At 49.3% G+C, this 115,343-nt stretch carries 105 protein-coding genes, 2 tRNA genes and 1 pseudogene (2 of these 108 only partly in view); 55 read left to right on the forward strand and 53 right to left on the reverse strand.

Features of this window, described 5'->3' with window-relative positions; translation table 11 throughout:
- The 24 genes from carB to pyk form a co-directional block, all read left to right on the forward strand.
- Positions 1 to 647 carry the 3' end of a carbamoyl-phosphate synthase large subunit gene (gene carB, locus M2120_RS01625; RefSeq protein ID WP_280796985.1) on the forward strand. It extends 2,644 nt beyond the left edge of the window, so only the last 647 of its 3,291 coding nucleotides appear in the window; the start codon falls outside the window, past its left edge; the stop codon is at positions 645 to 647.
- Positions 644 to 1,495 (forward strand): orotidine-5'-phosphate decarboxylase, encoded by an 852-nt coding sequence (pyrF, locus tag M2120_RS01630; protein ID WP_280796986.1) that lies wholly within the window; start codon positions 644 to 646, stop codon positions 1,493 to 1,495. Before carB ends, pyrF begins: the two co-directional genes overlap by 4 nt.
- 4 nt (positions 1,496 to 1,499) lie before the next feature.
- Entirely contained in the window at positions 1,500 to 2,387 is an 888-nt protein-coding gene (gene gmk / locus M2120_RS01635; RefSeq protein ID WP_280796987.1) for a guanylate kinase, read from the forward strand.
- Positions 2,388 to 2,389: 2 nt separating this feature from the next.
- Complete coding sequence (gene rpoZ / locus M2120_RS01640) at positions 2,390 to 2,647, forward strand: DNA-directed RNA polymerase subunit omega (protein ID WP_277495022.1); 258 nt, start codon at positions 2,390 to 2,392, stop codon at positions 2,645 to 2,647.
- A 20-nt stretch (positions 2,648 to 2,667) separates the two neighbouring features.
- Entirely contained in the window at positions 2,668 to 3,888 is a 1,221-nt protein-coding gene (coaBC, locus tag M2120_RS01645; protein WP_280796988.1) for a bifunctional phosphopantothenoylcysteine decarboxylase/phosphopantothenate--cysteine ligase CoaBC, read from the forward strand.
- 46 nt (positions 3,889 to 3,934) lie between these two features.
- Positions 3,935 to 5,098, forward strand: coding sequence for a methionine adenosyltransferase (gene metK / locus M2120_RS01650; protein WP_280796989.1), 1,164 nt, complete (start codon positions 3,935 to 3,937; stop codon positions 5,096 to 5,098).
- A gap of 24 nt (positions 5,099 to 5,122) precedes the next feature.
- Positions 5,123 to 7,060, forward strand: coding sequence for a primosomal protein N' (locus M2120_RS01655; RefSeq protein WP_280796990.1), 1,938 nt, complete (start codon positions 5,123 to 5,125; stop codon positions 7,058 to 7,060).
- Between the two features lie 21 nt (positions 7,061 to 7,081).
- On the forward strand, positions 7,082 to 7,996 hold the full coding sequence (fmt, locus tag M2120_RS01660) for a methionyl-tRNA formyltransferase (protein ID WP_280796991.1): 915 nt from the start codon (positions 7,082 to 7,084) through the stop codon (positions 7,994 to 7,996).
- Positions 7,997 to 8,058: 62 nt separating this feature from the next.
- Entirely contained in the window at positions 8,059 to 9,399 is a 1,341-nt protein-coding gene (locus M2120_RS01665; protein ID WP_280798141.1) for an RsmB/NOP family class I SAM-dependent RNA methyltransferase, read from the forward strand.
- A gap of 9 nt (positions 9,400 to 9,408) precedes the next feature.
- Positions 9,409 to 10,074, forward strand: coding sequence for a ribulose-phosphate 3-epimerase (gene rpe, locus M2120_RS01670; protein ID WP_280796992.1), 666 nt, complete (start codon positions 9,409 to 9,411; stop codon positions 10,072 to 10,074).
- Between the two features lie 23 nt (positions 10,075 to 10,097).
- The gene (locus M2120_RS01675; protein ID WP_280796993.1) at positions 10,098 to 10,361 is read left to right on the forward strand and encodes a phosphoribosyl-ATP diphosphatase; all 264 of its coding nucleotides are present in this window, start codon (positions 10,098 to 10,100) and stop codon (positions 10,359 to 10,361) included.
- A gap of 41 nt (positions 10,362 to 10,402) precedes the next feature.
- A complete protein-coding gene (hisG, locus tag M2120_RS01680) occupies positions 10,403 to 11,242 on the forward strand; it encodes an ATP phosphoribosyltransferase (RefSeq protein WP_280796994.1) in 840 nt (279 codons plus the stop codon).
- A 2-nt stretch (positions 11,243 to 11,244) separates the two neighbouring features.
- Positions 11,245 to 12,006, forward strand: coding sequence for an imidazole glycerol phosphate synthase subunit HisF (hisF, locus tag M2120_RS01685; RefSeq protein ID WP_280796995.1), 762 nt, complete (start codon positions 11,245 to 11,247; stop codon positions 12,004 to 12,006).
- A complete protein-coding gene (hisI, locus tag M2120_RS01690) occupies positions 12,003 to 12,365 on the forward strand; it encodes a phosphoribosyl-AMP cyclohydrolase (protein ID WP_280796996.1) in 363 nt (120 codons plus the stop codon). The genes hisF and hisI overlap by 4 nt, the downstream gene beginning before the upstream one ends.
- Complete coding sequence (locus M2120_RS01695) at positions 12,362 to 13,888, forward strand: anthranilate synthase component I (RefSeq protein ID WP_280796997.1); 1,527 nt, start codon at positions 12,362 to 12,364, stop codon at positions 13,886 to 13,888. Before hisI ends, M2120_RS01695 begins: the two co-directional genes overlap by 4 nt.
- Before the next feature lie 2 nt (positions 13,889 to 13,890).
- Entirely contained in the window at positions 13,891 to 14,529 is a 639-nt protein-coding gene (locus tag M2120_RS01700) for a Trp biosynthesis-associated membrane protein (protein ID WP_280796998.1), read from the forward strand.
- Between the two features lie 35 nt (positions 14,530 to 14,564).
- Positions 14,565 to 14,801, forward strand: coding sequence for a DUF6704 family protein (locus tag M2120_RS01705; protein ID WP_280796999.1), 237 nt, complete (start codon positions 14,565 to 14,567; stop codon positions 14,799 to 14,801).
- Positions 14,802 to 15,572: an indole-3-glycerol phosphate synthase TrpC gene (gene trpC / locus M2120_RS01710; protein ID WP_280797000.1), complete on the forward strand. Its 771-nt coding sequence runs from the start codon at positions 14,802 to 14,804 to the stop codon at positions 15,570 to 15,572.
- A complete protein-coding gene (gene trpB / locus M2120_RS01715; protein ID WP_280797001.1) occupies positions 15,573 to 16,778 on the forward strand; it encodes a tryptophan synthase subunit beta in 1,206 nt (401 codons plus the stop codon).
- The gene (gene trpA, locus M2120_RS01720; protein WP_280797002.1) at positions 16,775 to 17,542 is read left to right on the forward strand and encodes a tryptophan synthase subunit alpha; all 768 of its coding nucleotides are present in this window, start codon (positions 16,775 to 16,777) and stop codon (positions 17,540 to 17,542) included. The genes trpB and trpA overlap by 4 nt, the downstream gene beginning before the upstream one ends.
- A 33-nt stretch (positions 17,543 to 17,575) precedes the next feature.
- Complete coding sequence (lgt, locus tag M2120_RS01725; protein ID WP_280798142.1) at positions 17,576 to 18,436, forward strand: prolipoprotein diacylglyceryl transferase; 861 nt, start codon at positions 17,576 to 17,578, stop codon at positions 18,434 to 18,436.
- A gap of 178 nt (positions 18,437 to 18,614) precedes the next feature.
- The gene (gene gltB / locus M2120_RS01730) at positions 18,615 to 23,177 is read left to right on the forward strand and encodes a glutamate synthase large subunit (protein WP_280797003.1); all 4,563 of its coding nucleotides are present in this window, start codon (positions 18,615 to 18,617) and stop codon (positions 23,175 to 23,177) included.
- Positions 23,170 to 24,627 carry a glutamate synthase subunit beta gene (locus M2120_RS01735; RefSeq protein ID WP_280797004.1) on the forward strand — a complete coding sequence of 486 codons (1,458 nt, stop codon included), beginning with the start codon at positions 23,170 to 23,172 and terminating at the stop codon, positions 24,625 to 24,627. The genes gltB and M2120_RS01735 overlap by 8 nt, the downstream gene beginning before the upstream one ends.
- A 63-nt stretch (positions 24,628 to 24,690) precedes the next feature.
- Positions 24,691 to 26,136: a pyruvate kinase gene (gene pyk / locus M2120_RS01740; RefSeq protein WP_280797005.1), complete on the forward strand. Its 1,446-nt coding sequence runs from the start codon at positions 24,691 to 24,693 to the stop codon at positions 26,134 to 26,136.
- Between the two features lie 46 nt (positions 26,137 to 26,182).
- On the opposite strand, the gene M2120_RS01745 is transcribed toward pyk, so the two are convergent.
- Positions 26,183 to 26,263: transfer RNA gene (locus M2120_RS01745), tRNA-Leu, on the reverse strand.
- Between the two features lie 34 nt (positions 26,264 to 26,297).
- On the opposite strand from M2120_RS01745, the gene M2120_RS01750 reads away from it, so the two are divergent.
- Positions 26,298 to 26,918: an ANTAR domain-containing response regulator gene (locus tag M2120_RS01750; RefSeq protein ID WP_280797006.1), complete on the forward strand. Its 621-nt coding sequence runs from the start codon at positions 26,298 to 26,300 to the stop codon at positions 26,916 to 26,918.
- 1 nt (position 26,919) lies between these two features.
- Here the strand turns inward: M2120_RS01750 and M2120_RS01755 are convergent, their stop codons facing one another.
- The gene (locus M2120_RS01755) at positions 26,920 to 27,348 is read right to left on the reverse strand and encodes a PaaI family thioesterase (RefSeq protein WP_280797007.1); all 429 of its coding nucleotides are present in this window, start codon (positions 27,346 to 27,348) and stop codon (positions 26,920 to 26,922) included.
- Positions 27,349 to 27,396: 48 nt separating this feature from the next.
- On the opposite strand from M2120_RS01755, the gene polA reads away from it, so the two are divergent.
- From polA to uvrC, 6 genes are all read left to right on the forward strand, one after another.
- A complete protein-coding gene (gene polA, locus M2120_RS01760) occupies positions 27,397 to 30,117 on the forward strand; it encodes a DNA polymerase I (RefSeq protein ID WP_280797008.1) in 2,721 nt (906 codons plus the stop codon).
- Positions 30,118 to 30,265: 148 nt separating this feature from the next.
- On the forward strand, positions 30,266 to 31,726 hold the full coding sequence (gene rpsA, locus M2120_RS01765; RefSeq protein ID WP_280797009.1) for a 30S ribosomal protein S1: 1,461 nt from the start codon (positions 30,266 to 30,268) through the stop codon (positions 31,724 to 31,726).
- Between the two features lie 61 nt (positions 31,727 to 31,787).
- Complete coding sequence (gene coaE, locus M2120_RS01770) at positions 31,788 to 32,381, forward strand: dephospho-CoA kinase (RefSeq protein ID WP_280797010.1); 594 nt, start codon at positions 31,788 to 31,790, stop codon at positions 32,379 to 32,381.
- Between the two features lie 4 nt (positions 32,382 to 32,385).
- The gene (gene uvrB, locus M2120_RS01775) at positions 32,386 to 34,467 is read left to right on the forward strand and encodes an excinuclease ABC subunit UvrB (RefSeq protein WP_280797011.1); all 2,082 of its coding nucleotides are present in this window, start codon (positions 32,386 to 32,388) and stop codon (positions 34,465 to 34,467) included.
- On the forward strand, positions 34,460 to 37,321 hold the full coding sequence (uvrA, locus tag M2120_RS01780) for an excinuclease ABC subunit UvrA (RefSeq protein WP_280797012.1): 2,862 nt from the start codon (positions 34,460 to 34,462) through the stop codon (positions 37,319 to 37,321). Before uvrB ends, uvrA begins: the two co-directional genes overlap by 8 nt.
- Before the next feature lie 3 nt (positions 37,322 to 37,324).
- On the forward strand, positions 37,325 to 39,199 hold the full coding sequence (gene uvrC / locus M2120_RS01785; RefSeq protein WP_280797013.1) for an excinuclease ABC subunit UvrC: 1,875 nt from the start codon (positions 37,325 to 37,327) through the stop codon (positions 39,197 to 39,199).
- Here the strand turns inward: uvrC and M2120_RS01790 are convergent.
- Positions 39,196 to 39,906, reverse strand: coding sequence for a glycerophosphodiester phosphodiesterase family protein (locus M2120_RS01790; protein ID WP_280797014.1), 711 nt, complete (start codon positions 39,904 to 39,906; stop codon positions 39,196 to 39,198). The genes uvrC and M2120_RS01790 overlap by 4 nt on opposite strands.
- A gap of 67 nt (positions 39,907 to 39,973) precedes the next feature.
- Between M2120_RS01790 and M2120_RS01795 the strand changes: the two genes are divergently transcribed.
- Together M2120_RS01795 and M2120_RS01800 are read left to right on the forward strand one after the other, a co-directional pair.
- Positions 39,974 to 40,738 (forward strand): SDR family oxidoreductase, encoded by a 765-nt coding sequence (locus M2120_RS01795; RefSeq protein ID WP_280797015.1) that lies wholly within the window; start codon positions 39,974 to 39,976, stop codon positions 40,736 to 40,738.
- A gap of 2 nt (positions 40,739 to 40,740) precedes the next feature.
- Positions 40,741 to 41,199, forward strand: a complete 459-nt coding sequence (locus tag M2120_RS01800) for an NUDIX hydrolase (RefSeq protein WP_280797016.1) — start codon at positions 40,741 to 40,743, stop codon at positions 41,197 to 41,199.
- A 46-nt stretch (positions 41,200 to 41,245) separates the two neighbouring features.
- Here M2120_RS01800 and M2120_RS01805 read toward each other — a convergent pair whose 3' ends face one another.
- The gene (locus M2120_RS01805) at positions 41,246 to 41,839 is read right to left on the reverse strand and encodes an HdeD family acid-resistance protein (protein ID WP_280797017.1); all 594 of its coding nucleotides are present in this window, start codon (positions 41,837 to 41,839) and stop codon (positions 41,246 to 41,248) included.
- Between the two features lie 472 nt (positions 41,840 to 42,311).
- Here M2120_RS01805 and M2120_RS01810 point away from each other — a divergent pair, with 472 nt between their 5' ends.
- The 4 genes and pseudogenes from M2120_RS01810 (at position 42,312) to glpK (ending at position 47,213) form a co-directional block, all read left to right on the forward strand.
- Positions 42,312 to 43,223, forward strand: coding sequence for a DMT family transporter (locus M2120_RS01810; RefSeq protein WP_280797018.1), 912 nt, complete (start codon positions 42,312 to 42,314; stop codon positions 43,221 to 43,223).
- The gene (locus M2120_RS01815; protein ID WP_280797019.1) at positions 43,223 to 44,437 is read left to right on the forward strand and encodes an MFS transporter; all 1,215 of its coding nucleotides are present in this window, start codon (positions 43,223 to 43,225) and stop codon (positions 44,435 to 44,437) included. The genes M2120_RS01810 and M2120_RS01815 overlap by 1 nt, the downstream gene beginning before the upstream one ends.
- Before the next feature lie 18 nt (positions 44,438 to 44,455).
- Entirely contained in the window at positions 44,456 to 45,640 is a 1,185-nt protein-coding gene (locus M2120_RS01820) for an MFS transporter (RefSeq protein ID WP_280797021.1), read from the forward strand.
- A 40-nt stretch (positions 45,641 to 45,680) separates the two neighbouring features.
- Positions 45,681 to 47,213, forward strand: a pseudogene (glpK, locus tag M2120_RS01825) (glycerol kinase GlpK).
- Here glpK and trpD read toward each other — a convergent pair.
- Entirely contained in the window at positions 47,210 to 48,262 is a 1,053-nt protein-coding gene (gene trpD / locus M2120_RS01830; protein WP_280797022.1) for an anthranilate phosphoribosyltransferase, read from the reverse strand. The pseudogene glpK and the gene trpD sit on opposite strands and share 4 nt — an antisense overlap.
- Positions 48,263 to 48,312: 50 nt before the next feature.
- On the opposite strand from trpD, the gene ctaE reads away from it, so the two are divergent.
- Genes ctaE through qcrB form a run of 4 tightly spaced genes read left to right on the forward strand, consistent with a single transcriptional unit; the run spans position 48,313 to position 52,497 of the window.
- A complete protein-coding gene (gene ctaE / locus M2120_RS01835) occupies positions 48,313 to 48,969 on the forward strand; it encodes an aa3-type cytochrome oxidase subunit III (protein WP_280797023.1) in 657 nt (218 codons plus the stop codon).
- A 34-nt stretch (positions 48,970 to 49,003) separates the two neighbouring features.
- Positions 49,004 to 49,798 (forward strand): cytochrome bc1 complex diheme cytochrome c subunit, encoded by a 795-nt coding sequence (gene qcrC, locus M2120_RS01840; RefSeq protein WP_280797024.1) that lies wholly within the window; start codon positions 49,004 to 49,006, stop codon positions 49,796 to 49,798.
- Between the two features lie 39 nt (positions 49,799 to 49,837).
- Positions 49,838 to 50,899: a cytochrome bc1 complex Rieske iron-sulfur subunit gene (gene qcrA, locus M2120_RS01845; RefSeq protein ID WP_280797025.1), complete on the forward strand. Its 1,062-nt coding sequence runs from the start codon at positions 49,838 to 49,840 to the stop codon at positions 50,897 to 50,899.
- Positions 50,896 to 52,497, forward strand: coding sequence for a cytochrome bc1 complex cytochrome b subunit (gene qcrB / locus M2120_RS01850; RefSeq protein WP_280797026.1), 1,602 nt, complete (start codon positions 50,896 to 50,898; stop codon positions 52,495 to 52,497). The genes qcrA and qcrB overlap by 4 nt, the downstream gene beginning before the upstream one ends.
- Positions 52,498 to 52,541: 44 nt before the next feature.
- Here qcrB and M2120_RS01855 read toward each other — a convergent pair whose 3' ends face one another.
- From M2120_RS01855 to M2120_RS01880, 6 genes are all read right to left on the reverse strand, one after another.
- On the reverse strand, positions 52,542 to 53,159 hold the full coding sequence (locus M2120_RS01855) for a GyrI-like domain-containing protein (protein WP_280797027.1): 618 nt from the start codon (positions 53,157 to 53,159) through the stop codon (positions 52,542 to 52,544).
- A gap of 68 nt (positions 53,160 to 53,227) precedes the next feature.
- The gene (gene ctaF / locus M2120_RS01860) at positions 53,228 to 53,647 is read right to left on the reverse strand and encodes an aa3-type cytochrome oxidase subunit IV (protein ID WP_280797028.1); all 420 of its coding nucleotides are present in this window, start codon (positions 53,645 to 53,647) and stop codon (positions 53,228 to 53,230) included.
- Between the two features lie 6 nt (positions 53,648 to 53,653).
- Positions 53,654 to 55,372 carry an aa3-type cytochrome oxidase subunit I gene (gene ctaD / locus M2120_RS01865; protein WP_280797029.1) on the reverse strand — a complete coding sequence of 573 codons (1,719 nt, stop codon included), beginning with the start codon at positions 55,370 to 55,372 and terminating at the stop codon, positions 53,654 to 53,656.
- Between the two features lie 12 nt (positions 55,373 to 55,384).
- Positions 55,385 to 56,275 carry an aa3-type cytochrome oxidase subunit II gene (gene ctaC / locus M2120_RS01870; protein ID WP_280797030.1) on the reverse strand — a complete coding sequence of 297 codons (891 nt, stop codon included), beginning with the start codon at positions 56,273 to 56,275 and terminating at the stop codon, positions 55,385 to 55,387.
- A gap of 136 nt (positions 56,276 to 56,411) precedes the next feature.
- Positions 56,412 to 56,768, reverse strand: a complete 357-nt coding sequence (locus tag M2120_RS01875) for a HesB/IscA family protein (protein ID WP_280797031.1) — start codon at positions 56,766 to 56,768, stop codon at positions 56,412 to 56,414.
- Between the two features lie 81 nt (positions 56,769 to 56,849).
- A complete protein-coding gene (locus tag M2120_RS01880) occupies positions 56,850 to 58,232 on the reverse strand; it encodes a dipeptidase (RefSeq protein ID WP_280797032.1) in 1,383 nt (460 codons plus the stop codon).
- Between the two features lie 42 nt (positions 58,233 to 58,274).
- On the opposite strand from M2120_RS01880, the gene M2120_RS01885 reads away from it, so the two are divergent.
- On the forward strand, positions 58,275 to 58,841 hold the full coding sequence (locus M2120_RS01885) for a DUF3043 domain-containing protein (protein WP_280797033.1): 567 nt from the start codon (positions 58,275 to 58,277) through the stop codon (positions 58,839 to 58,841).
- Positions 58,842 to 58,844: 3 nt separating this feature from the next.
- Here M2120_RS01885 and M2120_RS01890 read toward each other — a convergent pair whose 3' ends face one another.
- From M2120_RS01890 to M2120_RS01950, 13 genes are all read right to left on the reverse strand, one after another.
- A complete protein-coding gene (locus tag M2120_RS01890; RefSeq protein ID WP_432418526.1) occupies positions 58,845 to 59,906 on the reverse strand; it encodes a quinone-dependent dihydroorotate dehydrogenase in 1,062 nt (353 codons plus the stop codon).
- A complete protein-coding gene (gene nrdR / locus M2120_RS01895) occupies positions 59,906 to 60,373 on the reverse strand; it encodes a transcriptional regulator NrdR (protein ID WP_280797034.1) in 468 nt (155 codons plus the stop codon). The genes M2120_RS01890 and nrdR overlap by 1 nt, the downstream gene beginning before the upstream one ends.
- A gap of 4 nt (positions 60,374 to 60,377) precedes the next feature.
- A complete protein-coding gene (gene hisD, locus M2120_RS01900) occupies positions 60,378 to 61,694 on the reverse strand; it encodes a histidinol dehydrogenase (protein WP_280797035.1) in 1,317 nt (438 codons plus the stop codon).
- Positions 61,695 to 61,715: 21 nt separating this feature from the next.
- Positions 61,716 to 65,231 carry a DNA polymerase III subunit alpha gene (dnaE, locus tag M2120_RS01905; protein WP_280797036.1) on the reverse strand — a complete coding sequence of 1,172 codons (3,516 nt, stop codon included), beginning with the start codon at positions 65,229 to 65,231 and terminating at the stop codon, positions 61,716 to 61,718.
- A gap of 36 nt (positions 65,232 to 65,267) precedes the next feature.
- Positions 65,268 to 66,752 (reverse strand): apolipoprotein N-acyltransferase, encoded by a 1,485-nt coding sequence (lnt, locus tag M2120_RS01910; protein WP_280797037.1) that lies wholly within the window; start codon positions 66,750 to 66,752, stop codon positions 65,268 to 65,270.
- On the reverse strand, positions 66,753 to 69,197 hold the full coding sequence (locus M2120_RS01915) for a DEAD/DEAH box helicase (RefSeq protein WP_280797038.1): 2,445 nt from the start codon (positions 69,195 to 69,197) through the stop codon (positions 66,753 to 66,755).
- Between the two features lie 2 nt (positions 69,198 to 69,199).
- Positions 69,200 to 69,982 (reverse strand): twin-arginine translocase subunit TatC, encoded by a 783-nt coding sequence (gene tatC, locus M2120_RS01920; RefSeq protein ID WP_280797039.1) that lies wholly within the window; start codon positions 69,980 to 69,982, stop codon positions 69,200 to 69,202.
- Positions 69,983 to 70,030: 48 nt separating this feature from the next.
- On the reverse strand, positions 70,031 to 70,240 hold the full coding sequence (tatA, locus tag M2120_RS01925) for a Sec-independent protein translocase subunit TatA (RefSeq protein WP_280797040.1): 210 nt from the start codon (positions 70,238 to 70,240) through the stop codon (positions 70,031 to 70,033).
- A gap of 41 nt (positions 70,241 to 70,281) precedes the next feature.
- On the reverse strand, positions 70,282 to 71,253 hold the full coding sequence (locus M2120_RS01930; RefSeq protein ID WP_280797041.1) for a helix-turn-helix transcriptional regulator: 972 nt from the start codon (positions 71,251 to 71,253) through the stop codon (positions 70,282 to 70,284).
- The gene (locus M2120_RS01935) at positions 71,253 to 72,245 is read right to left on the reverse strand and encodes a helix-turn-helix transcriptional regulator (RefSeq protein ID WP_280797042.1); all 993 of its coding nucleotides are present in this window, start codon (positions 72,243 to 72,245) and stop codon (positions 71,253 to 71,255) included. The genes M2120_RS01930 and M2120_RS01935 overlap by 1 nt, the downstream gene beginning before the upstream one ends.
- Positions 72,246 to 72,254: 9 nt before the next feature.
- Complete coding sequence (locus tag M2120_RS01940; protein ID WP_280797043.1) at positions 72,255 to 73,199, reverse strand: FKBP-type peptidyl-prolyl cis-trans isomerase; 945 nt, start codon at positions 73,197 to 73,199, stop codon at positions 72,255 to 72,257.
- Between the two features lie 65 nt (positions 73,200 to 73,264).
- Positions 73,265 to 74,275 carry a tRNA (adenine-N1)-methyltransferase gene (locus M2120_RS01945; RefSeq protein ID WP_280797044.1) on the reverse strand — a complete coding sequence of 337 codons (1,011 nt, stop codon included), beginning with the start codon at positions 74,273 to 74,275 and terminating at the stop codon, positions 73,265 to 73,267.
- Entirely contained in the window at positions 74,275 to 74,964 is a 690-nt protein-coding gene (locus tag M2120_RS01950) for an HAD family hydrolase (protein WP_280797045.1), read from the reverse strand. The genes M2120_RS01945 and M2120_RS01950 overlap by 1 nt, the downstream gene beginning before the upstream one ends.
- Before the next feature lie 66 nt (positions 74,965 to 75,030).
- Between M2120_RS01950 and M2120_RS01955 the strand changes: the two genes are divergently transcribed.
- Entirely contained in the window at positions 75,031 to 75,951 is a 921-nt protein-coding gene (locus M2120_RS01955) for a proteasome assembly chaperone family protein (RefSeq protein WP_280797046.1), read from the forward strand.
- On the opposite strand, the gene M2120_RS01960 is transcribed toward M2120_RS01955, so the two are convergent.
- Complete coding sequence (locus M2120_RS01960) at positions 75,948 to 76,772, reverse strand: undecaprenyl-diphosphate phosphatase (protein WP_280797047.1); 825 nt, start codon at positions 76,770 to 76,772, stop codon at positions 75,948 to 75,950. The genes M2120_RS01955 and M2120_RS01960 overlap by 4 nt on opposite strands.
- A gap of 106 nt (positions 76,773 to 76,878) precedes the next feature.
- On the opposite strand from M2120_RS01960, the gene M2120_RS01965 reads away from it, so the two are divergent.
- Positions 76,879 to 76,961 (forward strand) — tRNA-Leu (locus M2120_RS01965).
- A gap of 45 nt (positions 76,962 to 77,006) precedes the next feature.
- Here the strand turns inward: M2120_RS01965 and M2120_RS01970 are convergent.
- The 3 genes from M2120_RS01970 to M2120_RS01980 all read right to left on the reverse strand — a co-directional run bounded on the left by M2120_RS01970 (position 77,007) and on the right by M2120_RS01980 (position 80,190).
- Positions 77,007 to 77,465: a hypothetical protein gene (locus M2120_RS01970; protein ID WP_280797048.1), complete on the reverse strand. Its 459-nt coding sequence runs from the start codon at positions 77,463 to 77,465 to the stop codon at positions 77,007 to 77,009.
- An 87-nt stretch (positions 77,466 to 77,552) separates the two neighbouring features.
- Positions 77,553 to 79,343, reverse strand: coding sequence for a DEAD/DEAH box helicase (locus M2120_RS01975; protein WP_280797049.1), 1,791 nt, complete (start codon positions 79,341 to 79,343; stop codon positions 77,553 to 77,555).
- A 43-nt stretch (positions 79,344 to 79,386) separates the two neighbouring features.
- A complete protein-coding gene (locus tag M2120_RS01980) occupies positions 79,387 to 80,190 on the reverse strand; it encodes a TrmH family RNA methyltransferase (protein ID WP_280797050.1) in 804 nt (267 codons plus the stop codon).
- Positions 80,191 to 80,252: 62 nt separating this feature from the next.
- Between M2120_RS01980 and M2120_RS01985 the strand changes: the two genes are divergently transcribed.
- Positions 80,253 to 81,119 carry a Sir2 family NAD-dependent protein deacetylase gene (locus M2120_RS01985; RefSeq protein ID WP_280797051.1) on the forward strand — a complete coding sequence of 289 codons (867 nt, stop codon included), beginning with the start codon at positions 80,253 to 80,255 and terminating at the stop codon, positions 81,117 to 81,119.
- Here the strand turns inward: M2120_RS01985 and M2120_RS01990 are convergent.
- Both M2120_RS01990 and M2120_RS01995 read right to left on the reverse strand, forming a co-directional pair.
- Complete coding sequence (locus M2120_RS01990; RefSeq protein ID WP_280797052.1) at positions 81,084 to 82,169, reverse strand: glycosyltransferase family 4 protein; 1,086 nt, start codon at positions 82,167 to 82,169, stop codon at positions 81,084 to 81,086. The two genes, M2120_RS01985 and M2120_RS01990, sit on opposite strands and share 36 nt — an antisense overlap.
- Positions 82,166 to 83,062 (reverse strand): alpha/beta fold hydrolase, encoded by an 897-nt coding sequence (locus M2120_RS01995; RefSeq protein WP_280797053.1) that lies wholly within the window; start codon positions 83,060 to 83,062, stop codon positions 82,166 to 82,168. Before M2120_RS01995 ends, M2120_RS01990 begins: the two co-directional genes overlap by 4 nt.
- A gap of 68 nt (positions 83,063 to 83,130) precedes the next feature.
- On the opposite strand from M2120_RS01995, the gene M2120_RS02000 reads away from it, so the two are divergent.
- Complete coding sequence (locus M2120_RS02000) at positions 83,131 to 83,832, forward strand: 3'-5' exonuclease (protein WP_280797054.1); 702 nt, start codon at positions 83,131 to 83,133, stop codon at positions 83,830 to 83,832.
- Between the two features lie 60 nt (positions 83,833 to 83,892).
- On the opposite strand, the gene M2120_RS02005 is transcribed toward M2120_RS02000, so the two are convergent.
- From M2120_RS02005 to glgA, 3 genes are all read right to left on the reverse strand, one after another.
- Positions 83,893 to 84,144, reverse strand: coding sequence for a type B 50S ribosomal protein L31 (locus M2120_RS02005; RefSeq protein ID WP_110233403.1), 252 nt, complete (start codon positions 84,142 to 84,144; stop codon positions 83,893 to 83,895).
- Between the two features lie 106 nt (positions 84,145 to 84,250).
- Positions 84,251 to 85,036 carry an ABC transporter ATP-binding protein gene (locus M2120_RS02010; RefSeq protein ID WP_280797055.1) on the reverse strand — a complete coding sequence of 262 codons (786 nt, stop codon included), beginning with the start codon at positions 85,034 to 85,036 and terminating at the stop codon, positions 84,251 to 84,253.
- A gap of 19 nt (positions 85,037 to 85,055) precedes the next feature.
- Complete coding sequence (gene glgA / locus M2120_RS02015) at positions 85,056 to 86,240, reverse strand: glycogen synthase (RefSeq protein ID WP_280797056.1); 1,185 nt, start codon at positions 86,238 to 86,240, stop codon at positions 85,056 to 85,058.
- Positions 86,241 to 86,336: 96 nt separating this feature from the next.
- On the opposite strand from glgA, the gene glgC reads away from it, so the two are divergent.
- Positions 86,337 to 87,575 (forward strand): glucose-1-phosphate adenylyltransferase, encoded by a 1,239-nt coding sequence (gene glgC / locus M2120_RS02020; RefSeq protein ID WP_280797057.1) that lies wholly within the window; start codon positions 86,337 to 86,339, stop codon positions 87,573 to 87,575.
- Positions 87,572 to 88,240 carry a phosphoserine phosphatase SerB gene (gene serB / locus M2120_RS02025; RefSeq protein WP_280797058.1) on the forward strand — a complete coding sequence of 223 codons (669 nt, stop codon included), beginning with the start codon at positions 87,572 to 87,574 and terminating at the stop codon, positions 88,238 to 88,240. The genes glgC and serB overlap by 4 nt, the downstream gene beginning before the upstream one ends.
- Here serB and fabG read toward each other — a convergent pair.
- Positions 88,237 to 88,947, reverse strand: a complete 711-nt coding sequence (gene fabG, locus M2120_RS02030; protein ID WP_280798144.1) for a 3-oxoacyl-ACP reductase FabG — start codon at positions 88,945 to 88,947, stop codon at positions 88,237 to 88,239. The two genes, serB and fabG, sit on opposite strands and share 4 nt — an antisense overlap.
- Positions 88,948 to 89,025: 78 nt before the next feature.
- Here fabG and M2120_RS02035 point away from each other — a divergent pair, with 78 nt between their 5' ends.
- Complete coding sequence (locus M2120_RS02035) at positions 89,026 to 89,301, forward strand: DUF3099 domain-containing protein (RefSeq protein ID WP_280797059.1); 276 nt, start codon at positions 89,026 to 89,028, stop codon at positions 89,299 to 89,301.
- A 4-nt stretch (positions 89,302 to 89,305) separates the two neighbouring features.
- Entirely contained in the window at positions 89,306 to 90,166 is an 861-nt protein-coding gene (locus tag M2120_RS02040; protein WP_280797060.1) for an SURF1 family cytochrome oxidase biogenesis protein, read from the forward strand.
- Here M2120_RS02040 and leuA read toward each other — a convergent pair whose 3' ends face one another.
- From leuA to lepA, 12 genes are all read right to left on the reverse strand, one after another.
- Positions 90,167 to 91,894: a 2-isopropylmalate synthase gene (leuA, locus tag M2120_RS02045; RefSeq protein ID WP_280797061.1), complete on the reverse strand. Its 1,728-nt coding sequence runs from the start codon at positions 91,892 to 91,894 to the stop codon at positions 90,167 to 90,169. It lies immediately after the preceding gene.
- A 131-nt stretch (positions 91,895 to 92,025) separates the two neighbouring features.
- Positions 92,026 to 92,958: a GTPase Era gene (gene era, locus M2120_RS02050; protein ID WP_280797062.1), complete on the reverse strand. Its 933-nt coding sequence runs from the start codon at positions 92,956 to 92,958 to the stop codon at positions 92,026 to 92,028.
- Positions 92,958 to 94,253, reverse strand: a complete 1,296-nt coding sequence (locus M2120_RS02055) for a hemolysin family protein (RefSeq protein WP_280797063.1) — start codon at positions 94,251 to 94,253, stop codon at positions 92,958 to 92,960. The genes era and M2120_RS02055 overlap by 1 nt, the downstream gene beginning before the upstream one ends.
- A complete protein-coding gene (ybeY, locus tag M2120_RS02060) occupies positions 94,250 to 94,720 on the reverse strand; it encodes an rRNA maturation RNase YbeY (RefSeq protein ID WP_280797064.1) in 471 nt (156 codons plus the stop codon). Before ybeY ends, M2120_RS02055 begins: the two co-directional genes overlap by 4 nt.
- Positions 94,717 to 95,694, reverse strand: a complete 978-nt coding sequence (locus M2120_RS02065; protein ID WP_280798145.1) for a PhoH family protein — start codon at positions 95,692 to 95,694, stop codon at positions 94,717 to 94,719. Before M2120_RS02065 ends, ybeY begins: the two co-directional genes overlap by 4 nt.
- A gap of 43 nt (positions 95,695 to 95,737) precedes the next feature.
- Positions 95,738 to 96,082 (reverse strand): HIT domain-containing protein, encoded by a 345-nt coding sequence (locus M2120_RS02070; protein WP_280797065.1) that lies wholly within the window; start codon positions 96,080 to 96,082, stop codon positions 95,738 to 95,740.
- A 9-nt stretch (positions 96,083 to 96,091) separates the two neighbouring features.
- Positions 96,092 to 96,820 (reverse strand): 16S rRNA (uracil(1498)-N(3))-methyltransferase, encoded by a 729-nt coding sequence (locus tag M2120_RS02075; RefSeq protein ID WP_280797067.1) that lies wholly within the window; start codon positions 96,818 to 96,820, stop codon positions 96,092 to 96,094.
- A 2-nt stretch (positions 96,821 to 96,822) separates the two neighbouring features.
- Positions 96,823 to 97,920, reverse strand: a complete 1,098-nt coding sequence (gene dnaJ, locus M2120_RS02080) for a molecular chaperone DnaJ (RefSeq protein ID WP_280797068.1) — start codon at positions 97,918 to 97,920, stop codon at positions 96,823 to 96,825.
- A gap of 24 nt (positions 97,921 to 97,944) precedes the next feature.
- Entirely contained in the window at positions 97,945 to 98,964 is a 1,020-nt protein-coding gene (gene hrcA / locus M2120_RS02085; RefSeq protein WP_280797069.1) for a heat-inducible transcriptional repressor HrcA, read from the reverse strand.
- A gap of 78 nt (positions 98,965 to 99,042) precedes the next feature.
- Entirely contained in the window at positions 99,043 to 100,260 is a 1,218-nt protein-coding gene (hemW, locus tag M2120_RS02090; protein ID WP_280797070.1) for a radical SAM family heme chaperone HemW, read from the reverse strand.
- 3 nt (positions 100,261 to 100,263) lie between these two features.
- Positions 100,264 to 100,926, reverse strand: coding sequence for a DUF1990 family protein (locus M2120_RS02095; RefSeq protein WP_280797071.1), 663 nt, complete (start codon positions 100,924 to 100,926; stop codon positions 100,264 to 100,266).
- Positions 100,926 to 102,773 (reverse strand): translation elongation factor 4, encoded by a 1,848-nt coding sequence (gene lepA, locus M2120_RS02100; RefSeq protein WP_280797072.1) that lies wholly within the window; start codon positions 102,771 to 102,773, stop codon positions 100,926 to 100,928. Before lepA ends, M2120_RS02095 begins: the two co-directional genes overlap by 1 nt.
- A gap of 175 nt (positions 102,774 to 102,948) precedes the next feature.
- On the opposite strand from lepA, the gene rpsT reads away from it, so the two are divergent.
- Positions 102,949 to 103,209 (forward strand): 30S ribosomal protein S20, encoded by a 261-nt coding sequence (gene rpsT, locus M2120_RS02105; protein WP_280797073.1) that lies wholly within the window; start codon positions 102,949 to 102,951, stop codon positions 103,207 to 103,209.
- Between the two features lie 57 nt (positions 103,210 to 103,266).
- Here rpsT and holA read toward each other — a convergent pair whose 3' ends face one another.
- The 3 genes from holA to M2120_RS02120 form a co-directional block, all read right to left on the reverse strand.
- Positions 103,267 to 104,274, reverse strand: coding sequence for a DNA polymerase III subunit delta (gene holA, locus M2120_RS02110; RefSeq protein WP_280797074.1), 1,008 nt, complete (start codon positions 104,272 to 104,274; stop codon positions 103,267 to 103,269).
- Between the two features lie 9 nt (positions 104,275 to 104,283).
- Positions 104,284 to 106,185: a ComEC/Rec2 family competence protein gene (locus tag M2120_RS02115; RefSeq protein ID WP_280797075.1), complete on the reverse strand. Its 1,902-nt coding sequence runs from the start codon at positions 106,183 to 106,185 to the stop codon at positions 104,284 to 104,286.
- A gap of 125 nt (positions 106,186 to 106,310) precedes the next feature.
- Entirely contained in the window at positions 106,311 to 106,979 is a 669-nt protein-coding gene (locus M2120_RS02120; RefSeq protein ID WP_280797076.1) for a ComEA family DNA-binding protein, read from the reverse strand.
- 135 nt (positions 106,980 to 107,114) lie between these two features.
- Here M2120_RS02120 and M2120_RS02125 point away from each other — a divergent pair, with 135 nt between their 5' ends.
- Positions 107,115 to 108,161 (forward strand): FUSC family protein, encoded by a 1,047-nt coding sequence (locus M2120_RS02125; protein WP_280797077.1) that lies wholly within the window; start codon positions 107,115 to 107,117, stop codon positions 108,159 to 108,161.
- Here M2120_RS02125 and M2120_RS02130 read toward each other — a convergent pair whose 3' ends face one another.
- The 4 genes from M2120_RS02130 to M2120_RS02145 are packed head-to-tail and all read right to left on the reverse strand — an operon-like array spanning position 108,162 to position 112,420.
- Complete coding sequence (locus M2120_RS02130) at positions 108,162 to 109,403, reverse strand: glycoside hydrolase family 3 N-terminal domain-containing protein (RefSeq protein WP_280797078.1); 1,242 nt, start codon at positions 109,401 to 109,403, stop codon at positions 108,162 to 108,164.
- 13 nt (positions 109,404 to 109,416) lie between these two features.
- A complete protein-coding gene (locus M2120_RS02135; protein WP_280797079.1) occupies positions 109,417 to 109,686 on the reverse strand; it encodes a metal-sensitive transcriptional regulator in 270 nt (89 codons plus the stop codon).
- On the reverse strand, positions 109,686 to 111,335 hold the full coding sequence (locus M2120_RS02140) for an FAD-dependent oxidoreductase (RefSeq protein ID WP_280797080.1): 1,650 nt from the start codon (positions 111,333 to 111,335) through the stop codon (positions 109,686 to 109,688). Before M2120_RS02140 ends, M2120_RS02135 begins: the two co-directional genes overlap by 1 nt.
- A gap of 29 nt (positions 111,336 to 111,364) precedes the next feature.
- On the reverse strand, positions 111,365 to 112,420 hold the full coding sequence (locus M2120_RS02145) for an LLM class flavin-dependent oxidoreductase (RefSeq protein ID WP_280797081.1): 1,056 nt from the start codon (positions 112,418 to 112,420) through the stop codon (positions 111,365 to 111,367).
- A 182-nt stretch (positions 112,421 to 112,602) separates the two neighbouring features.
- Between M2120_RS02145 and M2120_RS02150 the strand changes: the two genes are divergently transcribed.
- From M2120_RS02150 to M2120_RS02160, 3 genes are all read left to right on the forward strand, one after another.
- Positions 112,603 to 113,679 carry an ABC transporter ATP-binding protein gene (locus tag M2120_RS02150; RefSeq protein ID WP_280797082.1) on the forward strand — a complete coding sequence of 359 codons (1,077 nt, stop codon included), beginning with the start codon at positions 112,603 to 112,605 and terminating at the stop codon, positions 113,677 to 113,679.
- Between the two features lie 95 nt (positions 113,680 to 113,774).
- Positions 113,775 to 115,112, forward strand: a complete 1,338-nt coding sequence (locus tag M2120_RS02155; protein ID WP_280797083.1) for a DUF4032 domain-containing protein — start codon at positions 113,775 to 113,777, stop codon at positions 115,110 to 115,112.
- A gap of 9 nt (positions 115,113 to 115,121) precedes the next feature.
- Positions 115,122 to 115,343 carry the beginning of a zinc-binding dehydrogenase gene (locus tag M2120_RS02160; RefSeq protein WP_280797084.1) on the forward strand. Its footprint extends 759 nt past the window's final position, so the window shows 222 of its 981 coding nt (coding positions 1-222); its start codon is at positions 115,122 to 115,124; its stop codon lies off the right edge, out of view.

Here is a 115,343-nt window from a genome sequence, read left to right on the forward strand (position 1 = left end):
TTCTTCCTGCTCAGGATGGTTCAGTAGTGCCTATGGACGCGCCAATCGCTGTGAAAGAAGCCGTACTTCCATTCAAGCGATTCCGCACGCTTGAGGGTAAGGTTGTCGATTCGCTTCTCGGTCCTGAAATGCGTTCAACGGGTGAAGTAATGGGTATGGATGTTAATTTCCCCATTGCTTTTGCGAAGGCACAAGCCGGTGCTTACGGTGGTCTACCTTCCTCAGGAACAGTGTTTATTTCTGTTGCTGACCGCGATAAGCGCAACATCATTCTTCCTGCCCTGCGCTTCTCGCAGCTTGGCTTCAAGATTGTTGCGACTGAGGGAACAGCTGAGATTCTTCAACGTAACGGTATCCCAGCACGTGTTATCGGAAAGGTCAGTGCACACCTTGGTGACGACACCATCGTTGAGCTGCTCAACCGCGATGAAGTAGATATCGTGATCAACACTCCAAGTGGGTCAGCCGCTCGTGCTGATGGGTATGAAATTCGCGCTTCCGCTATTGCTGCCGATAAGCCACTGTTCACCAACATGGCTCAGGTCAGCGCAGCTGTTGCATCTATCGACACGATTCGTGAAGGATTTGATGTGTGCAGTCTTCAGGAATACGCCATCAAGCGACGTGAGGCATTGGCTAAGGCATGAGTGAATTAGGCTTCGGTGAGCGTCTGAGTGCTGCTTTCGAGCAATTCGGACATCTTTGTGTCGGGATTGATCCCCACCCGTTCTTGTTGAACGAGTGGGAGTATGACGACACCGCCGTGAGCCTGCGTGAATTTTCGCTTCGAGTCATTGATGCCTGTGTTGGTCAGGTCGGAATCATCAAACCTCAGGTTGCTTTCTATGAGCGCCATGGTGCTCGTGGCATGGAAGCACTTGAATATGTGATTCGTCGTGGGCGAGATGCAGGTTTACTGGTTATTTCTGATTGCAAACGCGGTGACATCGGCAGCACTATGGAGGCGTATGCGCAGTCATGGCTGACCCCGGGTTGGGGACTGGAGTCAGATGCGATTACGGTGAGCCCTTATTTAGGTTCTGGTGCGCTGGCTCAGACTGTGGAATATGCCTTGAGCAACAACAAGGGTGTATTCATTCTTGCTGCCACGAGTAATCCTGAGGCAGCTGTTCTGCAATCGGCTCTGGTAACTCAAGGACTTCACGAGGGGAAAAGTGTTGCCGCTGGAATTCTCAGTGATGTTGCTCAGTGGGCGACCCAGGCAGCTCCGCTCAACTCAGTAGGTGCAGTCCTCGGAGCAACCCTTGACTTGTCGAAACTGGGCATTAATCCAGACTCGTATCCGGCATTGCCTGTATTGGCGCCTGGCTTTGGTTTTCAAGGTGCTCGCGTTGAAGATGCACGCAAACTCTTTGGTTCTTTGTCACATAACTTGATAGTTTCTGAGACTCGAAGCGTTCTATCCGCCGGCCGCGAAGGTGTTGTTGAAGCGGTCACTCGACGTGCTGGAGAGGTTGCCTCCGCTCTTGTCTAATGTCATGCCCGAAGTTGATCGTCGCGCTGCGGCGATGGCAGGCGTTGTTGCTAGAAGAAAAAGAGCAGCGATTAAAGCAGACATTTTTGCAGGAAAAAGATCAGCTTTAGATGTCTTTATCGTTGCAACTATTGATCCATCATCATCTGAGGCAACAATCCGGGTCACAGATTTCTTAAAGTCTCTTCGAGGAATCGGCGTGAATAAGATTCCTCGAATACTTGAAGATCTCGATATTTCTCCGCGAAAACGTTTGGGTGGATTAGGTAAACACCAACGTCTTGGCTTGCGGCGATGGATTGTGGAGTATCAAGACAAACGTAATGAATCGTGGCCGGCAAAGGCAGTCGTTCTAGTTGGTCCATCTGGGGTGGGTAAAGGCACAGTTGTCAACCACATCGTTCGCAACTACCCACAAGTCCACCTCTCCATTTCAGCAACCACGCGTGATCCAAGGCCAGGAGAAATCGATGGAGTGAACTACTACTTCATTGACCATGGAGAGTTCGACGCCATGATTTACTCTGAAGCACTTCTGGAATGGGCAGAAGTTCATGGCAAAAACAAATACGGCACTCCTCGAGGCCCGATCGAAAGTGCTCTCGAGCAGGGCAAAAGTGTTCTGTTTGAAATTGATCTCCAAGGTGCCAGGCAAATTCGTGAAACCATGCCGCAGGCACGTTTGGTATTCCTTTTGCCCCCTGATTGGGACGAACTTGTTCGACGTTTACGGGAGCGTGGAACCGAATCAGAAGAAGAGATTGAGCGCCGACTTGAAACAGCTTTTGGCGAATTAGCGGCTAAAGATGAATTTGATGTTCGGGTAATTAATCGTGACGTCAGCGAAGCGGCTCAACAAGTCGTAGAATTGATGGGACTTATCAAGGAGTAAACATGGCTACCAAGCTTGAAGGCATTATCAACCCACCTATCGACGATCTGCTCTCGAAGGTTGAATCTAAGTACGCACTGGTTATCTTTGCTTCCAAGCGTGCTCGTCAGATCAACGACTACTACTCTGACCTGCACGAGGGTAGCCTCTTTGACAATGTCGGTCCTCTGGTAGATTCCAACATCGATGACAAGCCACTCTCCGTTGCTATGCACGAAATCAACGAAGATAAGCTGATCGCTCGCCCACTTTCGGCCTAATTAGCGATTCGACACCCGCTGTGTCGCACACACCTTTACGCATTGTCGTCGGGATAACCGGCGGCATTGCTGCATATAAAGCAGTTTCTGTCGTTCGGGAGTTTGTCAAAGACGGACATCATGTCGATGTAATCGCCACCGAGGCGGCACTTCAGTTTGTGGGGCGTCCAACTCTGGAAGCAATCAGCCGTAATCCAGTCCATGTTGGACTCTATGATGATGTTGCTCAAGTGCGTCATGTTGCGCTGGGGCAGCAAGCTGATGTGATCGTGATAGCCCCTGCAACAGCGAATACGCTTGCCCAGTTTGCAACAGGACAAGCACCTGATTTGTTGGGAAACACCGTTCTGGCCCGTCGTGGTCCATTGGTTGTCGCTCCCGCAATGCACACAGAAATGTGGGACAACCCGGCAACTCAGGCCAACATTGACACATTACTTTCACGCGGAGTCATTGTTGTGGGACCTGGCTCTGGCCCTTTGACAGGTGCTGATGTAGGTGTTGGTCGGATGAGCGAACCAGAAGAGATCGTTTCAGCTGTTTATGCTTCGGTTACGACTCCAGTTGTGCAAGATCTTGTGGGGAGAAAGATTCTGATCACTGGAGGTGGCACCCGTGAACCCCTGGACCCTGTTCGTTACATCGGAAACAGATCATCAGGTAAACAAGCAATAGCTCTTGCACAGCAGGCACTACTGCGTGGAGCACAGGTCACTCTCATCGCGGCACATCTTGAGGTTCCAGTTCCCTCTGGTGTCTCACTCGTGAATGTTTCTACTGCTGCACAAATGCGTGAGGCAGTATTGGCGCACATATCAACCTCAGATGTTGTGATCATGGCTGCAGCAATCTCTGATTACCGTGTCGATCACACTTCAGAATCGAAAATCAAGAAGTCTGAACATCAAGGTCAGCTCAATCTCTCCTTAGTTGAAAATCCCGACATACTCAAAGAAATTTCTACACATAAGTTCCCGGAACAAGTCATTGTTGGTTTTGCTGCAGAAACTACCTCTGGCGAGGAACTCACCTCCATTGCACGTGAGAAGTTACAGCGAAAAGGCTGTGATTATCTTGTTGTGAACCAAGTCGGGTGGGAGCAAGGTTTCGGAACAGAACGTAATGCGGTGTCCGTATTGGCATCCAACGGCGATATTCTTGAAAGTGCAACCGGGACCAAGTTGTCCGTAGCAGGAACTATTCTCGATTGCATCACCAAACAGCCATTCCAGAACGCGTAACTCGCGTGGCACTATCCAACGTCTACGTACGAGAGGACTAATCGCCATGAGCGCCTTACGACTGTTTACTTCTGAATCTGTAACAGAAGGTCACCCTGACAAAATATGTGACCAGATTTCTGACAGCATTCTGGACAATTTGCTCGATCAAGACAAGAACAGCCGTGTTGCTGTTGAGACCCTTGTAACCACAGGCCTTGTCCACGTCGCAGGTGAAGTAACTACTGATGGTTACGCCGAAATTCCTGACATTGTTCGTGGAGTAATTAAGGACATTGGGTATACATCCTCAGATATTGGATTTGATGGGGACAGCTGTGGCGTCTCTGTCTCGATTGGTCAGCAGTCGCCAGACATTGCGACTCTTGTTTTTGGTCAAGAGGAGCAGGGCGCAGGTGACCAAGGAATCATGTTTGGGTTTGCAACAACTGAGACTCCTCAGCTGATGCCCCTGCCCATCTACTTGTCCCACCGCATTGCAGAGCGCCTCACCGAGGTTCGTAAGACTGGTGAGCTGGGATATCTTCGTCCAGACGGTAAAACGCAGGTCACAATCGGTTACGAAGGAATCATTCCTCGCACCGTCGAAACTGTTGTCGTTTCCACCCAGCACGCTCCACAAGTTGATGAAACACTCGAAACTCTTCGAGCTGATGTCATTGAACACGTCATTCGTCCCGTGCTCTCTGACGCTGGCTTCGACTCCGCTGATACACGATTCATGGTTAACCCCATGGGTAAGTTCGAAATTGGCGGCCCTAAGGGAGATGCCGGGCTCACTGGTCGCAAAATCATTGTTGACACCTATGGGGGAGCAAGTCGTCACGGTGGTGGAGCCTTCTCTGGTAAAGACCCCTCTAAGGTTGATCGTTCGGCAGCATATGCCATGCGTCACGTTGCTAAGAATGCTGTAGCTGCAGGTTTTGCTGACAAACTTGAGGTACAAATTGCTTATGCAATCGGTGTTGCGCAGCCAGTTGGCTTATATGTTGAAACTTTTGGAACCGGAAAGGTTTCAGACGAGGTCATCATCACTGCAATTCGTGACACTTTTGATCTGAGCCCAGCTGGCATCATTCGTGAGCTTGAATTGCTGCGACCTATATATCGTCAAACAGCTGCATATGGTCACTTCGGCCGTGAACTTCCTGATTTCACGTGGGAAAAGTTAGACAAGGTTGATGAACTTCGTCGCTTGGCAGGTTTGTAATACGTGAGCCCTCAACCTGGGTATGTGAGTGTCCTTTTGGACACTCCGTTGCCGCAGCTTGACCACGTATTTGAATATCGGATTCCTGAATCCCTCTCAGGTCAAATAGAAGTTGGCAGCAAGGTGTCTGTCCCGTTACGAGGTGGGACACGTTTCTCTGACGCGTATGTCACGGCAATCACGGACAAGCCTGAGTTCTCCGGAGACTTGCTGTCTGTTGAAAAGGTTATTTCTGGTATTTCACTGCTTCAACCACAGACTTTAGAACTCGCCCGGAAAGTGGCAGACCGTCAAGCCGGCTCAGCTATCGATGTACTGCGCCTGGCCATTCCCGCTCGCTATGTTCGCGCTGAGAAATCCTTTTTGAGTTCAGAGATTCCTGTGAAAGTTGAAATCTCATCTCAGGCTGTGAAACCTGCTGAATTTTCTGACTTCACTGTTCAGGAAGGTCAGAAATACGCGCTGAAGGTGCCTCCCAGACTTGCTGAAACCCAAGCAGGAAAGACGATACCTAATTGGTCTCAACTGTTTGTGGGTATGGCTCACGAGCAGCTCATCAAAGGCAAAAGCACCATCATTGCTGTGCCGGATTTTCGAGATATTGAACTTCTGGAATTAGCACTCAACGATGCCGGACTATCTCAATATTTCATTCGAGTTGATGCAAAACTCTCCGGTCAAGAACGCTACCTGAATTACTTGCGGTCATTAGGTGATCAACCTCTCATTGTGATTGGTAACCGTTCTGCAGTTCTTGCTCCCGCACCACATCTCGGTCTAGTGATGTTGTGGGATGACGGTGATCACAACTTTGAAGAACCCTTGGCTCCTTATGCTCATGCCCGAGACGTGGCATTGATTAGACAGTCACAAACAAACTGTTCTTTGCTTTTTGCTTCGTATACTCGCTCGCTTGAAATACAACGCCTGGTTGAATTGAACTATCTTTCAGAGGTTGACGTTCGCACCACTCAACATCCACAAATTGTTCTTACAGATGCGCATTTAGAAGAGGGCGAGACACCTTCTCGTATACCTGCAGCTGCGTGGTTAGGCGCCAAGAAAGCTCTTGAAAATGGCCCAGTCTTAGTTCAGGTAGCTAGTCCGGGTTTCGCTCCAGCCCTGATCTGCTCTTCATGCCGCGAAAGAGCAACCTGCCAGTCTTGCCACGGACCGCTACAACTCGCCCACAAAACAGCAACGCCTTCATGTCGATGGTGTGGCCAACTCAATGCTTCGTGGAAATGTTCAGGGTGTGGAAATTCGCGGTTGAGGCCAGTTGCTGCCGGAACTGAAAGAACGTCTGATGAAATAGGTCGCGCTTTTCCTGGCGTGAAAGTGATTGTTGCTGATGGTAATCACATTCTCACTTCAGTACCGGCAGAGCCTTCGATAATTGTCGCAACACCCGGCGCTGAACCAATCGCTCATGGCGGCTATTCAGCAATTCTGCTGCTAGATGGTGAGCGACTCCGTGGCCGGGAAGCATTCCGTGTTGATGAAGATGTGTTGAGGAACTGGAGCAACACGATTGCTTTAGCTCACTCATCAGCAACTGTTTTCATCAATGGCGCTGGCATTTCGCTGGGTGCCGCATTGGTCAATTCGGAGCAAATTCTGTGGGCAGCTCATGAACTCAGTGAAAGACAACAATTCCGTCTCCCTCCTGCTGTCAGAGTCGTCTCTGTAACTGGGCCAGCGGAAACAGTCAGAAACACGTGCGATGAACTTCCCAACTTGAGTACTCATCGGGTGCTTGGACCGGTGGGAATGCCCGATGGCTCCACACGGGCTCTCATTTTCTTTGAATACAAAGATGGCGAAGAGCTTGCAAAATATCTCCGTGCGGCAGTGATTACTTCAGCAACCAGATCGAAGAGACCTGTTTCACCTGCTGAACGCGGTGGGCGAGTGCTTAGACTGAGAGTGCGCTTTGATGATCCGGATATCGATGCGTTATAGAGCAAATATGAGGCGGGTGTTGTGAAGATTATTTTCGCGGGCACCCCGCAAGCTGCAGTTCCCACGTTGAATGCACTTCTCGAAAGTCAGCATGAGATAGTTGCCGTTCTGACGCGTCCAGATGCACCAGTTGGCCGTAAGCGAGTTCTAACGCCGTCACCAGTTGCATCTGTGGCACTCGAGCATGGAATTCCTCTCATCTATGCCAATAAAATAGATGCTGAGACGCACTCTGCGATCAAATCGTATTCTGCTGATTTAGGTGTGGTTGTTGCTTATGGGGCCGTACTTCCAGAATCAACACTTGATGTTCTGGAACATGGCTGGATAAACCTTCATTTTTCGCAGCTACCCCAGTGGCGAGGTGCAGCCCCTGTCCAATGGCAAATTATCTCAGGAGCGAATGAATTGGGCTCCTGCGTATTCTCCCTTGTACAAGAGCTTGACGCTGGTGATGTTTACGATTCGCAGCTCTATCCCGTCATTCAAGATGAGACCAGTGGAGATGCCCTTACTCGGCTTTCTGAGTTGGGGGCTACCCAAGTTCTCCACGTTGTTGATGCCATTGCCGCCGGAACAGCACAACCTTCTCCGCAGAATGGCGAATCTACATACGCCAGAAAACTTATGCTCCAAGATGGACATCTCGATACCTCTGTCGTTGCCCAGCAGGTCTACAACCGCTTAAGGGGAGTAACGCCTGAACCAGGTGCCTTTGTCTTAGTGGGGGAAGACAGGGTCAAGATTCTCCAAGCACGTCTTGCCACAGATATTGTAACCACTCAAGGCGCTTTGAGTTCTCAGGCGAAGAAACTCTATTTGGGCTGTGTCGATGGCTCGATTGAAATACTGTCCCTCCAACCTGCAGGCAAACAAGCCATGAATGCAATGGATTGGTTCCGCGGACTACACCAGGAAGTAGTAACAGTTTCGTGACGCAAAATAAGCCTGTGAAAAAAGGGCCACGGAGGTCTCGCCCCATCACTCCATCGCGCCTCGTGGCGTTTGAAGTGTTGATGTCAGTAGATGAAGACGATGCATATGCCAATCTTGCGCTTCCGGCAAAGATCAAAGAGTTTGGGCTCAGCTCGAAGGATGCGGGCTTAGCTACTGAGTTGACCTATGGAACACTTCGGATGCAAGGCTTCTATGACCGAGTTATCGCTAATTCTGCAGCTCGAGATATCGATGGAATCGATTTGGTTGTCTTGAATATCCTGCGCCTTGGAGTTCATCAGCTTCTCAATATGCGTGTTGCTACCCATGCAGCAGTAGATGAAAGCGTGAATCTAGCAGAACATATGGCCTCACTCGGAGCTGTTGGTTTCGTGAACGCAGTACTTCGTCGCGTGAGCCGTCATGATCTGCAAGATTGGCAAGAATTCATTCTTGAGAAAATCACCAATGATGATGAGCGACTTGCAGCGCTCTACTCCCACCCGGTGTGGATTGTTCGTTCGCTCAAACAAAGCCTGGATGCTGAGGGGCGCGGAGATGAACTTGAAGAGCTACTCGCAAGTGACAACATCAATCCGCGAGTAACACTGGTGGAGCTTCCTGGTTTCGTTGATACCAATGACGAGGTGGAGGGTGAGCCAACAAAGTATTCACCTGTTGGTATGTCCTTGAATACTGGCGGAGACCCAACCCGTTTCGCTCGTGTCAGAGATGGTGTTGTTCGTGTCCAGGACGAAGGTTCACAGCTGGCGGCACTTGTTCTTGCGCGTGTGAAGACAGTGACACCTGGTGAAAAATGGCTAGATATGTGTGCTGGTCCTGGTGGCAAGGCAGCACTTCTTGCAGCAGAAGCTGCTCTCGGGGGAGCGGAACTCACCGCTAATGAAGTCATTCCGGCTCGTGCGGATCTCGTTCGCCAGGCTTTGGAAATTCTGCCTGAGGTGCAGGTTGTTACCGGGGACGGGTGTGAAATTGGAGAGACTTCACCTAATACCTATGACCGTATTCTTCTCGATGCTCCCTGCACGGGCTTAGGTGCTCTGAGAAGACGTCCAGAAGCGCGGTGGCGTAAATCTCCGAAAGATGTCGGTGATCTCACCGGTGTTCAAGCAGAACTCATCGCAAGTGCAATCAAAGCACTCAAGCCAGGTGGAGTACTTGCCTATGTGACATGTTCGCCACATCTTGCAGAAACTCGAGGAATCATTGAGGGTGCAGTGCGAAAGAACTCGCATGTTGTTGAACTCGATACCAAACCTGTACTTGCAGATATTGCGATGGAAAACATGGATATCGCCGGTGAGTCATTGTCAGTTCAACTGTGGCCACATCGACATGGGACGGATGCGATGTTCATCTCCTTGTTGACTAAGTCGGAATAGGCTGTAGACATGTCCGTTCGCATTAATCCGAGCATTCTTTCTGCTGACTTTGTCAACATGGAACGCGATCTTGGAGCGATCGCTACAGCTGATCTTGCGCACGTAGACGTGATGGACAATCACTTCGTTCCGAATCTCACTTTCGGTCCCCAAATGGTTGGGCGCATCCAAGATGTTTCCCCCATTCCTCTTGATGTTCATCTCATGATTGAAAACCCAGAAAAATGGGCACCCGGATATGCAGAACTTGGAGCATTTTCCGTCACTTTCCACGCAGAATCTACGGATAATCCAGTCGCCGTAGCGCGCAAACTGCGCGAAATCGGAGCACGTGCGGGGCTCGCCGTTAAACCAGGCACCGCAATTGAGCCTTACATCGAATTGCTACCTGAATTCGATCAAATCCTTGTGATGACAGTGGAACCCGGTTTCGGCGGTCAATCTTTCATCCCTGATGTCATGCCCAAACTTGGTCTGCTTCATGAAGCACGAAAGAAGTCGGGACTTGACGTGTGGCTTCAAGTAGATGGCGGAATCACTTTGGACACCATTGTTGTTGCGGCTGAAGCTGGGGCTGACACATTTGTTGCTGGTTCGAGTGTGTACAACTCGTCAAATCCTGAGCAGGCAATACTTGGGCTTCGTGCTGCTGCACACTCTGCGCACAAGCACTAGTTGACACACGGTAGCCTTAAGAGGTGAAATCCTTCGATTCTCTCTTTTCCGAGCTTTCAGCCAAGGCTGTTGAGCGTCCTGCTGGTTCGCGAACTGTCGCAGAACTGGATGCTGGCGTGCATGCAATTGGTAAAAAGATTGTCGAAGAAGCTGCCGAAGTTTGGATGGCTGCCGAGTACGAATCTCAGGAAGCTACAGCAGAGGAAATCTCACAGCTTCTTTACCACTTACAGGTGTTGATGATTGCGAAAGGCATCTCGCTCGAAGAGGTTAACCATCATCTTTAACTGCTTCTAGATTCTTTTCCACTTCACAAAGGTTTATTGACATGTTGCGCATAGCAGTTCCGAATAAGGGTTCTCTTGCTGAAATATCAGCAGAAATGCTCTATGAAGCAGGGTATTCAGGACGTAAAGATCCTCGAGACTTGCACTACTCAGACACCCGAAACGGTGTTGAATTCTTTTACCTCCGACCACGTGACATCGCTACATATGTGGGTTCAGGTGCACTTGATGTCGGAATTACTGGCCGAGATCTGTTGTTGGATTCACGCTCGGAAGCTCGAGAAATATCTGAGTTATCGTTTGGGGATTCCACATTCCGCTTTGCCGGTCCTGCAGGTTCTTTCCAAGACCTCTCTGACCTTGCAGGTAAACGAGTTGCTACGAGTTATCCAGGTCTGGTCGGCACCTTCTTGGCAGAGGCAGGAATTCAATCACACCTGGTAAAGCTTGACGGCGCTGTCGAGTCCGCAGTTCGTCTGGGTGTAGCTGACGCAGTTGCTGATGTAGTTTCTACTGGGTCTACCTTGCGTAAGGCTGGCTTGGATATTTTTGGTCCAGTCATTCTTGAATCGACTGCTGTTCTGATAAGTCGTGATGAAACCATTGTGGGCATTTCTACGCTGCAACGTCGCCTTCAGGGTGTCCTCGTTGCTAAGCAGTATGTCTTGATGGACTACGACGTACCCAAGAAGCTTCTCGATGAGGCGTGTGCAATTGCTCCAGGTATTGAATCTCCAACAGTGAGTCCTCTGCACGATCCTGAATGGGTTGCTGTTCGCGTTATGGTTCCTCGGGCAGATCGCAATGACGTAATGGACAAACTTTACGACCTCGGTGCTCGGGCAATTCTGGTCTCTGCAATCCACGCTGCCCGTCTGTAATCATGTCGCTTTCAGTTCGCATCATTCCCTGTCTCGATGTTGCTGACGGTCGTGTGGTCAAGGGTGTTAATTTCCTCAACCTCACAGATCAAGGTGATCCTGTTGAGTTGGCCCGTTACTACTACGAACAAGGTGCTGACGAAATAACGTTCCTCGATGTCAAAGCCACCGTGGAAAATCGTTCCAACATGTTCGATGTGGTTGCTAGAACGGCAGATGCTGTGTTTATTCCGCTCACCGTCGGTGGTGGCGTACGTAGCGTGGAAGACGTTGCTCAACTTCTTGCCCACGGCGCAGACAAAGTGGGCGTGAACAGCGCTGCTATCAAAAACCCTGCACTACTTGATGAGATTTCCACCCGATATGGTGCGCAGGTAGTGGTTCTTTCACTGGATATAACTCGGTCACAGACCACCCCTTCGGGTTTTGTGGTGACTACGCACGGAGGACGTGAACTCACTGATATCGATGCTTTGGTTTGGGCGCAGGAAGCTATTAATCGTGGTGCAGGTGAGTTGCTCGTGAACTCCATAGATGCTGACGGCACTAAAACAGGATTCGATTTAGAGCTAATTTCGGCAATACGAGAAATCAGCTCCGTGCCCGTCATTGCCAGCGGGGGAGCTGGGTCGGCCCAGGATTTCCCTCCTGCTTTCAAAGTTGGTGCAGATGCAGCACTTGCTGCAAGTATTTTTCACACAAAAGCTGTCACTATTGGTGAAGTGAAGACGGTGCTTGCACAGGAAGGTTTCGAGGTTCGATGACGTCTGAATTCAATCCTTCTGAGCTGAAATACGATGCCAACGGGCTCATTCCAGCAATCATTCAAGATGTTCAGAACAACGACGTGTTGATGCTGGGTTACATGAACGCTGAAGCCGTGCGCAGGACACTTACAGAGGGCCGAGTGACTTTCTGGTCACGTTCCCGGCAAGAATACTGGCGCAAGGGCGACACCAGCGGTCACTCCCAGCTTGTAAGAAGTGTGCATCATGACTGTGACGCAGATACCTTGCTGATTCGTGTGGAACAGCTCGGATCTGCTTGTCACACCGGTTCACGTACCTGCTTTGAGGACTATGACATTCCTGCAGTGGAGAATGTGGAGGCCAGTTCACTATGAGCACCCCCGACACCACGCTGAGTGATTTCACGACCCTGGTTGCAGAAGGTCATAAGGTGATTCCGGTTACGAGATCTCTTTTTGCCGATGCAGAAACCCCGATCAGTATTTACCGCAAACTTTCCTCTGGTGTTCCAGGTTCTTTCCTCCTTGAATCTGCTGAGCAGGGTGGTATTTGGTCACGCTTTTCATTCGTGGGTGTCTCGAGCTATGGCGTACTAACTGATCTAGGCGGTATTCCCTGCTGGCAAGACTTTGGCCTGAATCAGCAGGAAGCTTTTGGGGGAGAGATTCCTGTAACTGGTTTGGCCGCCCTTGATGCTTTATACCGACGCTGGAAAACCCCACATATTCCTGGCATGCCTCCTCTAACCGGAGCTCTTGTTGGATTCATTGGGTGGGAAGCAATCAGGGAGATTGAGAATCTTCCTGACGCCCCTCCAGCAGATTTCGATGTGCCGCGACAGGGTTTGAGTTTCTCTCGAGAAGTAATCGTCCTTGACCACAAGTACGGAACGGTGACACTTATTTCGAATGTTGTCATCACTGAATCTTCATCTGATGTCGAAGCATTATTTACTCACGCTCAATCGCGTCTTGACGATCTTCAAAAGCGTCTGGCTCAGCCAGGGCCTGTGGGTCTTGCCCAGATTGACCTAGACACCGTAGCTCAGCCACAACTGCGTACACCGCGTCAAGAATTTCTTGATGCGGTGAAGACATCCAAGAGACACATCGTGGATGGCGATGTGTTCCAGGTTGTTATTTCTCAACGATTTGATGCCGATAACTCGGCCTCACCTGAAGACGTTTATCGCGTTTTGCGAAGCTTGAACCCGAGCCCATACATGTATTTACTAGCCTTGGAAACAATGGAGGGCAAGAGCTACTCCATTGTCGGTTCGAGCCCTGAGGCGCTTGTCAAGGTTTCTGCAGGCCGAGTATTCACACACCCCATTGCAGGTTCACGGCCTCGCGGTTCAAACCCTGAGCAAGATCTCGAATATGAAGTTGAACTCCTTGCAGACGAAAAAGAAAGATCCGAGCACCTCATGCTTGTTGATCTTGCTCGTAATGACTTACTTCGCGTCTGTGACGCTGGCTCCGTTGAGGTTACTGAGTTCATGCGTATAGAGCGTTTTTCACACATCATGCACATTGTGAGCTCTGTCGAAGGTGATCTATCGCAAGATAATGGGCCAGTAGATGTTTTTCGCGCAACTTTCCCTGCTGGAACTCTTAGTGGAGCGCCAAAACCACGCGCACTCGAAATCATTGATTCTCTTGAACCTGCACAACGCGGCGTCTATGGCGGAGTTGTCGGATATTTTGACTTCGCAGGGGATGCAGACCTTGCTATCGCAATCCGAACTGTGGTGTTGAAAGATTCCAAGGCATATGTCCAAGCTGGAGCTGGTTTGGTGATGGATTCTGTTCCCGAGACAGAATATCTAGAGACACAAAACAAAGCCGCAGCTCCATTGAGAGCAGTGGCTATTGCGAACTCGCTGAAGAAGGTTTGAGTATGAACTATCGCAAGTTCAAGTCCTACACGCTCACTGCGACCTTCGTTCTATCTGCACTGATTATGGTCTCGTGGTCCCAAACATGGTTCTTTCTATCAGTAACTTTTCCCACTGAAAATGCAGAGGGTATTCCGGTATCCGGGCAAGTAGCGGCACCGGGACTGAGTGCCTGGGGTTTGACCGGATTTGCTCTTACTGCGGCACTGGCATTGTCTTCAATCCTGATCAGAAGAATTCTTGGAGTGTTTCTTTTTATATTGGGCTGTGTTGTCACTTTCACGACGGTAACTGCATGGTCTGACCCTGTTTCTGCAGCAGCTACTCAACTAACCAAACTCAGTGCCATCAGCGATTTAGAAACACTTCGTACTTTCGTACTCACCTCGAGTTCTACCGCCTGGCCAGGTGTGGCTGCTGTCGCAGGAGTTCTCTTGCTTCCTGTTGGAACAGTAATTGTTTTCACAGCTGGTAAGTGGGGTACCGCTAGTCGAAAGTTTGACAGAGCTGAGAGTAAAGCTTCACAAGCGAGTAGTTCTGGGCAACTCATGGCAACACAGGCTCCCGTTGCAGATGTCTCTGCAACAAATATTGATGCGTGGGACTCGTTGAGCCACGGAACCGACCCTACAATCAACTAGGATTTATTCAGAAGTTTTTCGCACTGAGGAGTGACATGAGCAACGACATCGTTGATCCAGGAGAGGGCCACTCGCCCGCAGCATGGACTGCAGTAATTACTATGCTGCTTTTCTTCGCTATTGGAACTACTGCGTTTGTTCTCGCCATTGAGTGGCTTGTGTGGGCCTCGGTAGTTGGCATTTTTGTCGGTTGGGGACTCGGGTTCCTGCTAGCAAAGCTTGGCTACGGCGTGAACGGTCCAAAGTTCACCCCCAAGCCACACCACTACTAAATGCTGTCCGACCTGACAGCTGGTGCCCTTTCGGATGCAGCTGCACGTCGTGAACTTGTTTCCTATGCAGAAGTTGAAGCTGCGGCATTAGCTCAAACACCAGCACTTAACGCCCTTGAATTTCTCGCACCTGCTGATCACATCAAAGTAATTGCAGAGGTCAAGAGGGCTAGTCCTTCTCGTGGAGACTTGGCTGCTATCGCTGATCCAGCTGCATTGGCTCGAACCTATGCCAGTAACGGGGCTTCAACCATCAGTGTGTTAACCGAGGGGCGTAAGTTCAAGGGAACTCTTGAAGATCTTCGCGCTGTGCGTGCAGTAGTTAATGTTCCGGTACTGCGTAAAGATTTCATTGCTGAGAAGTATCAGATTCTTGAAGCACGAGCTGCAGGAGCTGATGTTGTGCTTCTTATCGTTGCAGCTTTAGAACAGCCACTTCTTGCAGAACTCAATGAGTTTGCACTCTCACTTGGACTGACGGTTCTTGTCGAAACTCACTCACGGGAAGAGTTACACCGTGCTCTTGATATCAACGCATCGTTGATTGGTGTGAATGCGCGCAATTTGAGCACTTTCGAACTTGACCGAGAACTCTTCGGCTCACTTGTTTCCGAAATTCCTGCTGGTGTCATCAAGGTGGCAGAATCAGCTGTAAGAAATGCAACAGATGTTCAGCACTACAGAGACGCTGGTGCTGATGTTGTACTCGTAGGTGAGGCACTGGTTACATCCGATCCTGCAGCAACTCTCCAATCCTTCCTGGCGGTATAAATGGCACTTCGAGACGAACTTGGTCCCTACTTCGGTGAATATGGTGGGCGTTTCGTTCCCGAATCATTGATAGCTGCCTTGGATGAGCTTTCTGCAGCTTATGAGCTCGCGAAGCATGACCCTAGTTTCCAGCGTGAACTAGCAGATCTTCACCGCACGTACACCGGCCGTCCCTCGATCATCACTGAGGTTCCCCGCTTTGCAGAGCACGGTGGTGGTGCACGAATCTTCCTCAAGCGTGAAGATCTCAATCACACCGGTAGCCACAAGATCAATAACGTTTTAGGCCAGGCGCTTCTGGCGAAACGGTTGGGCAAAACACGCATCATTGCTGAGACTGGTGCTGGCCAGCATGGAGTCGCAAGTGCGACAGCGGCTGCGCTTTTTGGCCTTGAATGTGTCGTGTACATGGGTGAAGTTGATACAGAGCGTCAAGCATTGAACGTTGCTCGTATGCGCTTGTTGGGAGCAACAGTTGTTCCTGTGACCACAGGCTCGCGGACACTCAAAGATGCGATCAATGAGGCACTTCGCGACTGGGTAGCCAATGTAGAAACCACCCATTACCTTCTGGGCACAGTGGCGGGACCACACCCATTCCCTGTCATGGTTCGTGATTTCCACAAAATCATTGGTGAAGAAGCTCGTGAGCAAATGCTCGAAATCACTGGCCAGTTGCCAACTGCAGTCGCTGCATGTGTTGGTGGTGGATCAAACGCTATCGGTATTTTCCACGCATTCTTAGATGACCCCACTGTTGGCCTTTATGGTTTCGAAGCAGCTGGGCGTGGAGTGGACACTCCTGAACACGCAGCCACTTTGACTATGGGGCGCCCAGGAGTACTGCACGGCGCACGTTCCTACATGCTCCAGGATGCAGACGGCCAGACCATAGAGTCACATTCAATCTCTGCAGGTTTGGATTACCCCGGTGTTGGCCCCGAGCACTCGTGGCTCAATGACATTGGACGTGCTCATTACCGTCCAATTACCGATGCAGAAGCAATGGATGCATTGCGTCTCTTAGCCCGCACAGAAGGCATCATCCCTGCTATTGAGACTGCACACGGTCTTGCAGGAGCTCTTCAGCTGGGCAAGGAATTAGGCCCCGAGGCCATCATTTTGGTCAATAACTCTGGCCGCGGCGATAAAGATATGGAAACTGCAGCCAAGTACTTTGGCATTCTCGATGGGGGAGCAGCATGAGCTCACAGGTAGAAGCAGCAATTTCCGCCAAGGGTAAAGTCCTAATCGGCTATCTTCCCGTTGGTTTTCCAACACTCCAGGAGAGTATCGAGGCTGCAGTTGCGCTAGTTGAAAGCGGAATTGACATTCTCGAACTCGGTGTTCCTTACTCTGATCCTGTTATGGATGGCTTAGTCATTCAAGAAGCGACCCAGGTTGCATTGTCGAACGGTTTCAAACTTGCTCACGCAATTGAAGCAGTTAAGCAAGTGACTGCTCGAGTTGATATTCCCGTTCTGCTGATGACGTATTTCAACCCAGTAATCCAATATGGCGTTGATAAGTTTGCTACAGATCTCGCAGCAGCCGGTGGAGCTGGTTTGATTACCCCAGATCTCATACCTGACGAAGCAGGTGAGTGGTTATCTGCAGCCGAGAAGCATGATTTAGACAGAGTATTTCTCGCCGCACCATCGTCTACGGATGAACGACTTGCTCAAGCAGTTAAGTACAGTCGTGGATTTGTTTATGCCGTTTCCACGATGGGGATTACGGGAGCTCGTCAAGATGTAGACGTAGCAGCCAAGACACTGGTTGCACGTCTGCGTGCTGTTGGGGCGACACACGTTGGTGTTGGTGTTGGTATTTCTACTGGTACTCAAGTTTCAGAAGTATTGACATATGGCGATGGTGCGATCGTGGGATCTGCTCTCGTGAAAGCACTCAATGATGGTGGTGTCTCCGAACTTCGCACGGTTGCTTCAGAACTCGCTGAAGGTAAATAATTCTTCGGCGCTACTCAGACATAAACTGTGACTGTGCATCTGATTACGAGTATTCCTAGCCCTTCCATTCAATATTTTGACCTCGGGCCTCTGCGTATTCACATTTATGCACTGTGTATTCTTCTCGGAATTGTTCTTGCGACGTGGATTACTGATTCACGCCTCACCAAACGCGGAGCTGAGCGCGGAGTCGTCCTCGACATCATTTTGTGGGCAGTGCCATTAGGCATTATCGGAGCTCGTTTCTATCACGTATTTACCCACCCCAGCGACTACTTCTATGAGGGCGCAGACCTCATGAAGGTCTTCTATATCTGGGAGGGCGGTAATGCAATCTTTGGTTCATTACTTGGCGGAGCCGTAGGAGCTTGGATTGGATGCAAACAGACTGGTATTCGTTTCTGGTCCTTTGCAGATGCACTTGCTCCGGCCATGCTCGTTGCACAAGCTGCCGGTCGTTTAGGTAACTATTTCAACCATGAACTCTTCGGCCAGCCCACCACGTTGCCATGGGGTCTTGAAATTGAATCTACAAACCCTGCGTTCCCTGCAGGACTGCCAGATGGAACGCTGTTTCATCCGATGTTTTTGTATGAAATCATCTGGAACCTCGCCGGTGCTCTCCTGATTGTTGTCTTGGAGCGTAAGCTCTACCTGCGCTGGGGTAAAGCTTTTGGGGTTTATCTCATCTGGTACGGCATTGGACGTTCCGTATTCGAGACATATCGTTTGGACTCGAGTGAAACCTTCTTTTCGATTCGCACCAATGTCTGGGCGGCACTTTTAGCAATCCTCATCGGTATCGCGATAATCCTCATTCAAAACCGTCGCCACCCGGGTAAAGAGCTCAGTGTCTACACAGAGGGCGGACCTGCTGTAAAGTTGGAAATGTAAGTTTCAAAGTCAGCGGATCAGGGCAAGGTAGCCCCCGCAGAGCGAAACTTCACTGCTTCACCCGCCACAAGCGGCTCGGAAGTTCATATTTGAGCGACAAGCTCTCCTGCATTACTTTCCAGATGACTTTAGGGCCAGTGTCGTCCCTCCCGATTAACGGTTCGAGAGGAGGGGTTCAATGTCTCTAGCGATGCCCTATCAGCGCTTTTCATTGACACCCGAAGCACAGGGTTTATATGACCCCACGCTAGAAAAAGATGCTTGTGGATTGGCTATGGTTGCTACCCTTCGAGGTGTTCCTGGTCACGACATTATCAATGTCGCGCTCTCGTCGCTGCGTAATCTGGAACACCGTGGAGCAGTAGGTTCTGATGCGGGTACTGGTGATGGGGCCGGTATTCTTACGCAAATTCCAGATGCTTTCTTACGTGAAGTTGTTGACTTCACTCTGCCCACTGCAGGCACCTACGCTGTTGGAAATGCTTTTCTTCCACTTAAGGATTCAGAACGCGCTGCTATTCAGGCTCGCTTTGCTGAAATTGCTCATTCAGAAGGATTGAAAGTTCTTGGCTGGCGAGTTGTTCCAACCGCCCCAGATAACCTTGGAAAACTAGCGCGAGAAGCGATGCCTGCAATTGAGCAAGCTTTCGTTACTTCTGCCGCCGGTGATCTCGCTGGTATTGAGCTAGACCGACTTGTTTATCGCTTGCGTAAGCGTGTTGAGCGCGAATGTGAAATCTATTTCGCATCTCTGTCTTCACGAACCTTGGTGTACAAGGGAATGGTTACGACCCTTCAGCTAGAGCCGTTCTACCCAGATCTCAGCGATCCACGATTTGCTTCAACATTGGCGCTGGTTCACTCGCGCTATTCGACAAACACGTTCCCCTCATGGCCTTTGGCTCACCCATTCCGTTTCATTTGCCACAACGGTGAAATCAACACCGTTCAGGGAAACCGCAACTGGATGCGTGCTCGCCAGTCGCAACTTGAATCAGAACTTTTGGGTGACATCAAGGACTTACTTCCTATTTGTACTCCTGGTGCTTCTGACAGCGCTTCGTTCGATGAAGTTGTAGAACTATTGACTCTCTCAGGTCGCCCTCTGCCACACGCAATCATGATGATGGTGCCGGAAGCGTGGGAAAACCAGCCAGAAATGGACCCTGCTCGTCGAGCTTTCTACGAGTACCACTCATCTTTGATGGAACCATGGGATGGTCCTGCTGCAATCTGTTTCACCGATGGATCGCTGGTAGGTGCAACTCTTGACCGTAATGGTCTGCGCCCAGGACGATTCCTTGTTACCGATGATGGATTGATCGTTGTTGGTTCAGAAATTGGTGTCTACGACGTTGACCCAGCAAAGGTAGTCCAAAAGGGTCGCCTTCAGCCTGGCAAGATGCTCTTGGTTGACACCGTCGCTGGTCGAATTATCTCCGATGATGAAATCAAGAGTGAGCTTGCTGCCTCAGGCCCATGGCAAGAATGGATTGACCAGTCTCGAATCGACCTCGAGGAACTTCCTGAGCGTGAGCACATTGCACACACTCGTTCCTCCGTTATTCGTCGTCAGCGCACCTTCGGATACACCGAAGAGGAGCTGCGCATCATGCTTGCACCCATGGCTAAGACCGGTGCAGAACCACTCGGCGCGATGGGTACGGACACTCCTATTGCAGTACTATCCTCTCGCCCACGACTCCTATTCGATTACTTCGTGCAGCAGTTCGCTCAGGTAACCAACCCACCACTGGATTCGATTCGTGAAGAGGTTGTCACCAGTTTGAAGCTTGGGCTCGGACCTGAGCGCAATCTCCTCGCTGCTGGTCCTGAGCACACCGAACAGGTAGTTCTTGATTTCCCCGTCATTGACAACGATCAGTTGGCAAAGGTTCTGCATATCCGTGGCAAAAACGGTGCTCGTCAAGGCATCAAACTCAAGGGTCTTTACAAGGTCAACAAGGGTCCGCGCGCGATGGAGAAGCGTCTTGCGCAACTGTGTGAAGAAGTTGATGAAGCAATTGCCCAGGGTATTCGTTTTATCGTCCTTTCTGACCGTGATTCAAACTCTGAGATGGCACCCATTCCCTCTCTGATGATGACCTCTGCCGTTCACCACCACCTCATTCGTACAGAGAACAGAACTAAGGTCGGCATTGTTGTTGAAGCTGGTGATGTCCGTGAGGTTCACCACGTCGCAGTTCTTCTTGGTTATGGGGCTTCGGCAGTGAACCCCTATCTCGCAATGGAAACATGTGAACAGCTTGTTCGCGACGAATTCATCACTGGTATCACAGCCGAGAAGGCTACAAAGAATGTGATCAAAGCACTCGGTAAGGGTGTTCTGAAGATCATGTCCAAGATGGGTATTTCTACGGTGTCTTCTTACACCGGCGCTCAAACATTCGAAGCAGTAGGTCTATCCCAAGAGTTTGTTGATCAGTATTTCACTGGCACCAACAGCAAGCTTGGGGGAGTCGGCATCGATGTCATCGCTGCAGAGAACCTTGCTCGTCACTCGTCTGCCTACCCATCAGATGGTGCACCCCTGACAACGGAACGTCTTACCACCGGTGGTGAATTCCAGTGGCGTCGTGATGGTGCTCCACACTTGTTCAACCCAGAAACAGTGTTCAAGCTTCAACATTCAACTCGGGAGCGTCGTTTCGACACATTCCGTGAATACACCAAGCTTGTTGATGATCAATCACGCGATCTGATGACTCTTCGTGGTTTGTTTACCCTGGAAACAGGTAAACGTAACCCGGTTCCGCTCGATGAAGTTGAATCTGTTGAATCAATCGTGAAGCGTTTCTCTACAGGAGCGATGAGTTACGGCTCTATCTCGCCTGAAGCCCACGAAACTCTTGCTATTGCCATGAACTCGATTGGTGCCAAGAGCAACACAGGTGAGGGTGGTGAAGACGTTGCCCGTCTTCTTGATCCCACACGCCGTTCTGCGATTAAGCAGGTAGCTTCTGGTCGTTTTGGTGTGACCAGCATGTATTTGACCCACGCTGATGACATTCAAATCAAGATGGCTCAGGGTGCTAAGCCTGGTGAAGGTGGACAACTACCGAACAACAAGGTCTATCCCTGGATTGCACGTACACGTCACGCCACCGCTGGTGTTGGTCTCATCTCACCTCCACCACACCACGACATTTACTCAATTGAAGACCTCAAGCAGTTGATCTTCGATGTGAAGCGAGCCAACCCAGTTGCACGTGTTCACGTCAAGTTAGTTAGCCAGTCGGGTATTGGTGCAGTAGCTGCAGGCGTTTCAAAGGCCTTGGCAGATGTGATTCTCATCTCTGGCCACGATGGTGGTACTGGCGCTAGTCCACTCAATTCATTGAAGCACGCTGGAACTCCCTGGGAGCTTGGTCTTGCAGAAGCGCAACAGACACTCATGCTCAACGGCATGCGTGACCGTGTGTCTGTTCAAGTTGATGGTCAGCTCAAGACCGGTCGTGACGTCATCGTTGCGGCACTTCTTGGTGCCGAAGAATTCGGTTTCGCTACAGCGCCTTTGGTTGTCTCCGGCTGCATCATGATGCGTGTGTGTCATCTCGACACGTGCCCTGTCGGTGTTGCTACCCAGAACCCTGAACTTCGTTCTAGGTTTACAGGCAAGCCTGAGTTCGTTGTGAACTTCTTTGAGTTCATTGCGCAGGAAGTCCGTGAATATCTTGCCGAGCTGGGTTACCGCAGCCTCGATGAAATCATCGGTCGTAATGACTTACTCAACGTCAACCAGGCACTTGAACACTGGAAATCTGAAGGTCTAGATCTTGAGCCCATCTTGGTGGGACCAAAGTTCTTGGCTGATGAACCACGCATCCGTGCACGTGCTCAAGACCACGAACTTGAAGAGCATTTTGATGTTGAATTAATCAACCTTGCTCGTCCTGCCTTGACTGAAGGTAAGCCAGTTTCCATTGAACTGCCCATTCGCAACACAGAGCGAGCAGTTGGCACAATGCTCGGCCACGAGTTGACGAAGAAATTTGGCCATGATGCTTTGCCACATGGAACTATTGACATCACTTTGACCGGTACTGCGGGTCAGTCATTTGGTGCTTTTGTTCCTGCGGGAATCACTCTTCGACTCGTTGGAGATTCCAACGACTATGTCGGAAAGGGTCTCTCCGGTGGCTCAATTGTCGTGAAACCTTCTCCTGCTTCTTCTTTCGCTCCAGAGCTGAATGTGATCGCCGGAAACGTCATTGGTTATGGTGCTACTAGCGGTTCCATCTTCATCAGTGGTTTGGTTGGTGAGCGTTTCCTCGTTCGAAACTCTGGTGCCACCGCTGTTGCTGAAGGTGTTGGTGACCACGCACTCGAATACATGACTGGTGGTCTTGCCGTCATCCTGGGTTCAACAGGAAGAAATCTTGGTGCAGGAATGTCTGGCGGAATTGCTTACATCCACGCATTAGATTCCAACAAGGTAAATGCTGATTCTTTGGCATCTGGCGAACTTCGCTTGGAAAAGCTCGGAAGTGCAGATGCAGAGATTCTCAAGGATCTCTTGCAGTCTCATTTTGCAGAAACTTCCTCACCTTTAGCCACGGCGATGTTGAAAAACTTTGATTCTGTCGTATCTGAATTCACCAAGGTAGTTCCTCGTGACTACGCAGCTGTTCTCGACATTCGTCAAGAAGCAGAAAGTGCAGGCATAAATCCAGATGGGGATGCAACCTGGAAGAAGATTATGGAGGTGACCGGTGGCTGATCCCAAAGGTTTTTTGAACACACGTCAGCGTGAACTTCCTGCTCGTCGTCCAGTTCCAATTCGTTTGATGGATTGGAAAGAAGTCTATGAACCAGGCGATCGCGAGACTCTCGTCCGTCAAGCTGGTCGCTGCATGGATTGTGGCATCCCGTTCTGTCACCAGGGTTGCCCGTTAGGTAACCTCATTCCTGAGTGGAATGACCTCACGTGGCGTGGTGATGACAAGGACGCTATTGACCGCCTCCACGCGACAAATAACTTCCCAGAGTTCACTGGCCGTTTGTGCCCTGCACCTTGTGAATCATCTTGTGTTCTCGGTATCAACCAGCCTGCAGTAACAATTAAGCAGGTTGAGGTTTCCATCATTGATAAGGCATTCGATGAAGGATGGGTGACGCCACTTATTCCTGAACGTCTCTCTGGTAAGACTGTTGCAGTTGTTGGTTCTGGACCTGCAGGTTTGGCAGCTGCTCAGCAGCTCACTCGTGCCGGTCACACAGTTGCTGTCTTTGAACGTGATGAAAAAATCGGTGGACTCCTGCGATACGGTATTCCAGATTTCAAGATGGAGAAGGACCATATTGATCGCCGTCTTGAACAGATGGAAGCCGAAGGAACACGTTTCCGTCCCGGCGTCAACATTGGAACCGACATCACGTGGGAAGACCTTCGTCGCCGATATGACGCAGTTGTCGTCGCAACTGGTTCACTGGTTCCTCGCGACCTGCCAATTCCAGGTCGTGATTTATCTGGCGTTCACTTCGCTATGGAGTATCTGGCTCAATCCAACCGTGCCGTGGATGGTCAACTCGTTACTGACCAGATTCATGCACAGGGCAAGCACGTTGTTGTTCTTGGTGGTGGTGACACCGGTGCGGACTGTATTGGTACAGCTCACCGTCACCAGGCAGCTTCAGTTACTAACCTGGCAATTGGAAAGCAGCCACCTGCTGAACGCCCTGATTCACAGCCATGGCCAACTTTCCCTAACCTTTTCGAGGTCTCTTCCGCGCACGAGGAAGGTGGTACCCGAGAGTACTTGGTATCAACAGTGGAGTTTCTTGGCGATGGCAAGGGTAACGTTCGTGCTGTACGCGTTGCTGAAACTGAATTTGTTGATGGAGCACGTGTTCCCAAGGCTGGTACTGAACGTGAAATCCCCGCAGATCTGGTTCTGCTCGCTCTTGGTTTCACTGGACCAGAGGGTGACATTGCGCACTCAGATTTGGCAGTCAGCTTAAATCAGCGTGGAAACATCAACCGTGATGCTCACTATGCAACTGCAGAACCCGGTGTCTTTGTTGCCGGTGATGCAGGTCGTGGACAGTCTCTGATTGTCTGGGCAATTGCCGAGGGTCGTGCTGCTGCAGCCGCGGTAGACCGATACCTTGAAGGTGAGACGTTACTACCTTCTCCTGTAGCACCCACAGATCGCGGTTTCGCGGTTTAGTACTATGAAAAAGCTGCACCTCCCTCCTGCAGCTTGGCTCCACTGAAACGAAAGAGACATTTCATGAGACGCGCCAAAATTGTTGCGACCCTCGGCCCAGCAACTTCGAGCTACGAAAGCCTGAAGTCCATCATTGAAGCTGGAGTGGACGTTGCCCGAATGAACCTCTCACATGGTTCATATGACGTGCACGAAGAGGTTTACCGCAATGTTCGTAAAGCTGCTGCAGACGTCGGGAAGCCAGTTGCTGTTCTGGTTGACCTGCAAGGCCCGAAGATTCGCCTGGGCAAGTTTGAGGGCGGTCCATATGACCTCGCCGAAGGTGACATCTTTAAGATCACCATTGAAGACATCGTGGGTAACAAAGAGCTCAGCTCCACCACATTCAAAGGTCTGCCTCAGGATGTGAAGCCTGGTGACCCACTCCTCATTGATGACGGCAAAGTTACTTTGCGTGTTTTGGAAACCGACGGAACCGTTGTGACCACTATTGTCGAGGTTCCAGGACCTATCTCCAACAACAAGGGTATTAATCTTCCCGGTGTCGCAGTGAATGTTCCAGCACTTTCAGACAAGGACGAAGCAGATCTCCGCTGGGGTCTTCGTCTGGGGGCTGATTTTATTGCTCTGAGTTTTGTTCGTGATGCTGCTGACATCAAGCGTGTGCACGAAATCATGGATGAAGAAGGTGTACGTCTACCTGTTATTGCCAAGATTGAAAAGCCCCAGGCTGTAGACAACCTCGAAGAAATCGTTGATGCTTTCGATGCAATCATGGTTGCCCGCGGCGACCTCGGTGTTGAACTTCCTTTGGAAGCGGTTCCGATTGTGCAAAAGCGTGCAGTTGAGCTGGCCCGTCGCTGGGCTAAGCCTGTCATCGTCGCTACGCAGGTTCTTGAATCTATGATCTCAAGCCCACGTCCAACACGTGCTGAAGCTTCTGACTGTGCAAACGCGGTTCTCGATGGAACAGATGCCGTCATGCTCTCGGGTGAAACCAGTGTTGGTGAATTCCCCACCATCACCGTTGCCACTATGGCTCGCATCATCGAGTCCACCGAAGACCACGGAATTGAACGTATTCCTGAACTTGGTACCAAGCCACGAACCCAGGGTGGAGCAATCACCTTGGCTGCTAAGGAAGTTGCTGAATTCGTCGACGCAAAGTACCTGTGTGTTTTCACTGAATCCGGTGACTCTGCGCGCCGTATGGCTCGTCTGCGCTCAGACATCCCCATGATCGTTCTTACCCCTCACGAGCACATTCGTCGTCGTATGTCACTTACCTGGGGCGTGAAGTCTTACCTCGTTGACGCTGTGACTCACACCGACCAGATGTTTGGTCAGGTTGATGACTTATTGCTAGGTGAGGGTCTCGCAGAGGCAGGGGACAAGGTAGTCGTGATTGCGGGTTCCCCTCCCGGAATTGCCGGTTCTACCAACGACCTTCGCGTTCACAAGGTTGGAGATGCACGCAACGCTGCAGCTCCCGCCTATCAAAACCTCTAGGTCAGATACAGAAAAGCCCCTCATCAAGAGGGGCTTTTCTTTGTTGTGCCGAATGTGGGACTTGAACCCACACGTCCGAAGACAAAGCATTTTGAGTGCTCCGCGTCTGCCATTCCGCCAATTCGGCTGGTATATCTTCAAGAATATCCTAGGCTGGAGCTATGGCCGACCAAGAAATCCAAACTCCCACCAAACGTCGTGTAGTTGTTGCTGAAGATGAGTCACTTATCCGCATGGATATTGTCGAAACTCTCCGTGACAACGGCTTTGATGTAGTTGGTGAGGCGGGAGATGGCGAAGCAGCTGTAGCCCTGGCTAAAGAACTTCGTCCTGACCTTGTGGTGATGGACGTCAAGATGCCCAAGTTAGACGGTATTTCTGCGGCGGATCAGCTCAACAAAGAGCATGTTGCACCTGTAGTGCTTCTAACTGCCTTTAGCCAGAAGGAGCTCGTGGAGCGTGCAACTGAGGCTGGCGCGTTGGCCTATGTGGTTAAGCCGTTCACTCCTAACGACTTGCTACCTGCTGTTGAGATTGCCCTTTCGCGTTGGGCTCAGATTGTTGCCCTCGAAAACGAGGTTGCAGACCTTTCAGAACGTTTTGAAACCCGCAAAATTGTCGATATTGCTAAGGGAATTCTTAACGAGAAGATGGGACTCACCGAACCAGAGGCATTCCGCTGGATTCAAAAGGCATCTATGGATCGCCGACTGACCATGAAAGATGTCGCAGTGACTATCGTCGATCAGCTCGGTTCTGATCAGAAAAAGGATAAGAAGTAACTTACTTCTTATCTTTAATGAAGTTGGTCAACCTAATGGTTGACAGTCGTCGCCCGTTTTCATCTGTGCACACAATTTCGTGGGTAGTAAGGGTTCGGCCTAGGTGCAGCGCCTTGCAGGTGGCAGTTACAAACCCTGACGAGATGCTTCCGGTGTGGGTTGCGCTAACTTCGATTCCTACGGCAACTCTGCCTTCGCCTGCATGCATGTTCGCTGCAATAGACCCAAGCCCTTCAGCAATAACTACAAAAGCACCACCGTGCAAAATGCCAACAGACTGAGTGTTGCCTTCAACGGGCATAGAAGCCACTGCGTATTCGGGGGAGAGCACATGCAACTGGATGCCCATTTTGTCCCACAGCGGACCGGCAGAGAATCCACGGAATTGCGCTAAATCAAGTACTGGTGGTCGAACATATTCAGTAGACATAGAAGGTTCCTCGCAGGCTGAGTCAGGCGTGCTGTGTAGGCTTGGCACGTGTCGAACAACGCCCAGCCTACCCTCATGGTCATCGATGGCCACTCACTTGCTTTCAGGGCGTTTTACGCGCTCCCAGTGGATAGTTTCCGCACGGCAGATGGTCAGCACACCAACGCTATTCATGGCTTCATTTCTATGATGTTGAACCTGCTTGCCAAAGAAAAGCCCACCCACTTAGCTGTAGCCTTCGACATCTCGCGTTTCTCTTTTAGAACACGCGAATATCCCGAATACAAGGGAACTCGTGGAGAAACGCCACCAGAATTCATTGGTCAAGTTCCCCTTCTTCAAGATGCTCTTCACGCGATGGGTGTGACCACCATCACGAAAGAGGATTATGAAGCAGATGACATTTTGGCAACACTGGCAGCTCAGGGTTCAGCACAGAATTTCAAAGTATTAGTTGTTTCTGGAGACCGAGACACAATTCAGCTCATAGATGACAACGTCACCTTGCTCTATCCCTCGAAACAGGGTGTTTCTGAACTCACTCGCTATGACGCTGCCAAAGTTTTTGAACGCTATGGCATCAAACCGCACCAATACCCTGAGATTGCTGCTCTCGTGGGTGAAACGAGTGACAATTTGCCCGGAGTGCCTAAGGTCGGTGAAAAGACCGCAGTCAAGTGGATCAACGAATTTGGTTCGCTCGAGGAAATTCTTCGTCGAGCTGATGAAATCGGTGGAAAAGTCGGCGAGAGTCTTCGCGAGTTTAAAGACAATGCCATTCGTAACCGGAAACTCAATCGCCTCGTCAATGATGTTGAACTTCCTGTTGGGCCAGCTGATTTAGAACGTGTACCGTTCGACTCCGAGGCCGTTAAAGAAGTCTTCGGTCGGCTTGAATTCAAATCACTATTGACTCGGGTTTTGGCTCTAAATGGTGAAACCTCCGCAGATTCAGCTAGCTCGGTTTCCAAAGCAACTCCTAGTACTCCAACTTCTGTTCAAGCAGTAGTGAGGGAATATGTTGAACCTGCAGCTGCTTCAACGCCACCACACTCGCAGCAACTACTGGATGAAGAACTTTCAGCGTGGTTACACCGATCTTCTGAAGCCTCGCCTCAAGGGATAGCTATAGAGCTAGAAATCTATGCAAGCGGAATAGCGGTCGTTGGTTTAGCAACAGAAACCGAAGCAGTCTGTGTTCCCTGGTCTCCGGTTAGTGCAGATATGAAGCCACTGATTGACTGGCTTGCTGGACCCACGCCAAAGATTTTTCACGGCGCGAAAGAACAGCTCAAGTCTCTCCTCAGAGCAGACATCGCATGTGAGAATCTTGGTTTCGACACAGAGATTGCTGATTGGGTTCTGCGTCCAGATTCCTCCAAGCGTGAGCTTGCAGACCTAGTCAAGCTGTATCTCAATGAGCTTCTACCCACCCCCGATCCCAACCAATTAGTCCCTGATGATTCTGCACTTGATGCAGGTGGCCGTGCGTGGTTTATTCATCGGATCGATGCAGCAATTCGTGAACAAATGGATGCTGCCACTTTGGCACTCTTCCTGGAGATTGAAGTTCCAACACTGAACACACTGGCAGCTATGGAACTGCGTGGCGTGACAGTTAATCGTGCCAAGCTCGAGTTGCTCTCAACAGAACTAGGTGAGCGAGCTGAAAAGGCCAAAACCGAGGCATTTGAGGTCATCGGTCGCGAAGTGAACCTCGCCTCACCAAAACAATTGCAAGAAGTGTTATTTGATCAGCTCGGAATGCCCAAAACTCGTGCGACGAAGACCGGTTACACCACAGATGCCACCGCATTGGCTGACCTGCAAGCAACAAATCCTCACCCGTTCTTAGGGTTACTTCTTGAACACCGTGATGTGACAAAGCTGAAGCAAATTGTCGAGACGCTGATTCAAGCAATAGGTTCTGATGGTCGAATTCACACCACTTATGGTCAAACAGGTACCAGTACTGGACGCCTTTCCTCGGCAAACCCCAACCTGCAAAACATTCCCATCAGAACTGCTGATGGTCGCCGTATTCGTGAAGCATTTGAGGTGGGTGAAGGCTTCGACACGCTTTTCACTGCCGATTACTCTCAGATTGAAATGCGCATCATGGCGCACTTTTCAGAGGATGAGGGTCTAATCGAGGCTTTCATTTCCGGTGAAGACCTTCACCGTTTTGTTGGTGCACGGGTATTTGGGGTTGAACCTGCGGATGTGACAGGTGAGATGCGTAGCCAAGTTAAGGCCATGAGCTATGGCCTGGCATATGGCCTCAGCGCTTTTGGACTTGCTCGTCAACTTGGCATTGATAACAGCGCTGCCAAGAAGCTTATGGCGGACTATTTCCAGCGATTCGGGGGAGTGCGGGATTATCTGCGCAGTGTCGTAGAGCAAGCTCGCTCACAGGGATATACCGAAACTTTGTTTGGTCGTCGTCGCCCTTTCCCGGATTTAGCAAGCCCCAACCGAGTACTCCGCGATAACGCTGAGCGAGCTGCTCTCAATGCACCCATGCAGGGCACGGCGGCAGACATCATGAAAATAGCCATGATTGGCATTGAAGAAGACCTTCAGGCACTTGGTCTCAGCTCACAGTTGTTACTTCAGGTGCATGACGAATTAGTCCTGGAGATCATTGAGTCAGAACGCGAGCAAGTCGAAAAGATTGTGACCGATCGTATGTCTCACGCAGCCAAATTGAGTGTTCCCTTGGATGTTCAAATTGGTATCGGGCAGAACTGGAACGAAGCAGCGCACTAACCGTTTTTCCGAGAGTTTGCGCGGAAGTCAGCTGTGAAGTAATCTGAGAGATGCACATTTGTGCGTTTTTTCCGTCTGCCCTGAGGCAAAAACATCAGCTTGCTGTGTCTCAGGGCCCGAATTAAGTAAATACTGGAGCACGTTTTACATGACGCTTGTAGCAAAGAAAGCAGCCACTCAGGTTGCAATCAACGACATCGGTTCTGCTGAGGACTTCCTCGCCGCTGTCGAAAAGACCCTCAAGTTTTTCAACGATGGTGACCTCATTGAAGGCACCGTTGTCAAGGTAGATCGCGACGAGGTTCTCCTTGACGTTGGCTACAAGACCGAAGGTGTTATCCCTTCCCGCGAACTTTCCATCAAGCACGACATTGACCCTTCAGAGGTTGTCAAGGTTGGTGACTCTGTTGAGGCACTCGTCCTCCAGAAGGAAGACAAAGAAGGTCGCCTGATTCTTTCCAAGAAGCGCGCCCAGTACGAGCGTGCATGGGGCGATGTTGAGAAGATCAAGGACGCTGACGGCATCGTTACCGGTTCGGTTATCGAAGTTGTTAAGGGTGGTCTGATCGTAGACATCGGTCTTCGTGGATTCCTTCCTGCATCTTTGATTGAGCTCCGCCGAGTCCGTGACCTCACTCCTTACCTTGGTCAGGACATCGAGGCAAAGATACTCGAGCTCGACAAGAACCGTAACAACGTTGTTCTCTCCCGTCGCGCTCTTCTCGAGCAGACTCAGTCCGAGAGCCGCAGCACCTTCCTGGTCAACCTTCAGAAGGGCCAGATCCGTAAGGGTGTTGTTTCCTCCATCGTCAACTTCGGTGCATTCGTTGACCTCGGCGGCGTAGACGGTCTCGTCCACGTTTCTGAGCTCTCATGGAAGCACATTGAGCACGCTTCTGAAGTTGTTGAAGTTGGCCAGGAAGTAACCGTGGAAATCCTCGAGGTTGACATGGACCGCGAGCGTGTATCGCTCTCGCTCAAGGCAACTCAGGAAGACCCATGGCAGGTATTTGCCCGTACCCACGCAATCGGTCAGGTTGCACCAGGTAAGGTCACCAAGCTTGTTCCATTCGGTGCATTCGTTCGCGTTGCTGACGGTATCGAGGGTCTGGTTCACATTTCTGAACTTTCCGGCAAGCACGTTGAACTGGCAGAGCAGGTTGTTTCTGTCGGTGCTGACGTATTCGTGAAGGTTATTGACATCGACCTCGAGCGTCGTCGCATCTCGTTGAGCCTCAAGCAGGCAAACGAGGGTGTTGACCCTGAAGGTACCGAGTTTGATCCTGCTCTCTACGGCATGCTCACTGAGTACGACGAGAACGGTAACTACAAGTACCCAGAAGGCTTCGATCCTGAAACCAACGAATGGCGTGAAGGCTTCGACGCAGCACGCGAGAAGTGGGAACTTGACTACGCAGCAGCTCAGGCACGCTGGGAGCAGCACAAGATCCAGGTCAAGGCTGCTAACGAGCACGAAGCAAACATTCCTGACGCACCAGCAGACGCAGTTGCTGAAAGCACTTCATTCTCAAGCGAGGCAGCATCTGCTGGAACCCTCGCTGACGATGAGTCGCTTGCAGCTCTTCGCGAAAAGCTCGCTGGCAACTAGTCAAGGAACGTTTCTAATGGGTGGGCCTTCGGGTCCACCCATTACTCGTTAAGCTGAAGTTATGACGTTGATCGGACTCACCGGCGGAATTGGTTCTGGTAAATCAACCATTGCCAGAAGACTTGCTGATCACGGGGCAGTAATTATTGACGCAGACAAAGTAGCTCGAGAAGTTGTTGAACCCGGTAAACCAGCCCTCGCGCAAATTGTTGCTGAATTTGGACCTGATGTACTTCTCGCAGATGGCAGTCTCAACCGAGGTGCCTTAGGCGAACATGTGTTCAACAATGCAGCTGCATTGGCAAAGCTCAACGCAATCGTTCACCCAGCAGTTCAAGAACGCACTGCTGAACTATTCCAACAGGCGCCTGACGGCTCTGTGGTGGTTTATGACGTTCCACTGTTGGTAGAGACTCAGAACGTCTATTCTTTCGACACCATTGTTGTAGCGAGCGCGCCAGAACATGTCCGTATCGAACGATTAATGGAACATCGAGGCATGCTTGAATCTGAAGCTGCTTCTCGAATTGAGTCTCAAGCACCTGAAGAAGAGCGTCTCAAAATTGCTAACCATGTCATTGATACAAGTGGTGATATTTCTCATACGTACTCGCAGGTAGACGCACTGTGGGAGCAGCTTAAAAACGTAGACTAGGGGAGTGGAACCACGTCGCTCTGAGAAGCCCTTTAAGGTCGTCAGTGAGTACTCTCCAAGTGGTGATCAACCTACTGCTATAGCTGAATTAGCTGGCAGAATCAACGCAGGTGAGACTGACGTAGTCCTACTTGGTGCTACCGGAACAGGTAAGTCTGCAACTACGGCTTGGTTAGTTGAAGCGGTTCAACGGCCAACATTGATTTTGGCCCACAACAAGACGCTGGCTGCACAACTTGCGACAGAGTTCCGTGAACTATTGCCAGAAAACGCTGTGGAGTATTTCGTTTCCTACTACGACTACTACCAGCCAGAAGCTTACGTCCCACAAACAGATACTTTCATTGAAAAAGATAGTTCTATCAATGCAGAGGTTGAACGCCTTCGACACTCAACCACCAATTCGCTTCTGACCAGAAGGGACGTTGTCGTTGTTTCGACAGTGTCATGTATTTATGGTCTCGGTGCCCCGCAAGAATATTTGGACGCCATGATTACCCTCGAAGTGGGGGAGAGGATTTCTCGCGAGGCAATCTTGCGTCAGTTTGTGGCCATGCAATACGCACGTAATGACATAGATTTTTCTCGAGGAAATTTCCGCGTCCGCGGCGACACCATCGAAATCATTCCGATGTATGAGGAACTCGCAGTCCGCATAGAAATGTTCGGGGATGAAATTGAAGCCTTGTATAGCCTTCATCCCCTCACTGGCGACGTCGTTGAAAAGCTAACAATGGTCTCCGTGTTCCCAGCATCTCACTATGTTGCAAGTGAAGAAATCATGAAAAAGGCTATCGTCACCATTCGTGAAGAAATGGAAGAACGAGTTGCCGAACTAGAAAAGCAAAACAGACTTCTCGAAGCACAACGACTGCGGATGAGGACCACTTTCGATCTAGAGATGATGCAACAAATAGGTTTCTGTTCTGGAATCGAGAACTATTCGCGACACATCGATGTTCGTGCACCTGGCGAAGCGCCTCAATGTTTGCTGGATTACTTTCCTGATGATTTTCTCTGTGTCATTGATGAGTCACACGTCACTGTTCCACAGATTGGTGCAATGCACGAAGGTGATGCGTCTCGTAAAAGAACTCTCGTAGAGCACGGGTTCAGACTTCCCTCTGCATTGGATAACAGACCACTGCGCTTTGATGAGTTCAAGGAAAGAGTCGGACAAACGGTTTATCTTTCTGCCACCCCAGGCAAGTATGAAATGGGAATTGCTGATGGTGTGGTGGAACAAATCATTCGCCCGACAGGTTTGGTCGATCCTCAGATCGTGATCAAACCATCTAAGGGCCAGATCGATGATTTGCTTGAACAAATCAGAGTCCGTGCGGCCAAAGATGAGCGTGTACTGGTCACAACGTTGACCAAAAAGATGGCAGAGGAACTAACTGACTTCCTCACTGAAGCTGGTGTTCGCGTCCGTTATCTCCACTCGGACGTTGACACGCTACGACGTGTAGAACTGCTTACTGAACTGCGCCAAGGAGTCTATGACGTACTTGTGGGCATTAATCTTCTTCGTGAAGGTCTCGACCTTCCAGAAGTTTCTCTTGTTGCGATCCTCGATGCCGACAAAGAAGGCTTCTTGCGTTCATCTACTTCGCTTATTCAAACTATCGGGCGTGCCGCCCGTAACGTTTCTGGCGAAGTGCATATGTATGCAGATGTTGTGACCAACTCCATGGCACTAGCTATCGAAGAGACCACACGTAGGCGAGAAAAACAGATTGCTTATAACGTGGCCAATGGTATTGATCCACAGCCTTTGCGAAAGAAGATTGCAGACATCACGGCAATGTTGCAACGTGAAGAAGCCGATACTGCGGAGCTCCTGGCCGACAAAGGTTCAAAGAAGTCCAAATCAGGTGCCGCACGTCCAAGTTCTTCTACCTTGCTGACTCCTCGAATCGGTGCCGAAGGTGCTACCGAACTTGAAAACATTATTGGTGATCTAAACGAGCAAATGCTCATCGCTGCCGCAGAATTGAAGTTCGAACTTGCAGCGCGTCTGCGTGATGAACTTTCCGAACTCAAGCGTGAACTACGCATCATGAAAGAAGCTGGACATGCCTAAACCCGTCAACTCACATTCCCACTTGAGCGTGAAGGGTGCTCGCGTTCACAATCTCCAAAATGTGGATCTAGAAATACCCCGAGACTCTTTGGTCGTTTTCACTGGATTGTCTGGGTCAGGAAAGTCATCATTGGCTTTTGACACAATTTTTGCTGAAGGTCAGCGACGCTACGTTGAGTCTTTGTCTGCCTACGCTCGCCAATTTTTGGGACAGGTAGACCGCCCCGATGTTGACTTCATCGAAGGGCTTTCTCCAGCGGTCTCTATCGATCAAAAATCAACGAACAGAAACCCTCGTTCTACTGTCGGAACCATCACAGAGATCTATGATTACATGCGCTTGTTGTGGGCACGCATTGGTGTTCCGCATTGTCCAGAGTGTGGCGAAATTATCCAGGCACAGACAGTCCAGCAAATCGCTGATCAATTAATGGATCTGGCCGAAGGCACGCGTTATCAAGTAGTTGCTCCTGTAGTCGCTCAAAAAAAGGGTGAATTTGTTGACCTCTTTGCTGAGCTCACCGCCAGCGGATATTCGCGCGTCATTGTTGACGGTGAAGTAATACAGCTTGCAGAAGCTCCTGCATTGAAGAAGAGCTATAAGCACGACATCTCAGTAGTTATTGACCGTTTGGTTGCAGGACCAGAGCTTCTTTCGCGTCTAACCGACTCACTTGAAACTGCGCTTAAAGTCACCAATGGTTCAGTGGATATCAACTTCGTTGATGAAGAAGGTCCTGCAGCGTGGCAGTCATTTAGTGAAAAACTTTCCTGCCCCAACGCTCACCCCACCCAACTTTCCGAGATTGAGCCACGAACTTTCTCATTCAATTCACCTTTCGGTGCGTGTCCAGTCTGTTCAGGACTAGGCACCAAGATGTCTGTTGATGAAGATCTGTTGCTGGGCGATCCTTCCCTTTCCATCAATGAGGGAGTCATCATTCCCTGGGCCACTCAAGGCAAAGGATTGTTCCAGTACTACGAAAAACTGTTAGTTGGACTCTCGCACGACCTGGACTTCTCTCTCAATACCCCGTGGGAACAACTTGACGAAGAAATTCGTGAAGCGGTGATGAACGGCAACAACTTCAGTGTTCGGGTGAAATGGAAGAACCGTTACGGCAGAGAGGTCCAATACAGCTCAGGTTTTGAGGGCGTTGTTCCTTATATAGAGCGTCAATACCTCCAAGCTGACACAGACGTCCAACGTGCTAGATGGGCAGAGTATCTTCGTGAAGTGCCTTGCGTGGAGTGCGCAGGACAACGTCTCAAGCCTGAAGTTCTTGCGGTGAAGATCAATGGTCTTTCTATTGCTGATCTTGCCGAACTTCCCCTTTCAGAAGCTCGTGCATTTATGGACGGCCTCACTCTGAACGACCGTGACGCAATGATTGCTGCCCAAGTTCTTCGAGAGATACGTGCACGCCTCAACTTCCTCATTGAGGTAGGTCTTACTTATCTCAACCTCTCGCGCGCTGCTGGTTCACTCTCTGGTGGTGAAGCCCAACGCATTCGACTCGCTACACAAATAGGTTCAGGTCTAACAGGAGTTCTTTACGTCCTCGATGAACCTTCCATCGGTCTTCATCAGCGTGACAATCGCAGACTCATCGATACCCTCATCAAACTCCGCGATTTGGGAAACACGCTCATTGTGGTTGAGCACGATGAGGACACCATTCACACGGCGGACTGGATTGTCGACATCGGGCCGGGAGCTGGTGTCAACGGCGGAAAGGTTGTCCACTCAGGTGATTATGAATCTCTGTTGAAGAACACAGAGTCAATCACTTCTGACTACGTTTCAGGTCGTACCAAGATTGAAATCCCAGCACAACGCAGACCTATAGACAAAAACCGTGAGATTACCGTTGTTGGCGCTGAGGCAAACAACCTCAAGAAAGTCACTGCCACCTTCCCACTCGGAACACTCACAGCAGTTACTGGTGTTTCCGGTTCTGGAAAGTCTTCTCTCGTCAACGACATCTTGTACAAGGTTCTTGCCAACAAGCTTAACGGTGCACGCACCGTGGCAGGAAAACACACTCGTGTGACTGGTCTAGAACACCTGGATAAGGTCATTCATGTCGACCAGAATCCCATTGGTCGAACACCACGCTCTAACCCTGCTACCTACACAGGTGTGTTCGACAAGATTCGTACACTTTTTGCCGAAACTACTGAGTCGAAGACTCGCGGCTACCAGCAAGGACGATTCAGTTTCAACGTTAAGGGTGGTCGTTGTGAAGCGTGTGCTGGTGATGGAACGCTCAAAATTGAGATGAACTTCCTGCCAGATGTCTATGTGGATTGTGAAGTCTGTCATGGCAAGAGATACAACCGCGAAACACTCCAGGTTCGATACAAGGGCAAGAACATTTCTGAAGTCCTCGATATGCCCATCGCTGAAGCAGCAGAATTCTTTGAGCCGATTAGTTCAATTCACCGTTTCCTCAAGACGTTGGTCGATGTTGGTCTTGGTTATGTTCGCCTCGGACAAAGTGCGACGACACTTTCAGGTGGTGAAGCTCAACGAGTGAAGCTAGCTACTGAATTACAGAAGCGAAGTAATGGTCGAAGTATTTATGTACTCGATGAGCCAACTACCGGTCTTCATTTTGAAGATGTTCGAAAGCTTTTGTTGGTGCTCAACTCCCTTGTTGATAAAGGCAACACTGTCATTGTCATTGAGCACAATCTTGATGTCATCAAGAGTGCTGACTGGCTCATTGATCTTGGCCCTGAAGGGGGAGCAGGTGGCGGTGAAATCATCGCTGAAGGCACTCCTGAAGATGTTGCGAAGAACAAGGTGAGTCACACGGCAACATTCCTCCGCGAGATCATTGAAACCTAAGTCATGGCAGACACTGTCCCATATCGCCCACAAACCGGGGATATTCCGACCAATCCTGGCGTATATCGCTTTAGAGATGCTTCAGGACGGATTTTGTATGTGGGAAAGGCAAAGAACCTTCGTGCACGGTTAACAAGCTATTTTGCGCCATTGCACACATTGCATGAGCGCACGCGACGAATGGTCACCTCTGCTTCAAGTGTTGAATGGACAATCGTAGGAACAGAATTTGAAGCACTTCAGCTCGAATTCACATGGATTAAAGAATTCGATCCACCTTTCAATATTCAGTTCAGAGATGACAAGAGTTATCCCTATCTAGCTATTACGTTGGGGGAGAAGATACCGCGCGTGATGGTTACCCGCACCCGGAAGATTGAGAATGCTCGCTACTTCGGCCCCTATACAAAAACGTGGGCTATCCGTGAGACGTTGGATCTGATTCTTCCTGTGTTCCCTGTTCGAACTTGTTCGGATGGCGTCTATAAAAAAGCAGAGCGAGCACGACGTCCATGTCTTCTTGGCGACATCGGAAGATGCGCGGCTCCCTGCGCCGGACGGGTTACGCCAGAAGAACATCGTTCTATTGCTCTTGATCTTGCTACCTTTATGACGGGCAAGAATGACGCTCATATCAAGGCGCTCAAAGACAAGATGGCAGCTGCTTCTGCAAAGCAAGACTATGAGAGCGCAGCAAAATATCGTGACAACATACAAGCCCTAGAAACGGTTGCTTCGAAAAGCGCAGTAGTTCTCAGTGATGAGATTGATACGGATGTTTTCGGCATAGCTAGCGACGAACTCTCTGCGGCTGTTCAAATGTTTATTGTTCGAGAAGGACGGATTCGAGGAGTTCATTCCTGGAATGTTGACACCGAACTTGATGTCACGATTGGTGAAATCATCGACAATATGCTCAGAACTGCATATGAAACAGATGAGATACCTCCCAAAGAAATCTGCGTTCCCGAAATGCCAGAGGATCACAATTCCCTCACCACTTGGCTTACCGAAGTTCGTCGCGAACGTCTGAATGACCCTCGTTCTGCAGCAGTAAAACTCAAAGTTGCGCAACGTGGTGACCTTGCTGCACTATCGAGCACTGTCACTCACAATGCTCAACAAGCTCTTCTGCTGTACAAGACTAAAAGAAGAGCTGATTACGTAACGAGAACAAAAGCGTTGAGTGATATTCAAGAAGCATTGGGTCTTGAAGAGTCACCTTTAAGAATTGAGTGCTTCGATATTTCTCATTTAGGTGGAACAAAGATTGTTGCGTCAATGGTCGTCTTTGAAGATGGCATGGCAAAGAAGAGTGATTACCGGAAATTCAGCATCTCTCAGGCGCGTGACGATACTGATGCAATGAATCAAGTTTTAGCTAGAAGAGCTGCTTATCTCAGCGGTGCTGAAGTTGATGAAGAAAAGAAAGCTTCTAGCTTTTCATATCCACCCGGCCTCTTTGTTGTTGATGGAGCTCTCCCTCAGGTAAACGCAGCAGCTGCAGCTCTCTCAGCTGCAGGCTTAGCTGATATTCCCGTCGTTGGACTAGCCAAAAGACTCGAAGAATTATGGCAACCGGGGGAGAAGTTTCCAGTAATTCTTCCTCGAAATTCTGAAGCACTATTTTTGTTCCAACAGCTCAGAGATGAAGCACATCGATTCGCCATCACCTTTCAACGCGCATCCCGAAAAAGAGACATCAATACCGTTCTCTCAGAAGTTCCAGGTATGGGGCCAGCAAAGATCAAATCTGTGCTTTCTGCCTTCGGCTCAGTAGCTCAACTCAGAAAAGCAACAGTCGAAGAAATTGCCGAAACTCCACAGATTTCTCTTGCTGTTGCACAAGCAATCAAAGACACTCTTTCTAAGAGCTAACTCTTAAGCGTCTTTACGGCAACATCCGTTCTGTCGGTAACTATTCCATCAACACCGGCGGCGATGAGTTCTTTCATGACAGCGGGATCATTGATGGTCCAGACATGAATTAGAACGCCGGCATTGTGAAACATCCGAACTTTTTTCGGAGTAATGATTTTGATTCCATTGCTCTGAGCTGGGATTTGTACTGCATCGAATTTTCTCAACAATTTGTTCACGAGAAATTGGAAACCTACCGTGGCAGCGAACAGTGCAGGAGCAAATTCTGAGACGGATGGTGATGCTGCTGTTCCGGGAGCCAGTCTCATGGCAACTGTTCTTCTTTGTGCACTGAAAGATGTGAGCAGTATTCGTTCGTGTGCCTTGAGAGAGTTGATTACCTGTGCAACTGGGACTGAAGCTGCTGAGTTCTTGATATCGATATTCAACTTTGTTTCAGAAAACTGAACTAAGGCTTCTTCCAAGGTGGGAATGTAATCAGGTAAATCTTCTGATAGATATTCAGCCAGAGGAACACCATTTAGTTCGTCATCGTGAAAAAGAACCGCTATCCCGTCCTTAGTTCCATGTGCATCCGTCTCAATGTAGTCAGCACCCGCTTCAAGCGCTGCCGCGAACGCAGGGAGGCTGTTTGGTGCACAATCCAAAGCTAAGCCCTGGTGTGCAAGAACATGAGGAGTGGGAGTGTTCAAATAGGGGTGCACGGCTAGAGGCTAACACTGTGTTGGCTTGATAGTCTGCTGGAGAAGACTTTTCACTAAGGAGAATCACGTGTCTAACCCTCTTGCTGCTGGATCACTCACAGGTAAGCGAGCGCTAGTTACTGGCTCGTCTCGTGGTATTGGTGCAGACACTGTTAACTACTTTGCCGAAGCTGGTGCGAAGGTTGTAGTGAACTACCGCAACAAGGAAGCACGTGCGCAGAAAATTGTTGACTCAATCGTCGCTAACGGCGGGGAAGCAATTGCAGTAGGTGCAGACCTCACAGATGCCGCATCTGTTAAAGCAATGTTTGACACAGCAAAGCAAGCGTTTGGTGGTCTGGACATCCTCGTGATGAATGCTTCAGGTGGTATGGAATCCGGCATGGGTGATGACTACGCAATGAAGCTCAATCGTGATTCTCAAGTTCAGTTACTCAAGCTAGCCCTCGATGTATTGGTCGATGGTGCTCGTGTTGTCTTTGTTACCAGTCACCAGGCTCACTTCATTCGCACTACTCCAACTATGGAGGAGTACCTTCCTGTAGCTCTTTCGAAGCGTGCAGGTGAAGATGCACTCCGTGACATGATTCCTGAACTCGAAGCACGAGGAATCGGCTTCACAGTTGTTTCTGGAGACATGATCGAAGGAACTATCACCGCAACTCTCCTTGAACGAGCTAACCCAGGTGCAATCAACGCTCGTAAAGAATCTGCGGGCAAGCTCTACAACGTAAGTGAATTCGCGGCTGAAGTAGCTCTTGCAGCTGTCGAGCCAGTTCCTGCGGACAATACTCGTCTCGTCGGAGACGTGAGCTCCTTCGTAGCGGAGTAGTAATGGCGCGCCCAGCGCACAGAAGAGTTTCTAGAGTGGTTCTCCTTGACGAGAACGACCGTTTTCTACTTCTGCTCACCGCATCTCCTCGACTTCAAACACCCGTCGTGCGTTGGCTCACGCCAGGTGGGGGAGTAGAGGATCACGAAACGCATGCAGAAGCGGCTGTTCGTGAACTTTTCGAAGAAACCGGCCTCCTAGTAGACAGCGTTGGTGACTCAATTTGGAGCGTTGAAGGTCAGTCTGTTTTTAACGATGGGCATGTCCAATCGACATACAGTGAGTATTTTGTCGTCCGAACGACATCCTTTGAGATCACTAATGAAAATTGGATGGAAAACGAATTCGTAGATATCACCGACGTTCGATGGTGGACTATCTCTGAGCTTGAACAGTCGGGGGAGAAGTATTCTCCAGAACCTCTGCTCGACATTATTCAGCACGCGATTCGCATCTCTTAAATACAACGAGGCCCGATAATTTCGGGCCGCGTTGTGTTTGTTTTACTTAGGCGGCTTTAGCTGCCTTACCAATCATGATTGCTCCGATGAACTGAGCTACAGCGATTACCAGCAGGAAGATTCCGGCAATCATGGTCAATACTGCTACGCCCTGCACAGGGAGCATTACGACGACGATTCCGGCGACAACAGAAATGATTCCAGCAATGATTGAGAATGCTTTTGAGGGTGATTTGGAGGACTCAACAATGCTGACAATTCCATCGATGATCCACGAGATACCGATCAGAATGCCGAGAACAGCGAGAATCTCTACGGGATGCATTACAGCAAGCACGCCAACAACAATGAGCAGCAAACCGATCACGATGTTGAGAACACGACCTGCTGCGCCGTAAACGCCTGAGAACAGGCCTGTTACAAGTCGAACAGCACCACGGATAAGAAAGTAGATTCCAAACAGAACTGCGACGACTTCAAGTACCTGTCCAGTTGCGGTGAGGATGAGAACGCCAAACAGTGCAGAAAGCAGAGCGCCAATGATGAGTCCTGTGCGGATTACTTTCACGGTTTGCTTAGCAGTTTCGTGACCGTCGCCATAAAATGCGAATCCCTGGACTTCGGGTGAATTGTTTGACATTGTTTCTCCTTATCAATGCGTAGATACGCATTCACAGAATAAATCGGAGACAGGGTAATCTCTCGTATTTCTTCGCTGGTCTCAGGAATTCACATCTGTCTTGTCATGGAGCCGAATTATGTCAGTTTGGATTCTGAGCCGCACTCGCATGGGAGTGCTGCTTATTGTCGACTGGACCAGCGATGGGATCGGTGCTTACAAGATACCGCCAAAGGCGTGGAATGAAATTGATCCAATCAATTCTTATGAGCTGCAAGTTTGAAAATGCCCTCGAGACAGACTTGGAAGCGCCAGACAGATAATGCTGGGTTGATAGTTGCAGAAACTATCGTGGGCGGGCTGAGCTGTCACAAGTTGTTATTTATTCCGATAATACACATTATGTCAGCTTACATATTTCTGCATTATCACCTCATCTTGAACCACCACGTAAGTCTTTGACCTCATGATTCTTCAACCGTAGAGTTCAAAGGTGAATTCACAGTCAGCTCGAGCGGTTAGCAATTATGCAGGAGTCCTGTGGGGGCTTCTAGGAATTCTGGCATTCTCGTTCACCCTCCCCTTCACCCGGGTTGCAGTCGAAACAATTAACCCTTTGTTTATGACAACAGGCCGCGCCTCCTTAGCAGCCATATTCGCTCTTATCGTTTTTGCGTTTGTTCGACCTACCAAGGCCACTCGTTCACAGATCTTTAGATTGATGATCGTGGCTGCTGGTGTGGTTGTTGGTTTCCCCTTATTTACATCTTTAGCTCTGCAAAGTGTGCCCTCAGCACACGGAACGGTTGTCATAGCGTTATTACCTGCCGTAACCGCGCTGTTTGTCGTGATGCGTACTGGTGAACGACCTAGTCCCCTGTTTTGGTTTGCTTCTCTTGCTGGTGCTCTCGCTGTAGTTGTATTTCTTGCTCTAGGTAATGGGTTTTCTGGAATTTCCTGGCCTGATGTATTTCTCGTTTTCGCTGTAGTTTCTGCGGCAATTGGTTACACCGAGGGTGGGTTACTCTCTCGTGAACTGGGCTCTTGGCAAACAATATGTTGGGCGTTGATTATTGCCTTGCCAATACTTGGTCCAATTTCATTAGTTGATTTGGCAGTATTCCCGGTATCAAGTGATCCCATTGCGTGGATGTGTTTCTTATATACCGCTCTTTTCAGCATGTTTTTGGGCTTTTTTGCTTGGTATCGGGGGCTAGCCATCGGTCCCATGACAAGTGTGAGTCAAGTACAACTTAGTCAACCCGTATTTACTCTGCTGTGGTCTGCTCTCATACTTGGTGAAACACTCACCCCGGACATTCTTATAGGTGGAGCAGTCATTATCGCTTTAGCATTCATCGCCGTGAGGGCACGTGTAAACACAATCAAGAAAGTAGTTCGTTAGTGAGTAAACGTAGCCGTCCTTCAAATCGTGCCTGGTATTGGGCTATCTTTACGTGTTTCTTTCTACACGGTGCACTTTTTGCAACCTGGGCGAGCAGAACTCCTGAAATCAAGACAAATCTTGGACTCAATACAGCTCAAATGGGTCTATTCACACTAGTAATGGCCATCGGCTCCCTGTGCGGATTGTTACTGGGCGGGCGTTTTGTGCCACAAGTAGGTGCAAAAAGAACCATTCTGATTGCTTACACAGTGACCGGTTTGAGCATGGTTACATTGGGTTTCACCACTACAGCTGGAAATCTTCCTCTTGCAGTTATTTCTATTGCCGCTTTAGGGGCAAGTCTTGGAAGCGGTGGAATCGCGATCAATATGGAAAGTGCTGCCATCGATCACACTTCTGAGAAGTCGCTACTGCCCTCATTCCATGGTTCGTACTCAACAGGAAATCTTGGCGGCGCAGCTCTGGGAACTTTACTGATCTTTCTCGTCGTCCCTATTCCCCTGCAATTTGCGGCAATTGGCTGCGGATTCATCATTATTGCCTTCATTGCCGCACGCTCAATCCCCCACGATTCGGGCAAAACTGTCACAGAAGATATGTCCACTGAGGAGATTGCAACAATCCCCAGTAAAGAAGAACGACGTCGTGCTCTTCGCAACCCCCGTGCAATCACTATTTCCTTCATTGTTTTAGGTTTTGCACTGGCAGAAGGAGCAGCTTCTGCATGGCTTCCCATCTCACTCACCGCTACCGGGATGACCGATGCTGCCGCAGCTGGTTGTTACACAATGTTTGCCGCAGCGATGGCTATTGCCCGGCTTTCTGGAGGTCCAGTTGTGGACAAATTCGGTAGGTCCAGACTGCTTTTGTTGCTGGGAATCGTGGCTATTTCAGGTATTTCCATAGTGATGATGACCAATGTCATTCATCTGCCATATCTGGGCGCCTTCCTGTGGGGTCTTGGGTGCTCTTTAGGCTTCCCACTGTGTGTGTCAGCGATTACCGACGAAAAGCGCTTCGCTCAAACTCGCGTTCAGATGATTTTCTTCACTGCGAACGTCGCAGGACTTACCGGTCCCCCGGTACTAGGTGGGCTAGGACAGCTTTTTGGCCTGTTCACCGCTTTTGGTTTACCAGTAACCCTCATGATTGGTGGACTGTTCGCTAACAAAGCAACTCGTCCTATCGACATTGTCGACGCGCGTCGATAGTTGTGCTTGAATGTTTTCATGAGCACTGTGGCTACTGAAACAAGGTCGTTTCGTTCGAGAGCGATCATTCTCTTTATCTATTTCCTTGTTTTTGGCGTTGGCGGAGCCTCTTGGTTAGTACGCCTACCCGAAGTTCGCTCATATATCCACGTCTCAACAGCTCTGCTTGGTTGGGTCCTTTTTGCGGGCTCTGTTGGGGCGATGACATCGTTGATACTTTCAGGCAGGTTCATAGCTCGTTTCGGCGCACGCAGTGCCGTCATTGTGGGTTTCACAACGCTGGGCCTTGGCCAGGTAATTCAAGCTTTGTCGTTGATAACTGAAATGCCACTTGGTGTTGCATTCGGAGGTCTCATTGCAGGTCTTGGATATGGAATTGGTGACGTAGGGATAAACGTTTCTGGTGCAGAACTAGAAAAAGATAGAGGCAAGAGCCTTCTCCCCCAGCTTCATGGTGCATATAGCCTCGGCGCGCTTGCAGGTGCTGGTATTGGAACGATTGCAATCGTTGTTCAGTTCTCATTGGTGATCCAGATGCTTGCAATTGCATTCATCACCACGGCTATAGCGTGGGCTACATATAAGAGACTTCCTGCCGATACGGGCAAAACTCAGGTCACTCACGGATCAGCCAGAGTTCAAAGAACTCCTGTTTCACTGAACAAACGAATAGTCTTTCTCGGTTTAGGAATTATGGGCTTGTCACTTGCTGAGGGCGGATCGAACGACTGGCTTGCTTTATCTGTGGTTGATGATTACAAGCTAGATGCAACAACTGCAGGAATAACCTTTGCGATTATGACTTTCGCCATGGTTATCACCCGATTTTCTGGCGGCAAGTTAGTTGATAAATTCGGTCGAGTTTTCGCTTTGCGAACTCTCGGTGTTGCTGGTGTAGTTGGTATTTTGCTCGTGATCCTCTCCCCCACCATCTATTTAGCGTGGCTTGGTGCAGCTCTATGGGGAGCAGGAGTAGCTCTCGGTTTCCCACTGTTTATTTCTGCGGCAGCAGACGGTGAAAACTCATCTCAACGAGTAGCAACTGTAACCGCCTTTGGGTATGTTGCATTTCTTGTCGGTCCACCCTTACTTGGGTTCTTAGGCCAGGCTTGGGGGCTTCTCAATATGTTCTATTTATTAGCATTCTTTGTTGCCTGCGCAGTGTTCTTCGCTGGTGCCGCAAAACCTTACTCTGACGATTAGTCTTACCCCTCTTTTCGGGCTCTCCTGATATGTTTCACACATGAGTTCGACGCAATACGTCTTGTCAATTGACAACGGAACAACTAGCACTCGTGCGATTATTTTTGACCACGAAGGAAACAAAGTCAGTTCTGGGCAACTCGAGACAACCCAAATTTTCCCCCATAGTGGCTGGGTTGAACATGATGCACGTGAAATTTGGCAGAACACTCACACAGTTATCCAACTAGCCCTTGATCAAGCAGGACTATCTGCCGCCTCGATCGCGGCCGTAGGAATAACGAACCAACGTGAAACTACTGTTGTCTGGGATAGGACTACGGGCGTGCCTGTCTACAACGCGATTGTGTGGCAAGACACAAGAACCCAGAGCATCATCGATGATGTAGCTCTAGCAGGAGGTTCATCTCCTGATGTCAATCGGTTTAAAACCAAAACTTGACTTCCGCTGGCAACATACTTCGCAGCATCCAAACTTGCCTGGATTCTGCAGAACGTTCCAAACGTGCAAGAACGGGTTCTATCTGGTGAACTAGCTGCCGGCACCATTGATACTTGGCTGTTGTGGAACCTCACTGGTGGAGTCCACGGCGGAGTTCATAAAACGGATGTGACAAACGCTTCACGTACGCTCCTCATGGATCTCGCAACGTGCCAATGGGATTCAGAGTTACTCGCTGCATTCGATATTCCACTCGCTTTGCTACCTGAGATTTGTTCGTCATCTGAGGTCTATGGAACTGCCATTTCCCCACTCAATGGTGTTCCTGTGTCAGGTATTTTGGGCGATCAACAAGCTGCAACTTTTGGACAAGCAGCATTTTCTCGTGGTGAAGCCAAGAACACGTATGGCACCGGTAATTTCCTCATCTTCAACACAGGTGAAGAGATTAAGCACTCTCAAAACGGCCTACTTACAACAGTTGCATACAAGTTGGGCAACTCCCCCACGCACTACGCATTAGAGGGTTCAATTGCTGTTACTGGTTCACTCATTCAATGGTTGAGAGACAACCTGGGCATCATTTCTTCTGCGAGTGAAGTGGAAACACTCGCACTGTCGGTCCCTGATAACGGTGGTGCATATTTCGTACCTGCATTTAGTGGTTTGTTTGCGCCACGATGGCGGCCCGATGCTCGTGGAGTAATTGTTGGATTGACGCGATACGTCAATAAAGCTCACATTGCTCGTGCAGCTCTCGAAGCTGTCGCTTTTCAAACACGAGAGGTGCTTGATGCGACAAACCTTGACACGGGAGTTCCTCTATCGGAAGTACGTGTCGATGGAGGCATGATTGCTAACGAATTATTGATGCAGTTCCAAGCTGATGTCCTAGGAGTTCCAGTAATTAGACCGGTTGTTGCAGAAACAACAGCACTCGGAGCTGCATATGCTGCAGGTTTGGCGGTTGGTTATTGGAAAAACACAGATGAACTAAGGGGTTTGTGGAAAGAAGAAAAACGATGGATTCCACATATTTCCGAAGATGAGCGCGAAAAGCTCTACAGAATTTGGAACAAAGCAGTTGATAAGAGCTTGAACTGGATGGACGAAGACTCAGTTCAAAACTAACGCTGAGTGGCGCTGATCCACATCTCGAGCTTGGTAGTTGCTTTGCCTGAATCAATTGCTTCTGCTGCAACAACAAGTTTTTCAGCAAGTCGCTCAGTTATTGGTCGAAGAACCTGAGCCGAATCTTGAGCAAGGTCATATGCCACGAGACCAGCGGCAGCATTAAGCAACACGATGTCTCGCACAGGACCACGTGCTCCGCTGAGAGTCTCTCGGAGAACTTGTGCGTTGTAACTTGGTTCACCACCGCGGAAATCTTCCAAACTTGAACGTGGAATTCCTAGATCAGTTGGATCCAAGTCATGTTCAACTATTTGACCGCGTGAAACTTCCCAAATATGGCTGTGACCAGTCGTGGTGAGTTCATCCAGTCCATCATCCCCGCGGAATACAAGTGCAGTTGCATCACGAGTTCTAAACACGCCGGTGATGAGTGGGACACGATCTAGTTGGGCTACACCAACCGCAGATGCCTCTGGACGTGCTGGATTGCACAAGGGACCGAGGACATTAAAGATTGTCGGAACGCCAAGTTCGCGCCTGGTTTCTGCAGCGTGTCTAAAACCAGGGTGAAAAGCCGCAGCATAGGCAAAAGTAATGCCTGTTTCTTTTAATACTTCAGCAACCTGCGTATTCGTAAGGTTGAGGTTTATTCCCAGTTCAGAAAGCACATCTGATGAGCCTGAAGCGCTGCTTGCTGCCCGGTTTCCATGTTTGACGACTGGGATTTCCGAAGCAGCACACACAATTGCGGCAGTACTTGAGATATTCACAGTGTTGTGGCGATCGCCACCTGTACCGACGATGTCTAGTGCCATGGCTGGTACAGGCAGATCAAGTGCGTTTGCCAATACCGCGTCGCGGAAACCTACGACTTCGTGAACCGCCTCTCCTTTTGAACGAAGTGCGACTAAAAATCCGGCTATTTGGGCATTAGTTGCGTTGCCTGTGACTATCTGGTTCATCGCCCATTCTGCCTCTGAAATCGTGAGATCAGAGCCATTGAGAAGTGCGCTGAGCAGATTTGCCCATGAGATGTTTTCAGACATACATAACAGGGTACTTGTACAGCGTGGCGAGAGTCGATTGCGCCCATGAGATGAGGGAATTCCGACATAATAGAAAGGTGACAGCAGCGACTATTACACCAGCATCCTTATCGCCCTCTGTGAGCCGTCCCAACCCTGTTGCGGTCGGAACAATCGTGTGGCTTGGTAGCGAAGTTATGTTCTTCGCCGGCCTCTTCGCGATCTACTTCACTTTGCGCACCGCTTCCCCAGAACTATGGGCTACAGAGTCTGCAAAATTGAACTTCCCGTTCTCTTTGACGAACACCATCATCTTGGTTTCTTCCTCTGTAACCGCTCAGTTTGGAGTGTTTGCTGCTGAGCGCCTTCAGTCTCGGGCCACCGGTTGGAAGCCATCTCAGTGGGGAATGGTCGAATGGTTCTTCCTTACTTACGTTCTTGGCGCCATGTTCGTTACAGGTCAGGTATATGAATACGCCATGCTCGTGAGCGAAGGAATTACGTTCAACGGAAATGCATACGGAACGGCCTTCTACATCACTACTGGTTTCCACGGTCTCCACGTAACCGGTGGTTTGATCGCATTCTTGCTCGTAATTGGGCGTGCATTTGCTGTCAAAACTTTTGGACACAAGGAAGCAACAAGCGCAATTGTTGTTTCTTACTACTGGCACTTCGTTGACGTGGTTTGGATTGGTCTATTCCTCGTCATCTACGTACTTAGATAACAAACGGACGGTAATGATTTTCATGCGTAAAAACATGTCAGCTACTCAGGCTTCACGTCGTAATGGCCGCCGTGGCCCTTTGGCATCAGTTGCACTGATTCTTATCGGTCTTGTTGCCACTGGTGGAGCATATGCAGCATTTAGCAGTGCCTCTGCTACTGCAGCGGTTGATCTCAGCTCCCCTGCTGTTATCAATCAGGGTCAGAAGCTTTTTGCAGCGAACTGTTCTACCTGTCACGGACAACAGGCTCAAGGTACTGAAAACGGACCCAGCCTGATCGGCGTTGGTTCTGCAGCTGTTGATTTCCAGGTCGGCACCGGCCGCATGCCTATGCAGATGTCTGGTCCTCAGGCGCTGTCTAAGCCCGTTCAATTCACTGACGAGCAGACTCAAGCACTTGCTGCCTACGTTGCATCACTTGCTCCTGGTCCTGCTATTCCTTCCCAGTCACAGCTGGAAAACGGTGATGTTGCTGCTGGTGGAGAGCTTTTCCGCATCAACTGTGCAATGTGTCACAACGTAGCTGGTGCTGGTGGTGCACTTACCGAAGGTAAGTTCGCACCTCAGCTGACCCACGTATCTGCAGTTCACGTGTATGAGGCAATGCTTACTGGTCCACAGAACATGCCCGTTTTCAATGACTTGAACCTGACCCCAGAAGAGAAGAAGGACATCATTTCTTACCTCTCTTACATTGAGTCCAACCCATCTGCTGGTGGACTCGAGTTGAGCAACCTGGGTCCAGTTTCAGAAGGTCTCTTCCTGTGGGTATTCGGTCTAGGCGCCATTGTTGCCTTGACTGTATGGATCACTGCGAAGTCAAACTAAGACTTTCACGCGAATTTAGAAAGAACCTGAAGGAGAAACATGGCTAAGAACGAGAATGGCAAAGCCGACATCGTTCCTGCGGAGAGCGTAGTAACAGGTACCGGTGTTGTTGCACCTGATGCATTCACCGATCCTGGACTTCCTCCACACCGCCCACGCGTTACAGACCTTGACCCTAAGGCTGCAAAGCGTGCAGAGCGTGTTGTCTACACTCTGTTCTACCTCTCGATTGCGGCTAGCGTTTTCGCTGTTTATGCCTACATGTTCTTCCCTATCGAGCCAGAGAATGTTCACTCCGTTCGAATGAACACCCTCTATCTGGGTCTTGGTATTGCCTTCTCGCTTCTTGCAATCGGTATTGCCGCTGTTCACTGGGGCAAGGCTCTGATGGCAGATAAAGAAGCCATCGATCACCGTCACCCAGTTCGCGGTACAGATGAGACTCGAGCACGGGCAGTTGAAATCTTCCGCGAATCTGATGAGGAATCTGGTTTCAGCCGCCGAACCCTTATCCGCAATGGTCTGATCGGTGCACTCATTGCATTCCCGCTTCCTGCGATTGCCCTTTTCCGTGGTCTTGCACCAATGGACGTTGACCCCAACAATGAGCTCAAGCACACCATGTGGAAAAAGGGTCTACGTCTGACTCGTGACCCTCAAGGAACTCCTATCAAGGCTTCCGAACTCACTATTGGTTCTGCCTTCCAGGTAATTCCAGAAGGCCTTGTTGACCTTCCTGAGCACGAAAAGCTTGATGCTAAGGCAAAGGCAGCCGTATTGCTTGTGCGTTTGAAGAAAGAAGACCTTCACTGGTCAAGCAAGGAACGTGAGAGCTGGTCATATGAGGGCATTGTTGCCTACTCAAAGATTTGTACTCACGTTGGATGCCCTGTTGCTCTTTATGAACAGCAGACTCACCACCTGCTGTGCCCATGTCACCAGTCACAGTTCGATATTTCGAACGAATGTGCTGTGATTTTCGGACCAGCAGCTCGTCCTCTCCCCCAACTTCCTATCACCGTTGACTCTGAGGGTTACCTCGTGGCAATGAGCGATTTCACTGAACCCGTAGGTCCTAGCTTCTGGGAGCGTGCTAATTGAGTACCGTATCCGCACCCGCACAAAGCGGCGTCGTAGGAAAGTTCTCCAACTACCTCGACGAACGAACCAGTATTTCTGGAGCAGTCAAGGAATTCGGCCGCAAGGTCTTCCCTGATCACTGGTCATTCCTTCTAGGTGAGGTTGCTCTCTACAGCTTCGTCATCATCCTTCTTAGTGGTAGCTTCCTTACCTTCTTCTTCCAGGCTTCTATGACGCCTGTTCTTTACGAAGGTTCGTATGTTCCCCTCAAGGGAATTGAAATGTCCGCCGCCATGTCTTCCACTTTGGATATTTCGTTTGATATCCGTGGTGGTTTGCTTATGCGACAGGTTCACCACTGGGCTGCTCTTCTCTTTGTAGCAAGCATCGGCCTACACATGCTCCGTGTATTCTTCACCGGAGCTTTCCGCAAGCCACGTGAACTGAACTGGTCTATTGGTTTCGTTCTCTTTGTTCTTGCAATGGCAGAAGGTTTCACTGGGTATTCTCTACCCGATGATCTACTTTCCGGTAACGGTCTTCGAATCATTGACGGCATGGTCTTGGGTCTGCCCGTTATTGGCACCTGGATAACCTTCCTCCTTTTTGGCGGAGAGTTCCCTGGCGCAGACATCGTTGGACGACTCTACTCGCTCCACATCCTTCTCCTTCCCGCTTTCGTGCTGATTTTCATCGTGCTTCACTTGATGTTCGTCATCATCCACAAGCACACTCAGTACCCCGGTCCTGGTAAGACAGAAGAAAACGTTGTTGGTTTCCCCATCCTTCCTGTTTATGCAGCTAAGGCTGGTGGATTCTTCTTCCTCGTATTCGGTGTCGTCGCACTGATGGCGGCAACAGTGACCATCAACCCCATCTGGAACTACGGTCCATATGACCCCTCCCCTGTTTCAGCTGGTACTCAGCCTGACTGGTACATCGGCTTCGCCGATGGCGCGCTTCGCTTGATTCCACCTCACCTGGAAACATACTGGTTTGGTTACACCTGGTCTTGGAACATCATCATCCCTGTTCTTATTCTGTTGGTTTTCCTTGCAGCAGCATTTGCTTACCCCTTCGTTGAAGCTTGGGTAACTGGAGATAAGCGCGAGCACCACCTGCTAGACCGTCCACGCAACGCTCCAGTTCGTACCGCAATTGGTGCAGCAGGTGTGACCTTCTATGCAGTTCTGTGGGCCGCAGCGTCCTCTGACCTCATTGCCACACACTTCAAGGTAACTATGGAAGGTGTTATCAACACCCTTCAGATTCTCCTGATTGTGGGACCAATCATTGCTTTCATCGTGACCAAGCGCATTGCTCTGGCACTGCAGAAGAAGGATCGAGAGATTCTGCTTCACGGTTTCGAAACTGGTCGAATTGTTCGCCTTCCAGGTGGTGAATTCACTGAAGTTCACCAGCAGTTAGATGCTTACGACCGTTGGCAGCTTGTCTCCTACAACGACAACGCACCCATCATGCTTCGCCCCAACCCACAGGGCAAGATTACTGGTGGAATGCGTATGCGCGCGTCACTGTCTCGCTTCTTCTTTGAAGACCGTATTGCTCCTGTGACACAGGAAGAATACAAGCAGGCTCTTGAGCACGCTCACCACTAGAACAAATAAGAAATGCCCCTCTTCGGAGGGGCAATTCTTTTGTCCTATTGAGATTGTTTCACCGGCTGTCTCAAAATGGTTTTGAGCTTGGATGCTTCTGTTTTGCGCATATCGCTGAGATATATTTCGTGATGGTGGCCGTTGAATATCATTCCTGACTCCGGCATCACCCTCGAATGCAACTTTTCTAATACCGGTCCCTCATTGCTAAAAGGGCCTATGTATAGCATCTGGAAGGATAATCCCTCAGAGAGTTCGTAAAAATGCGTCTGTGAGGCGTGTGAAGAGCCTTTAGAGGTTGCTTTATTCATCGCATTCATCAAGTCTTCATCCGAAACGCTCTCAGGAATAGCTGTCAACAAACGCCACTTCCATGCAGAACGATCATCTCTGTTGAATGCAGAATAATCTTCTGCCCACCATTGTGCCTCTAACGGACCAACTACATAGTCAAAGCCTGAACGGGCTTTAGAAATGAATTTCAGAGGGTAAGCGACCGAATACAGGGTTTCGATAGCAGAAGCGAATTGATTACTTTGCGGAGCTCCCATTCCTTCAATTCCGAGAAATCGTTGGTGAGGAACATCAATAAGTTCGAAATCATTATTTTTTGGTGCATAGAACGCAACTAACTCTTTCTTAACATCGAATTTCTGCGTCAACCCTATTCACCTTCTCTACAAATACAGAAGGCCTTGGACATACATCCAAGGCCTTCTTTTACGACTATTTAGCGACCGAAGTTGCCGCGGTAGTACTCGTATGTCCAACCGGTGATTCCGACAAGAACAAAAGGAATTGCCAAGAAGATGATCCAGAAACCTACGGCTAGACCGAGGAATACAAGTCCAATGGCTGCACCTAGTACCAAGGGCCACCAGCTCCAGGGGCTGAAGTGACCGATGTTTGGATCTGCATCATCGATGTCGGCGGTGGGTGCATCTTCAGGCAGAAGGATTCCACCCTGAGACTTGTTCACCATGTTCAGGAAGAATCCGATGAATCCAGCAAGGATCGCTGAAAGCAAGAGACCTACAGAACCTGTAGCTTCGAACTCATTACCTGCCAGGATGTTCCACACGATATAGACGACACCTGAAACCAGGAAGTAGGCACCTAAGAGGAAGAGGATGACAACGTTGTTTTTCATGAGTTGTTAGGCCTTTGCCTTTCCTGCAAGTGCTGGCTGACTGGTGTAGCCACTTGGAGCAAGCTCTGGGTGGTTTAGGTCAAACGCAGGAGACTCGCTGCGGATTCGTGGGATAGAGGTGAAGTTGTGACGAGGTGGTGGGCACGAAGTTGCCCACTCGAGTGAACGCCCGTAACCCCAAGGGTCGTTGACAGTTACCTTTGCGCCGTAACGAGCGGTGAGGTAAACGTTGAGAACCCAAGGCAGCAGTGAAACTGCCATCAAGAATGCACCGATTGTCGAAAGCTGGTTCATCCAAGTGAAACCATCTTCAGGCAAGTATGTTGCGTAACGACGAGGCATGCCGACGACACCAAGCCAGTGCTGAATCAGGAAGGTCATGTGGAAGCTGATGAAGAACAGCCAGAAGTGCCACACACCAAGACGCTCGTTGAGCATCTTCCCTGTCCACTTAGGCCACCAGAAGTAGAAAGCGCCAAAGAGAGCAAATACAAGAGCACCAACGATTACGTAGTGGAAGTGAGCAACGATGAAGTAGGAATCTGACATGTGGAAGTCAAGCACTGGCGAAGCCAGGATGATTCCTGTGAGACCACCAAATACGAAGTTGAACACGAAAGCCAAGGCAAAAAGCATTGGAGTTTCGAAGGTTACAGAACCTCGGAAAATTGTTCCGATCCAGTTGAAGATCTTCACACCAGTTGGCACTGCAATCAACATAGTGAGTAGTGCGAAGAATGGAAGAAGTACGGAACCTGTGACGTACATGTGGTGTGCCCACACGGTCATAGAAAGAGCACCGATAGAGATGGTTGCGTACACAAGAGTCTTGTAACCGAAGATCGGCTTACGACTGAATACCGGAATAATCTCTGACACAACTCCGAAGAATGGCAGCGCGAGGATGTAAACCTCAGGGTGTCCGAAGAACCAGAACATGTGCTGCCAGAGGATTGCTCCACCAGTTGCTGCGTCATAAACGTGAGCGCCGAAGATTCGGTCAGCTGCGAGTCCGAAGAGTGCAACTGCGAGGACGGGGAACACGAGGATAACCAAGATCGACGTGATCAAGATGTTCCAAGAGAAGACGGACATGCGGAACATGGTCATACCAGGAGCACGCATGGTGAGGATTGTGGTGATGAAGTTCACCGCACCCAGAATGGTTCCGAAACCACCCATTGCGAGACCGAGTACCCACATGTTCGAACCGATACCTGGAGAGAAGGTAGAGGTCGACAGCGGCGCGTAGGCAAACCAACCGAAGCTAGCTGCACCCTGTGGGGTAAGGAATCCACCAACTGCGATAAGCGCACCAAAGAAGTACAACCAGAAGGAAAGCATGTTCAGACGTGGGAAAGCCACATCGGGAGCACCCAACTGCAGCGGAAGAATTGCGTTAGCAAGACCAGCAAACAGAGGTGTAGCAACCATCAGAAGCATGATTGTTCCGTGCATGGTGAACATCTGGTTGTACTGTTCCTTGGTCTGAAGAACATTCAAACCTGGTGCAAACAGCTGAGCACGGATAATCAACGCCATCACACCACCAAGAAGGAAGTACAGGATGGAGGTGATGTTGTACATGTGACCGATGACCTTGTGGTCAGTCGAAGTCAACCAACGGACAATGATGTTGCCCTTGGAAACTGGACGAGTAACACCAACGGTTTGTGGCTTGCTCGTGGTTGTAACTACTGGAGTGGGAGTAAGTGTTGCGCTCATCTCTTTTCCCTACTACTTCGACTCGGTAGCGGATGCAACAACATTCGCTTGGTTCAGGTTGCGGTCATACTCATTTCCAAGCTGACCGTTGAAGCCTTGCTCACGCAGGCTTTCGATGTATGCGTCATATTCCTCTTGTGAAACTACTTTCACTTGGAAAAGCATTTGAGAGTGGTATTCACCACAAAGCTCTGCACACTTTCCGGCATAAGTACCCTCACGCTCAGGAATGATCGACATGTAATTGGTCTTTCCAGGAATCATGTCTTTCTTGTAAAGGAAGTCAATAACCCAGAACGAGTGAATGACGTCACGAGCGTTGAGCTGGATTTCAACCTTCTTGCCTACAGGCAAGTAAAGGGTTGGAATGGAAGATTCAAGAATTGAACCCTGAGGTGCGTCTGGGGAAAGGTCAGGCTGAACCTGAATTCCTGAGTAGTACACGTCTTCGTTGGTGTAGTTGAAGTCCCACGCCCACTGCTTACCAAAAGCTTGAATGGTGACATCTGGCTTATCAAAGCGCTTTTCGATCACTGCTTCATCACGCGCCGTAAGAGCAAACAGGCCAATGATGAGGATGAAGGGGATGACGGTGAACAAGATTTCAATAGGCATGTTGTATCGCAACTGCACTGGCAGGCCAGTGTCGGTCTTGCGGCGGCGGTAAACAACCATCGACCACAGCATGAGACCCCAGGTGATGAAACCAATAGCAAAAAGAACTATCCAGCTGTTCACCCAGAAGTCAGTGATCAACTTGGTTTGGTTTGTTACTGGTGAGGCCCCAGATACGAAGCCGGGCATGTAGCCAGCTAGCTCCTGATCAGTACATGCTGACAAAGCAAGTACGAGCGTTGCTGCAATTGGAATAGCAGCCCATCGGATTCGACGTGTAGAACGCACAATTGGCCTTTCACAAACACTTGTTCAAATTCAAAACATAACTGTCTTGAACATGTTCAACTCTACCCTCAGAAAGAGCTGTGAATGTGTAGCAACGTGCTCTATTTTCGCTTGGCAGAAGCAAAAACGAAGTTACTTAGTGGAAGGAATCTCCACAGGCACAACTTCCCTCAGCGTTGGGATTATCAATGGTGAATCCCTGCTTTTGAATGGTGTCTTCAAAGTCAATCGTTGCTCCGTCGAGATAAGGAACGCTCATCTTGTCGACAGCAACCCCTACTCCCCCGAAATCGACCACTGCATCGCCATCCAAGACTCGTTCGTCGAAGTAGAGCTGGTAAATCAGGCCTGAGCAGCCACCCGGCTGGACAGCAATTCGCAGGCGAAGGTCATCACGCCCTTCTTGTTCCAGGAGTGAGCGGACTTTCTGCGCAGCAGCATCTGTAAGTCCGACGCCGTGTGCTTTAACTTCGGCAGTTGACGTTTCAGTCATTTCCACTCCTTGGAAGGGTTTGTGTTGCGTGATTACATTCTAAATATTGAAGCTCAAAGTTGTCTGCATTATTCCTGAGAACTAGATATCTCTTGAATTACATTCAGCTAGGAACAGCGTTTCAGCAACAATTGCATTTTTAAAAGATTCGACGTGGAGGGATTCGTTAGGGCTATGTGCTCGAGAATCCGGATCCTCAACACCAGTCACCAATACTTGTGCCCCGGGGAATGCGCTGACGAAGCTAGAAATGAATGGAATTGACCCGCCAACACCCATATTGACGACGTCACAGTCCCAAGCCTGGGATAGAGCATTGGTTATGCTCTGTGCAGCCCAACCACGGGTATCTGTCGAAAAGGACTCGCCCAAGTTGACGTCTTCGATAACAACGTGTGCACCAAATGGAACATGTTCTGAAATGTGCCTCTCCACTGCCGCAAAGGCTTCCTCAGCACTCTGACCTGGTGCTACGCGAACGCTGAGACGTGCAGAAACGGTTGGCAGGAGCGTATTTGAAGCGTGAGCAACATCAGGGATATCCATACCTGTGACCGTGATTGCGGGCTGACTCCATAACCGCTCAAGTACATGACCTTCACCAATGAGATCAACTCCGTCCAAAATGCCACTTTCGGTTCTCATTTGTGAGTCGAGATAGTCAGGGGTAGCAATTGTGTTTGTGAGCAGTCCTTCAACAGCCACAGAACCATTTTCAGAATAGAAACTGTTGATTAGGCGTGAAAAGGCCATAAACGCATCTGGAACTGCCCCGCCGAACATCCCTGAATGCAAGGCATGATCAAGGGTTTTGACAGTCAATTTGAACGTTGCATTGCCACGAAGGGTCGTAGTTAGTGCAGGAGTTTCCGTGTTCCAGTTGCCTGAGTCAGCCACCACGATGACATCTGCGCGCAATAACTCGTGATGATCTGTGAGGAAATTTTCGAAAGAGGGTGACCCAAATTCTTCTTCTCCTTCAACTAAGAGAACTATTCCGACGTCGACAGAGTCCACTAGTTCATGCAGTAAACGTAGAGAAGAAATATGAACCATGATTCCAGCTTTGTCATCAGCTGAGCCGCGACCATAGAGGCGACCATTTTGTTCAGTTGGTTCAAATGGAACTGTGTTCCACTCCCCTAAATCTCCTGGGGGCTGAACATCGTGATGAGCGTATAGAAGAATTGTTGGTTTTCCAGAACCAGGTTCGCGACGCGCAACAACAGCGGGTTGGCCAAAACCATCGCCGCCACTTACGCGTGAACGAAGGATGTTGATGCTGTCGAAAATCCCTGTTTCTTGAGCAAGTTGGGCAACAGCTTCTGCACTTCTGACTACTTCGTGTGAATCAAACGAAGGCCACGAAACAGAAGGTATACGAACGAGGTCTTTCAAATCTTTCATTGATTGGTCGAAAGTTGATGAAACCTTTGTACGAACGTCAGAAATAGAAGCACTCATGCCGGTAATCTTATGGTCGAAGCTTTCAAACAAAGGAACATTGTGGCGAAAAAGTCTGAAGAAAACATCAACCCCGCATCTGTTGATGAGGAGAGTTCATCCGGTAAAGGCCACGCAACACCTAGTCGCAAAGAACGCGAAGCAGCTAATAAGCGTCCTCTCGTGCCCAGTGACCGCAAGGAAGCTGCACGTATGGAACGAGCTCGTGCAAATGAAGAACGTAACAAGGCTCGTATCGGCTTAGCTGCAGGTGAAGAGAAGTATCTCCCACTTCGTGACCGCGGACCACAGAAAAAATTTGCTCGCGACTTTGTAGATGCTCGCTACAACGTTGGTGAACTTATGGTTCCGTTTATGTTTTTAGTAATCATCATGACGTTTATTCCCAGCCTGCCTGTTCAGGAGAGTTCTTTCCTTGTGTTGTGGGCATTCTTCTTCATCGCACTCACTGATGTGATGATCTTGGGCGTGCAACTACGCAAGCGTATTACGGCGAAATTTGGTTCCGTAGATAAAGGTGTTCGCTGGTATGCAGGTATGCGAAGCCTTCAGATGCGCCCCCTACGTCTACCTAAGCCACAGGTTGGTCGCCGCCAGTACCCAAGCTAAGTATCAGCGTTTCTGAGCTAGTTTTTTCAAGCCACGATTCATTTTTACTGCCCACATCGGACCGTTATAAATGAATGCAGAGTAACCCTGAACGAGGGTTGCACCTGCATCAAGACGCTCTTGAATTTGTTCTGCGGTTTCGATGCCTCCAACAGAAATGATGCACATTTCTTGTGGCACGACAGCACGAATTTCCTTGAGTACCTCTAGCGATCGCGCGGCTAGTGGAGCACCAGATAGACCGCCAGCACCGATGAGTTCTACCTTTTTAGAATCGCTTACGAGGCCTTCACGACTAATGGTTGTGTTGGTTGCAATGATTCCGTCGAGTTTGATATCAACCGCAAGCTTGGCGATTTCATGAATTTGTTCTGTGGTTAGATCGGGAGCAATTTTAACCAAAAGTGGGGTGTTGCCAGCAGCTTCTTTAACTTGACTCAGCAGTGGCTTGAGCTGTGAAAGTTCCTGCAGTCCCCGAAGGCCAGGAGTGTTAGGTGAACTCACGTTTACTACGAGGTAATCTGCTAGACCTGCAAGCAATTTTGTGCTGATGAGATAGTCATCGACAGCATCTTCAACTTCGGTGATCCGTGATTTCCCGATGTTCACACCGATGACGGGACGGTGTTTGAGTTGACGAAGCTTTTTGAGCCGCGGAACTGCAGCAGCTGCTCCCCCATTGTTGAATCCCATGCGGTTGATGAGAGCACGGTCAGGAATCAGTCTGAACAGACGAGGACGAGGATTTCCGGGTTGTGAGTGTGCAGTCAGGGTGCCTACTTCAACGTGGCCAAAACCCAGCGCATACAAACCTGAAACCATTTTGACGTCTTTGTCGAAACCAGCAGCCATACCAAAAGGTGAATCGAAGTGAAGCCCTAACGCCTGAACATGAAGCTCAGGAACTGGCTTACTGAAAGCATGTTTGATACTTCTAATACCCGGAAAGCCAGCCATTTTGACCACAAACGCACCTAAGTGGTGAGCATCTTCAGGGTCAACAAACTTGAAGAAACCGTTGAAGATCAGGTTATAGAAAGAGTGATGTCCGTTATGTGTTGCCACTATTGGTTTGCCTGCCCACTCTGACGCTCCGAGCGAAGGGTTTGAACTGCAGTTTCGAAATCTTCTAGGGAATCGAAAGCTTGGTAAACACTTGCAAAACGCAAGTATGCAACCTCATCGAGTTCTCGCAGCGAAGGCAAAATAGCCAAGCCGATTTCATTCGCTTCAATTTGTGAAGCACCAGTGGCTCGAATGGTTTCTTCGACTTTCTGAGCTAATACAGCAAGATCAGCATCGGTGACAGGCCGACCCTGGCATGCTTTACGAACACCGAGAACTACCTTTTCGCGGCTGAAAGATTCAACTACGCCTGATCGTTTAATGACGGAGAGTGACGCAGTTTCAAGAGTAGAGAAACGGCCATTGCACTCTGGACACTGTCGGCGTCGGCGAATAGAAAGACCATCATCACTTGTACGTGAATCAATTACACGTGAATCTGAATGGCGGCAAAAGGGGCAATACATTCGACTAATTGTCCTCTGACTTGAAACGGATATCTACAGCATCACCGTGTGCGGGCAAATTCTCATCATCTGAAAGCACTCGAATTCCTTGTGAGACTTCTGCCAGAGCATCTTCACTGTATTCAATGACTTGTTGTGGCCTGAGGAATGTGTATGCACCTAGACCAGATGAGAACAACGCCTGACCTGCTGTAGGCAGGACGTGGTTCGAACCGGCAGAGTAATCTCCAAGGCTAACGGGGGTGTAATTGCCGACAAAGATGGCACCTGCATTCGTGATTTGTGCAGTGACGTTGTGTGAATTTTCAGTGTGAATCTCTAGATGTTCAGGGCCGTATGCATTCGAGAAATCAACAGCTACTGAAATGTCATCAACGAGAACCAGCGCAGACTGAGGTCCAGATAGGGCTGTCTGTACTCGCGTGGAATGAGTGGTTGCAGCTGCTTGGATTTTGATTTCATCGGCAACTAAACGTGAAAGAGTTTCAGAGTCGGTCACAAGCACTGCTGACGCCATCTCGTCGTGTTCGGCTTGTGAAATCAAATCTGCAGCGATGAATGACGGATTAGCTGAACCGTCGGCAATGATGAGAATCTCGGTTGGACCTGCTTCTGAATCGATTCCAACACGGCCTCTCACAAGACGTTTAGCAGCTGCCACGTAAACGTTTCCAGGACCTGTGACCACATTTACCGGAGTCAGGCCAAGATCTGCGACACCATAGGCGAAAGCACCAATGGCGCCTGCGCCACCCATGGCATAAACCTCGCTCACACCGAGAAGTCCTGCCGCAGCAAGAATCGTGGGGTGGATTCGGCCGCCGAAATCCGCTTGCGGTGGTGAAGCAAGAGCTATAGAACTAACACCGGCAACTTGTGCAGGTACCACATTCATAATCACGCTGGAGGGGTATACCGCTTTACCGCCAGGCACATATAGACCCACACGTTCGACCGGTTGCCACCGTTGAGTAATTGATGCACCCGGGGCGATATTCGTTTTGACAGAGGCTGGCACCTGAGCTGCCGAACCAGCACGAACACGAGTGATGGCCGTTACTAGAGAAGAACGAAGTTCTGGAGACAACGCTGCCACCGCTTCGTCAATATGTGATTGTGGGACACGAATCTCATACTCAGTTACATGGTCAAGTCGCTGTGCTTGTTCACGCAAGGCTTCTGATCCTGATACTCGAACAGCCTGGATGAGTTCTTCTGCAGCTGCGCTTGCAACATCAACATCAATCTCTGTACGAGGGATGAGTGAGAGAAATTCTGTTCGATCGGGGCGTGACCCACGCAAATCTAGAGTTCGAATCATTTGATATCCAGTCTATTTCTGCTAGCCCAGGCAGCCAGGACCAAGTAACGACTTGAGCTCACCATAAAGGTCAGAGGAGACGTTGACTCGCGCAGGAAGTTCAAAAACTCGAGCAGTAGCACCGCGAGTTAGTCGCAGACGTACTTCACTTTCACCTGGATGACGTTTGAGCACCTCTGATAATTCGTTGATGGTTGCTGAGGTAGCACGAACTTCGGGAAGGACGAGGTTGAGTGGTCCTTGTTGGCCAACGACGGCACCAACGTCTGGAACGAACATACTCATGGCTTGAATATTTAGGCCGTCATCGCGAACATTCACTCGACCTTTCACGGCAAGTACTTGATCGGTCTCCAACATGGGACCAAATTCTTGATAGGTGCGCCCCAGGAGCATGATGTCCATTTCGCCGCCAAAGTCCTCGAGTTTGATAATGCCATAAGCGTTACCGGATTTCTTCGCGATTCGGCGCTGGACTTCAGTGACGAGCCCGGCGAGCACGACGATATCTCCATCCATTGTTGAATCGCTAGAAGTGAGATCGTTGATGGTGGTGGTCGCATGTTTAGCTAGCTGAAGTTCTAATCCTGCCAACGGGTGATCAGAAACATACAAACCCAACATTTCACGTTCAAACGCTAATTTGTCTCGTTTGTTGAACTCTGGTCGATCAGGAACCTGTGTGTGTTCTTCTTCGAACTCGAACATGTCGCCGAAAAGATCAACTTGACCTAAAGCTTCATTCCTCTTCAAGCTCACCGCAGATTCAACTGCATCTTCGTGGATTTCCACAAGCGCTCGGCGAGTATTGCCCATGGCGTCGAAGGCACCCGCCTTAATCAACGATTCGAGGGTCTTCTTATTGGCAACTTGGAGAGGTACTTTCTTGAGGAAGTCATGGAAACTTTCAAAGCGACCCTTATCGCTACGAGCTGCTTTGATGTGTTCAACAACACCAAAACCAACGTTTCTAATCGCTCCCATACCGAAGCGGATGTCTTGGCCAACGGCCGAGAAAACTCCGTCAGATTCATTAACGTCGGGAGCAAGCACGTTTAAGCCCATACGTCGACATTCAGAAAGATAGATACCGAGCTTGTCCTTCGAGTCACCAACAGAGGTAAGAAGAGCAGCCATGTATTCGGCAGGGAAATTCGCCTTCAGGTAAGCTGTCCAATAACTCAAGACACCATATCCAGCTGAATGCGCCTTGTTGAATGCGTAGTCAGCGAAGGGCATCAATGTGTCCCAGAGAATCTTAACGGCATCGGCTGAATAGCCGTTAGAAAGCATTCCTGCTTCAAAGTCAGCAAATTGCTTATCCAACTCTGACTTTTTCTTTTTACCCATTGCACGACGCAACACATCTGCCTGTCCAAGCGTGAAGCCAGCGACCTTTTGTGCAACGGCCATCACTTGTTCTTGATAGACGATCAAGCCATATGTCGTTCCCAAAATTTCAGATAGTGGTTCTTCAAGTTCAGGATGGATGGGTTCAATTTGTTGTAAACCATTTTTACGAAGTGCATAGTTGGTGTGAGAGTTCATACCCATGGGGCCTGGACGATACAACGCAATTACTGCTGAAATATCTTCGAAATTCGTGGGCTTAAGTTGTCTCAGCAATGCACGCATTGGGCCACCATCGAGCTGGAAAACTCCGAGGGTGTCGCCACGTGAGAGCAACTCATATGTTGCTGGGTCAGAATCGAGATCAAGAGTTTCTGGTTCTACGGTTATTCCACGGTTGTTTTGAATATTTACCAAAGCATCCTGGATAACCGTCAGGTTACGAAGACCTAAGAAGTCCATCTTGAGCAAACCAAGTGATTCACATGGTGGCTGATCAAATTGTGTGATGATTGCGCCATCATCTTCACGCTTCATGATGGGAATAACATCCATCAAAGGCTCAGCAGACATGATGACACCTGCTGCGTGTACGCCCCATTGTCTCTTCAGGTTTTCTATGCCTTGCGCAGTAGCAAACACAGTTTGGGCATCAACATCTGACTCAAGAACACTTCGGAAGTCGGCAGCTTCTTTGTATCTTGTGGCCTGAGGGTCCATAATTTCGGTCAGAGTAATGTCTTTACCCATGATCGATGGGGGCATTGCTTTAGTGAGCTTCTCCCCTACTGAATAGGGCATTCCAAGAACTCTTGAGGAATCCTTAAGAGCTTGTTTGGCTTTGATGGTTCCATAGGTAACAATCTGCGCAACCCGGTCACTGCCATATTTCTCAGTGACGTATCGAATAACTTCACCACGGCGACGATCATCGAAATCAACATCCACATCGGGCATGGAAACGCGTTCTGGGTTTAAGAATCGTTCGAAAATAAGACCATGGTGGAGAGGGTCCAATTCAGTAATACCCATTGCATATGAAGCGAGAGACCCAGCAGCAGAACCACGACCTGGTCCTACACGGATACCTTGCTTTCGCGCCCACGCGATGAAATCAGCCACAACCAAGAAATATCCAGGGAAGCCCATCTGAATAATGACATCAACTTCATATTTCGCTTGAGCTTTGTGTGCTTCTGAGATGCCTGCGGGGAATCTGCGCTCGAGACCTGCCTGAACTTCTTTGGCGAACCACGTAGCTTCTGTCTCCCCCTCAGGTACGGGGAATCTCGGCATAAGGTCACGCTTCTCAAAACTTGTCTCACAACGCTCTGCAATAAGCAGGGTGTTATCGCAAGCTTCTGGATAGTCAGCAAAAAGACGTCGCATCTCTGCAGCGGACTTTAAGTAGAACTCGTTTGATTCAAACTTGAAACGATTAGGGTCATCCAGGGTTGAACCCGATTGCACACACAACAATGCCGCATGCGCATCTGCGTCGTGCGCATGCGTGTAGTGCAGGTCGTTGGTTGCAACTAGAGGCAGTCCTAGATCTTGAGACAACTTGATCAAATCGGATACGACTCGACGCTCGATATCAAGACCGTGATCCATGATTTCAACGAAGAAGTTTTCGGCCCCAAAAATATCGCGGAATTCAGCAGCCGCTTCACGTGCTTCGGCGTATTGACCGATGCGCAGACGGGTTTGAATTTCACCACCAGGACAGCCAGTTGTAGCAATCAAACCTTTGCCATAAGTATTCAACAGCTCACGGTCCATGCGCGGCTTGAAGTAATAGCCTTCGAGGGAGGCAAGCGAAGACATTTTGAATAGATTATGCATGCCTTCAGTGGAGGAAGACAGCAGTGTCATGTGGGTGTACGCACCACCACCAGACACGTCATCATCTCCACCGTTATTCCATCGGATTCTGGTCTTATCCGTTCGGTGAGTACCTGGGGTGAGATAGGCCTCCGTACCAATAATCGGCTTGATTCCTGCATCAGTTGCTGCGTTCCAGAAATCGTAGGCACCAAACATGTTTCCGTGGTCAGTTATTGCGATAGCCGGCATGCCAGCTTCGACTGCAGCACCGATTAGCGGCTTGACACGTGCTGCACCATCGAGCATTGAGTACTCGGAATGAACGTGAAGGTGAACGAAAGAATCGTTTTCCTTGCCCATTTTCACTCCGGTTTCGTAAGTCTCAAGACTTCAATTCTATGGCTTACGACGCAGCAAGATGAGCAACAATCCGATGATTCCAATAGCACCAATTGCCCATTCAATACTTCGACCAAGTGCCATTGCTGGAGTCAGAGATGAACTCAAGGGAACTGCAGTCAACATGGCTCCTGGTTGATAAGCAGGAATGGTGTCAATTGTTGAACCTGTCGGAGAAATAATGGCTGAAGTACCCACCGTCGAGATGTTCACAACTGACCGACCAGTTTCGATTGCGCGTAATCGTGCAATCGATAACTGTTGAAGGTTTTCTGACGTCTTTCCAAAGTCCGCATTGTTAGTTTGGGCAAGAATCACCTGTGCTCCGCTATTGATCATCTGGTACGCCTGTTGGTCATCAGTGATGTCAAAACATATTGCGATGCCAGCTAACACTCCATTGATATCAACCACGTTCGATCTAGTTCCTGCGGAATAGTCGCGGGTTACCAGATCTACTAGTTCAGGCTGAAACGATCGCCACAGTTCTCTATTAGGCATGTATTCAGCAAAGGGTACGGGGTGAATCTTGTCATATTGAGCGACAGCACCATCAGTCCAGACAAGTGAAGAATTGAAGTATTCATCATCAGGAGTGGTTGTGATGGTTCCTGTGACAATGGGGGCACCAACTTTTTGTGACACGGTGGTGAGCATGAGGGCTGCTAATTCTGATTCCAGAGGATCTAAATCACTTGCGTTTTCTGGCCACACAACCATGTCAATGTTCTTGCCAGCATAAGGAAGAGTGCCTGAAACATGATCTTGAAGAATAGCTCCAGGAGCACCATGATCAAACAGTCCTGCTCTGGAATTACCTTGAACAGCTAATACATTCGTGGTGCCCTGAACCGTAATTGTGAAGGCAGGGATAACCAGCATTGTGATGAAGAACAGGATTGGCACAACCAGTAAGGGGCGGTGTCGTTCCCTCAACGCTTGGAATACCAGAGTTGCTGTAAGTGCGATGATGAAGCTCAAACCAGCAGTTCCAACCCACGTCACATCATGTGCAATGGGGCTTTCGGATTGGGATTGTGCAAGTCGCCCCCATGAAAACCCACCATAAGGCCAGACGCTGGTGATGCTCTCCCTTAACGTCCACAACGAAGCGACAACAATGCTGACAACACCTAACCGGCCCCATCGACTTGGCCATCGAGTGGGTCCGCGGTTGAGGGCAATGGCCATCAACATCGAACCGAGACTGAAAAAGATGGCTTGCAAAATACCCAAAGCCAACCAAGGAACTGGACCGAGGTATAGGGTCAACCAGTTAATGAGCGAAAGCCAAAAACAAGCACCGGAGACAAGTCCAACCGCCAATGAAGCCCATACTCCGCGGCCAAATAGAGACCACAAGAGCAGAAACACTCCAACAAAAGCTAATGGCCAATAGTTCGTTGACGGGAATGCGCCCTGAAGGGCAAAACCCGACAGAGCTGACATCGGCATTGCGAGCCACAGATTCAGACGTTTCATTTACATCACCGTCGAATAGGACACAATGCCACGACGTACTTGCTCAAGAGCTGTCCGGGCGGTCTTCTGCAAATCACCGCTTGTTACTTGTCCTAGCTGGTCTAGTAGATCAATGGTCTGCTTGGACCAGCGGACAAAGTCTCCTGCTGGCATATCAGCATCGAAAAGTACGTCATCTAAACGCGAACCCTTAGCCCATTTATACATTGCCAAGCACAAGCCTGTAGCAAGTGGATTGGTCCCTGGAAGCTTGTGGTAATTCTCTAGTTCCTCAAGGTCTGACCAAAGGTTTTGAGTCTCATGTAACGCATCTAAGAACTTGCCACGTGGCAGATAACGCTCATTGATAAGTCCTTCTTCGCGTCGTGGTTCAAAGACGATTGCACACGCCATAGCAGCTAGAGAGGGTGCATCAAGTGAGTCCCACAATCGCAAGCGAATACTTTCAGCTATCAGTAGATCTCGTTCACCGTAAATCTTGCCAAGCGATTCGCCTTTGGGAGTGAGGCTGAACTCAGATCCCTGAGGATCTTTCATTAAGTAGTCCATATCGACCAATACGTCACAAACACGATCGAAAATACGGGCGACTGCACCTGTACGAGTATTGATTTGTTGAACGAGCTTGTCTATTTCGCGTTTGAGTCTCCACCAACGCTCAGCCCATCGTGCATGTTGTTCACGATCTGGGCAGTGATGGCATGCATGACTTTTCATTTGCTTGCGTAATAAGTTCAATTCGGCACTGCGCTTTTCTTTCGCTGCACGTGAACCGAATTCTGTCTGTTTCTCAAGGTCTGTGAGTTTACGTCTGAGGGCTGCATAGTCAGCAAAATCACCCAAGTGGCATGTCATGGGTTCTGCATAGCCGGCAAGTGTTTCTTCCTGCTGTTTGACCTTACGAGCCAGATCAACGACGGCTCTGTCTGCTTGAAACTGAGCAAAGCTACTCTCAAGAATCTCGCGCGTACGTGTACGACCAAATTGTTCAATCAGGTTGATCGCCATGTTGTACGTAGGTCTAAAGCTCGAATTCAGAGGATAAGTTCTTCGGCTCGCAAGACTTGCCACAGTCTGCGGATCAAGATTATTTGCCCATTGAATGAGTGAATGACCTTCAACGTCAATACCTCGTCTACCAGCTCGTCCAGTGAGTTGTGTGTACTCCCCCGGGGTGAGAGGAACACGTGCCTCACCATTGAACTTTTCTAACTTCTCGAGAACTACAGTTCGGGCAGGCATGTTGATGCCAAGAGCTAGAGTCTCTGTAGCGAAAACTACTTTGACTAGTTTCTTTTGAAAAAGCTCTTCGACTACTTCCTTGAATGCAGGTAGAAGCCCTGCGTGGTGTGCAGCAACACCACGTTCGAGTCCCTCAAGCCAATCCCAATAACCAAGTACGCCCAAATCTTCATCGTTGATAGTACTGCACCGATCTTCAACGATTTCTCGAATGATTTCTCGTTCTTCGGCATCAGTGAGTCGGATACCAGAACGCAACACTTGGGATACTGCTTGGTCGCATCCTGCACGGCTAAAAACAAAGGAAATTGCTGGCAACAAATTCTTTTCTGCAAGAAGCTCTATCACATTTGCACGATCCATACGGCCCTGAAGTGGTTGATTCTGTGCATACTGTGGACGATTATTGCGTCCGCCACGATGTGCATTTCTACCTGCGGAGCGAATGTGTGGAGCCCTCTGGTGAGAGTGGGCAAGCCTGAGTAATTCTGGGTTCACACGGTGCTCTGCGGCTGCATTCGAACCATCAAAAAGGTCAATGAATTTATTACCCACTAGTACATGCTGATCGAGGGGAACCGGACGATCTTCCGAGACGATGATGTCAGTGTCGCCTCGAACTGCTTGTAGCCAATCTCCGAATTCTTCCGCGTTCGACACTGTCGCACTGAGCCCAACTAAACGAACATGTTGGGGTAAGTGAATGATTACTTCTTCCCACACTGCTCCGCGGAAACGGTCTGCGAGGTAGTGAATCTCATCCATCACCACGAAACGCAGATCAGCAAGCAGATTACTATCTGCATAAAGCATGTTTCGAAGGACTTCCGTGGTCATCACGACAATACGGGCACCAGAGTTGATATTCGTGTCACCGGTCAAGATTCCGACGTTTTCAGCGCCCCACTCTTCGACAAACTCGTTGTACTTCTGATTAGACAACGCCTTCATAGGTGTTGTGTAGAAGAGTTTGTCTGAGGCTGTGCTCATGGCCAGGAATACCGCAAATTCAGCCACAACAGTTTTGCCAGCTCCAGTAGGAGCAGCAACTAGAACGCTATTGCCTGCTTCTAAGACATTTGCGGCAGCTATTTGAAATAGATCTAGATCAAAAGCACGGCGTTCTCGAAATTCATTCACGAGAGGTGTCGAATTTCGAGCCTTAGCCAAGGCGAAACGTTCTGCTGCAGAGAGCTCAGGCATGACTATGACAACAGCGGTTCAGCTGGAGGAAGCACACTTGGTTGATCTTCTGGAAATTCTGCAGAGCGTTTGGATTTTCTCCGATCATGTAGCCACGCGATGCCCGCAGCGGCAAAGTAGAGAAACACCATAGGAATGGCGAGAAGGAACATGGAGAGTACGTCTGCAGCAGGTGTGGCAATAGCCGTGAATAAGGTAATCACAAGTACGGCAATGCGCCAGGACTTGATGATGCTCTGCGCGGAAAGTAAGCCAGCGAAGTTGAACAAGACAAGAAATACCGGAAGCACGAAAGCTACACCAACAACCAAAACAAGTTTCAAGACGAAATCAAAATACGTCTTTGCAGTGATAATTGTGGCGTCATCGCTGGGTGCAAAACTCGTCATCAAAGCAACGATGTGGGGATATACATACCAACCAGCAGCACAGCCTGCGAGGAAAAGTGGGATAGCACTGAGCATGAAACCAAGTGTGTATTTCATCTCGCGACGAGTAAGACCGGGCATGAAGAAAGCCCAGATTTGGTAAAGCCAGAAAGGGCTTGAAATCACAATTCCTACGGTGAAAGCTATCTGCAACTTCAAGTCAAAAGCACTCGTGATTCCGTCATAATTCAAGGTCGCTACACGGTCCTGTGAAGAAGCGACGAGGAAGATTGGTTCACGAAGCTGGGCTAGCAGGAAGTCTGCAGTGAACCAGCCAATGACAGCGCCTACAACAATAAAGAGCGCTGATAAATAAAGCCTTTTGCGAAGTTCAACAAGATGTCCACCAAGTGACATCTTTCCTTCGCGCCGAGAGGCTTTAGTTTGTCGTGCCGCCATGGGCTACTAAGAGGACTTTGAAGAGTCGCTTGAATCGGTGCTGTTTGAATCAGAAGGAGCTTGGCTCTCTTCTTTCATCTGCTTTACTTCGCTCTTAAAGATTCGCATGGACTGACCCAGCGAACGAGCGAGACCAGGAAGTTTGGGTGCACCGAACAACAACAGAATGATGGCAATGATGATGAGCAAGTGCCAACCGGAGAGATTTCCTAGCATCTGTACTTCCTTATGAATTGTTGCGAGGGTGTCCTCATAGTTTAGGCGTTATAGCTGGCAAGCGCCTGCTTTGCCCATAGCTGAACAGCTTCAATTGCTGCTGGTGGATTGAGGACAGTAATGGAACCGGGTATGTGAGCAACGAATATAGGAACGCTACTGAGTGAACTAAACGCAACCTCGATTTCTAGAGAATCTTGAGAAAGAGACGAGATCACAACAGGTTTATACGCTGAAATGAGAGGAAGTGCAGACTCTTCAATGGAGAAACGCACTCTGAGATCAGTTTCAGAAACCTCGAAAAGTTCATCTCCCAAATCTTCAGCATTGAGCCTCGTGACAAATGGTGAATCAGATACTGAAAGCTCAGAAATTCGGTCCAATCGAAATGTTCGCAGGGCGTCACGGTCGTGACACCATGCACGCAAATACCAAGACTCCCCCACAAGATCTAAACGAAGAGGGTCAACTAAGCGCTGAGCTTGGATACCAAAAGCATTCTGATAGTTGAACTGAACACTGTTCCCTGAAGAAACTGCTGACCTCATGATCTCTAGGTCTACAGGCACAGGTGCTGGTGAAATCAGGAGATTTTCTGGTGCGGCTGAAGCACCTAGTGAGATTTTCCGAACCAGATTCTCAACAATCACCTTTTCGCTATCGGGAACAATTCCAGAAATGTATTGAAGGCCAGCTAATAAAGCAGCTGCTTCACGTGCAGAAAAACGAGGAGTAGCCTCCACCGCAACGTGCTGCCACAGTTCAACGATCTGTTGCTCTTCAAGGAGATCCCAATTGATATCGAAAAGGTCTTGATGTTGGTAATACCCGTCATCGCCTGGGACTCCTGACATTGCCAAAAGTAGAACAAGTTCTAGAACTTGAGCAGGAGTAATTGAGAAATGTTGAGCAAGTCGGTCAATAGAGACAGGTCCTTGATCAATCAAATACGGAACAAATGACATCAACAAAGTGACACGATCGGAAGCTTCGAGGCGCTGTGGAACAGACATTAGTTCACTCCCACATGCATATTTGCGATGTGAATGAACCGCGAGCGAACTGCCTCACGCAATGCTGGTGGGGAAATCACACGTAGTTGCGAACCATACATTGCGAGTTCATCTGCCAGCAGTTCCAGATCGGAATATCCAAATTGAAGTGTTGAAGAATTCGCACTACCGAAACGAGCACTCAGACGTAAATGTGCATCGGAACCTTCAACACATTCAATCTCAGCGATATTGGCACGTGTAAGTTCTTCAAGCTCGTCCCGAAGACGCTGAGCATAGTTCTCTGCGGGACGAGGATGAGTCTTTTGAGGAATACGTTTAGGGTGGGAAACGATACGTTTGAGCAGGAATGTGCGCTCAGCTTCTGCGTCGAAGTCATATGCCAGTACGTACCAAAGGCCACCCCAACTAAGTACTGCCAAAGGTGATGCTGTTCTGTGCTGCGGTTTACTCTGGCCGGGTTTGAGGTAGTTGAAGGTGAGGATTAATTCATTTTCTAGGGCTTCTTCAACCGCTTCAAAAGCTCGTTCATTGGTTCGAATCTGTGGGGCAACACCAATCAATGGGTCATTAGCAGAAACTCCTAATGACCTGATTTTGGTCAGTGCATGTCTGGAATCGCTCGACAATGAAGCCTCACGCCAAGCAGCAGCTGCAACATTCAGAAGTGTAAGTTCATCAGAGGTGAAACTCAGGCCTTCAGGGAAGTCATAGTTACTGCGTGAAATTGAATACCTGATGTTATGGGTTTGGCCCTCTTCCTCGGGTAACTCCAGAGTGTCGATGATGACGCCCATTGAGCGAATCTCTTCTTTGTCTCGCTCAAACATCTTGTCTAAGGCAGTGTTGCCACTGTAGGCGTAGATGTCGCTATACCCTCGAACAGTTTTGAGGATTTCGTTTTTGGTTAGGCCTTCACGTGACGAAACCAAAGCCAAGATCAGACTAAAGAGCCGATCTTCTTTCTTAACTTTGTTTTCTGCACGAGCCATATGAAGTCTTTAGGGAGTAGTGCCGAGAATATCGATGACGAAGACGAGGGTAGAACCAGATGGAATAGTGCCGTTGTCCTGGTTGCCGTATCCCAGCTCTGGTGGAATCACTGCCACAATTTGAGATCCGACAGTCTGTCCTTCTAAGGCTTGAGCAAATCCTGGAACGACACCGTTGAGACTAAACGTTGCTGGGGATTTACGAGACCAACTTGAATCAAATACTGTGCCATCACTCCACAGAACACCGGTGTAGTGAACAGTTACAGAACTACCTGCCTTCACTATTGGACCGTCGCCCTTTTTGAGCACTTCAACTTTGAGCTCAGTAGGTGCCTTGGTCTTGGGTACCGTGACTCCTGGAACACCATTTGCATCTAGAACTACTGTGGGGAAACCATCCTGTGCGGGCTGGTCTTTACCGTTGGCCTTAGCCAAAGATGTAGAAATCAGATCGGCAACAACAACCAAGCTGGTGTTCTTTCCTAGGTTGCCCACCGGTGCACCATTTTGGTCGAGCAAATCAGTAGGAGCAATGACTGAGACAATCTGGCTTCCAGCATTGGCGCACTGAATAGTAGCTACAAGACCGTGAATGAGACTGTTGTCATCTAGTGAAGAAGTCTGAAGATCAGTACCGTCGTACTTTGTCTGTCCAAGAATTTCTCCGGTTTCACCGTTGTAAATAGAGAAGTCAAGGGTAACTGCGCCTCCTGGAAGTGCAGGTGCTCCGTCGCCTTTGACCAGAATTTTGCGTTCTGTCTTTGTCACCGTCAGCGGCGTGGGGAAGGCAGCAGTTGGTAGCTCCCCAAATCCACCGGAAACTTTGACCTTGTCTACAGTCGAACCTGATTCTGCAAGAGGCGTGCAGGAGGCATCAGAAGTTGAAGATGAACAAGCAGTCAGACTTGCAACCATAGCAAGCCCAACCAATAAAGCTGAAGTACGACGCACAATTCCTCGCAAAACTAGGGTGGGAGCAATTTCCCCTGAGAATCTCAGCCTACGCGGAAGTGTGCTTATTCAGCTGCCGACGAGCTGTCTGAAGCCTGTGAAAGTTCTGCACTTTCTGTTGCTGAACGAACACGCTTACGCAAACTCTTGGGACTGATCTCTCGCCCGCCAAGAACTCCGGGTGTCCAGGCTTCGAGGTCTTCAGCGCTGAAATCGCTCTTTGAAGCTCGACGTTTGAGGTCTGGAAGAACTGTTCCAGGAGCAAGTTTTCGGGCTGTCACAAGGAAAGCAGTGTGTCCAATCATGCGGTGTTCAGGACGCACTGCAAGACCTTCAACGTGCCAACCACGAACGATTGTTTCGCTGGATTGAGGGTGTGAAAACTGACCAGAGTCACGAAGTGCCTCAACAACTCTGGAGAGTTGAGTCACGGTCGCGACGTACATCAACACAACGCCTCCTGGAACGAGAGCATCAGCTACCATCTCTACGCATTCCCAGGGTGCAAGCATGTCAAGAACAACTCGATCTGCCTGGCCAGGCTGAACTGTTTCAGGAAGTGCATCCTGAAGGTCTCCTACGGTTACTGACCAGTTTTTAGGAGTGTAACCGTGGAAGGTGGAAACATTTGCTCGAGCAATTTCTGCGAACTCTTCACGACGCTCAAAAGAATAGAGGAATCCCTGTGGCCCGATGGTACGCAGTAACCACAACGAAAGAGCTCCAGACCCAACGCCTGCTTCAACAACTCGAGCTCCTGGAAAGATGTCTGCCTGGCCAAGAATTGCCTGTGCTTCTTTGGGGTAAATAATCGCTGCACCACGAGGCATCGACATCACGAAATCTACGAGCAATGGGCGCATAACCAGATACTCGATACCTGAACTGTTCAGAACAACTGAAGCATCAGGTAGACCAATGATGTCATCGTGCTTCACAACACCACGATGGGTGTGAAACTCATCACCGTGTTTCAACGAAACCGTGTTGATTTTGCCCTTAGGGTCTGTGAGTTGGCAACGATCACCAGCACGAAAAGGTCCAGGTAAATAGCGGGGCGTAATCTCAGAAGACATTAGTTAGTTCCTCGCTTAGCTACGAACAATTCAAAAATCTGCGGTGCAGAAACCCCCACGAGTGTGTCCAGAACCACGTCTGAAGGAATGCCTTCCAGTGACACCAGATTTCGGACGCCAACAGTGACTGCTCCAGCACCGTGAGCTGAACGACAACCCGAAGGAGAGTCTTCAAAAGCTACACATTTGCGAATATCAACATTGAGTCGCTCAGCTGCTAACACATATGCTTCAGGATCTGGTTTAGTTTTGAGTACATTGTCACCAGCAACAACTTCAGTTAGTGGTGTTCCAGGAATAACAGATGCCACTGTTCGGGCCATGCGTTCGATGGACATTGTTACAAGTGCTTGAGGAATACCTAAAGTTTGGAACTGATGAATGAGTTCTACGGCACCTGGGCGCCAAGGAACCGCTACTTCAATCTGTTCAAGTACACGATTGGTCAACGCCTGAATAATTTCGTCAATGGAGAGATCGACGCCATGTTCCTGAAGCTTTGCAGCAGTTTGTGGAAGTCCATTTCCGACTAAAGCAAGTCCATCTTCGTGAGTCCAGGTTCCGCCAAAGAGAGTGACGAGTTCGAGCTCGGCAACAATCCAATATTCTTCGGAATCTACGATGGTGCCGTCCATGTCCCACAAGATTGCTTGTGGCATTGCAATTGAACTTGAAACAGTAGTACTCACCTCTCAAGACTACTTGTCCGTAGACCTCGGTATTCTTGATAGCGATATAGAACGGGGTTCCCCACAGTGAGCAACACACGTAATCCTTTCAGAGGGCGACTTCTAGTCGTCGCTTTTGAAGGTTGGAATGATGCTGGCGAAGCAGCAAGCTCAGCTGTCACTACTCTTCAAGAACAGCTTGATGTGATTCCTCTGCACACTGTTGACCCTGAAACCTATTACGACTTTCAGTTCAACCGTCCAACCATTGGTTTTGATGACGAAGGCAATAGGGCTTTGACGTGGCCAACCTCAATTCTTTATGCCCCTATGGTTCCGGCGGAAGTAGAAGAATTCGAGAGCGAAGAGTTGCTTCTTGAAGTAACTGGCAAAAACGCTAACAACATATATCTCCTCCAAGGTGTTGAACCAAGTAGAAATTGGCTCACTTTCACGAATGAAATCTTGGATATTGCTCTTGCAGCAGATATCTCCGCGATTGTGTTGCTTGGTTCAATGCTGGCTGATGTTCCACATACTCGCCCTATCTCAACTTTTGTTTCTAGCGAAAATGCTGCTGTCCGCCACGAACTAGATGTCGAAAGAAGCACCTACGAGGGTCCAGTTGGAATCCTCAGTGTGATTGCGGCCGCAGCCGAAGAAGCGGACATCCCTACAGTTGCAATCTGGGCATCTGTTCCCCACTACGTTCACCAGGGACCAAGCCCTAAGGCAACACTTGCCTTGATCGACAAGCTGGAAGAGATTGTGGACGTCGTTATTCCGCGAGGTGAACTCGTCGAGGAAGCTGCAGAGTGGGAAGCCAACATCAACAAACTCGCTGCTGAAGATGAAGACATGTCTGCCTATATTGCCCAACTCGAACAAGCTCGCGACATGGTGGACTCCCCCGAAGCTACCGGTGAATCACTAGCCCAAGAATTTGAACGATTCTTACGCTCCACTGATAAGCCGGGCGAAGGTACGGAACCCCCTACAGGACTCTAACCCTGCAAAACGCCTGTAGCCAGGAGAGCTAGCAGTGTTCCACCGAGAACAATTCGATAGACAACGAATGGCCAGAAACTGTGCTTTCCCAGCCAGTTCATCAAGAACGCAATAACGCCAATACCCACAATGAATGCCACTACTGTGGCTCCCAATGTTTCAAAACCATTGAATACTTGTGGCTCTTTAAAGCTCTTTGCGAGTTGATAAAGACCACTTCCAAACACAGCTGGAAGAGCCAGCAGGAATGAATATCGCGCTGCAGCTGTGCGCGAAAAGCCCATGAACAAACCTGCTGTGATTGTTCCTCCAGAACGTGAAACACCTGGAATCAGAGCTAGAGCTTGGGCTAAACCAAAAACAATGCCTCTTCCAACAGTGAGTTGTTGAAGACTCTTTGTTTTCTTGCCTACATAGTCAGAAATACCGAGAAGGACACCAAAGACAATCAACATAGTTGCCACGATCCACAGTGAACGTAGCGTAGTTTCAATTTCGTCTTGGAATACAAGCCCAAGGACAACAATGGGGATAGAACCAACGATAATCAGCCACCCCATTCGAGCTTCAGGGTCATTTCGCGGAATCTTGCCGATGAGTGCCAGAAACCAATGTTTGACAATACGAACCAGGTCACGCCAGAAATACACAACAACGGCTGCTTCTGTGCCTAACTGAGTAATTGCGGTAAATGTTGCACCAGGGTCTCCCCCATGTGGCAAAAATTCTCCAATAATTCGCAAATGTGCCGAACTTGAAACTGGAATGAACTCAGTTAGCCCCTGAACGAAACCAAGGAAAAGTGCTTCGAAAAAACCCATAATGCAGACACTAACGCCACAATTTCTGCCTCAGAGGTTGCCACGTGAACATTGAGCATATTTCTTCGTGCTAATGTTGTCTCTCGGTAGTAAAACACCAACACCTGCGCGGGTGGCGGAATGGCAGACGCGCTAGCTTGAGGTGCTAGTGTCCGTAAGGACGTGGGGGTTCAAGTCCCCCTTCGCGCACAAAGAAAAGCCCCGGTCTAGGACCGGGGCTTCTTTGTTTATAAATTACGCGTGCACGATTTCTTTTTCTGCAAGATCTGACTTCCAGGCAACGAGCTTTCGTACTGATTCACTCTTATCTGTAGCCAATAGCTCCATAGTGTCTTGAGGCACAAAGAAGTTAACTGCTACCCAACTTCGAACTTGTTCACTTTTGTCTGAAGCAAGGTGGCGAAGAATGTCACATGGAGTGGTCTCGTTACGAGCGACACAGATACGTACACCCTCGTTTTTATCTTTCGCCAAAGCCCACATGACCTCTTCGGGTACGTGATAGCTCAAAGCAACACTTTCGCGAATCTTTGGATTTTTATCAGTAGCCATGGTTCGCAGTCTGTTGATCTTTGACTCACCAAATTCAGGACCGAGGAACTTGGCTACCGCAGTGTCATTGAGTTTCTTATCTGCCTTCAACGCATCAAGCTGCGCACGTTGAGCAGGTGTGTTAAATCGAATACAAGACATGCTGAAAATAGTAATACTTCACAACCTTCAACCCGTGATTGAAACACAAGATGTTGTGCGTGTCGAAGAAAATTATGGAAGATATTGCTATTTGACCGGAGATGAGATTCTGCGTCGCATCAAATCAATGCGTGCTTGGAGCTGAGCAACTGTTGCCTGAGCAACAGCTGGACCGCCACACGTCTGGCGTAGTTCTGTGTGAATAATGCCATGTGGTGTTGACGTCTGCTTACTCCATAGAGCCACTAAAGAGTTGAGAAGAGCTCGTTGCTCTTTGAGACTACGGTGCAAAGGAATGCTCTTATTGACTGCAACATCTTGAGAACGACCTTCACCACGTTGTGCTTGACGCCGTTGTCTATGCCGGAGAAGCTCTGATATTTGTTCCGGTTCCAAAATGCCAGGAATGCCGATGAAGTCATGTTCTTCAGGAGAGCCGGGTTCGGCATAGCTGCCGAATTCCTCTCCTTGATACATCACCTTGTCAAAGTTTGCGTCAGACCCTAGGAATGCATATTCACCAAGGTCTTGCTCCAGCGCATCAGAAGCAGAATCTTCACGTTGCGCTTGGTCGAAAGCATTCATTTCTGGATATTCATTTTCCCCTGGCTGCAAACGACGCTCCAATGCATGATCACGTTGAAGTTCAAGTTGTTCAGCTAGTTGAAGTAATTGAGGAACATTTGGGAGAAATACTGAGGCGGTTTCACCACGGCGACGTGCTCGGACAAAGCGACCAATTGCCTGAGCAAAGTACAGGGGTGTGGCAGCACTTGTTGCATAAACCCCTACGGAAAGACGAGGGACATCTACCCCTTCAGAAACCATACGGACAGCTACCATCCAGCGCGAAGTAGCGGAGTTGAACTCTGTGATCTTGTCACCGCCCCCACTTTCATCACTCAACACGACAGTAGGTTCTTCACCAGTCAATTCGTGAAGTACTTTCGCATACGCTCTGGCATCATCTTGATCTGTAGCGATGACCAGACCTGCGGCGTCAGGAATAGTGTTACGCACTTCACTGAGACGATTATTGGCCGCCTGCATTACTTGGGGAATCCAATTCCCTGAAGGATCTAGTGCTGCACGCCAGGCTTGGGAAGTGACATCTTTCGTATTGTCCTGCCCAAGTCGTGCTTCCATCTCGTCACCAGCACGTGTACGCCACCTCATCGAGCCGGCATAAACCATGAAAATTACTGGACGAACCACACCGTCCTGAAGTGCACGACCATAGCCGTAGTCATAATCGGTTTGAGAAACCAGAACACCATCACGATCAGGAAGATAAGAAACGAAAGGAATGGGAGCGGTATCGCTTCTAAAAGGTGTTCCCGTGAGCGAGAGGCGACGTTCTGCCCGTTCGAAAGCGATACGAATGGCATCCCCCCAGCTCAACGCATCCCCACCGTGGTGAACCTCATCCAAGATGACCAGAGTACGTGCAGACTCTGTGAGGTCCTTATGAATGTGCGCTTTCATGGCAATCTGAGCATAGGTAACAGCTACTCCGTGAAATTGCCGACCGTGCCTTTTCTGAGCGTTACTGAAGCCTGGATCAAGTTTGATACCAACCTTGTGAGCAGCTTCAGCCCATTGTGTTTTGAGGTGCTCAGTGGGGGTGACCACAGTGATTCGGTCGATGCTGCGTCTGCGCAATAACTCAGTTGCTAGACGCAGAGCGAAAGTAGTCTTTCCAGCGCCAGGAGTTGCAGCAGCGAGGAAATCACGGGGTTCAGTAGCGAAATAGGTATCTAGCGCCTCTGACTGCCAAGCACGCAGGTTTTCTGCAGTACCCCAGGGGGCGCGGGCAGGATAGGCCGGTGGAAGATGTTCTGCTGCGAACGAGCCGATATGCGTCTGTTCGCTGGTCATGATGAATCCATCCTAAAAAGGATTGTGGTCAAGTTTGTTTCAGCTAATCGGTGAGTGCATATAAAGCAACAGCGCTTGCAGAAGCCACGTTGAGTGAATCAACTCCATGCAACATAGGAATCGTCACAATAGTGTCACACGCCACGAGAGCTTGTGAACTGAGACCATCGCCTTCAGAACCGAAAACCAGTGCAATTTTCTCTGGCTGCTGTGCGGCAAATTCCCGAAGTGAAACGGCATCATCTGAAAGTGCCATTGCCGCGATATGAAAACCGGCTTCTCGCAGTATCGCCCTTGCTTCTGACCACTCAGGCAAACGTGTCCAGGGCACTTGAAGTACAGTTCCCATCGAAACACGCACAGAACGCCTATACAGAGGGTCAGCGCAGCGAGGTGTTACCAATACCGCATCAGCACCAAGGCCAGCTACGGCTCGAAAAATGGCACCAACATTTGTGTGATCAACAATGTCTTCAAGCACCACTACTCGACGAGCAGTTGTCAGCAGATCACGCACTTCGGGTAAGACAGGACGCTGCATCGCAGCGAGTGCTCCGCGGTGAATATCGAAGCCTGTGAGCTCTTCCAATAATGAAGAATTACCGACAAATAGTGTGCAGTCATAGTCCTGAATCAGTGGGAGTGTTTCTTCAAGCCACTGTTCTTGAATCAGAACAGACCGTGGGGTGTGACCTGCATTGAGAGCTCGCTGAATCACTTTGCTTGATTCAGCAATGTAGAGACCTCGCTTAGGGTCTGAGACCTTTCTGAGGGCAACATCCGTGAGGGAAACATAATCTTGAAGCCCTTCGTGCGACAAATCAGTGATGTGCACAACGGAAACCATAAGGTCAAGTTTGGCAGTAACTGGAAACATGCACGAAACGCAAGTGTTTTAGGCTTGCGGCCATGGCCGCAATTTTGGAGCACACCACACATGTCGATGGCATGGACGCCGTGGTTGAACTCGTTGCTGGTCGACGTGTTGCTGTGCTCACTGGCGCTGGTGTTTCAACTGATTCTGGTATTCCTGATTACCGCGGCAAGGGAGCATCTAAACGCACTCCGATGAACATCAGCGATTTTCTTTCATCCCACACAGCCAGACAACGATATTGGGCTGGTGCACACGTGGGATGGAAATCTTTCTCAGAGGCCGAACCCAATCAAGGTCACCTTGCCCTTGCAGCCATGGAGCAATCAGGAATCATTGAAGGGGTTATTAGTCAAAACGTTGATGGCCTACACCGACGTGCCGGTAGTTCACACGTCGTTGATTTACATGGCAGTCTCGATCGGGTCTTGTGTTTAGATTGCGGGCAACAATTCGACCGATCTGGCGTAGAAAGTAAATTGAGTGCTCTTAACCCCTGGCTTGATGAACTCAGGAATATCGTGCTTGCCCCGGACGGCGATGTGGATGTTACTGATTACAACTCAGTTCTGATCCCCGAATGCACAGTGTGTGGGGGGATGCTCAAACCAGACGTCGTATTCTTTGGAGAGTTTGTCCCTGCCAAAGTGTTTTCGGCAGCGACCAGTTTGGTTAAGCGCGCTGATGCACTTCTTATTGCCGGCTCCTCCCTCACAGTCAACTCTGGAATACGACTGCTTGAACAAGCTAAACGTCAACGTATGCCCGTCATCATTGTGAACCGCGGTGAAACTAAAGGTGACAAGAAAGCATCACTCAAACTCGATGCGGGAACGAGTGATGTGCTCAGTAATTTGGCTGTAAAGCTAGGAGCCGGCAACCTTTACGAGGACATCGAGTAAATCTTGGGCTGACTTCTTCCAGCTGAATTTCTGTGCCTGCGTTCTGCTGAGGTTAGAGACTTGTTGCCACTTCTGTGGATTGGTCAAAGACTCAATAGCTTCAGCAAATTCTTCTGGTTGATCAGGGCTGGCGAAGAGGGCTGCGTCCCCACCAATTTCATGAAATATGGGGATGTCTGAGACGACAATGGGAGTCCCTAAACTCATTGATTCAACCAAAGGAATGCCGAAGCCTTCGTCTCGTGAGGCACTGACCAGTGCAGTGGCATGGGTGAGCAAATCAAAGTAATCCTCATCAGTAGTTCCATTATGAAAATGAATCTGGGCTTGAGGATTTATGCCTGAAAGCCGTTTTCTATCGACATCAGAAATACGACTGAGAAGATGCAAAGTGAAGTCAGGAAGTGCAGCGATAGCCCTGACGAGAGTTTCGACATTCTTGTAAGGCATGAAAGAGCCCATATACACAACAGAGCGAGAACGTTGATCAGCTGGCACTACAACGGGGTTCTTTACCGGCTGATCTGCAGCATTGTGAACGACGTAGACAGGCTTTGTCGCTAGTTTGCTCTTCAGTATCAACGACTTAGTTGTTGCAGAAACGGCAACAATTGCGTCGCTCTTGGCGAGCAACATCTTCTGAGGTAACCAGGACAAGTGATAGAGGCGCCACAGCAACCGAAGAGGCCACGCAAACTGCCGAGGAGGCGTGGGGTGGCTGTAATAGATCAGGTCGTGAACGGTGAGGACTAACTTATATTTCCGACCACGCGAGCCAATGGTCTGCATGGGGGAAAAGACGATGTCAGGGCCGAACTTATTTATCTGGTGTGCAACCCTAGGTTCACGAATACTCGTAGGAGAACTGATGAGCTCGTATGGGAGCTCTGGCAGCATGGTGAGCTGTTTCAGATCAGAAATCAGCATGATTACTTGATCGCCACGAGCAGAAGCCAAAGGAGCCAATTGCTCTACTAGGCGAGCACTAAAACGCGAAATTCCGTCGTGATGATCGGTACGAACGTAACGGCAGTCGAAAGCTATCTTCACGATGAGGCGGTCAATCCAAGAAAATCGCGAATATTCTTTGCTGCAAAATCAGCGGCTTCGTAATGTACGAGGTGACCAACACCCTCCACAACTTCCAGTCGTGTCCCAGGAATTCGTGATGCTAGGTGTTGTTGTTCCGGAAGTGCCGTGATGTCATCTTTGTCAGCAACAAGCATCATCAATTCTTGGGTAATTCTAGGTGCAAATTGTGAAACATCATTTGAAACTGATGTTTCAAAAGCTTCAAGAACCGAATCGCGAGATGCAAACAGGCTGAAATATTGATCATGTTGATCATGAATCCACTGACGCAGATTGGGGTCCTTGGTCTTAGCCATTGTTTCGCTCATTACGCGAACAATAGTTTTGTTTTTCAGAAGCGCATACCCAGCCTTGGCAGGTAGTGCTGCTGCAACTTTGTAGTACAGAACAGCAAGCCTGGTCATCACACCACGAGGACCCTTAAGCGCATTTGCGGCAATGGGGTTAATCATGATGGCGCGTTTGTTTGGTAAGTCGGAAGCAAGTGCTGCACCGACAACGATAGAACCGAAAGAGTGTCCCAAAATTACTGAGTTTTGGGCTTTCAAGCCATTGACAAACCCGACCAACCAAGAAGAATAGGCAGAAATATCAGCCGGGCTAGGAAGTGCTTCTGACACTCCAAAACCAGGCAGATCAGGAATGATGACGTGCACATCTGCGCCAAGTTCGGCAACGATTGGTTCTAAACCGTGATGATCTCCGCGGAAACCATGAATCATGACCAGCTGAATGGGTGATTCTGGGTTTCCGTATTCCCAATACTGCGTCGAAATTGAGCCAACCTCAATCGAAGCTTGCTTCGTGGGTATAGCAGCAAGCTTGTCGACAAAAGGGGAAAATGAAGGCATTGCCTCAAGTGTAGGCGCACCGATGCTCTACCCACGTCATGTCAGCGGTAGTGCCTAGAGTGAGTTACGTGACCAACACAGGATTGCCCGAATGGGCCAACGTTATTGCCGTATTCGATACTGAAACTACTGGTATTGCACCAGAGACCACGCGTATAGTTTCAGCACACATCAGTGTGTTGAATCCCTATGGTGAAGTCGAAGATGCAACCAATTGGCTTATTGATTGTGGAATTGAGATTCCGGAACAAGCCACCGCAGTTCACGGCATCACGACTGAGCGCATGCGCGCAGAAGGTGCTCCAGCTCCAGACAGCATCTATGAAATTCTGACCAAACTTCAGGGTTTCTTCACTGAAGGAATCGGCGTCGTGGCTTATAACGCCGCATATGACTTCACTATTTTGGACCGCGAAGCCAAACGATACGGATTCGACCCATTGTCTTCACCAGCACCAGTGATTGATCCGATGATCATTGATAAGCAGGTTGATAAGTATCGCAAAGGCAAGCGAACACTTGAAGCAACAACAGCACACTATGGTGTTGAACTTACCGATGCGCATGATGCTTCAGCAGATGCCATTGCTGCCGGCCGCGTGGCACAGGCGATTGGAAAGAAGTATGCAGCAGATCTGGCATACCCAGCATCCGAGCTCCATGACCTTCAGGTGATCTGGGCTAAAGAGCAGGCGGAAAGCTACGCAAACTGGCGCCGCAGCCAAAACCTCCCTGTTTTTGCAGGGGACGGACTGTGGCCCGTGCGATAAGTACGAGAGTTAACGAAAGAAGCCCGGTCAATGACCGGGCTTCTTCGATGTGTGAAGTCTTTACTGACCGAAACCAGCAAAGCGCTTGTTGAACTTCTCTACGCGACCTGCGGAATCCATAATGCGCTGCTTACCGGTGTAGAAGGGGTGTGAAGCGTTAGAGATTTCCACATCAATGATGGGGTACTCGTTGCCGTCAGTCCACGTAGTGGTCTTAGAGCTGGTAAGGGTTGAACGGGTCAGGAACGACTCGCCCGAAGCAAGGTCGTGGAAAACGACGGGTGCGTATTCGGGGTGGATGTCAGACTTCATCAGTATTTTCCTTCAATATGGACGTTGCTCAACACGTGATGTGAGGAACAAAAGCTTGCGGCCTTTCGCCTAGCGAACTAGACCGACTCACTATGTTATCAGAAACTTAGAGGGTTGCTTGCGCAGAATAGCGACCATCGTTGTTGTAGACGGTAACTGCAACCCCAAAGACATCAGTCAAGTTCTCACTGGTTAATGTAGATGCGAGAGGGCCAGCATATGCAACTCCCCCATCTTTCATGAGAAGCACGTGGGTAAACCCCCGGGGAATTTCTTCGACGTGGTGAGTCACCATGACGATCGCTGGCGCAGAAGGATTACCTGCGAAGTAGCCAAGCATCTGCATAATTTCTTCACGAGAACCCAAGTCAAGTCCTGCAGTGGGCTCATCAAGTAGCAATAGCTCAGGATCAGTCATGATTGATCGTGCAATCTGCATACGCTTGGCTTCACCTTCAGATAATGAAACCAATGTGCGATCAGACAAACCTTCAAGACGCCACTCAGCAAGTACACGACGAGCACGGCGAATATCAAGATCTTCGAATTGCTCTCCACGACGTTCTGCCGCAGCATACGCAGCAGTAATAACTGCATCTGAAACGGTCTCTGTGGGAGGAATGCGCTTTGCCATGCTCGAAGATGCATAGCCAACGCGCGGACGAAGCCATTCAGGATCTGCTGAAGCGAGATCTTCATCAAGAACAGTTACCTGGCCAGAGCTTGGAATATCCCATCCAGAAGCCATGTCGAGGACTGACGTCTTACCAGCGCCGTTTGCGCCGAGAATTATCCATCTCTGGTCGCTTGATACTTCCCAGTTCAGGTTGTTGACAATAGTGTTGCCGTCACGAACGAGAGAAGCGTTAGAAAAACGAAGAACCTGAACCATGCCTCAATGCTAGCCAGAGTTAACGCAAGACGAGGTCGTAAATCGCCCGTGTTTGGTCGGCAATTGCCATCCAGTCGAAGTGCACACGTGCTCGTTCCCGCGCCGCCACACCCATTTGACGAGCTTTGTCACGGTCTGAAACTGCAAGTGTCATTGCTCTTGCGAGGTCAGAGACGTACTTTGCAGGATCTAAAGGGGTTCCTGTTCCGTCTTGGAGCTGTTCAATTGGAACAAGCCACCCAGTCACGCCGTCATCGACTACTTCAGGAATACCGCCGGTCGCTGTTCCCACAACTGGAATACCGCACGCCATTGCTTCAAGATTGACAATCCCCAAGGGTTCGTAGATCGAGGGACATACGAACACAGTAGATGCGCTGAGAAGTGCCGCAATTTCATGACGAGGAAGATGCTCAGTAATCCATACAACGCCGTCACGTTGCGATTGGAGGGCAGCAACCCGCGATTCAACTTCAGCCTTGATTTCTGGTGTATCAGGTGCACCTGCACACAAAATGAGCTGAACATCTTCTGGAAGGCTCTCTGCAGCCTCGAGAAGGTATGGCAAACCTTTTTGACGAGTAATTCGACCAACGAACACGACGGCTGGTTTTTCTGGGTCTATTCCCCACCGCGCAAGAAGATCAGGATTTGATGTGGGTGCCCATGCCTCCACATCAATTCCGTTGTGCACCACATGAACTTTGTTTGGATCAATATCTGGATAGGAACGCAAGATATCTAAGCGCATACCTGCACTCACAGCGATGACAGCATCGGCAGATTCATAGGCAGATTTTTCAATATCGCTGGAGATCCGATATCCGCCACCGAGCTGTTCGGCCTTCCAGGGACGCAGTGGCTCAAGACTATGTGCTGTAATCACGTGAGGAATTCCGTGGAGAAGTTGTGACACTCGTCCAGCTTCGTTTGCATACCAGGTGTGTGAATGTACGAGATCTGCACCGAGCGTGTCGTTTGCCATCAGCAAATCAACACCAATCGTTTGGAGAGCAGCGTTGGCAGAGGCAAGTTCTCCAGGAATGAAATAGTTGGTGACATCACGCTCATCACGTCGAGAACCGAAGCATCGAACTTGAACTTCAATGTGTGTTCGTAAAGCCTTGACCAATTCGGCAACGTGCACCCCGGCCCCACCATAAATCTCGGGTGGATACTCTTTGGTCAATAAATCAACGCGCATGTCAAGAACGCTATATCAATAGCAAGCATTGTGCCCACACGTAACGCAGAGAAATTACGTTGCCAATCTGTTACTTGAGTGTTCTACTGTTGAGACATGCCAAAGAAGGTTTTCGGAATTGTTCTCGCTGGTGGCGAGGGCAAGCGCCTCATGCCCCTGACAGAAGACCGCGCAAAGCCTGCTGTGCCTTTTGGTGGGCAGTATCGTTTGGTTGACTTCGCCATATCCAACCTGATCAACTCTGGTCTACGTCAAATCGTCGTTCTCACTCAATACAAGTCCCACTCGCTTGACCGCCACGTTTCTCAGACCTGGCGCATGTCAGGCTTGTTAGGTTCCTACGTTGCTTCAGTGCCAGCTCAGCAACGTTTGGGCAAGAGGTGGTTCTCAGGTAGTGCTGATGCAATTTTGCAAAGCCTGAACCTCATTCGTGACGAAAAGCCCGACATTGTTGTTGTAGTTGGTGCTGACCACGTTTATCGCATGGACTTTGACCAAATGATTCAGGCACATATTGAGTCAGGCAAGAAAGTAACTGTTGCTGCTATTCGCCAGCCGATTCGCTTGGCCGACCAATTTGGCGTTATTGAGGTTGATGCACAAGATGTCACCAAGATTGGCAGATTCCGTGAAAAGCCAACCGATGCAATCGGGTTGCCAGACAACTCTGAAGAAGTACTTGTTTCAATGGGTAACTACGTCTTCGATGCAGATGCATTGATTGAAGCCGTCGAAACCGATGGTGAACTTCCTGATTCCAGCCACGACATGGGTGGAGACATCATCCCTTACTTTGTGGAAAAGGCACAGGCCGGAGTTTACGACTTCAACCGCAACGACGTCCCAGGCTCCACAGCCCGTGACAAGTACTACTGGCGAGATGTAGGAAGTATCGACAGTTTCTTCGATGCACACATGGACTTGATTTCCACCCTTCCTGTTTTCAACCTGTACAACACGAACTGGCCCATCTATTCGATGCAAGTCAATTCACCACCAGCTAAGTTCGTTCGTGATGCTCGTGGCCGCGTAGGGGCAACGATTGATTCTGTCGTATCACTCGGCTCCTTGCTCTCTGGAGCACACATTGAGCGGAGCGTCCTAGGGCCCTGGTGCCAGGTTGATTCCGGAGCTAGTGTTCACGATTCCATCGTTTTCGATCACGTCAGTATCGGCTCAGATGTAGAGATTCGTCGGGCTATTCTTGATAAAGAAGTTGTTGTTGAATCAGGCGCCAAGATTGGTGTTGATCACGACCGTGACCGAGCACGTGGTTTCACAGTCACCGAATCAGGTATCACCGTCGTGGGTAAGGGAGTACGAGTAGCGCCATGACCGAAGTCCGTAATTCTTTAGACGTTACGGATTCGAAGCGTTTTCTCGTTGTTCTCGATGTTGATTCAACACTTATTGAGAACGAAGCTATTGAACTACTTGCGGCAGAAGCTGGTTCGTTGGATCTGGTTGCTGCTGTTACCGAACGTGCAATGCGAGGAGAACTAGATTTCGCCGAGAGCTTGCGTGAACGGGTTTCTACTCTTGCCGGTCTACCCGAATCCGTCTTTGACACTGTGCGGTCTCACATCACCCTGACTCAGGGAGCACAGAAACTCATAGCTACTGTGAAAGCCCAAGGTGGTTCTGTTGGGGTTGTCAGTGGGGGTTTCCATGAACTCCTTGATCCACTTGCTGAATCACTAGGACTGGACTTCTGGAAAGCTAATCGTCTTGAAATCAAAGACGGCATACTCACCGGAAAAGTACTTGGAGACATTGTTGATGCCCAAGCGAAGGCTGACACGCTCATTGAATGGGCAGAAGCTACCGCTACTCCCCTGTCTCAGACAGTTGCAATAGGTGACGGTGCAAACGATTTGAAAATGATGGCTGTTGCAGGTTTGGGTATTGCATTTTGTGCCAAGCCTGTTGTGCAAGACAAAGCTGATGTCGCCCTCAAAGAACGAGACCTCAGCAAGGCGTTAGAACTTATTGGGCTTTAGTGTCCCATACCCAATCCGCCATCTACTGGGATAACAGCACCAGAGATGTAACCTGCATCATCTGAAGCAAGCCAAGCGCACACTTTTGCAACCTCTGAAGGCTGGGCAAAACGGCCTGCTGGAATGTTCTTGCGATATTGCTCTTGCTGTTCTTCAGGCAATGCAGCGGTCATATCTGTCTCTATAAAGCCAGGGGCAACAACGTTAGCTGTGATGCCACGAGCACCGAGCTCGCGAGTGAGAGAACGTGCCATACCAACAAGTGCACTTTTGGAAGAGGAGTAGTTAACCTGACCAGCAGATCCATACAGACCGACCACAGATGAAATCAGCACGATTCGTCCAAAACGTGCCTTGAGCATTCCCTTGACGGCACGCTTAACTACCTTGAAAGTTCCACCGAGGTTTGTGTCCACAACAGAATCGAACTCTTCATCGGTCATGCGCATCACGAGTGTGTCCTTGGTGATTCCCGCGTTAGCGACAAGAACCTCCACGGGACCAAGCTTGGACTCTACTTCTGCGTAGGCGGCATCGAGCGACTCACCGTCGGTCACATCAGCACGAACGGTCAACGAACCTGCAGGACCTTCACCAGAACGTGCTGTTACAGCAACTCGATGCCCTTGAGCGATGAACTCTTCAGCGAGGGCAAATCCGATACCACGGTTTCCGCCAGTGATAAGCACGGTACGAACGGTCACAATTCCTCCAGTCGGATGCATTGAATGCCAGCTTAGTCGTAGGCTAGTAACACCACATCAACCGTTGGGACATGGCCGACAATGAAGAAACAACTTCAGTCAGCAACATCGCTTCCGCTGGCACCTACCGATGAGCGTCGCATTCGCATGATTAAGTATTCCATTGCCATGGGAATCCGCATGGTGTGCATTGTCGCAATGCTTTTCGTCTCAGGCTGGTGGCTAGTTGTGTGCGCAACCGGAGCAATTGTGCTCCCCTATTTCGCGATGATTATTGCCAACGTGAAAATGGCGCCGCAGCAATCCTTTGTTGAACGACCATCAACAATTGTTTTGTATCAAGAAAAGTCCAGCTGACTCAGTGACTGACAATAAAGCTTCAATTCCTTGGTATCGAGTTGCGTTCACTAAACGCTGGCTGAGTTACTTTCTGCTAACCGCACTTTTTGCCGGTGCTTGTGTTGCTCTGTCGACGTGGCAGTTTGCGCGCAGAGATGAAGCAAAACAAGAAATCAACAGAGTCCTAGCCAATTACAACGCAGAGCCCATAGCTCTCACAGAAGCTCTTCCAGACCCCACACAATTCGATGAAAACGATAAGTGGATTCCAATCGTTGTCACGGGAACTTACCTTCCAGAAGAGCAACTTGTTGCTAGAAGTCGCCCTAGAGAACAAGTAGCTGGTGTTGAAGTACTCACTCCGCTCAAAACTGGTGACGGAATGATCTTCATTGTTGATCGTGGATGGCTACCTGCAAATGAAAATCCAGTGGATCCCTACATACTCCCTCAACCACCCACCGGTGGAGTTACTGTTGTTGCACGTTTGAAAGCGAGTGAACCAAGTATTCCCGGACGAGGAATGTCAGATGGACAAGTTGCCACGATTGAACTTCCTCTTATTCAAGAAGTACTGAACGCTCCGACTTACACCGGGGCATATGGGCTGCTTGAAAGCGAAGATCCCGTTCCTGTTGACCAGGCACCTTTGCCTGCATTGAAGCCAACATTAGATGAAGGTGCACACCTGAGTTATGCGCTCCAGTGGATTATGTTCGGCGTTCTCGCTTTTATAGGTCTCGGTTGGGCGGTCAGAAATGAATTGCGCATCCGAAACTCAGAGACCGCAGAAGGCAAAGCAAAGCTCGAAGCTCAAGCACAGAAACGCGCCTCCAAGCCTTCCGAAGAAGATATTGAAGACGCGATTCTGGATGGTCGCTAGTTAGCGGACAGCGCGGTTGATGGCAGAAACAACAGCTTTCAAGGAAGCTGTTGAAATATCTGAGTCGATACCAACGCCCCACAGTCGCGTTCCGTTGACGTTGAGTTCAACATAAGCCGCTGCCATTGCGTCTCCACCAGCAGAGAGAGTGTGCTCTACGTAGTCAAAGAGCTCAACGTCAATACCTTGGGCTGACATGAGTTTGAGGAAAGCGTCAATGGGACCGTTACCAACGGTGTCTTGGCGAGATACGGTATCGCCATCCCTCAGATCTACTGAGAGCTTGAGCGTTCCGTTGAAATCACTCTCAGTTCGACTGCCAGTGAGTTCAAATCGGCCCCACTTGTGTGCAGCTTCTTTAGCTGGAAGATATTCGTCTTGGAAAATTTCCCAGAGATCTTCACTGGAAACTTCACCACCTTCAGCGTCAGTTTTGTGCTGCACAACACCGGAGAATTCAATTTGAAGCCTGCGGGGCAATTCGAGGTTGTGATCCTTTTTGAGGAGGTAAGCAACGCCACCCTTACCGGACTGTGAATTGACGCGGATAACCGCTTCATAGCTACGACCTAGGTCTTTGGGATCAACAGGAAGGTAGGGTACTGCCCACACCAAGTTGTCTACATGAGTGCCCTGCGCTTGAGCATCTGCAGCCATGCGCTCGAAGCCCTTCTTGATGGCATCTTGGTGAGAACCCGAGAAAGCTGTGTATACGAGATCGCCAGCCCAGGGGCTACGTTCGTGAACTTTCAGCTGGTTACAGTACTCAGCAGTGCGCTTGACCTCATCAAGGTTGCTGAAGTCAATTTGAGGGTCGATTCCCTGAGTAAACATGTTGATTCCGAGTGCGACAAGGTCAACATTTCCGGTTCGCTCTCCGTTTCCAAAAAGACATCCCTCGATGCGGTCTGCGCCAGCCATATAACCAAGTTCCGCAGCAGCTACTGCAGTTCCTCGGTCATTGTGAGGGTGGAGAGAAATGAGAACGTTATCACGATGAGCGAGGTGACGCCCCATCCACTCAATGGAGTCTGCATAAACGTTAGGTGAAGCCATCTCGACCGTTGCGGGAAGGTTGATGATGACCTTGCGCTCTGGTGTGGGTTCAAGAATTTCGAGTACTGCATTACAAACTTCAACGGCATATTCCAATTCGGTGCCGGTAAAGCTCTCAGGCGAATATTCGTAATAGACCTTTGTTTGCGGAATGGTCTTTTCCATCTCACGGCAGAAGCGTGCACCATGCAATGCAATGTCCATGATTCCTTGGCGGTCTTCCCGGAATACAACATCACGCTGCAAAATACTGGTCGAGTTATAGAAGTGAACGATTGCCTGCTTGGCGCCAGCAATTGCCTCGTAGGTACGCTCAATGAGGTGGTCTCGAGCCTGAGTAAGGACCTGGATTGTTACGTCATCTGGAATGGCGTTTTCTTCGATCAAGGAACGTACAAAGTCAAAGTCAGTCTGGCTTGCAGAGGGGAAACCAACTTCGATTTCTTTGTAACCCATCTTGACCAGAAGGTCGAACATGATGCGTTTGCGCTCAGGCGACATGGGGTCAATGAGGGCTTGGTTGCCATCACGTAGATCGACAGCACACCAAATAGGTGCCTTCTCAATACGCTTACTGGGCCAAGTACGGTCAGGCAGGTCAATGCCGAGCGTCTCGTGATAAGGACGATACTTATGCACTGGCATAGTGCTTGCAGTTTGATTGTTCTTCATGCTTTTTCTCCTCGCGGGTGGTGGTCAGCCAACGGGCTTCTCCGCGACGAGGGAGGCCTAAATAATGGACTCGTCGCGGCAGCTAAGAAGAAGCAGACCAAAGGACATATTTCTAGGCTAGCACTGCAGTACTAGAAGCCCAATCGCTGAAGCAGTTTCGGGTCGCGTTGCCAGTCTTTTGCGACTTTGACTCGAATACTCAAAAAGACCTTTTGACCAACAAGAGGTTCTATAGCCGCACGAGAACGCTGGCCGATATCTTTCAGTCGTTCTCCACCATTTCCGATGATGATGCCTTTTTGACTATCGCGCTCAACAAAGACGTTGGCATAAATTTCAAGAAGATCTTTGTCTTCTCGTTGAATCATGTCATCAATAGTGACGGCAAGAGAGTGCGGAAGTTCTTCGTGCACTCCTTCAAGAATGGTTTCACGAATCAGTTCCGATATTCGCTTTTCTTGATCCTCGTCAGTATTTTGCTCCAGAGGATAAAGGGCTTCGCCTTCAGGGAGCAGTTGAATAAGTTCATCTGCTAGAAGATCAACTTGTTCATTGCCCACTGCTGAAACAGGAATGATGGTGGCCCAGTCACGAAGCTCCTGAACTTCCAGGAGTCGTTCAGCAATGGAACTCTTTGACGCAACATCAGTTTTCGTAATTACTGCAATCTTTATTGCGCGCGGATACTTATCCAACTGCTCGTTAATAAATCGATCGCCTGGGCCTACCGGCTCATCTGCCGGGAAACACATTCCAATGACATCAACATCACCCAAGGTTGCTGAGACGAGAGCATTTAGTCGCTCTCCAAGCAAGGTTCGCGGACGATGGATACCTGGCGTATCTACCAGAATGAGCTGACCTGAGGGGCGATTAGTTATTCCACGTATCGTATGACGAGTGGTTTGTGGCTTAGAGGAAGTAATGGCTACCTTCTCCCCCACCAAAGCATTGGTGAGAGTTGACTTTCCCACGTTGGGTCTGCCAACGAGTGAAACAAATCCTGAACGAAAAGGGGTGGGGGATCCTTCACCACGTTTTTCAGCCTTAGAGGGTCGAGCCATTACTGTTCCTCTTCTGTGAAGACATTCAACGCATCTATGAGGTTTTGGTCAGGCTCAACGATTACGCGTGTAACACGTTTGCGGTGAGATCCACTGCGGTCAGCTTGAATGATTAATCCACTCACTGTCACAGTATCTCCCACTTCCGGCAGACGACCGAGTTCCTTGGCCAACAAACCACCGACTGAGTCAACGTCTTCATCATCAAGTTCGAGGCCGAAAAGCTCACCCAGTTCATCAATCGGAAGTCTTGTGGCAACACGGAACTTGTGTTCTGAAAGTTGTTCAATTTCAGGAGCACCACGATCATGTTCATCTGCAATGTCTCCAACAAGTTCTTCAATGAGATCTTCAAGAGTTACCAAGCCAGCAATTCCGCCATGTTCGTCGACGACAAACGCTATGTGCGTGTGTTGAGCCTGCATCTGCTTGAGAGTGTCATCTGCTTTCTTGGATTCGGGAACAAACAACCCTTCTCTGGCTAAGTCTCGAGCGCATAATTGATCGAAACCCTCAGGGTGTTCAAATGATCGACGAGAGACATCACGAAGGTTGAGAACTCCGATAATTTCATCGACATCGTCTCCAATGACAGGGATGCGTGAATATCCGGAGTCGAGAAAAAGCTTTGTCGCGGTTTCTAGTGAGGCTTCCGCATCGATTGTCACCATATCGATTCGTGGCACCATAACCTCACGTGCAACTGTGTCTCCCCATTCAAAAATGGAGTGAATAAGTTCACGTTCTTCACTTTCAATCACATCGTGTTTCACTGCTTCATCAACCATGCTCAAGAGTTGGTCTTCTGAAGCAAAAGAAGTGGTTCCAGGGCGACCTGGAGTGACCTTGTCCCCCATAGTGACGAGAAAGTTTGCAAGAGGTCCAAGAACGAGGCGGAAGATATGAATGATCGGAGCAGAGATGCTCAACACACCAAGTGGGTGTGCACGCCCAACTGAACGAGGGCTAGAACCAGCGAGAACAAAACTCGCAACAGACATGATGAATATTGCCAGCAGTAATGCTGCCCAATAAGGCAATCCCAGAGTGACAAGTTCGAGGGTGACCAACACTGCTGCAGCGGTTTCTGACAAGATTCGAACAAAGGTCGTTACTGTCCGGTGTGGACCAAGATCATTTGCGATTGCAATCAATGAACGCTGGGAACGTCTACCTTGTGCTTGATCTCTGATGTCCTGGGTTGAAAGAACTCCCATCGCTGATTCGCTGGCTGCCATCAAACCGCCAAAGCTGATCAGTAGTATCAGCCCCAGAATCGTGAAGAAAATTGTCACTTGTTTTCGCGCTGCTTTTCACTCATGGTGTATCCGATGATGAGGTCGCGTTGCAGGCTAAACATCTCTTTTTCTTCCTCGGGTTCTGCGTGATCAAAACCCAGAAGGTGAAGAATTCCGTGTGCTGTCAAATACAGAAGCTCATCCATAGTTGAGTGTCCTGCGCCCTCTGCCTGAACTTCGGCAACCTGTGGACACAACACAACATCTCCCAAAACCCCTGCGGGAGTGACGACATCATCATTTCCGGGACGCAATTCATCCATAGGGAAACTCAATACATCTGTGGGGCCGGGCTCCCCCATCCATTGCACGTGGAGCTGTTCCATTGCAGCTTCATCGACAAGAACGAGAGCAATATCTGCATCTGGATGAACACGCATGGCATCTAAGCAATAGGTCGCAAGGCGTTGCAAGGCAGCTTCGTCAATGTCGTAGGTCGACTCATTATTCACTTCGATGCTCATGAGGCACCCTTCTGAGATTTTTCCTGACGATGACGTGCAGCAAGTGATTTCTCGTCATATTCGCTGTAAGCGTCAACAATACGTCCGACTAGTGAGTGACGAACAACATCTGCACTAGTCAGGCGAGCAAAATGAATATCTTCAATGTCACTCAGGATCCCAGTAACCAGTCGCAGACCACTAGCGGTCGTAGGGAGATCCACTTGGGTTATATCGCCCGTAATCACCATTTTTGAATCGAAGCCTAAACGAGTAAGAAACATCTTCATTTGTTCAGGCGTCGTATTTTGGGCTTCATCCAAGATGATGAATGAATTGTTGAGTGTTCGACCTCTCATATATGCCAGTGGGGCAACTTCAATTGTCCCCACTGCCATCAATTTGGGGACAAGTTCTGGATCCAACATCTCATTCAGAGCATCAAACAATGGCCGCAGATAGGGGTCAATTTTGTCTGTGAGTGTTCCAGGCAGAAAACCAAGACGTTCGCCAGCTTCTACAGCTGGTCTGGTCAAAATGATTCGTTCAACTTCTTTACGTTGTAAAGCTTGAACTGCTTTAGCCATGGCAAGGTATGTCTTTCCTGTACCTGCAGGCCCAATACCAAAAGTGATGGTGTGATCATCTATTGCACGAACGTATTCCTGCTGACCAACTGTTTTAGGGCGAAGAGTCTTTCCTCGGGTGGAGAGGATGTCTTCACCCAACACCGCTGAGGGTGACGTTGCCGGGTGGGCATCTTGTATGTGCTTGGAAGTTACAATATCGGACGGCGTTAAATCTTGCCCATTTCGAACCATAGTGAGTAACTCATTCACTAATTCTTTGGCTGCAGTGACTTGTTTTTCGGCCTCTTCACCAGATGAAGATGGACTCAACCGAATTTCATTGCCGCGAACATGAACGTCAACTAGCGGATATTGACGTTCAAGGTTGGTCAATAACCGGTCTTGTGCTCCAAGGAGTCGAACCATTTCGACACCATCAATCAAAATGACGTCCGTTTCTTGCGAATGATTAGGCAAGTGATTGCTCCTGCAATCCGCCTGAAAGGACATGTGCATGGACATGGAAGACAGTTTGCCCAACAGATTCACCTGAATTGAACACAAGACGATATTCGCCATTTGCGTGGAGGGTAGCCAAGTTGTGAGCTGTAGCAACGATTTCAGCTAAGAGTTCTGGATCACCTGCTGCAAGTTCTGTCACATTTGAGTATTCAGCGTTCTTTGGGATGACAAGTAGGTGGACAGGCGCTTGTGGAGCGATATCGCGAATTGCAATCACACGGTCATTCTCAAAGAGAATCTCGGCAGGAATGTCCCGGTTGATGATCTTGGTGAAGATGGATTCAGCTGACATAGTTCTAGCTTAACAACGCTCGAGTTTTGCGTTGAGGATTGCAAGAGCCGCAGGACCTGCTGTGGAGGTTCTCAATATATTCGCACCGAGGGTGACAATCGATGCCCCAGAAGAACGAAGTAGCTCGAGTTCTTTATCCGAAATACCACCTTCGGGGCCCACTACGAGTGCAATGTCCCTACCATCTGCCTGAACCTTACTCAGAGGGATACCTCCGGTCGGGTCTAATACAAGGATTTGCACTCCTTCTAATGCAGCAGGCAATTGTGAACTTTTCACAAGTGGTCGAATTGTTGGAAGATAGGGCCTAATCGACTGCTTGGTTGCTTCGCGAACAATGGCTGCCCAACGAGCAATACCCTTGTCAATTTTTGGACCCTCCCACTTTGAAACACTCCGTTCAGCTGACCACGGAATAACAGAGTCGATCCCCAACTCTGTACACGACTCGATTGCTCGTTCGTCACGATCAGTTTTAGCCAAAGCTTGAACAAGAATGACAGCGGGTGTATTTCGATCTACTGCAGTAACAGAATCGACTCTGAGTTCAACTGAATCCTTTGCGCTGGACAGAGCTTCTGCAGTGAGCATAAGCCCACGCCCGTTGCCAATAGTGAGGACCTCGCCCACGCGAACGCGTGAAACAGTAGCTGCATGTCTACCCTCAGCGCCGTCAAGGAATACCCTCGCACCCACCTGAGTGGATTCAAGAGAGTCGAGCAGATAAAAATGAGCCATGGTTAGACGTTGAAGAAACGATCACGAAGTTTTGAGAACATTCCCTGTTGGAAATGAGCTAGTTGTGGAGCTGCTTGCTTGCGTCCCTTTGCAAAACTTTCAATAAGTTCTTTCTCCTTTCCACTGAGTTTCGTGGGGGTCACAATGTGTATTCCGACTTTGAGGTCGCCGCGTCCATTTCCCCGAAGTCGAGTAATTCCTCGGTCTTTCACGGTGATGACTTCTGAGCCCTGAGTCCCTGGCTTGATTTCAATAGTGACGTCTCCATCAAGTGCTGGGACAGTAACCTTGGTTCCCAAGATGGCGTCTGTCATCTGGATTTCTAGTGTGCAGAGAAGATCGTCGTTATCTCTGCTAAAGACATCATCATGATTGACTCTGACTTCGAAATACAGATCACCATTAGCACCGCCGGCTTGTCCTGCTTCGCCAGCTTGCGACATGTGCAGACGAACCCCGGTGTCAACGCCAGCAGGAATATCTAATGGAATAGAACGAGTTGCACGGACTCTACCCTGTCCTTGGCAGGAGCTACATGGCGCTGGGATTGTTGTGCCATATCCACGACAACTACCGCAGGGGTTAGAGGTCATCACGTTGCCCAAAAGTGAACGAACAGCACGTTGAATAGTTCCAGAACCACCACAAATTTCGCAGGTCGATAGAGAGGTACCTGGTTGACAGCAACTACCAGAACAAGTTTCACAAACTACTGCAGTATCGATTTCGATGTCTTTATGAACACCAAATATCACGTCTGCTAAATCAACTTCTACGCGCAATAAGGCATCTTGACCTCGTTCCATACGCGAACGAGGACCGCGTTGCTGACCTCCACCAAAGAATGTCGAGAAGATATCTCCGAAGTCGCTAAAACCACCGCCGCCGAATCCAGCCTGTGGACCAAGGTCATACTGTTGACGCTGAACAGGGTCACTCAGTACCTCATACGCGTGGGTGACGAGCTTGAACTGTTCCTGAGCAGAAGAGTCAGGATTCACATCGGGGTGTAATTCTCGAGCAAGGCGACGATATGCCTTTTTGATTTCTTCCGGACTCGCTTCACGCGAAACACCGAGAACATCGTAGTGATCAGCCACGAAGGCAGCTCCTATTCGTTGAGATTATTGAGCGTCCAAGACGCGAGTGAGATATCGAGCGACAGCTCGGATGGATGCAATGTTGTTGGAATAATCCATGCGTGTGGGACCTAGAAGGCCAAGAGTTGCTGATTCACCCGCTGAGGTATATCCCGTAGCCAGCAGACTGGTTTGTTCTAGACCTGAACTACTGTGCTCTCGGCCGATACTGACGGCGACCTCGTCTGCGTCAGCTTTCATTTCTGTCAGAAGTTTCAGCAAGATAACTTGTTCCTCGATGGCGTCGAGCACGGGATAGATACTTCCCTGGAAATCTTCTTCAGTTCGAACCAAATTTGCAGTCCCCGCCATCACGAGTTTTTGCTGACGATTAGCCTGAATGCTCTCGCTCAAGGCAAGAGCTATGTGGTGTGTTGCGGATGAAAGCTCTGTAGGAACACGGGCTGCAATTGACCCCACGGAATCAGCAAGCTCAGTCAATAACTTGCCCGCCACCTGCTCATTGATAGTTGTGCGTAATTGAGAAAGCTGGGTTTCTGATAAATCTGCATCAAGATCTAGAAGTCGCTGTTCAACACGTCCATTGTCGGTAATCACAATGCACAGGGCACGCTTATTACCCAGAGACACAAGTTCAATGTGGCGAACGCGCGTAACACCCAGTGATGGATATTGAACGATGGCTACTTGGTTAGTTAATTGGGAAAGTAAACGAACCGTACGACCGAGCAATTCATCAAAATCTACAGATTCATCGAGGAAATGATCAATTGCTTGTTTCTGAGCTGATGAAATGTGTCGCACCTCTGCAAGGTGATCGACAAACAAGCGATATCCCTTGTCCGTGGGAACTCTTCCACTTGAAGTGTGGGGTGCAACAATGAGTTCTTCTTCCTCGAGAAGAGCCATGTCATTACGAATGGTGGCTGCTGAGACGCCAAATTGATGTCTATCGACAATTGCCTTGGAACCTACTGGTTCGCGAGAAGAAACATAGTCTTGAACGATAGCGCGAAGGACTTCAAGACCTCGTTGTGAAACCATGTGATCCACCTCCATGTATCGCTGGCACTCGACCTCACTGAGTGCTAATACTACCGCGAGAAGATGAAGAAAGTATGGTCAGGAATTGGTTAATCGGCGCACAACTTCATCCGCACGAAGTCTTCCTGCAATAGTGAGCACAATTCGTTTCTGAATAGCTGAAACTCCGTCAATGAGACCATCAGAAATCAAAGAAGCAATTATTCCCGTATCCAAACCCTCGCTGGATACACCTTGACGTATTCGGGTTTCTAAAAGGATTTTCTCTAAGAATTGTGCTTGCGAATCTGGCTGTTCCCACCCAGCTGCCGGGGAATTACCTTCAGCTAAACGCTGTGCATACGCAGCAGGGTGTTTCACATTCCAAAAACGCGTTCCCCCTATGTGAGAGTGAGCACCTGGACCATACCCCCACCAATCATTACTTTGCCAATACGAAAGGTTATGGGTAGATCTTTGCTGAGGGGATTTTGACCAGTTACTGACTTCGTACCATTCGAAACCGGCATTGCTCAACAATGTGTCAGCAAGCTCATACATATCGGCTTCTAAATCATCATCTGGTTGTGGCAACTCACCTCGTCGTATTTTTCGCTCAAGTGCTGTGCCTTCTTCCACAATTAACGCATAGGCAGAAACGTGTCCTGTATCTAAGGCAATTGCCGCCTCGAGACTTTGTTGCCACTGCTCTAAGGTTTCGCCAGGTGCACCATAAATAAGATCGATACTTACTTCCAAACCTGCTTTACGCGCGCTGTGAACAGCATTCTTCACAGATTCTGGATTGTGAGATCGATCAAGAGTTTTGAGTACCTCCGGAACTGCGGATTGCATTCCGATACTCACACGCGTGAAGCCAGCTTGAGCAAGAGTTGTCATGTATTGATCAGTTACGGTGTCGGGATTTGCTTCTACAGTGACTTCCGCACCAGTTGCTATGTCATGGTGTTGAGCCAATAGCTCCAACGTTTTCACGAGGTCATCAGCGGGAAGAAGCGTAGGAGTGCCACCGCCGAAGAAGACAGAACTCAGTTTTCTACGTGGAACCCCCGCATTGCTCAGTACGTGTGTTGACAGAACTATTTCTCGCTCAAGTTCATCAACGTATGTCAGCTGCGAGGCACCTCGTAGCTCGGTTGAGGTATAGGTATTGAAATCGCAATAGCCACATCGAACACGACAGAAAGGGACATGGACATACGCACTCATAGTGCGTAAGTGAGCATCAACGTTTACACCCGCAGGTAAAGCACCATCTTGAGGCATCTCATTGCCGCTAGGAAGTGGCCCTGCCATGTGTTAAGCCGTACGTGCAGGAAGTAAAGAACGGACGTACTGGCGACGTTGCAACCACTGACGCAATCTAATCAACGGTGTCAGGTAGAAATACTTACGACCTTCAGCAATAGCCGTCACGGTTCGCACAACTGACCAGACAGAGTCATCATCTCGCCATTCGACGCTGAAAAACTCCTCGCCCACCACAGGAACGTAATCTAAAGTTCCCAGTGCATAACCCATGCGACGTTCTTCACGAACGACATAAATCACGCGGTAGCTAGCTGAGAGCTCATATGGTGACCACATTTTTCCAAGCTCAATAGTGGTGCCAGCAGATAGGTATGGAGTTCCATCTGGAGCAAACAACTGATCGAGCGCTTCAGCTGTAGGAGCTATGGGAGCACCGAACTCATTAAAGAGCAGTCCGTGATAACCCTCAGAATGCGCCTCATTGATATTGAGAATCTCGAGATGAGATCCGTTAGGTACACCCCAAGTCATGAGTGCAGCACTAGCTGTTTCAAATCGTTCTTGGCCGCTTCCTAAACGAAATTCGTCCTGGGTTGAACGAAAACCAGCGGGGGGAAAGACCAAAACATCTGCTGCCTGAGTTGCACCGACTGAACCATAGCTAACAGCACGATCACCGCTGAAATTACTGCGACGTTGAGTCTCGGGCATTATTTCTTTTTCACTTCGTCATCGCCCTGCAAAGCAGCGATGAAAGCTTCTTGAGGGACTTCAACACGTCCCACCATCTTCATACGCTTCTTACCTTCCTTCTGCTTTTCGAGAAGTTTGCGTTTACGGGTGATGTCACCGCCGTAACACTTGGCAAGAACGTCTTTACGAATAGCAGAAATAGTTTCTCGAGCAATAATTCGAGCGCCAATTGCTGCCTGAATAGGAACTTCAAACTGCTGTCGAGGAATAAGTTTTTTCAGTCGCTCGGTCATCATCAAACCATAGGCATAGGCCTTGTCTTTGTGCACAATTGCACTGAAAGCGTCAACTTGTTCGCCTTGAAGAAGAATGTCTACCTTGACGAGGTCTGAGTCCTGCTCCCCCGCTTCCTCATAATCGAGTGAGGCATATCCTTGTGTGCGACTCTTGAGGTGGTCAAAGAAGTCAAACACGATCTCACCAAGAGGGATTTCATACTTCATTTCAACGCGATCTTCACCGAAGTATTCCATGCCCAGAAGATTGCCTCGACGGCTCTGACACAATTCCATGATCGTGCCCACGTAATCTTTGGGAGTCAAAATACCTGCGCGAACCAGTGGTTCAGATACTCGTGTGATCTTTCCTGAAGGGTATTCGCTGGGGTTTGTTACCGTGACAGTTTTCTTATCTTCTGTCGTTACTTCATAAGGAACTGATGGTGCTGTGGCGATGAGGTCAAGACCAAACTCGCGCTCTAAGCGCTCAGTGATGATTTCCAGGTGCAAAAGACCTAAGAAACCGCAACGGAAACCAAAGCCCAGTGCGACAGAGGTTTCAGGTTCGTAATTGAGAGATGCATCAGAAAGCTTGAGTTTGTCGAGCGCCTCACGAAGCACAGGGTAGTCAGAACCGTCGATGGGATACAGGCCCGAGAAAACCATAGCTTTGGGATCTGTATAGCCAGGGAGTGCTTCAGAAGCTGGTTTTGCGTAGTCGGTAACGGTGTCACCAACCTTCGACTGTCGAACATCCTTCACGCCAGTGATGAGATACCCAACTTCACCCACACCAAGGCCCTGAGAAGGAATAGGTTCAGGTGAACTGACACCTATTTCAATAAGCTCGTGAGCTGCCTTGGTACTCATCATTTGAATGCGCTCACGTGGCTTGAGAGCACCATCGATCACACGAACATAGGTGATCACACCTCGGTACGCGTCATAGACAGAATCAAAAATCATTGCACGCGCAGGTGCATCGGCATTCCCTACTGGAGCAGGGATTTTCTCAACAACTAAATCTAGAAGTTCGGGAACACCTATGCCGGTCTTTCCAGAAACGCGAAGAACGTCTTCTGGCTTACCGCCAATGAGATCCGCTAATTCTTTGGCGTATTTCTCTGGGTCTGCAGCAGGTAAATCAATCTTGTTCAAGACAGGAATGATGGTGAGATCGTTTTCCATAGCAAGGTAGAGATTTGCCAGAGTTTGAGCTTCGATACCTTGTGCTGCGTCAACCAGGAGAATTGCCCCCTCACACGCGGCAAGCGATCTACTGACCTCATAAGTGAAGTCGACGTGTCCGGGAGTATCGATCATGTTCAAGGCATAGGTTTCACCATCGAGTTCCCACGGCATACGCACTGCCTGACTCTTGATTGTGATGCCTCGTTCGCGTTCAATATCCATGCGATCAAGGTATTGAGCACGCATTGAGCGGTCGTCCACGATTCCCGTAATTTGCAACATACGGTCGGCAAGGGTCGACTTACCGTGGTCAATGTGAGCGATGATGCAGAAATTACGAATCTTCGCTGGGTCAGTTGACGCAGGTTGCAATGGTTTTGTAGCACGTGGTGACATAGAACCTCTAGTCTCCCATGAACTGGGTCACAGTTTTAGCAACCGAGCTACTTACTGGTAGTGTTATCTATTGGCTTACGTGTAGTCCCACCTACACGATTCGTCGCCATGAGCCCTCTACCTCTAGTGCGACACAATCCAAACGTACAAACAACGAGTGAAAGACACGGTTAACGTGGCAAACATTAAGTCGCAGATCAAGCGAATTGGCACCAACGCAAAGGCAACTGAGCGCAACAAGGCTGTGAAGTCAGAGGTTAAGACCGCTGTACGTGCAGCTCGCACCGCAATCACTGCCGGAGACAAGGCTGCTGCAGAAGCAGCTTTGAAGACCGCTGGTAAGAAGCTAGACAAGGCAGTGAGCAAGGGTGTTCTTCACAAGAACAACGCCGCAAACCGAAAGTCAGCTATTGCTAAGAAGGTTGCTTCTCTCTAAAGCACACTAAGAAATAAGGCCTCCACTTTCGTGGGGGCCTTATTTGTTTTCCTAGAACTAATTAATGCGGCCGTAACTGGCTACAACATTCACCATTCGTTCCAGTGCATAAATAGGATCCCTCGAGGCACCCTTCACATCGGCATCGGTTTGGGCAATCACTTCAATTGCGGTGCCCAGACCGTATTCACTCCAACCAGAAAGATCCTTGCGTGCCCGGTCAATCTGCCATGGCGCAGCCCCTAGCGCCCCGGCAAGTTCTCCAGAACTTCGACGTTCGCCAAATAGTTTGGCCATCAAACGAAGTTTCGCAGCAAAAGTTGCCACGATAGGAACAGGGTCTGCTCCAGACTGCAGTGAGTGTCGAAGCGTAACAAGAGCTTCTCCAAGACGGCCTGCAACTGCGGCATCCACAACTTTGAAAACGGTGGCTTCAACCCTGCCACCGTAATAATCCTCGACTGTACGATCTGTAATTTCACCGTCAGCATCAGCAATGAGTTGTTGACAGGCATTGGCAAGTTCAGAACCAGAACCAGAAAATGCCTGAACAAGTGACCTCAAAGCACTGGGAACTATTTTTCTACCTGCAGACCGAAACTCTGCAGCCGCAAAATCGAATTTATCATTGTCGCTTTTCAGTTCTGCGCAGACAACTTCTACACAGGGAACTGTGCCGCCACGAAGAGTGTCTAATAACTTCTTGCCTCGGACTCCTCCTGAATGCCGTAAGACAACGGTGGTGTCCGGGTCGGGTGAAGAAACATAATCAAGCATTTCAAGAAGAAACTCATCATTGCATTTCTCTACGTTGGTCACCCTGATCAAACGGGGCTCACCAAAGAGAGAAGGACTAGCAAGAGTCAATAATTCGCCAGGGACATATGAAGAAGCGTCTAAATCAGAGACTTCGAGCGAGGAGTCTGCAGAACGAAGAATCTCTCGAATAGAGTGTGTGGCTCGATCAGCTAAGAAATCTTCTGCACCGGTGACTAAGACAATTGGCGAAGGTTGAGCATCACTCCACGAGAGCTGCTTAATCGCAATCTTTGCTTTAGTCGCCATAAATTTAGCCTAATGCTCAGTCCAGACACTCAAGCCTGTCGACGCAGTCGAGCTGATAAGAATAAGGCCATCGAGATCGGTTCGAGGTATGCGTGCGTGAAGCTTGTTCAAAATATCTAAGGTCTCTTGTCGAGGGTGACCGTAATCATTGTCCGCGCCGACAGAGAAAATCCCTATCTCAGGCTGTAGCGCCCCATAAAGAACTGGACTTTGATCAGCTGAACCATGATGGGCAACTTTGACAAGGTCAATGTCAGATACGTGAGAAGAAGAGAGAAGTTCTTGTTGCGCTTCCTGCCCCAAGTCACCAAGGAAGATGGCATTAAAAAGGGGAAACTCGACCAACAAAGTGACCGAACCAGGATTGCCCATTTCCATAGTTGGATGTCTTCCGTCTGGCCACAACACCTGCCAGCCCACGTGGCCAAAACTGCCACGCATCCCGCTGTGTCCGCGGGACACTTGAGCGCCAGATTGTGAGAGTTCAGCCAACAGTGAAAAATCTTCTGAATTTTCAGGTTTTCCAACAATGGCGTGATCGACTTTTCCAACTACAGCTTCGAGTCCACCAACATGGTCTTTATCAAAATGAGTGAGCACCAAGAGGTCGATATGAGTTATTCCCAATTGTGTAAAACAATGCCTCATGGGCTCAGGTTTACGGCCCACATCGATAACAAGAATGCGATTATCGCTGCGCACGATGAGTCCGTCTCCCTGACCAACATCACATGCAGCAATATCCCAATCTGTGGGCACTGATTGCGTAAACCTGAATTGCGTGACGAGCTGAGTGGTTACCCACACGCTCACAACAAGTGTGAGTAACACTGTGGCTACTCTCCTGACTAGCGTCAGCTGAGATATCAACGCAAGCAGCACTAAGACTGAAAAAGCAGCCATACTCAGCGCACCGAGAAATCCGCTTGACCAGGGAATTGAAGCATGGGGCAACGCAGAGAAGAACTGAGCAGTGAAACCAACCCATTCGGCTGGAACCCACGAAAGCCATAAAAAAGGAACAGCAACAAGCGTGGCCCAAGGGTAAAGCAGACAAGCTAACAATCCCAACATTGTTGCCACTGGTGCAACCGGCGCTGCAATGAGATTGGCAAGAACTCCATAGGTGGGAAATTGTGGTGTCAATAAAATGACAAACGGCTGACACGCAAGCTGTGCCGCCAAAGGAACTGAAACAACAAGGGCAAGCCATTGAGGCATCCATCTACTCAAACTGTGCGTTAGTGGCTGAGAAAAGAGCAGTAGCCCAGCCGTTGCAGCAGCTGAGAGGATCATTCCAAAATCGACTGAGAGCCAGGGGTCCCACAACAATAAGACGATGCAAGCGCTTGCCAATATCGGAATACCCGCACTTGGTCTCCCCCGATAAAGAGAAAACATCACAATGCTGGCCATCGTTGCTGCCCGCAAGACACTTGGCTGTGGGGTCACCAACACGACGAATGCACACAATGTTAAGAGCGCACCAATGAGCCTGATTTTTCTATGTGCACCCACAAGCGAGAGCAACATCATTGCCGAAGCTGTCACCAGAACACAATTGGCTCCAGATACTGCAGTGATGTGCGTCAATGAAACTGTTTTCATAGATGCGACGAGAATGTCACTGAGCCTGCTGGTATCGCCTATTGCTAAACCTGGAATGAGTTGACCGCCAACACCCGGAAGTTGTTCGCTGGCCGATAGGAATGTTGAGCGAAGAGCTATCGCCCAGCTTGACCACCAAGCCTCGTCAGATATTTCTTCTTTGATCCAAGGAACTCTGGGGACATGACTTGCCAGCTTGAATCCACATGATTGTAAAAACGCAGAGGAGATAAAACACCACAGTCCAAAGACTGTGTTCTTCCTTACACCGATAAGTCCAAGTACGAAGAACAAGCCAACCAAGATTTCAACATGAAATGTAGAAATCGAGGAATTTAGTTCAGAGATATTTATGACTGCAACGAGTACTAACCATGCACCTAGCGTGGGTAGTGCCAGCCGCAGATCACCAGAGCGCCTGTTGGACTTCACAAAGTTACGAGTTCTTTCAGTCCTGCAAAGAGTTTGTCACCTATCCCCGGGACCTCATTGAGCTGTTCAAGGGAAGTAAATCCACCATGAGAATCACGATATTGAACGATTCGTTGGGCGAGGGTTGGGCCAATACCCGGGAGTGAATCAAACTGTTCAGATTGTGCAGTATTCAGAGAAATACTTGCCCCTGGTAGTGAGTTCGACTGAGATGAGGAACACCCCTGGGTAATCGAAGGAATCGTGAGTTGCTCACCATCATTGATTACTCGAGCTAGATTCACCCCACATTCTGATGCAGAAACCGTGAGACCCCCTGCTGCCATCACTGCATCAATGACGCGAGAGTCGGTTTTCAATTCATACATTCCCGGCAGATTCACTTCTCCAACAACATGAACCATCACCGTTGAAGAGAATTGAATTTTGTCTGATGACTCTGCCGTTTGCGTTACGCGTAGATCTGGTGGAATTTCAGTCGAATGTGCACTTCCGATATTCGACATGACAATCGACAGCACGACGATCGCTAAGCCACATATAACTGCGGCGCCCACTGATGCTCTAATGCGGATTCGCCGAGAAGAAGTATTCGTGTTCTCCTCAAAGGGTGAACTGTCATCAATTCCAAGTAGGCGACGAGCGTGAACAGTTATCCATTTCATGGGCACAAACTAGACGTGTGTTCATTTCCATTGTGCTCTGAGTAAAAAGCGGTGGAAAAAGGGCTCAATTATGAAGGTGGAGAACTACAGGCGAGGCACTCTCTTCCTTAGGAGTTCGAGGATTACGGTGATGAAGTGAGCATTGTTTCAAATGTGCAGACGAAGAAACGTATTCCGTTTCTACAACTTGCCAAAACCATCATTGCAACTTTATTGGCATGGTTTGCAGCATTGTGGGTATACCCCGATCAGCAGCCTATCTTCGCTGCTATCGCAGCAATTATCGTCATCCAACCCAGCATCAATCAGTCTTTAGGTAAGGCAATTGAAAGAAGTACTGGTGTAGTTCTTGGAGTTGCGCTCGCCTTAGGTGCCAGTTTGATTTTTGGTTCACATAGCTGGCTTGTACTGGTCACCATCATGGTTGCCTTTATTGCTGGCTGGGTTTTCAAATTCACACCAGGAACCGCAAACCAGATCGCCATTAGTGCAATGTTGGTCATCGCTATTGGCTCTGCAACACCTGAATATGCTCTTGGTCGAATCGTAGAAACGATTATTGGTGCTGCTATTGCCTTTGTTGTGAACGCCGTAATTGTTCCCCCAGTCGCAGTAGGACCTTCTCAACAAGCAATCGCCTTACTCGGAGCCAATATTGCAGAAGTACTCGAAGATGTAGGAAGTGTGTTGCGCCGTGAAACGAGTTACGAAGTACTTTCTAACATCCACACAAGAGCTAGGGATTTGCGCCCACAACTAGATAAAGCAAATGCGACTCTGCGCTCTGCTCAAGAAAGCCTCCGCTTCAACGTGTTCAAGGGCACACACGGCCCTGAACTCGATGCGCAGCAACACCTACTCGAACAACTCGCTGTATTAGTCACTAGGACTATTGGTGTTGCCCGAGGCGTCAGAGATAACTATGACGAGACAGTCATTTCAGAACCAGGCATTTCACAAATTGCTGAAGAATTTATGCGCTCAGGCCACGATCTTCGCTTATTGGTTCGTGATGCAGGACTGCCTGCCGCTAAACAAGCACATCCTGATACTCAAGAGCTACCAGCTTTGACAGAACCCATCAAGTTGAGTCCACCTTCTGGCTATAACTGGATTTTGATTGGTTTTCTCATGGAAAACCTTCGCAGAATTCGTGATGAGATCACGGGTACCGCTGACTAACTAATAGGTGACTCGCACAAAACATCTTTCGTCACAGGGCGGTATCCAGGTGTTCGCCTCGGGGTAAAGCTCCCGCCTTTGAGTCAATACTCGCATGAGTGAGTCATCAATATTTTGCTCAGAAAGTTGACCCGAACGAACTGCAGTAGCAATTCCAGCTACTAAGGAATTGGGATCAAAATCTGCACCAGGGACATAAAGCAACACATCATTTCCGGCAGCCAATGCTGCAATCGCGTTGGAAACACGATCTGAGTACTCAGGTACGTGAGATTTTTCCAACATGGTCATGTCATCTGTAATGATCAACCCTTGAAATCCCATATCTTGCCGCAAGATGTTGTGCCAAGTAACTGAAAGAGATGCCGGCGTGGAATCGATTGCCGGAAAGGATAAATGACCAAACATGACAAACTCTGCACCATTATCAATTCCTGTTTGAAAAGGAATTGCATCAGATTCAAGCCATTGGTCGTATGTCAATGGAGATGTAGGAACACCCACGTGTGAATCTCCAGGAGCACTTCCATGTCCTGGGAAATGTTTCAGGGTACTGATTACCGAACTGTCTTCTCCGGCAACTGCTGCGTCTACACGTTCAGCCACACTGAGTGCATCAGAGCCAAAAGATCGCCCATAAATGAACGAGTGAGGATCGGCAGAAACATCAGCAACAATGCCGAAGTTGAGGTTGACGCCAACGCTTGTGAGCAGTTTTCCACGCCCAGAGAATGCTTCACGCGTCGCACTCACTGGTTCATTTCGAAGAGTATCGGCTCCAGCAAATGAGTCATAAGGCAATCGTGAGATTAGACCTCCCTCTTCATCAATAGCGATCAATCGAGGAAGTTCGGCATTACCCACAAGCGACGAAGTGATTGCTTGAAGCTCTTCTGGAGTAGGCGGAATATTGCTTCCCATCAGGATGAACCCACCAAGTGAGTTAGCAGCAACGAAAGAATTTAGTGCACTTGGATCAGTTCCTGGTTGATTCGCAATAATCAGGGAACTGATTTTCTGCTCAAGAGTCATTGTTGACATGATGTCGTCGACGTAAAACTGGACTGGATGAGCACCCCATAGTTCTACTTCGGGCTGTGAATATATGGGTGTGTAGTTGTGAGGATCACCGAAACGATCAACGGCAGGTTCAGTGAAAGTGATCACGGAAACAATCGTTGTGACGAGTAATCCGCTAATAACGGCAATCCAAAGCCCAATTGGATGCCGTGAGTTCCCCATTACTGGAGTTTATCTAAGCAAGTGATAAGAACAGCTTTTCAAGTTCAGCTACGGAGGGAGAATTCTGTGAATTCTCGACTTCGGTCATACATTCCTGCATCGCTTTAGCAATAATGGCAAATCCTGCCTTATCGATAGCTCCTGAAACAGCAGATAGCTGCGTTATTACAGCACGGCAATCACCACCAGCTTCAACTGCAGTGATCACAGCAGCTAACTGTCCTTGGGCTCGTTTGAGACGATTGACGATGGCTTTGTGTTCCGCGGGCGATACATCAGTCATTACTGATCTCCTTTCGAGGCCATTCCAGCCTTCCATGTAAGGTAACCACCATTGAGGTTGACTACACTGATTCCTTCTTGAGCCAAGATTCGTGCTGCTGTGTGACCTCGTTGTCCAACTTGGCAATACACAATGACGTTTTTGCCCCTCAGCGTCGCGATATGTTCACGCAGAACATCGAGGGGGTAGTTCACACTTTCGTCAATGTGGCCATACTTGTACTCCCCTGCAGTACGAACATCCACAAGGACATCACCCGCATTCAAACGAGTGTCTAATTCATGCCATTCGACGACTGAAGTGAGACCTTCTGCAATATTGCGATTGACATAGCCGAGCATATTGATGGGATCTTTAGCTGACCCATGCTGTGGGTCGTAAGCAAGTTCGAGTTGAGCAAGACTACTTGCGGTAATTCCGGCAAACATTGCTGTTGAAATGACGTCAATTCGTTTATCGACACCATTACCACCCACTGCCTGTGCGCCAAGAATAAGGTCGGTATCAGGGTCGACCATGAGTTTGAACCTCATAGTCTGGGCTCCCGGATAATACGCAGCATGATCTGCCGGATGCGTATGAATAACGCGTACTGGTCTTCCTGACGCTCGTAAGGCTTTTTCGCTCCACCCAACTGTGGCCGCCACTAAACCATCGAAAGAAAGGATGGATGTCCCCAGAGTAGGCGTTGCAGGAACCGTGGTTACTTTTGCAATTGCATTAGCCACAGAATGACCATGACGGTTTGCCAAACCAGCGAGGGTAGCCAAGCGTTCATCACCAGAAATCGCGTCAATCTTTTCAGCTGCATCACCAACGGCAAAGATGTAGCGATCAGAGGTACGTTGCTGGGCATCTACCCAAATACCCCCGTTAGGACCAATAGCTAATCCCGCATCCTGGGCAAGATGAATCTCTGGCTTAACACCCATGGCAGAGAAGATGACGTCTGTAGGAATGACCTCTCCTGAATCTAACGTCACACTTGTTCTCGTAAACGAGACAAATGAAGTCTCGAGACGTAGATCTACACCAGATGCTCTGACGCGTTGTGCAACTGTTACAGCCAACTCAGGATCAAGATAACTGAGCAGCTGTTTTCCACGGTGAATCAGTGTGACGGACATTCCACGCTTAACAAGATTCTCTGCAAGTTCGAGGCCGATGAAACCGCCACCGAGAATGACCGCTTTTTCTGGATTGGGATATAACCAGGCAAAAGCTTTATCCATATCTTCCACGGTCCTCATAGCAAGAACCCACTTTTCATCAACGCCATTCGGCATGACTGCGGCAGCTCCTGGAGAAAGGACCAAGTAGTCATAACGTTCTACGTAGGTCACCTTCCACACACGATCAAAGATGGTGACCGTTTTTGCCTGAAGATCTATGGAAAGAACTTCGTGTCTCACACGAACATCGAGATTGAATCTTGCACCCAGGGAAACAGGGTTTTGCAAGATCAGTGACGAACGATGTTCGATAGTTTCACTGAGGTGATACGGAAGCCCACAGTTTGCATAAGAAACAAACCCGCTGCGCTCTAAGACGACGATATGCGCACGTTCATCTAATCGCCGAAGGCGGGTTGCAGCGGACATGCCACCAGCAACACCACCGATTACAACAATCTTCTTAGGCCGCTCCATAGAACAAGTTTATACCCCTAGGGGTATCGTTACGGCGCGTTACTTTCCATTTCAGCGAGAAGTTCACGCACTCGAGGAACCACAACTTCCCCGTAAAGACGAATACTTTCCATGAGATGTTCGTGAGGCAGCGTACCCAAACTGTATTTCAGGTCGAAACGAGATATTCCGAGCCCATGGATACTCCGAGCCAGCTTTCGTGCGACCGTTTCAGGCGAACCCGCAAAAAGTGCGCCTTCAGGACCTGCTTCATGTTCAAATTGCGCACGAGTCAGAGGCGGCCATCCACGAGTGCGTCCAATACGTTCATGCATCACCTGATAGTGCGGGAACATAAGATTCTTTGCTTCGTCATCAGTAGCTGCAATAAAACCTGGAGAGTGTTGCCCAATCGGCAACGTCTCTAATTCAAGTTGAGCTAAGGCCTGGTGATACAGGTCTACGTATGGACGGAAACGTAACGGGTCTCCCCCGATGATTGCGAGCATCAGCGGCAAACCGTATTGAGCAGCCCGCACAACAGATTGGGGACTACCACCCACACCAATCCAGGTTTTGAGCTTCCCGCCTTCAATAGTTGGGTAAACAGATTGCTCAGATAGGGCAGGACGAATAGTTCCCTGCCAGGTCACAGGACCACCATGAACCAAATGAGCAAAAAGATCGAGCTTCTCTTCAAACAGCTGTTCGTAATCTTGGAGATCAAAACCGAAAAGCGGGAAAGATTCAGTGAAAGAACCACGACCAACAATGACTTCTGCCCGGCCGTTGGAGACGGCATCTAACGTGGCAAACTTCTGAAACACACGAATGGGATCATCCGAACTCAAAACAGTAACCGCAGAACCTAAATGAATGTTGTTGGTTTGTGAAGCGATGGCACCTAACAATACTTCTGGAGAAGAAACAGCAAAATCATCTCGGTGGTGCTCACCGATTCCGAAGAAATTGAGCCCAACCTGGTCTGCTAATACCGCTTCAGCGGCGACATTTCTCAACACTTGAGCTTGAGTGACTGGATTTCCTTCAAGATCTACTGTGACATCACCAAAAGTGTCTAAACCAAATTCAACTTCATGTGCCACGCGGAATCCACTCCTATATTTCTTCGATTACCTGTTCAGGATAAGTGGTTTATAGAGTTTTCTATTCCCAGTGTGCTCAAATATGGCAGACTTAATAGCGGAGCTACCCAAAGCCGGGTTTCTCTTTCCATTCACAACGGATCGTCCGGCACGTACCTGCCGGTGAAGGAGCAGTAATAGTCATGGCTACAGTTACATTTGATAACGCCACTCGCCTCTACCCCGGAACAACAAAGCCCGCGGTGGACAAAATCAACCTCAAGGTTGAAGACGGCGAATTCCTCGTACTTGTCGGACCTTCGGGTTGCGGTAAGTCAACTACCTTGCGCATGCTTGCAGGCCTCGAAGAGGTCAACGGTGGTCGCATTCTGATTGGTGACCGTGATGTCACTGACGTTCCACCTAAAGACCGCGACATTGCCATGGTTTTCCAGAACTACGCTCTCTACCCTCACATGACAGTTGCTGAGAACATGGGCTTTGCCCTGAAGATCGCTGGCGTAAAGAAGGAAGAGCGAGCAGAACGAGTACTCGAAGCTGCAAAGCTACTCGACCTCGAGCAGTACCTCGACCGTAAGCCTAAGGCTCTTTCTGGTGGTCAGCGCCAGCGTGTAGCCATGGGACGCGCAATTGTGCGTAAGCCTCAGGTATTCCTCATGGATGAGCCACTGTCCAACTTGGACGCAAAGTTACGCGTTCAGACTCGTACCCAGATTTCATCTCTTCAGCGTCGCCTCGGTGTCACCACTGTTTACGTGACCCACGACCAAGTAGAAGCTCTGACGATGGGTGACCGCATTGCCGTGCTCAAGGATGGTCTTCTTCAGCAAGTCGGTTCACCACGTGACCTCTACGAAAGTCCTGCAAACCAGTTCGTTGCAGGTTTCATTGGCTCTCCTGCGATGAACCTCCTTCCCTCGAAGGCTGTTTCCGGTGGGGTTGAATTTGGTAACGCTTCTGTCAAAGCAGATATCAAAGCAACAGGTGCTGTCACTGTAGGAATTCGACCTGAAGACCTCACCGTCAACAAAGACAAGGGCCTCAAGGTCACAGTTGATGTTGTTGAAGAACTCGGTGCAGATGGCTACCTCTACGGCCACGTAACCATCGATGGGGTTGAACACAACATCACTGTTCGTGTTGACGGACGCAACCACCCGATGCGCGGAGATGAAGTTTTCGTTCTCCCCGTAGAGAAGCACGTTCACGTGTTTGACGCATCCAGCGGTAACCGCATTTCAGGTGCCGTAATCGACTAACTCACGTGTGAATCCATCTGGATTTCACCACTGGTGCAATGGTGCCCGCGATCTTTCAGGTCGCGGGCACTTCACTTTAGAGAAAAGAACACACAATGAGCGGTTCCCTCAACATCACAGCTGCCGCTGTTGAACCTGGTCTACTTTCACTTCCTTGGGATATCCCCCTGGATGAGTGGCCTGACGACACCATCACTGCACTTCCCAAAGGTATTTCTCGACACATCGTTCGTTTTGCGCAACTCGATGGCTACGTCATTGCCATCAAGGAAACCACTGATGAGATGGCCCAGGGCGAATATGAGATGTTACGCAGCTTGCAAAAAATTGAGGTACCCTGCGTTGAACCAGTAGCTGTTGTTCAAGGTCGAACAGATAGAGAAGGTAATCCGCTTCCCTCAGCACTCGTCACACGACATTTGAAATTTTCTATGCCTTTTCGCGCACTGTATTCGACAACACTTCGACCTGAAACGGCACAGCGTCTAGTCGATTCACTTGCCCTATTACTTGTGCGCCTTCACAATATTGGTTTCTTCTGGGGGGATGTCTCTCTCTCCAACACTCTTTTCCGGCGAGACGCAGGCTCCTTTGCTGCATATCTCGTAGATGCAGAAACAGGAAGACTCTACGAAAGCCTCACCACAGGCCAACGGCAACATGATCTGGAAATTGCGCGCGTCAACATTGCCGGAGAGTTGATGGACATCCAAGCAGGAGGCAAATTAGACCAGGCAATTGACCCAGTTGCAACAAGTGATCGCATCATGGCCAGTTATGAAACCCTCTGGCACGAGCTCAATGATCCTGAACTGCTCGAACAAAATGAACTATGGAAGATCAATAAACGAGTACAACGACTCAATGAGCTTGGCTTCGATATTGAGGAACTTTCAATCAAGACTGACGCAGATGGCACCAAGGTCAAAATTCAACCTAAAGTTGTCGATTCCGGCCACCATGCACGTCGACTATTACGTTTGACTGGTCTCGATACTGAAGAAAACCAGGCACGTCGCCTTCTCAATGACTTGGATGCCTATGCAGCAACTGTAAGCCTGCTCAATCTAGATGAAGAAGTTGTTGCACACTTGTGGCTCACAAGAGTATTCGAGCCAGTTATCAGGGCTGTCCCTGAGAACCTCGACAGCAAGCTCGAACCTGCTGAGGTTTTCCACCAAGTCTTGGAACACCGATGGTTTATGTCCCAAGAACAATCACGCGATGTTCCCCTCAATGAAGCAGTTCGTGATTACATCGAGAATGTATTGCAGTATCGCCGAGATGAAGAACTCGTTATCAATCCCCCGACAGGAACCTTCACGGCTGCAGTCGACATCATCCATGATTCAGACGATTTCGAATACACGGATGAGCCCATCCCCCCGCGTGGTGCAGATGAACCCGTGCGAGATTGGCGTGACCTGGTTTAGCCTGTAGTCATGAGAGCTGCTGTTGCCGTCAGTCAAAACCCAGATAACCCCCTTGAAGGATTAGTCCTCCAAGAAATTAACGAACCTGAAGTACAACCAGGTTGGGCAAAAGTACGACTTGTTTCTGCTTCGTTGAACCCCCACGATGTGTGGACCCTCAAAGGTGTGGGGCATCCTGCAGATCGCATTCCAATGACCTTGGGGTGCGATGGTGCCGGATACACCCAAGAC

Origin of the sequence: Aurantimicrobium minutum, from assembly GCF_029893825.1 — a bacterium.
Classification (GTDB): domain Bacteria; phylum Actinomycetota; class Actinomycetes; order Actinomycetales; family Microbacteriaceae; genus Aurantimicrobium; species Aurantimicrobium minutum_C.

Excerpts from the sequence above, each read along its gene's own strand:
- pyrF (WP_280796986.1), top strand. The coding sequence starts at position 644 with ATGAGTGAATTAGGCTTCGGTGAGCGTCTGAGTGCTGCTTTCGAGCAA.
- gmk (WP_280796987.1), top strand. The coding sequence starts at position 1,500 with ATGCCCGAAGTTGATCGTCGCGCTGCGGCGATGGCAGGCGTTGTTGCT.
- rpoZ (WP_277495022.1), top strand. The coding sequence starts at position 2,390 with ATGGCTACCAAGCTTGAAGGCATTATCAACCCACCTATCGACGATCTG.
- metK (WP_280796989.1), top strand. The coding sequence starts at position 3,935 with ATGAGCGCCTTACGACTGTTTACTTCTGAATCTGTAACAGAAGGTCAC.
- rpe (WP_280796992.1), top strand. The coding sequence starts at position 9,409 with ATGTCCGTTCGCATTAATCCGAGCATTCTTTCTGCTGACTTTGTCAAC.
- hisG (WP_280796994.1), top strand. The coding sequence starts at position 10,403 with ATGTTGCGCATAGCAGTTCCGAATAAGGGTTCTCTTGCTGAAATATCA.
- hisF (WP_280796995.1), top strand. The coding sequence starts at position 11,245 with ATGTCGCTTTCAGTTCGCATCATTCCCTGTCTCGATGTTGCTGACGGT.
- hisI (WP_280796996.1), top strand. The coding sequence starts at position 12,003 with ATGACGTCTGAATTCAATCCTTCTGAGCTGAAATACGATGCCAACGGG.
- M2120_RS01695 (WP_280796997.1), top strand. The coding sequence starts at position 12,362 with ATGAGCACCCCCGACACCACGCTGAGTGATTTCACGACCCTGGTTGCA.
- M2120_RS01700 (WP_280796998.1), top strand. The coding sequence starts at position 13,891 with ATGAACTATCGCAAGTTCAAGTCCTACACGCTCACTGCGACCTTCGTT.
- M2120_RS01705 (WP_280796999.1), top strand. The coding sequence starts at position 14,565 with ATGAGCAACGACATCGTTGATCCAGGAGAGGGCCACTCGCCCGCAGCA.
- trpC (WP_280797000.1), top strand. The coding sequence starts at position 14,802 with ATGCTGTCCGACCTGACAGCTGGTGCCCTTTCGGATGCAGCTGCACGT.
- trpB (WP_280797001.1), top strand. The coding sequence starts at position 15,573 with ATGGCACTTCGAGACGAACTTGGTCCCTACTTCGGTGAATATGGTGGG.
- trpA (WP_280797002.1), top strand. The coding sequence starts at position 16,775 with ATGAGCTCACAGGTAGAAGCAGCAATTTCCGCCAAGGGTAAAGTCCTA.
- gltB (WP_280797003.1), top strand. The coding sequence starts at position 18,615 with ATGTCTCTAGCGATGCCCTATCAGCGCTTTTCATTGACACCCGAAGCA.
- pyk (WP_280797005.1), top strand. The coding sequence starts at position 24,691 with ATGAGACGCGCCAAAATTGTTGCGACCCTCGGCCCAGCAACTTCGAGC.
- M2120_RS01750 (WP_280797006.1), top strand. The coding sequence starts at position 26,298 with ATGGCCGACCAAGAAATCCAAACTCCCACCAAACGTCGTGTAGTTGTT.
- M2120_RS01755 (WP_280797007.1), bottom strand. The coding sequence starts at position 27,348 with ATGTCTACTGAATATGTTCGACCACCAGTACTTGATTTAGCGCAATTC.
- rpsA (WP_280797009.1), top strand. The coding sequence starts at position 30,266 with ATGACGCTTGTAGCAAAGAAAGCAGCCACTCAGGTTGCAATCAACGAC.
- coaE (WP_280797010.1), top strand. The coding sequence starts at position 31,788 with ATGACGTTGATCGGACTCACCGGCGGAATTGGTTCTGGTAAATCAACC.
- uvrA (WP_280797012.1), top strand. The coding sequence starts at position 34,460 with ATGCCTAAACCCGTCAACTCACATTCCCACTTGAGCGTGAAGGGTGCT.
- uvrC (WP_280797013.1), top strand. The coding sequence starts at position 37,325 with ATGGCAGACACTGTCCCATATCGCCCACAAACCGGGGATATTCCGACC.
- M2120_RS01800 (WP_280797016.1), top strand. The coding sequence starts at position 40,741 with ATGGCGCGCCCAGCGCACAGAAGAGTTTCTAGAGTGGTTCTCCTTGAC.
- M2120_RS01805 (WP_280797017.1), bottom strand. The coding sequence starts at position 41,839 with ATGTCAAACAATTCACCCGAAGTCCAGGGATTCGCATTTTATGGCGAC.
- M2120_RS01820 (WP_280797021.1), top strand. The coding sequence starts at position 44,456 with ATGAGCACTGTGGCTACTGAAACAAGGTCGTTTCGTTCGAGAGCGATC.
- trpD (WP_280797022.1), bottom strand. The coding sequence starts at position 48,262 with ATGTCTGAAAACATCTCATGGGCAAATCTGCTCAGCGCACTTCTCAAT.
- ctaE (WP_280797023.1), top strand. The coding sequence starts at position 48,313 with ATGAGGGAATTCCGACATAATAGAAAGGTGACAGCAGCGACTATTACA.
- qcrC (WP_280797024.1), top strand. The coding sequence starts at position 49,004 with ATGTCAGCTACTCAGGCTTCACGTCGTAATGGCCGCCGTGGCCCTTTG.
- qcrA (WP_280797025.1), top strand. The coding sequence starts at position 49,838 with ATGGCTAAGAACGAGAATGGCAAAGCCGACATCGTTCCTGCGGAGAGC.
- ctaF (WP_280797028.1), bottom strand. The coding sequence starts at position 53,647 with ATGAAAAACAACGTTGTCATCCTCTTCCTCTTAGGTGCCTACTTCCTG.
- ctaD (WP_280797029.1), bottom strand. The coding sequence starts at position 55,372 with ATGAGCGCAACACTTACTCCCACTCCAGTAGTTACAACCACGAGCAAG.
- M2120_RS01875 (WP_280797031.1), bottom strand. The coding sequence starts at position 56,768 with ATGACTGAAACGTCAACTGCCGAAGTTAAAGCACACGGCGTCGGACTT.
- M2120_RS01880 (WP_280797032.1), bottom strand. The coding sequence starts at position 58,232 with ATGAGTGCTTCTATTTCTGACGTTCGTACAAAGGTTTCATCAACTTTC.
- nrdR (WP_280797034.1), bottom strand. The coding sequence starts at position 60,373 with ATGTATTGCCCCTTTTGCCGCCATTCAGATTCACGTGTAATTGATTCA.
- hisD (WP_280797035.1), bottom strand. The coding sequence starts at position 61,694 with ATGATTCGAACTCTAGATTTGCGTGGGTCACGCCCCGATCGAACAGAA.
- dnaE (WP_280797036.1), bottom strand. The coding sequence starts at position 65,231 with ATGGGCAAGGAAAACGATTCTTTCGTTCACCTTCACGTTCATTCCGAG.
- lnt (WP_280797037.1), bottom strand. The coding sequence starts at position 66,752 with ATGAAACGTCTGAATCTGTGGCTCGCAATGCCGATGTCAGCTCTGTCG.
- M2120_RS01915 (WP_280797038.1), bottom strand. The coding sequence starts at position 69,197 with ATGCCTGAGCTCTCTGCAGCAGAACGTTTCGCCTTGGCTAAGGCTCGA.
- tatC (WP_280797039.1), bottom strand. The coding sequence starts at position 69,982 with ATGTCACTTGGTGGACATCTTGTTGAACTTCGCAAAAGGCTTTATTTA.
- tatA (WP_280797040.1), bottom strand. The coding sequence starts at position 70,240 with ATGCTAGGAAATCTCTCCGGTTGGCACTTGCTCATCATCATTGCCATC.
- M2120_RS01930 (WP_280797041.1), bottom strand. The coding sequence starts at position 71,253 with ATGTCTGTTCCACAGCGCCTCGAAGCTTCCGATCGTGTCACTTTGTTG.
- M2120_RS01935 (WP_280797042.1), bottom strand. The coding sequence starts at position 72,245 with ATGGCTCGTGCAGAAAACAAAGTTAAGAAAGAAGATCGGCTCTTTAGT.
- M2120_RS01945 (WP_280797044.1), bottom strand. The coding sequence starts at position 74,275 with ATGTCTTCTGAGATTACGCCCCGCTATTTACCTGGACCTTTTCGTGCT.
- M2120_RS01960 (WP_280797047.1), bottom strand. The coding sequence starts at position 76,772 with ATGGGTTTTTTCGAAGCACTTTTCCTTGGTTTCGTTCAGGGGCTAACT.
- M2120_RS01970 (WP_280797048.1), bottom strand. The coding sequence starts at position 77,465 with ATGTCTTGTATTCGATTTAACACACCTGCTCAACGTGCGCAGCTTGAT.
- M2120_RS01975 (WP_280797049.1), bottom strand. The coding sequence starts at position 79,343 with ATGACCAGCGAACAGACGCATATCGGCTCGTTCGCAGCAGAACATCTT.
- M2120_RS01980 (WP_280797050.1), bottom strand. The coding sequence starts at position 80,190 with ATGGTTTCCGTTGTGCACATCACTGATTTGTCGCACGAAGGGCTTCAA.
- M2120_RS01985 (WP_280797051.1), top strand. The coding sequence starts at position 80,253 with ATGGCCGCAATTTTGGAGCACACCACACATGTCGATGGCATGGACGCC.
- M2120_RS01995 (WP_280797053.1), bottom strand. The coding sequence starts at position 83,062 with ATGCCTTCATTTTCCCCTTTTGTCGACAAGCTTGCTGCTATACCCACG.
- M2120_RS02005 (WP_110233403.1), bottom strand. The coding sequence starts at position 84,144 with ATGAAGTCTGACATCCACCCCGAATACGCACCCGTCGTTTTCCACGAC.
- M2120_RS02010 (WP_280797055.1), bottom strand. The coding sequence starts at position 85,036 with ATGGTTCAGGTTCTTCGTTTTTCTAACGCTTCTCTCGTTCGTGACGGC.
- glgA (WP_280797056.1), bottom strand. The coding sequence starts at position 86,240 with ATGCGCGTTGATTTATTGACCAAAGAGTATCCACCCGAGATTTATGGT.
- glgC (WP_280797057.1), top strand. The coding sequence starts at position 86,337 with ATGCCAAAGAAGGTTTTCGGAATTGTTCTCGCTGGTGGCGAGGGCAAG.
- serB (WP_280797058.1), top strand. The coding sequence starts at position 87,572 with ATGACCGAAGTCCGTAATTCTTTAGACGTTACGGATTCGAAGCGTTTT.
- M2120_RS02035 (WP_280797059.1), top strand. The coding sequence starts at position 89,026 with ATGAAGAAACAACTTCAGTCAGCAACATCGCTTCCGCTGGCACCTACC.
- leuA (WP_280797061.1), bottom strand. The coding sequence starts at position 91,894 with ATGAAGAACAATCAAACTGCAAGCACTATGCCAGTGCATAAGTATCGT.
- era (WP_280797062.1), bottom strand. The coding sequence starts at position 92,958 with ATGGCTCGACCCTCTAAGGCTGAAAAACGTGGTGAAGGATCCCCCACC.
- ybeY (WP_280797064.1), bottom strand. The coding sequence starts at position 94,720 with ATGAGCATCGAAGTGAATAATGAGTCGACCTACGACATTGACGAAGCT.
- M2120_RS02065 (WP_280798145.1), bottom strand. The coding sequence starts at position 95,694 with ATGGTTCGACTCCTTGGAGCACAAGACCGGTTATTGACCAACCTTGAA.
- M2120_RS02070 (WP_280797065.1), bottom strand. The coding sequence starts at position 96,082 with ATGTCAGCTGAATCCATCTTCACCAAGATCATCAACCGGGACATTCCT.
- M2120_RS02075 (WP_280797067.1), bottom strand. The coding sequence starts at position 96,820 with ATGGCTCATTTTTATCTGCTCGACTCTCTTGAATCCACTCAGGTGGGT.
- hrcA (WP_280797069.1), bottom strand. The coding sequence starts at position 98,964 with ATGGTTTCACAACGAGGTCTTGAAGTCCTTCGCGCTATCGTTCAAGAC.
- hemW (WP_280797070.1), bottom strand. The coding sequence starts at position 100,260 with ATGGCAGGGCCACTTCCTAGCGGCAATGAGATGCCTCAAGATGGTGCT.
- M2120_RS02095 (WP_280797071.1), bottom strand. The coding sequence starts at position 100,926 with ATGCCCGAGACTCAACGTCGCAGTAATTTCAGCGGTGATCGTGCTGTT.
- lepA (WP_280797072.1), bottom strand. The coding sequence starts at position 102,773 with ATGTCACCACGTGCTACAAAACCATTGCAACCTGCGTCAACTGACCCA.
- holA (WP_280797074.1), bottom strand. The coding sequence starts at position 104,274 with ATGGCGACTAAAGCAAAGATTGCGATTAAGCAGCTCTCGTGGAGTGAT.
- M2120_RS02120 (WP_280797076.1), bottom strand. The coding sequence starts at position 106,979 with ATGAAATGGATAACTGTTCACGCTCGTCGCCTACTTGGAATTGATGAC.
- M2120_RS02130 (WP_280797078.1), bottom strand. The coding sequence starts at position 109,403 with ATGGGGAACTCACGGCATCCAATTGGGCTTTGGATTGCCGTTATTAGC.
- M2120_RS02135 (WP_280797079.1), bottom strand. The coding sequence starts at position 109,686 with ATGACTGATGTATCGCCCGCGGAACACAAAGCCATCGTCAATCGTCTC.
- M2120_RS02140 (WP_280797080.1), bottom strand. The coding sequence starts at position 111,335 with ATGGAGCGGCCTAAGAAGATTGTTGTAATCGGTGGTGTTGCTGGTGGC.
- M2120_RS02150 (WP_280797082.1), top strand. The coding sequence starts at position 112,603 with ATGGCTACAGTTACATTTGATAACGCCACTCGCCTCTACCCCGGAACA.
- M2120_RS02155 (WP_280797083.1), top strand. The coding sequence starts at position 113,775 with ATGAGCGGTTCCCTCAACATCACAGCTGCCGCTGTTGAACCTGGTCTA.